A 115,343-nucleotide genomic window follows, 5' to 3' on the forward strand; every position below is an offset into this window, starting at 1 on the left:
AAGGTGCTCGTCGCGAACCGCGGTGAGATTGCAGTGCGGGTGATCCGGGCCGCAGCCGATGCCGGCCTGGCCAGCGTCGCCGTCTACGCCGAACCCGACGCCGACGCCCCGTTCGTGCGCCTGGCCGACGAAGCATTCGCCCTCGGCGGGCAGACCTCCGCCGAGTCCTACCTGGTGTTCGACAAAATTTTGGACGCCGCCGCCAAGTCCGGCGCCGACGCCATCCACCCCGGCTACGGCTTCCTCTCCGAGAACGCCGACTTCGCSCAGGCCGTGATCGACGCCGGCCTGATCTGGATCGGCCCCTCCCCGCAATCGATCCGCGACCTCGGCGACAAGGTCACCGCCCGSCACATCGCCGAAAAGGCCAAGGCCCCGATGGCCGCCGGCACCAAGGACCCCGTCAAGAACGCCGACGAGGTCGTCGCCTTCGCCAAGGAATACGGGGTCCCCGTCGCCATCAAGGCCGCGTTCGGCGGSGGCGGSCGCGGCATGAAGGTCGCCCACACCATCGAGGAAATCCCCGAACTGTTCGACTCCGCCACCCGCGAGGCCGTCGCCGCGTTCGGCCGCGGCGAATGCTTCGTCGAACAGTATCTGGACAAGGCCCGCCACGTCGAAGCCCAGGTCATCGCCGACCAGCACGGCAACGTCATCGTCGCCGGCACCCGCGACTGCTCCCTGCAACGCCGCTTCCAGAAACTCGTCGAGGAGGCCCCCGCCCCGTTCCTCACCGACGACCAACGCCACCGCATCCACACCTCCGCCAAGGCCATCTGCAAAGAGGCCGGCTACTACGGCGCCGGCACCGTCGAATACCTCGTCCAGGGCGACACCGTCTCCTTCCTCGAGGTCAACACCCGCCTGCAGGTCGAACACCCCGTCACCGAGGAAACCGCCGGCATCGACCTGGTCCTGCAACAGTTCAAGATCGCCAACGGCGAACACCTCGACCTCACCGAGGACCCCACCCCCCGCGGYCACGCCTTCGAATTCCGCATCAACGGCGAGGACGCCGGCCGCGGCTTCCTGCCCGCCCCCGGCCCGGTCACCAAGTTCGTGCCCCCCACCGGCCCCGGCGTCCGGATGGACTCCGGCGTCGAAACCGGCTCGGTGATCGGCGGCCAGTTCGACTCCATGCTCGCCAAACTCATCGTCACCGGCGCCACCCGCGACGAGGCCCTGGCCCGCGCCCGCCGCGCCCTCGCCGAATTCCAGGTCGAAGGCCTGGCCACGGTCATCCCGTTCCACCGGGCCATCGTCTCCGACCCCGCCTTCATCGGCGACGGCACCTCATTCGACGTCTACACCAAGTGGATCGAAACCGAMTGGGACAACCAGATCGAACCGTTCACCGGCACCCAGCCGATCGACGAGGACGAGWCCSKGCCCCGGCAGAACGTCGTCGTCGAGGTCGGCGGCCGCCGCGTCGAGGTGTCCCTGCCCGGACAATTCACCCTCGGCACCGGCGCCGGCGGGCCGGCYGGGGCGGTCCGCAAGAAGCCCAAGGCCCGCACCCGCGGCGGCGCCCACGGCGGCGCCGCCTCCGGTGACGCCGTCACCGCCCCCATGCAGGGCACCGTCGTCAAGGTCGCCGTCGAAGAAGGMCARSAAGTCGCCGAGGGCGACCTCATCGCCGTCCTCGAGGCCATGAAGATGGAAAACCCCGTCAACGCCCACAAGGCCGGCGTCGTCACCGGCCTCGCCGTCGAACCCGGCGCCGCCATCACCCAGGGCACCGTCCTCGCCGAACTGAAATAGCTTGTGAGTACTTGGTCAACCGCCCCCGGTTGACCAAGTACTCACGGGTGGCGGCCGTGCATGGCGGCCGTCACCCGCGCCGCGGCGTCGCGGACCAATTCACCGATCTCCGCCGTGCGCACACCCGACATCGGCCGTGACGCGTCGGCGACGCACAGCACGACCGCGGGTTCACCGTCACGGTCGAATGCCGCCGCATTGATCGACAGCGGCTGATAGCTGCCCTCCGGGTCGATGTCACCGACCACGGCATCCGCCGACAACAATTTGCGCGCCTCCCGCAGCGCGACGGTCGAGCGGTGCCCGCCCACACCGCGACCGCGGAGTTCCGACACGGCATCCGCGAGCGAATGCTGTTGCTGCTCCATGCATTCCATCGCGTATCCGCGTTCCCGGACGCGCGTGAGGGCCGGCTCGTACGTCGCCCGCAGCACGTCCACCTCGACTCCGAGATTCTGCCCGCCGAGGGCATACCATTCCTCGCGCTGCTCCGGCGGATACCAGGCCGCGATCCCCGAACCGATGGGCGGCGCGAGCAGCACCTTGTCACCGAGCCGCAGGCCCAGGGTTCCGCGGCGACCCCCCACCGGCTGGACCACCTCCGCGACCACCACGTCGCTGCCCGTTTGCACGAACGCGATGGACGCCATGTCGGACGCGTCGGCCAGTTCGTGCATCACCGACCGCGCGAGGTCGACGACGTCCGTGGCCGTCTCGGCGGCGCGGCCGACCGGGATCAGCGCGGGCCCGAGACGGTAGGTCTTGCGGGTGGGGTGCCGGATGAGCCAGCCCGCCTCGGTCAGGGCCACGACCATCGGATAGCAGGTGGCCTTCGCGACGCCGAGGTGCCGGGCGATGTCGGCGAGGCTCCGGGGCGTCTCCGGCTCGTCTGCCAGGAGTTCCGTGAGCATCACGATGCGTTCGGTCTGCGGTGAATTTCGTGCCATGTGTTCGCATAATGCCACTCTGGCGTCGCACTGTGAACGGCGTTACAGTCGAGTCGTCTGAACGATCGCTAAATCACGTGGACCTCCGTCACAGCCGCTGCAGGAAGTGAAACCCATGAAACGCTTCGATCTACGTCGCCGGACCGACCGACTCGATCCCGAGACGCAGTACGAAGAGATCGCTCGCATTCTCGGCACGCAGGAATTTCCCTGGGACATCAACCAGGCCCTCAGCTTCGCGCTGTTCCGGACGTACGCCGTGCCGACCATCGGGCGGTTGCTGTTCGAGACGGGTGAATTCACCGAGCGCGTGCAGAAACGCTACGACGACACCGGCCTGATCCTCGACGCCGTCCTCGAACACGGCCTCACCAGCGATCCCGGTCGCGCCGGGATCCGCCGGATGAACCAGATGCACGGCTCCTACGACATCTCCAACGACGACATGCGGTACGTGCTGTCGACGTTCGTGGTGACCCCGGTGCGCTGGATCGACGACTTCGGCTGGCGGAAACTCACCCGCAACGAGATCGTCGGGTCCACCAACTACTACCGTGCACTCGGCAAGTACATGGGCATCAAGCAGATTCCCGAGACGTTCGAGGCGTTCGAGAAATTCCTCGACGACTACGAGCGTGAACACTTCCTCTTCGACGAGGGAGGCCGCGCCGTCGCCGACTCGACGCTCGAACTCCTCTGCACGTTCCCGCCGAACAACCTCGCGCCCGCCGCCCTGATCAAGCGATTCTCCTGGGCGCTCATGGACGATCCGCTGCTCGACGCGTTCGCCTACCGCAGGCCGTCCCGCCTCGCGCGAACTCTGTCGCGGGGTGCGTTGAAGGCCCGCGCCCGCCTCGTCCGGTTCTATCCCGTGCGCACGGTGCCCAAGTTCGCGCGCGACCTGCCGAACATTCGCAGCTACCCGACCGGGTACGAAGTGGAGAAACTGGGCACCTTCCCCAAAACCTGCCCCGTACAGCACACCAACGGTACGGTCGCGCGGGAAAACACCGCATCCTGAACCGCTTTGGAGATGTGATCGACGGAAAGCCATGTGTTCGAACTATTCTCGGACACACGGTGAATGGGGGCGGGTATCACCTGGTTCTGCCGTAACGTGGCTGCGCGTAGAGACCGTCGACAGGAAGGGATTGTGTGAACTTCTCGCGAGGGACCTTGACCGTTGCCGCATTGGCAGGAGCAGCCGCACTTGCTCTGGCGCCCACGGCAACCGCCGCAACCACCTATCAGATCTCCGTCGTTCCGCCGCTCGGGACCGTCTACGCCAACAACCTGGTGACGCTCGGCGCGCTGGTCACCCCCACCCCGACCGGCACGGACGGATCCACTCCGGTCGAACTCGAAATCACCGAGCCCGACGGCGACGTGAACACGCGAACCATCCCACTCACCCTCGGTGCCGGGACGGCAGCGATCCGGACGCACGAGGCCGGCCGCTACACCGTCGTGTTCACCTTCGCCCCACCGAACGGCACACCCGCCGAGACGACGACGCAGTTCGACGCCGTCGCGTCACCGGGGCTGGGCCTGGGTAGCTGACAACCGGAACCATGCCGAGACGCATCGCCGGTCAGACGCCGGCGGTGCGCCTCTTCTTCGGCTTGACGGGAGCCTCGGTGGACCCCACGGTCTTCATCGCGATCTCGACATACTTGCGGGCCACCGCGTCCGGGGTCAGCTTGCCCTCGGCGTGATACCAGCGCGGAATCGACTGGCACATACCGAGAAGCGCCCGCGTCGTCTCCGCGGCATCCGACACGTCGAAGAGCTCCCGCTTCTTGCCTTCCTTGACGATCTCGAGGACCAGTTCCTCCACACCCTTGCGGACCGTGCGGTAACGCTGCCGGTTCTCCGGACTCAGGTAGCGCACCTCGCTCTCGAGCGCCGCCAGACGGGATCGCATGGTCATCCGCAGCACGATCGCCTCGATGACGTTCGCGAGTCGCTGCACCGGGTCGTCGCCGCCGTCGGCGCTCGCGGCGTGGGCGCGCTCGAGGACGTCGCTGGTGGAGAGCTCCAGGAGCGCCAGGAGAACGGCCTCCTTGTTCTCGTGGTGGTAATAGAGAGCGGGTACCGTGACACCGACTCGGCGGGCGATGTCGCGCACCGACGTGCCGTGGAAACCGTGTTCGTAGAACGCGTCGAGGGAGGCGCTGAGGATCGGCGTCAACTTCGTGGGTTCGAGGCGGCGCCAGTCCGCTGCGTTGCCGACCTCGGTGGGCGTCGCACCCTTGGATGAGCTGACCATCAAAGACCTATCTACCGCTCGCTATGCCAGGACGGGTCAAGTGTAGCTGTTCAGGTAGTCGGCGAAGGTCTGCGGCGGCCGCCCGGTGAGCGTCTCGACGTCCCCCGTCACCACTGCCAACTCGCCGGCCGCGATCGCTGCGTACGAGGTCACCCACCCTGCGACCTCGAAATCCGGCGCCCCGAAGTGGGCGCGGGACGCGTACGCCTCGTCCAGCGTCTCGTTCTCGAACCACACCGAACGTCCGGTCACCCTCGTGATCGTCTCGGCGGCCTCCGCGAGGGTGAACGCCTCCGGCCCGGTCAGCCGATAGGTGACGCCGTCGTGGTCGCCGTTGCCGGTGGTGAGGACCGCCGTCACCGCATCGGCGACGTCGTCGGGCGCGACCGCGCTCACCCTGCCGTCCCCGGCGGGACCCCGGATGACGCCCTGATCGTCGGCCATCAGCGGGATCATCGACTGGTACCAGCTGTCCTGCAGGAACGTGTACTTCAGCCCGGTCTCCCGGATGTGCTGCTCCGTGAAGTAGTGGTCGCGCCCGAACGTGAACGTGCACTCGGGCGCCGCGCCGAGAAACGACAGGTAGACGATCCGCTCCACCCCGGCGGCACGGGCGGCGTCCACGGCGGTGCGGTGCTCCTCGCGGCGGGTGGCGCTCTCGTGTCCCGAGACCAGGAACAGCAACCGGACGCCGTCCAGCGCGGCGGTCATCGCCGGACCGTCGGCATACGTGGCCACCGCGAACGCGGAGTCGAAATGCTCGGCCAGCGGCTCGAGCCGCTGCGCGTTCCGCCCGATCAGCCGGACCCCGGCGCCGCCGCCGAGCCGCTCGAGCACCTTGCCGCCGATCGACCCCGTGGCTCCTGTCACTGCAATGGTCATGCCCCGCATTCTCCCAGCGCCGGCCCTCTATCCTGACGCGTATGACTGAACCCGTGGCAACCGCTGACCTGGCAGACGAGATCGGACCCGACATCCGGAGCTGCGACACGCAGTTCATCCAGTTCGGCGGCCGTGAAGTGTTCTCCGGCCCCATCACCACCATCAAGTGCTTCCAGGACAACCTGCTGGTCAAGCAGACCCTCGGCGAGCCCGGCAACGGCGGCGTCCTGGTGGTCGACGGCGACGCCAGCATCCACACCGCCCTGGTCGGCGACATCATCGCCGGACGCGGCGTCGACAACGGCTGGGCCGGTGTGATCGTCAACGGCGCGGTCCGCGACTCGGCGATCCTGAAGACCCTCGACATCGGCGTCAAGGCACTGGGTACCAACCCCCGCAAGAGCACCCAGACCGGCTCCGGTGAGAAGAACGTCCCGATCGAGATCGGCGGCGTCACGTTCAATCCCGGCGAGACCGTCTACAGCGATCAGGACGGCGTCGTCGTCCGCTGATCCGGCGAGAACCGAGCGAACCCCGAGGAGGCGTCGATGTCCGACGAAATCCGTTCCAAGGTAGCCGGGCTGATGCCCGCGGCCCGTGACGAACTCGCCGAACTGGTGGCGATGCGGTCGGTGGCCGATCCGCGGCAGTTCCCACCGGAGGAATGCGTTCGCGCCGCCGAATGGGTCCGGGACGCCTTCATCGGGGCCGGAATCGGCCAGGTCGAACTGCTCGCGACGTCCGACGGTTCACACGCCGTCGTCGGACATCAGCCCGCGCCCGACGGGGCCCCGACGGTACTGCTGTACTGCCACTACGACGTTCAACCGCCCGGCGACGAGAAGCTGTGGCACACCGACCCCTTCACCCTCACCGAGCGGGACGGCCGCTGGTACGGGCGCGGCGCTGCCGACTGCAAGGGCAATATCGTGATGCACCTGCTGGCGCTCCGCGCGCTCGGCACCCCGTTCCCCGTCGGCATCAGAATCGTCGCCGAGGGATCCGAGGAGATGGGCACCGGCGGGCTCGAGAACCTCGTCGAGGCCAGGCCCGAACTCTTCGACGCCGACATGATCCTCGTCGTCGACACCGGAAACGCCGCGGTCGGCCGCCCGACCGTCACCACAACGCTGCGCGGCATCGCGAACGTCGTGGTCCACGTCGAGACCCTGGCCGGGGAGGTGCATTCGGGCATGTTCGGCGGGCCCGCCCCCGACGCGCTGGCCGCCCTCGTCCAGATGCTCGCCACCCTGCGTGACGCGGACGGCAACACCGTCGTCGACGGGCTCGAGTCGGACCAGAAGTGGACGGGCGTCGACTACCCCGAGGCGCAGTTCCGCACCGACGCCGGCGTGCTCGACGGTGTGGGTCTCGCCGGTTCGAGTTCCGTCGCCGACGCCGTGTGGGCACGGCCGGCCCTGACGATCCTCGGCATCGACTGCCCGCCGGTAGTCGGCTCGGCCGCCGCCATCTCGCCGCGCGCATCGGCGCGCCTCAACCTGCGGGTACCACCCGGAATGGACCCGCAGAAGGCGCAGAACGCCCTCGCCGCGCACCTCGAGAACGCCGCCCCGTGGAATGCGCGGGTGACGGTGGAACGCGAAGCGGTGGGCTCCCCGTTCCGCGCCACCACCGACGGTCCCGGCTACGCAGCCCTCGGTGCGGCAATGGAGGAGGCGTTCGGGAAGGAACTGGGAACCGTCGGGCAGGGCGGCTCCATCCCGCTGTGCAACGTCTTCGCCGCCGTCGTCCCCACAGCGGAGATCGCCCTGATCGGGGTGGAGGAACCGCGCTGCCTCATCCACGCCCCCAACGAAAGTGTGGATCCCAGCGAAATCGAGAACCTCGCCGTCGCCGAAGCGCTGTTCCTGCAGAGGTTCGCGACCGCCGACCGTCAGGACTGAGAACTCACCCGAGCCGTCATCCCACCGATCTCCACGACGTCCCCGTCCCGCAACTGCCGGCCCCGCCGCACCTCGACCTCACCGTTCACCGACACGAGTCCGTCGGCGATCACTTCCTTCGCCTCGGCACCCGACTCGATGAGGTTGGCGAGCTTGAGGAATTGGCCGAGACGGATGGATTCGTCGCGGATCGGGACGGCGTCGTGGATGTCGGACATGCCTCTATCTTCCCTCTTGACCCAAATCGCGGCCCGACGGCTCACACTGAACACTGGAACACCTGTCTCCCGTGATCGGTACGTATCTCTCGCCGGGAAGGAAACGCTCGATGTCAGCTAGCACCGAGACACACCACGCGTCCGAGGCGGCCGTCCCCACCGCACCACGGCCCCGCCCCGGCCTCGGCTCGAAGAACGGGCGCCTGCACCAGGTTCCCCACATCGCGGGACTGATCCTGGGCGTCTTCTCGGTGCTCGTGTTCCTGTGGAGCATCTCGCCGGTGCTGCGCTACTACGTGCACGTGCCACGGGAATACGTCGACACCTACTACTTCGACGCCCCCGACACCAGCCTGTCCTGGGCTCTGGTGGTCGCGCTGCTCGCGGCGGCGCTCGCGAGCCGCAAGCGGATCGCCTGGTGGCTGCTCACGATCTATCTCGTTCTGATCCTGATCACCAACGTGATCGTGAGCATCACGGACAAGAACGTGAATGCGATGGTCGCCGCCGTGGTCCAGGTGGTGCTGATCTGCATCCTCATCGCTGCCCGCCCGGAGTTCTACACCCGAGTCCGGCGCGGCGCCGGCTGGAAAGCCCTCGGCGTACTCATCGTCGGGCTCGCCATCGGCACCCTCCTCGGCTGGGGACTCGTCGAACTGTTCCCCGGCACCCTGCCGCCGAATGAACGCTTCCTGTGGGCGCTGAATCGCGTGACCGCGCTCGCCGCCGCCGACAACGAACAATTCACCGGGCGGCCACACGGATTCGTCAACACCCTCCTCGGCCTGTTCGGTGCGATCGCACTGCTCGCCGCCGTCATCACCCTGTTCCGTGCCCAGCGCTCCCACAACGCGCTCACCGGCAACGACGAATCGGCGTTGCGCGGGCTCCTGCTGCAGTACGGCGCGGACGACTCCCTCGGCTACTTCGCCACCCGCCGCGACAAGGCCGTCGTGTTCGCACCCAGCGGGAAGGCGGCCATCACCTACCGCGTCGAGCTCGGCGTGTGCCTGGCCAGCGGCGACCCGATCGGCGACCCGGAAGCGTGGCCCCACGCGATCGAGGCGTGGCAGGCGCTCGCGTCCCAATACGGCTGGGCCACCGCCGTGATGGGCGCCAGCGAAACCGGCGCCACCGCCTACAACAAGGCCGGTCTCACCGTGCTCCAGCTCGGCGACGAAGCCATCCTCCGCACCCGCGAATTCAACCTCAGCGGACGCGACATGCGGCAGGTCCGCCAAGCCGTCACCCGCGTCCGGCGTCAGGGCGTCACCGTCCGGATCCGCAGACACCGGGACGTCCCCGCGGAGGAGATGGCCGAGACCATCCGGCTCGCGGACGCGTGGCGCGACACCGAGACCGAGCGCGGATTCTCCATGGCCCTCGGCCGGCTCGGTGACCGCCTCGACGGCGACTGCCTGCTGGTGGAGGCAATCGCCGAGGACGGCGAGATCGACGGCATCCTGTCGCTGGTGCCGTGGGGGCCGACCGGTGTCTCCCTCGACCTGATGCGACGCAAGCCGACCTCCCCGAACGGGGTGGTGGAGCTGATGGTGTCCGAATTGGCCACCACCTCGGATCAATTCGGCATCACCAAGGTGTCGCTGAACTTCGCGGTGTTCCGCTCCGTCTTCGAGGAAGGCTCCCGCATCGGGGCCGGACCCATCCTGCGGATCTGGCGTTCGATCCTCGTCTTCTTCTCCCGTTGGTGGCAGCTCGAGGCGCTGTACCGGTCGAACGTGAAGTACCAGCCGGAATGGGTGCCGCGGTTCCTCTGCTTCGAGGACAACCGGGAACTGCTGCGCGTCGGATTCGCGTCGGCCGTCGCGGAAGGATTCGTGACTTTGCCCCGGTTCGGCCGCTCCGGAACCCGGGACGCCCTCGAGCACACCGGCACCCACGCCGCGGTCCCCGCCGCACTCGTCGCCGCCGAAGGACTGCACTCCGACGGCAGCGCACCGGGCGAAGGCCTCGCACCGACGGCGACCGGCCCGAAACGTCCCGAGCAGGTCCGCGTCCGGCTCGACAAACTGGCCGGCCTCGCCGAACAGGGCATCGACCCCTATCCCGTCGCGTATCCGCCCAGTCACACGGTGACCGAGGCCGTGGAGTCGCCGGAGGGAACGACGGTCCGCATCGCGGGCCGCCTGCTCCGGATCCGCGACTACGGCGGCGTCGTGTTCGCGGTGGTCCGGGACTGGTCCGGCGACATCCAGATCCTCGTCGACGAGGCCCGGGTGGGCACCGACCGCATCCGGGCGTTCGCCGCCGAGTTCGACCTCGGTGACCTCGTCGAGGTCGCCGGCGTCATCGGATACAGCCGCCGTGGCGCGCTGTCGCTGCTCGCGAACGAATGGCGCATGACCGGCAAGTGCCTGCACCCCCTGCCGGACAAGTGGAAGGGCCTGTCCGACCCGGAGACCCGCGTCCGGCAGCGGTACGTCGACCTGGCCATCAACTCCGATGCCCGCCGACTGCTCGAGGCCCGCAGCGCTGTCGTGAAGTCGCTGCGCGATTCGCTCGGCGGGCGCGGCTTCCTCGAGGTGGAGACCCCGATCCTGCAGCAGGTGCACGGCGGCGCCAACGCGGCCCCGTTCCTCACCCACATCAACGCCTACAACCTGGACCTGTACCTGCGGATCGCGCCGGAGCTGTACCTCAAGCGGCTGTGCGTAGCCGGCATGGAGAAGGTGTTCGAGATCGGCCGCGTCTTCCGAAACGAGGGCGTCGATTTCAAACACAATCCCGAGTTCACGATCCTCGAGGCGTACGAGGCGCACAGCGACTACGAGAAGATGATGGTGCTGTGCCGGGAGCTCATCCAGACCGCGGCGATCGCGGCGTACGGACGCGAGATCATCATGCGGCCAGGCCCCGACGGCGTGCTGGTGGAAGTCGACATCTCCGGCGAATGGCCCGTCAAGACGATGCACCAGGCGGTCGCCGAGAAGCTCGGCGTCGACGTTTCACCCGAGACGCCGCTCGCGGAACTGCAAGGGCTCTGCGACGAGCACGAGATCCCGTACCAGTCCACCTGGGACGCCGGCGCCGTCGCGCAGGAAATGTACGAGCACCTGGTGGAGGACTACACCGAATTCCCCACCTTCTACACCAACTTCCCGACGTCGATGTCACCGCTCACCCGGCCGCACCCCACGATTCCGGGGGTCGCCGCGAAGTGGGACCTCGTCGCGTGGGGCGTCGAACTCGGTACCGCGTACAGCGAACTCACCGACCCGGTGGATCAGCGGAACCGGCTCACCGAGCAGTCGATGCTCGCCGCCGGCGGGGACGAGGAGGCAATGGAACTCGACGAGGACTTCCTGCAGGCCCTCGAACACGCCATGCCCCCGACCGGTGGGCTCGGCATGGGCGTCGACCGGGTGGTCATGCTCATCACCGGCGGCAGCATCCGTGAAACCCTCGCATTCCCCCTGGCCAAGCCGAGGCAATGACCTCCCGTGGCCGGGTGGCCGTCGCGGCGCTGCTGATCCTCGGCGCCGTCGGCTACGCGTCGTGGCTGCTCGAATTCGTCCTCGACACCGGCATCGATCCACTGCGGGGGTACGCGAGCGAACTCGCCGCAGCGGACCAGCCGTACGGAATCTGGTTCCGGACCGGCGACCTGGTGACCGGATGCATCGTCGCCGTGGCCGGGGTGCTCGGACTGTCGCGGTACTCGCAGGGCTGGGCGACGGCGGTCGGGTGGATCGCGCTGATCGTGTTCGCACTCGCGACCATTGCGGATTCGCGCCTGCCACTGAGTTGCGCGGCCACCAACGACCCCGCCTGCGCCGCGCGTGAGGCCGCCGGACACCTGCCCGTCACCCATGATCTGCACGCCGTGACCAGCGCGTCCGCCTCGACGGGAGGCGTGGTGTCGTCCCTCGCGTTCCTGTTGGCCGCGTTCCGCTACGGCTGGCCGGCCTGGTTGAAAATTACCGGCGTGGCCGTGGCGACGGTGTTCGTCGGGGGCACGATATGGACGCTGACGGCCGCGGGACTCCGCGGCGACCAGGACGCCTGGCTCGGGCTCGGCCAGCGTGTCCAGCTACTCGCCTTCTGTGGATGGCTGATCTTCGTGGCACTCAGCGTGATTCACGTCACCCCCGAAAGGGATGGTTCCACGTGAAACGTCCTGGGGAAATGGTCGCGGGAGTGCACGTAGTGGTCGACGGTGAGGGTCCACCCGTCGTCCTCTACGGCGGCCTGGGCGGAAACTGGTTCGACTGGGACGAGGTGACCGAGCTGCTGTCCGGGAGCTGCCTCGTGGTGCGGATCGATCGCCCCGGGTACGGCTTCAGTCCCCCGTCCGCCGAGCGGCCGTCCGCCCGCGGCGAGGCCGGGAGAATCGCCGAGGTTCTCGACGCGCTGTCCGTGACCACCCCCGCGGTGCTCGTCGGCCACTCACTCGGCGGCATCTACGTCGAGGCCTTCGCCCGGCTGTACCCCGACCGAACCGGCGGCGTGATCCTGCTGGACGCCACCGTCACGGCCCATCCGCACCGTGTGATCCCGACCCGATGGCGCGTCACGATGGGCAGACGGGTGGCCCGAACGGCCAGCAGGGTGGGGCTGCAACGACTCCTCGGCCCCACGGTCCGCCGGATCCTGAACCACTCGACACCCCCCGACGGGATCGCACCGGGGACCCGTCGATGGGTCGAACGGATCTACCGTGAGCCGGCGTACCTCGAATCCTCGATCGTCGAGAACGCGTCGTACCCGGCGCTGGCGCAGGAGCTGGCCGCGCTGCGCGAGACCACGACGATGACGGCACCCGTCGTCGTGGCCGCCGCCCACACCGGACGTCCGACGCCCTGGGGGTCGGCGTGGATCCGCATGCAGCGACAATTCGCGGAGTTCCTCGGTGCCGCGTTCCGCGTCGTGCGTCCCGCGCACCACCACGCCATGATCGATCAGCCCGGCCAGATCGCGGCACTGGTACGGGAGCTGGCAAGCTGATCGACGTGCAACTGCTACTGATCCGCCACGCGCTGCCCGAGCTCGTCACCGCGTCCGACGGGCGCGCGGACCCCGCACTGACCGAGGAAGGTCACGCCCAGGCCAAGCGGCTGCCTGCCGCGCTGGCCCCGTACCGCATCGCCCGGATCGTGAGCAGCCCGCAGCGCCGCGCACTCGAGACGGCTGCACCGGTCGCCGAGGCCCTCAACCTGCCCGTCACCGAGTACGTCGGCCTCGCGGAGTACGACTACGACCTCGACCACTACATCCCGTTCCACGAGGCGGAGGCGCGGGCACCCGAGGCCTTCGCCCGGATTCGGGCCGGCGAGTTCCCGAAGTCCGTCGACGCCGACGCATTCCGGACACGGGTCTTCGAGTCCCTCGGCCGCATCGTCGACGAGTCCGGCCACGAGGACACCGTCGCCGTGTTCGCCCACGGCGGCGTCATCAACGTGTTCCTCCAGCAACTGCTCGGGCTCGACCGACCCCTCGTCTTCCCGATCGAGTACGTCTCCGTGACACGAGTGCTCGTCTCCCGCAGCGGTGAGCGGCGGGTGGCGTCGGTCAACGAGACCGGTCACGTCAGGGACATGCTGCGTCGGTGAGCGGTCGCTAGAGGCCCGGAATCCGGGGCAGCGGAGGGAGCGGAGGCGGCGGCGGAAGTGTCGGCAGCTGAATCTGCGGCAGACCGGGAATGAGGGGGCGCGGGGCGGGGGCTGGCGCGGGAGCGGGCTCCGGCACGCTCGCCTCCTCCTCTGCGGGGCCAGGAACCGACACCGCGGCCGACGACGGTGGCGTCGACACCGGTGCCGGCGCGGGCGACGGAGAGACGTCCACGTCACTCGGCTGAGTTGCGACCGGACGTGCGTCACCGTCGGAGCTCTGCAGGTGGCTGCCACCGACGCCGAGGCCGAGACCGATCACGGCGACGACGGCCAGCGCACCGCCCACCAGCGCGCCACCGCGGATGACGGGAGTGGCGAACGTCCCGGTGCCTGCGCGGTCCGAAGTATCCGAGCGTTCCTGCGCCAACAGCGCAGCGCCCTCCGCGGCCACCAGCTCCGGCTGCGCCGGCACGATCACCGGGAGCGCGAGCCACGATTCCATCAGAGACGCGACCAGCGGAATATGCGCGCCGCCCCCGATCAGAACCACCGCGTCCGCAACACGCCCGGACGATTCGATCACCTCGCGGGCCAGACGCGCCGACGCCTCGACGTGGCGCACGATCAGCGAGTCGAGAATGTCCTGCGAGAGCAGGAGCAGACCGCCGTCGCCGGGCACACACACCGCGGTGTTGGTGGACAGCTCTTCCTTGGCGCGGCGGCACCGGGCGTCGAGCGCCGACTCCGCGGCCTCATCGGCCGGTCGCGCGATGCGCTTCTCGCCCAGCTGGTGGTCGCGGATCAACCGGTCGACGAGATCACCGCTGATCTCGTCGGTACGGGCCGTCGCGAGCACCACGCCGGTGAGTCGGTCGACGACGGTGACGGTGAGGCCGGAGCTGCCGAGGTCGTAGAACACGAGCGTCGAATGGTCGCCGAGCTGTCCCGACTGCTCGAGCATCCGGAGCGCGGCCGCCACTTCCGGGACCAGCCGGCAGTCGATCGCGGCCCGCACGGCGGCGGCCTGCGCCTCGTCCCGGTACGCGACACCGAACACCTGCACGTCGTCGTCGGGGCGCTCGGCCATCACCGTTCCGATGGCATCGGCAACCAGGTGTTCCGGGTGCTCGAGGGCGGCGTCCACCGGAAACGACCGGATGACGGCCCCCTCGTCGTCCGGATACGCCACGCGTACCGCGCTGGCACCCACCGATACACCGAGAACTGAAACCATGGGAACGACTATAACGGTTTGATCACGGAACGCGTGTCGGGGCCTCGCGGCCCCCGGCGTCGTTATATGGGCTCAGAGCCCGGGGATCCGGGGAAACTCCGGCATGGGGAGCGGTGCCGGCGGCGGAATGGTCGGCAGCTGAATCTGCGGCAGACCCGGAATGAGCGGAGCGGGTTCGGCTGTGGTCGGCGGCGCCGACGTGTCGGACGGCACGACACTCTGACTCTCGGGGGCGGCCGGCGCCTGAGTCGAACTCTGAGCCTGCGGCTGGTACGTGGTGCGCACCTCGGTCTGCGGCGGGATCACCGGCTGCTCGTCGACCACCGACGGGGCGGCCTCCGAGGGCGGGGCCACATCCGTGGTCGTCGTGGGTTGTGGCGGTATCGCCTGCCGCGCTGCCGGCGCCTGCGTGTTCGACTGCGTGGCGGCCGGCTGTGCGTCCTGCTCCGAACCCTGCAGGAGATCGGTGCCGACGCCGAGTCCGAGACCCACCGCGGCGACCACGGCCAGGACACCGCCGGCGAGGACGAGACCACGACGCTTCCGGACCGGCGCGTGCTCCTCGAGCAGCGCCTCGGGCTCGGGCTCCAGCTCGGACTCGGGCTCCAGCTCGGACTCGGGCTCCAGCTCGGACTCGAGCTCCAGCTCGGACTCGAGCTCCAACTCCGGCTCGGGCTCCGGCTCGAACCGGTGCTCCGGCGCCGCCGCCCCGACGAAGTCGTCGGACGTCGGGCGCGCCAGCAGGGCCGCACCCTCGGCCGCCACCAGTTCGGGCTGCGCGGGGACGATCACCGGAAGGTCGAGCCAGGACTCCATCACGGATGTGACCAACGGAATATGCGCGCCGCCGCCGATCAGCACCGCGGCGTCGGGAAGGCGTCCCGAGCGGCGAATAACCTCGCGGGTCAGGCGCGCCGACGTCTCGACCGGGCCCACGATGAGCGAATCGAAACCGTCCTGCGACAGGAGGAGAAGCCCGCCCTCGCCCGGCATGCACACGGCGCCGTTCGTGGACAGCTGCTCCTTCGCATCGCGGCACCGCGCGGCCAGCGCAAGGGCGGCTGCCGCGTCGGCAGGGTGCGCGAAGCGGTGCAGTTCGAGTTGGTTGTCACAGATCAACCGGTCGACGAGATCGCCGCTGATCTGGTCCGAGCGCGCACTGCTCAGCACCATGCCGGTGTCCCGGTCGACCACGGTGACGGTGAGACCCGAACTGCCGAGGTCATAGAACACGAGCGTCAAGTGGTCGCCGAGTTCTCCGGACATCTCCAGCATCTGGAGCGCGGCCGTCACTTCGGGGACCAACTGGAAGTTGCCGATCTGCAGCCGCGACATCGCGGCCTGCACGGCACCGGCCTGCGCCTCGTCCTGGTACGCGACACCGATGGCCTGCACCTCGTCGGCTTCGTCGCGCTCGGCGAGGACCGTCCCGATGGACTCGGCAGCCAGTTCCTCCGGCCGTTCGAGTGTTGCGGTCACCGAGCGCGATTGGAAGATCGGCGTTTCGAGAGTCACGGCGTCGTGGCACGCGAAGCGCACCGCGCTGGCGCCTACCGATACACCGAGAACTGAAGTCATGACGCCGACTATAACGGTTCGGTCACGGGTCTCGCGCATGAAGCAGACCGGACGGCACGTCAGGCGCTTTTTTGCCGTACCCCAGTGACGCACATCGGGTTCCCGTTCGTGACATCCACGTCGAAACCTGCGGAAATCAGAGCCCGCGCGGCGGTATCCGCAACACGCCGCGACTTGTCACGGTCGTGTACGGACACCGCTCCGCCGTACACGAGGCGCAGGACTCCCCCCGGTCGGAGCGCCTCCCACAGGACGCGTATCTCAGCGGTCGCGTCACGCACCCAGAACACGTTGACGTTGACCGCGAACGCCTTGTCGAAGGAGGCCTGATCGCAACGAAATTTGGCGAGGTCGGTGTTCCGGAGCACCACCGTCCCCGTCGAGACGTGGGCGTCGTTGCGCCGCGCCGCCCGTTCGATCGCCGTCGTCGATCGGTCGATCGCGGTGATCCGTCCGCCGTCGAGTTTCTCGGCGACGAGAGAAATCGCTACACCCGGCCCGCAGCCCACCTCCAGGATCCGATCGCGAGGATTCACGTCGAGACGATCGACCGCCCACATGCGGGACCTCACCTACTTCGTCGGCATCACCATCGACGGCTTCATCGCCGACCCGCTCGCGAAGGTCCGGAAGCTCGAGGCCGAGGACAGCGCGCTGGGCGTCTGGGTGGCGGGCGGCGGCGAGCTCGCGGGCACCCTCCTGCCCGAGATCGACGAACTGGTCGTCAAGCACTATCCGGTGGTGGCCGGCCGTGGAACTCCGATGTTCGGCGGCACCTTTCAGCCCACCCACTTCGATGTCGTCCACCGGGAGGTCTACCCGAGCGGGGCCGCCGTCAGTCGGTTCCGGCGGCAACGTCGACGTGGGTGCCGAACCACTGCAGCGTTCGAGCCCAACCGTCCCGGGCGGCCGCCTCGTTGAACACGGCAGGACGGTCGTCGCAATGGAAGCCGTGTTCGGCTTCGGCGTAGCGGACGACCTCGGTGTCCACCGGGGCGTGCGCGACCGCGACACGCAGCTCCTCGACGTCGTCGGTCGGAATCCCCTTGTCGCGGTCGCCGAACAGGCCGAGCCACGGCGTTCCGAGCTGCCCGGCGACGTCGAGTTGCGACGGATATCCGAAGCGTCCCTTCGCGACGCCACCGCCGTAGAAACTCACCGCCGCCCCGAGGTCGAGGCGCGCCGCCGTGTGGAACGCGACCGTTCCGCCCATGCAGAATCCGACGATCGCGGTGTTCCGCGGGTCGATCGAGGCCGCCGACAGGGCCGCGACGGCCCCGTCGACGTCCTCGTCGATGTGCGCAGCGGTGAGCTCACCGATCAACGACATCGCCGACTTCATGTCGTCGTACTCCAGCACCGGATCGCCGCTCCGGTGGAACAGATGCGGCGCGACCGCGTGGTATCCGGCGGCGGCGAAACGACGGCAGACGTCGACGATGTGCCCGGTGACGCCGAACGCCTCCTGGATCACGACGACACCGCCGCGGACAGGACCTTCCGGGGTGATGCTGGTGAGTGGTGTGGTCACGAACTACGACTCTAGGAAACCGGCTTCAACGGGTGGATCGCCGGTGCCCCGGCGAGGTGCTCACCGAACGTCCCGAGCGCGGCCTGGAAGTGCGGCGACTTCATGTGCGCGTCGACCGCCTCCTGACCGGTCCACACCTCGACGGTGACGAAGGTTCCCGCGACCGCGGCTGATTCGAACACCTCGTACGAGATGCAGCCCTCTTCCTTGCGGCTCTCCGCCGCCAGCGCGGACAGTCCGTCGCGGACGGTGTCCTCGGAACCGGGCTTGGCAGGAATGGTCGCTACGACATGCAGATCGGACATCGACTCCCTTTCGTGAACGCCACCTCGTGTGGCCCGTCTCACGTAAGCACAGTTGGGTCGGCTAGGAAACCCGAAGTCGCGTCAAATAATCGGCGACCTTCGGTTCGTCCCAGCCGTGCGCTTCACGGAGACCGTCCGCGATGGTCGCGAGATAGGCGGGCGCCGGTGCGTTCCGGGCGACGACGTCACCGCGGGCCCGGGTGGTGAACGTGCACATGGGAACACCGTTGCGGGAGCCGAGAGTGACGAGGCGGTCGTAGCAGGCGGGTTCCTGCGCGTGGATGTCCTCGAACTGTTCCTGTGTCACCAGGAATGCACGGGCCGCGACGGTGCCGGGCGCGTCGGGGTCGTAGAACGCGCGGCCGCCACCCCAGATCCGCGACTCTCCCGCGAAGAACACCGAGCCGGGTATCACCACCGGTATCGACTCGCGCGGCGCGCTCCCGTCGCGGGCGCCCGCGTGCACGAGGTTGCCCCCGGCCGGGCAACCACCACGCAGGTAGCAGGTCAGACGCGTCGTCGCCATGTTCGATCCATAGCTGACGTACCAGATCAGCACACAAACGACCGTACTCGGACAAGATGGTCACATGAATCTTCTCGGCGAAGTCAGGGGCTGGCGCAGCGGTTCGCGGAAGCATCACCGCCTGCGGGACCTCGACGGCACCCTCGTCGTGATCACCGGCGGCGGCAGCGGGATCGGCCGCGAGACGGCGCTGGCGTTCGCGTCCGAGGGTGCCGTCGTGGTGGTCGCCGACCGCGATCTCGAATCCGCGCAGCAGACCTCCGATCTCATCAACTCCGCCCAGATGAAGGGCGGTGGTGCGGTGGCCATCTTCGGGGGCGGCTCCCACGCGTATCAGGTGGACGTCGCGGTGGAGGACGAGGTGCAACTCTTCGCGGAGAAGGTGCAGGCCGAGCACGGCACCCCCGACATCGTGGTCAACAACGCCGGGATCGGATACTCGGGCACGTTCACGAAGACCCCGCAGAAGGATTTCGAGCGGGTGATGGACGTGAATTTCTGGGGTGTCGTCTACGGCTCTCGCGTGTTCTCCCAGCAGATGATCGACCGCGGAACCGGTGGGCACATCGTCAACCTGTCGTCCGCCGCGGCGTTCACGCCGCAGAAGCGGCTCACCGCGTACGCGACGAGCAAGGCCGCGGTGTTCATGCTGTCGGACTGTCTCCGTGCGGAATTGGTGAACCACGGCATCGGCGTCAGCGCCATCTGTCCCGGACTGGTCCACACCAACATCGTCAAGGCCACCGACTTCGCCGGCGTCACACCGGAGGAGCAGGCGAAGATGCGGGACCGCGCCGACAAGCTCTACCGCAGACGCGGTTTCACCCCGGACCGGGTGGCGACGCAGATCGTGAGGGCCGTCAAGCACAACAAGGCCGTCGTCCCCGTCACGCCCGAGGCCAAGTTCGGGCGGGTGCTGAGCCGCCTGGCCCCGGGCAGCATGCGGCTCGGCGCCCGCTTCGACCTCGGCTGATCCGAACCGTCAGGGGGTGGGGGCCTGCATCCGGCCGGTGTAGGCGTCCATGCTGTGGTAGACACCGAGCCGGTCGGCCAGACGGTCCCAGGCACGTACGGGCAGGACGGCTTTCGCCACTCGCGACAGATACAGCGACCGCGGCAGCATCAGCAGCGGCTTCCCCTGTTTCATCGCCCTCCACGACCGGGCCGTGACGTCCTCCGGGCTGAGGATCGGAGCGAACAGGGGATTCTTCACACCATCGAACATGCCGGTGGAGATGTAGCTCGGACACACGGTGGTGACCTTGACGTGCCCGTGACCCGCCTGGACCAGTTCGAGTCGCAGCGAATCGCTCCAGCCCAGGACAGCCCACTTCGACGCCGCGTAGACGGCCATCCTCGGTGTCGCCACGGTCCCGGCGGCCGAGGCGATGTTCACGATGCGGCAGTCCCGGCCGCGATCCTCGATCATGGCGGGCAGGAACTCGTTGGTGACGTACATCGGTGCAAGCGTGTTGACGTCCATCACGAATTTCGTGTCCGACTCGTGGTCGTGATCCCAGAAGTACTTGCCGCGCACCACGCCGGCGTTGTTGACGAGCACGTCGGGACGACCGTACGCACCCCGCACCTCGGCGGCCGCCGTGCGGACGGAGTCGAGGTCGGCGACGTCGACGACGTGTGCGCTGACGGTGCACCCCGATTCGCGCAGTTCCTGCGCCGTGCGTTCGAGCGCGTCGGCGTCGATGTCCCACAACACCACCGTGCCCGCGTGGTCGGCGGCGGCGAGGCGGGCGAACAGACGCCCCATCCCCATTGCCGCCCCGGTGATCAGGACCGTCTTGCCCGCTGCCGAGAATTCCACGTCATGTTCTCCTTCGGTCGACACCGGCCGGGTCGGCGGGCTCGTGGTAGAGGGTTTCGATCCGGTCCTTCAACGTCACCTGTGCGCGCCGCAGTGCCTGCCACACCACCGGTGCGGCCACACCGCCGAGCAGTTGTCCGGCCGGTCTGCCGGGTCGGTGGTAGCGGAAGTCGACGGTGAGCCCCGTTTCGTCCGGGCTGAGCGCGTCGAACGTCCAGACCGATCCGTGCACGCCGTGATCGGCCTCGACGACGAGCCGGCGACCCGGATCCGACGCGACGACCCGGGCGCGGGACGGCAGCGTGATCGCAGCGACCACGGTGTCCGGATCACCGAGGTACTCGAAAGCCATCGCGGGCGGAACGACGATCACCGTGGTGCTGCGTACGCCGATCGGCGAACACCCGGGGCTGCGGGGGCCGGACAGGCAGAGCTGAATGGACAAGACGGGTATCCCAACGTGTCGACGTCCGAGGCGGAGAGTGTGTGGTACATCGATGTACCGCATAATGCCGACGGTATACGGAAACGCAGCAACAGGGAAGACTACGATTCGATTCGATGACGAAACCCCAGCAAGACGCCGGTGACGGGCGCGCTGCCCGGTGGCGCGGCCAACGCGAGAAGCGGCGCTCGGAGTTCGTCGAACGGGCACTCGTCGCCATCGACGAAGAAGGCCCCGACGTGTCGGTCGCGACGATGGCCGTCTACGCCGAGGTCGCGCGAACCCGCATCTACCGGCACTTCGACGACAGCACCGACCTCAAGAACGCCGTCGCCCGGCGGGTCGCGGCGATGATGCTCCTCGAATACGCGCCCGTGATCACCGTCGACGGCGCACCGCACGCCATCCTCACCCGCGCGGCCCGCACCCACCTCGACTGGGTGACCGAACACGCCAACCTGTACCGCTACCTGATGTCGTTCTCCCCCGCCGCCGGAGAGGTGCGGCGGGCCATCAGCACCGCTGTCTCCGACATGCTCCACCCCTACCTGGACGCCCTCGGTGCCCCCACCACCGCGGCACCACTGGCCAACGCGCTGATCGGGATGGTCGAGTCGGTGTCCGCCGAGTGGATCGACCGACCGGGCGGCACCGACGTCGGCGCGTTGACCGAACAGCTGGCCGCGTGGGCGTGGGCGCTGGTCGACACCACGATGCGCAGCCGCGGCGCGGTCCTCGACCCGGACAGTCCCCTACCGGCGCCCGACGACCTCCGCACGTGAGTGGGAAAGCGTGCCGGAACACACTTTCCCACTCACGTGCGGGACCAGCGGGTCAGGTACTCCCGCTCGGTGGCGGTGATGCGGCGTAGCCGCTGGGCATCGACATCCGCCACGGCCATCTGAGTGGTGGCGGTGACGGCGGGCGGATCGGTGATCGGGGTACGCGCACCCCGCACCTCGTAACCGATCGTGAAGTCGACCGCCCGGTGTTTCGCGATCCACATCGTGATTCGCAGGGGACTGTCGGAGTGCCGCAACTGTCCCCGGTACTTCACGTGGATGTCGGCGATGAATGCGCTCGTGATGAGCGACGAGTTCTCACTGCCCGCGCTGAGCAGCCAATCGATCCGGGCCTCCTCGAGCAACGTCACCATCCGCGCATGGTTGATGTGCTGGAAGGCGTCCATGTCGGACCACCGGACGGTCACGAAGGCGTCGTAGCCGACGACGGCGGCAGGGGTGTCAGTCACGTCGGACATCATCCCCTGCCGCCGTCGGCCGAACTCACGCGATGTCGCGCAACCAGTTCCTCAGCCACGCCGTGGCGGGCGTGCCCGACCCGTCGACGGCGTAGCGGGTGTAGTCCTGGTGAGCCTGCGACTTGTAGAACTGCTCCAGCTCGTCGATGCGCTTCTCGTTGGACTGCTCGTCCAGCTGAGCCATCAGGGCCGGCACACCGCCGACGGCGAGGATGTCGTTCCAGATCGCGAGCGCTTCCTGCTGGTAGCGGCCGAACAGCGTCGGCGTCGGATCCGACGTCTGCGCGAGGAATCCGGCGAGCCTGGTCACGAAGTCTTCCTTCGGCGTGGAGCAGTACAGGTCGCCGTACGCGCAGAAGGTCCGCGTGTTCTGGCTGACCCAGCCGAACCCGCCGATGCGGGGACCACCGGCGCCGCTGCCGGCGACAGGAGGTCCGACGAGGGCGTCGGTCGGCGACCGCCGCGGATCGGAGACGAGTCCGACGGCCGCGATCTTGTCGGCGGGGACGACACCGAGTCCGGTGCCGATCTCCGCAGCGAGATCACCTGCGGCGTCGGCGCCCTGGCTGTAACCGATGATCGACAGCTTGGTGTCGGGGCACTGCTGCGACATCGACGACAGCATGCCCTTGGCATTGCTGACCGCCTGCGCCTTAGAGCGCCCGTACACCTCGGACTCCCACGGGAAGGCCGTGGCGGCGTACGTGACGTAGTCGGTGCGGATCGACGACGGCAGACCGTTCGTCACCGCGGACAGCAGACCCGGCGTCGGCCTGACATTGTCCTTGGTGGACGTTTCCCAGGTCCCCGGAATCGCGACCACGTACAGACTCGGGCAGGGGTCCGCGTTCGCTACTGCGCTCGTGCCCACCACACCCGATACCACCGGGATGGCTGCCGCAGCAGCCACTGCGGTCAGAAGTGCAATAACCCGTTTCATTGCCATGGCCTCAACCTGTTCTCCCCTTCGCCGTCCTGCAGACGGGATGCTGCCAGGGCGACGTGACCTAAAGATGCACGATCGGTAAATGAACGTTACCGACCGAACGTGACCCCCGCACGATAAACCGACACCCCGGTAGGAAAACCTACCGGGGTGCGGTTGTACGAGCAGTTACAGCTACCGCTGCGGGGCGGTGGTGGTCTCGATCGGAGACGGCAGCGCCGACTCGCCCTCGAGGTACGCATCGACCGCGGCGGCCGCGGAGCGACCCTCGGCGATGGCCCACACGATCAGCGACTGACCCCGTCCCATGTCGCCGGCCACGAAGACGCCGTCGACGTTGGTGGCCCACTTCGCGGAGCGGGCGACGTTGCCGCGCTCGTTGAGGTCGACGCCGAGATCGGTGAGCAGGCCCGGCTTCTCGGGTCCGACGAAGCCCATCGCCAGCAGCACGAGGTCGGCCTCGAGCTCGAAGTCCGAGCCCTCCACCTTCTCGAAGCGGCCCGACTTCATCTCGACCTCGTGGGCCTTCAGTGCGGTCACCTTGCCGTCGGCACCGACGAACCGTTCCGTGTTCACGGAGAAGAGGCGTTCGCCGCCCTCCTCGTGCGCGGACGCGACCCGGTACATCAGCGGGTACGTCGGCCACGGGGTGTGCTCGGCGCGGGTCTCGGGCGGTCTCGGCATGATCTCGAACTGGTGAACGCTCTCGGCACCCTGACGGTGCGAGGTGCCCAGGCAGTCCGCGCCGGTGTCGCCGCCGCCGATGATGACGACCTTCTTGCCCTCCGCGGTGATGGTCGGCTTCTCCAGGTCGCCGAGCTGCACGCGGTTGGCGATCGGCAGGAACTCCATCGCCTGATGGATGCCGTCCAGCTCGCGGCCGGGGATCGGCAGGTCGCGGGCCTCGGTGGCACCGCCGGCCAGCACCACGGCGTCGAACTGCTCGCGCAGTGCGTCCGCGGTGATGTCGACACCCACGTTGACACCCGTCTTGAAGACGGTGCCCTCGGAATTCATCTGGTCGAGACGGCGGTCGATGTGCCGCTTCTCCATCTTGAACTCGGGGATGCCGTACCGCAGGAGCCCACCGATTCGGTCGGCCCGCTCGAACACGGTGACCATGTGCCCGGCGCGCGTCAGCTGCTGCGCTGCAGCGAGACCCGCGGGACCGGAACCGACGACGGCGACCTTCTTGCCCGTCGAACGCGTCGGGTGCACCGGCTTGACCCAGCCTTCGTCGAAGGCGCGGTCGATGAGCTCGACCTCGACCTGCTTGATGGTGACGGGGTCCTGGTTGATGCCCAGGACGCACGACGCCTCACAGGGTGCGGGGCACAGCCGCCCGGTGAACTCCGGGAAGTTGTTGGTCGCGTGCAGACGCTCGATGCCGTCGTGCCACCGGTCTTTGTACACCAGGTCGTTCCACTCGGGAATCAGGTTCCCCAGCGGACAGCCGTTGTGGCAGAACGGGATACCGCAGTCCATGCACCGGCTGGCCTGAGTCTTCAGGGTGTCCGGCGAGAACTCCTCGTAGACCTCGTTCCAGTCGAGCAGGCGCAACGGCACCGGCCGGCGAACCGGAAGTTCGCGTGACGTGTGCTTCAGGAAGCCGCTTGGATCACCCACGAGCTGCCTCCATCACTRCCTCGTCCACGTTCTTTCCATCCTTCTTCGCGGCCTCGATGGCCAAGAGCACCTTCTTGTAATCGCGGGGCATCACCTTCGCGAAATGGTTGACCTGCTGCGACCAGTCGGACAGGATGCGCGCGGCAACCTCCGAGCCCGTCTCGTCGCGGTGACGCTCGATGGCGGACTTCAGCCAGGTGAAGTCGTCACCCGTCAGGTCCTCGAGATCCACCAGTTCCGTGTTGAGGTTGTCCTCGAACACCTTGTCCGGGTTGTAGACGTACGCGACGCCACCGGACATGCCGGCACCGAAGTTACGTCCCGTCGCACCGAGGATGACGACCTTTCCGCCGGTCATGTACTCGCAACCGTGGTCGCCGACTCCCTCGACCACCGCGGTGGCGCCGGAGTTACGGACCGCGAATCGCTCGCCCACGACACCGCGGAGCAGAGCCTCACCGCTCGTGGCACCGAACAGGATCACGTTGCCGCCGATGATGTTGTCCTCAGCGACGAAACCGGGCGCGGTCTCCAGCGGCGGACGCACCACGAGGCGTCCACCGGACAGGCCCTTGCCGACGAAGTCGTTGGCATCGCCGTGCAGGCGCAGGGTCATGCCCTTGGGGACGAACGCACCGAAGCTGTTACCGGCCGAACCGGTGAACGTGATGTCGATCGTGTTGTCCGGCAGGCCCTCGCCGCCGTACGCCTTCGTCACCTCGTGGCCGAGCATGGTGCCGACCGTGCGGTTGACGTTGGTGATCGGCGACTCGAACGTGACCTTCTGGCCCTTGTCGAGAGCGTTGCGGCTCTGGACGATCAGTTGCTGGTCCAGTGCCTTGTCGAGGCCGTGGTCCTGGGTGCCCGTGCAGTACAGGTCCTGGTCCATGAACGCCGACTCGGTCTCGTGCAGGATCGGCGACAGGTCGAGGTTGCCGGCCTTGCTGCCCTTCCAGTGCTCGAGGGCCTTCGTGGTGTCGAGGACGTCGACCTGTCCGACGGCCTCGTCGAGGGTGCGGAAGCCGAGCTCGGCGAGGAGTTCGCGCACCTCTTCGGCGATGAAGAGGAAGAAGTTCTCCACGAACTCCGGCTTGCCGTTGAACCGCTTGCGCAGAACGGGGTTCTGCGTGGCGACACCGACGGGGCAGGTGTCGAGGTGGCAGACCCGCATCATGATGCAGCCCGACACCACCAGCGGGGCGGTCGCGAAACCGAACTCCTCGCCACCGAGCAGCGCGGCGACCATCACGTCGCGGCCGGTCTTGAGCTGGCCGTCGACCTGCACGACGATGCGGTCGCGCAGACCGTTGAGGAGCAGCGTCTGCTGGGTTTCGGCGAGGCCGAGCTCCCACGGGGCGCCCGCGTGCTTCATCGACGTCAGCGGGGTGGCGCCGGTGCCACCGTCGTGACCGGAGATCAGCACGACGTCCGCGTGTGCCTTGGACACACCCGCGGCGACGGTGCCGACACCGACCTCGGACACCAGCTTCACGTGGATCCGGGCCTGCGGGTTGGCGTTCTTCAGGTCGTGGATCAGCTGCGCGAGATCCTCGATCGAGTAGATGTCGTGGTGCGGCGGCGGCGAGATCAGCCCGACGCCGGGCGTGGAGTGCCGGACCTCGGCCACCCACGGGTACACCTTGTGCGCCGGCAGCTGGCCGCCCTCACCGGGCTTCGCTCCCTGCGCCATCTTGATCTGGATGTCGGTGCAGTTGGTCAGGTAGTGCGACGTGACACCGAAGCGTCCCGACGCGACCTGCTTGATCGCGGACCGCCGCCAGTCGCCGTTCTCGTCCGGGGTGAAGCGGGCCGGGCTCTCGCCGCCCTCACCGGAGTTGGACCGGCCGCCGAGGCGGTTCATGGCGATGGCGAGGGTCTCGTGCGCCTCGGCGGAGATGGAGCCGTAGCTCATCGCACCCGTCGAGAAGCGCTTGACGATCTCGGTGGCGGGCTCGACCTCGTCCAGCGGGACGGGCTCGCGCACGCCCTTCTTGAACTCGAAGAGGCCGCGCAACGCTGCGAGGCGCTCGGACTGGTCGTCGACCAGCTTCGTGTACTCCTTGAACACCTCGTACTGCCCGGTGCGCGTGGAGTGCTGCAGCTTGAACACCGTGTCCGGGTTGAACAGGTGGTACTCGCCCTCACGACGCCACTGGTACTCGCCGCCCACCTCGAGCTCGCGGTGCGCGCGCTCCTCGGGACGGTCCAGGTACGCGTTGGAGTGGCGGACCGCGACGTCGGCGGCGATCTGGTCGAGACCGATGCCGCCGAGGCTGGACTGCAAACCGGTGAAGTACTCGTCGACCAGTTCCTGCGACAGGCCGATGACCTGGAACAGCTGGGCGCCGGTGTAGGACGCGAGGGTGGAGATGCCCATCTTGGACATCACCTTGAGCACACCCTTGCCCGCGGCCTTGATGTAGTTCTGGATGGCCTTGTCGAGGCTGATGCCCTGCAGTTCGTTGTTCTGCACCGCCTCGTCGACGGTCTCGAACGCCATGTACGGGTTGACCGCTGCCGCACCGAAGCCGATGAGGAGCGCCATGTGGTGCACCTCGCGGGCGTCGCCGGCCTCGACGATGAGACCGACCTTGGTGCGGGTCTTCTCACGCACCAGGTGGTGGTGCACGGCCGACGTCAGCAGCAGCGACGGGATGGGCGCGTACGTCTCGTTCGACTCACGGTCGGACAGGACGACGAGGCGCGCACCGCCGGCGATGGCCTCCGACACCTGGTAGCGGACGTCGTCGAGGGCCTTGCGCAGACCCGCGCCGCCCTCGGCAACGGGGTACAGACCGCGGACGATGACGCTGCGGAAGTTCGGGAATTCGCCGTCGTCGTTGACGTGAATGAGCTTCGACAGGTCGTCGTTGTGCAGGATCGGCTGCGGCAGGAAGATCTGCCGGCAGGACTCCGCGGTGGGGTGCAGCAGGTCGTGCTCGGGGCCGATGGTGCCGCCGAGGCTGGTGACGACCTCCTCGCGGATGGCGTCGAGTGGCGGGTTCGTGACCTGCGCGAACAGCTGCGAGAAGTAGTCGAACAGCATCCGCGACCGCGAGGACAGCACGGCGATCGGGGTGTCGGTACCCATGGAGCCGAGCGCCTCGGCACCGGACAGCGCCATCGGCTTGACGAGGAGGTTGACCTCTTCGTTGGTGTACCCGAACATCAGCTGACGCAGCACGACGCGTTCGTGCGACATGTACGTGTACGGGCGGTCCGGCAGGTCGTCCATGTGGGTCAGACCCTGGTCGAGCCACTCCTGGTAGGGGTGCTCGGCGGCCAGTTCCGACTTGATCTCGTCGTCGCTGATGATGCGACCCTCGGCGGTGTCGACGAGGAACATGCGGCCGGGCTGCAGCCGGATCTTCTTCACGACGGTGGCCGGGTCGATCGGTAGGACGCCGACCTCGGAGGCCATGACGACGAGGTCGTCGTCGGTCACCCAGAGGCGCGAGGGGCGCAGGCCGTTGCGGTCCAGGACGGCGCCGATGACGGTGCCGTCGGTGAAGCACACCGACGCCGGTCCGTCCCACGGCTCCATGAGCGACGAGTGGTACTGGTAGAACGCCCGGCGTGCGGGGTCCATGCTCTCGTGCCGTTCCCAGGCTTCCGGGATCATCATCAGCACGGCGTGCGGCAGGCTGCGGCCACCGAGGTGCAGCATCTCGAGCACCTCGTCGAACCGCGCTGTGTCGCTGGCGCCGTTCGTGCAGACCGGGAAGATCTTCTCCAACTGCTCCCGGCCACCGAAGATGTCGCTGTCGATGAGCGCCTCACGGGCACGCATCCAGTTCTCGTTGCCGGTGACGGTGTTGATCTCACCGTTGTGGGCCACGCGCCGGAACGGGTGGGCCAGCGGCCACGACGGGAACGTGTTGGTGGAGAAGCGCGAGTGCACGAGGCCGAGGGCCGACTCGAGTCGCTCGTCCTGCAGGTCCAGGTAGAAACCCTTGAGCTGCGGGGTGGTCAGCATGCCCTTGTAGACGAACGTCTGGCTCGACAGGCTGGGGAAGTACACGGTCTCGCGACCGGGGCCGTCCTTGCCTGCGCCTTCGCTGCCCAGCTCGTGCTCGGTGCGCTTACGGACCACGTAGGCGCGCCGCTCGAGGTCGAGTCCGGTGAGGGCGTCGTTCTCGCTGCCGATGAAGATCTGCCGGAACGTCGGCATGGCGTCGCGGGCCAGGGCGCCGAGCGACGAGTCGTCGGTCGCGACCTCGCGCCAGCCGAGGACCTTCAGGCCCTCGCTCTCGACGATCTTCTCGACGGCGTCGGCTGCGCGCTGCGCGTCGGCCTTGCTCTGCGGCAGGAACGCGATGCCGGTGGCGTACGTGCCTTCCGCGGGCAGCGGGAAGTCGACCACGGCGCGGAAGAACTTGTCCGGGACCTGGAGGAGGATGCCGGCGCCGTCACCCGTGTTGGGTTCGGAGCCCGCGGCACCACGGTGCTCGAGGTTCACCAGCGCGGTGATCGCCTTCTCGACGATGTCCCTGCTGCGGCGGCCCTTCATGTCCACGACGAACGCGACGCCACAGGAATCGTGCTCGTTCGACGGGTGATACAGCCCCTGGGGGCCTGGAAGTTGCTTCATACCTAGCCTTCGTATGCCAAAAGATGCACCGACGACCAGCAGCGCTGATGGCCATCAACTTGCAAAGCAGGTGCCGTCACGACGTGATCGGCACCACCGATCGGCTATCGCCCTTTTGCAGCACGCTGGGTGTGGTCCTCGCACCGGGCGACGTGGCTTTTCGGTCGGGTCGGACTTTCGTGGGTCCAACGTGTAACGAAAACGATAATTCAGAACCCCCGACGAAACACAACTTAGGTTGGCCTATTTACCCTCTGAACTGGGCATTGTCGAGGGCGGACCTCGTCCGACTGCACTGAGTACATGTTAAGTGAGCGCGCTGAGCACCGCTGTAATTCCCGCAGTCGGATCGAAATCGGGATCCGGGACGGTGAGTTGATGAAGGATTACACCGTCCAGGTAGTCGGTGATCACCACTGCGTCGGAAGCCGGGTTCCGCGATCCCACGAGTTCCAGCATGTCCGCGCCCCATTCTACGAGCGCTCGGCGCGCCGACCCGATCTTCGCGTCCAAGCCCGGTGTCACGGACGCCTCCACGAAGAGTGCGTAGCGGGCACTCGTGCGCACGCGGTCCGGACCAGTGGAGAAACTCACAAAGGCGACCAGCGCCGCGACCAGTGCGTCTCTGCTGTCGGGCCGGAGGTGCGCGAACTTCTGCCAGTCCTCCCGGTCACGTTCGACGAGCCGTGTGACGATCCCCTCGAGCAGCGCGCCCCGGCTACGGAAGTAGTTGGACGTGGACCCCTGCGGCATTCCGACCAGCTCGTCGACGCCCCGGTGCGTGAGAGCCCGGACGCCTTTCGTGCCGAGTAGCGCGATGGCGGCGTCGAGCACCTGCTCCCGTTTGTCTGCCATACCCCGACACTACAACGGTAGTAAATTCACTACACCCGTAGTAGCGTGGTGGTCATGACGCACTCCGCAGCAGTCCTCGGCGGCGGCATCGGCGGACTCGCCGTCGCCCGCTACCTGTCCCGCGCCGGCTGGCACGTCAAGGTCTTCGAGCGTGCCGACACCCTGCCCACGTCGGGCACCGCACTCGGCATGTGGCCGCAGGCCCTCGACGCGCTGGACGCGATCGGCGCAGGTGATCGGGTACGCACACTGGGATCACCCCAGCACCGCGGTTCGCTCCTGCGCCCCGACGGATCCGTGATCGGCACCATCGACAACCGCAACCGCACCGCCTACCTGCTGTCGCGGCCCGCCCTGCTGGCCACACTGGCCGAGGCCCTGCCCGACGACATGATCTCGTTCGGCACACCGGCACCCGCCCTCGACGCGCTGACGGACCACGACGTCGTGATCGGTGCGGACGGTCTGCGCAGCCTGACCCGCCGACAACTGTTCGGCGAGAAGTTCGAGCCACGGTACGTAGGCGCGACCGCCTGGCGCGGGTGGGTGCCCGGACATCGCGACACCGTCAGCGAAACCTGGGACACGGACGCACTTTTCGGCATCACTCCGCGCGACGGCGATCTCGTCAACTGGTTCGCGTGCGTCCGCACCGACGCCGGCCACCCCGGCGGCCTCGACTACCTCCGGTCACGGTTCGGGAATTGGCACGCCGATGTCCGGGCAGTACTGGATGCCGCCACCCCCGACGCGATGCTCCACCACGACCTGTACGAGTCGCCCGCGCTGCCGTCGTACGTGTCGGGCAACGCGGCCCTGCTCGGCGACGCGGCCCACGCGATGGCGCCGAACCTCGGCCGGGGCGCCTGCGAGGCCCTCGTCGACGCCGTCGCGCTCGGCCGATTCCTCACCGCCGACACCGACATTCACACCGCACTGCGCCGGTACGACCGCGCACGGCGGCCAGCGACGCGGCGGCTGGTGCGTGGATCGCGCGCCATGTCCTCCGTCGCGATGACCGGCCGTCTTCGTCCGCTGCGCGATCTGTCGGTGAAACTGGCCGCGGGCCTGGCCTGACCGGAATGTGGGGGCGCGGGAACGGTTGCCCGTCTGGTACTTTGCCGCGGTAGGGGGACGAGAAAGAACCGGGGGCGGTCATGGGGGCGGTGGACGACGGCTGCGGCAGTGTGCCGGCAGCACGGACGTATCTCATCGGGGAAACAACACATCCACCTGGTCGGTGGACGCATTCTGCTGTGCTCGCTTCCCTCTTTCGGTGCCTCTGAACTGCACCGCTCTTGCGTTTGCTTCGTCAGCACCAGTCCGTTCGATCACCATGTCCGTTCGACTTCAGGAGTCAAAGACTTGAGAATCCGCATGCACGCTCTGGCAGCCGCTGTTTCGGTGTCCGCCGCAGCACTGCTCGGCGCCGCGACGGCGCACGCCGCTCCGACCACCCCGCCGTCCACGTCGCAGCCGGGCGTCACCGACCCCTCGGCCGCGCCCACCACGTCGCAGCCCGGCGTGACGGTCCCGACGACGCCGCCCACCACGTCCCAGCCGGGCGTCACCGACCCGGCGGCTCCGGCCGCGACGACGCCCGCTCCCCCGCAGGCTCCGCTGGCGGTGCCGGGTGCCGAGACGGTCGTGCCTACTGCTCCCGACCTGGCAGCGCCCGCCGCCGAGGGTGTCGTGGACGAGGCACCGGCCGCCCAGCCGGCGACCGTGTGGATCGACCCCGACGACATGCCGAAGGCACATCAGGCACCGGTCGCCCCCGTAGTTCCGGTGCCGAAGCCGGTCGTCGAGGTGAACGCGGCCGTCGACACACTGGTCGGCGCGGTGCCCGTGGCCGTCAACGGACGCCAGTACGGCAACCCCGAGGGATACGTCGGCACCGTCGGCTGGCGCGTCGGCGACGCCACCGGCACCGCGGGCATCGCCGTCGACCCGTCCTCGCCGACGGCAGCCACCGTCTCCGCGTTCTCGGCCGATTCCCACGCGGAGCACCCCACCAATTGGTCTGCGCCCGTCGACGTCACCCCCGTCGCCGCCGCGATCACGGATGCGGCCCACCGGTACCCGGCATTCGGGGAGCTGGTTCGGACGATCGCGTCCCTCCCCGCACCGCAACTGCCGCAGCTGCAGTCGACCGACAGCGGTCCGGCCACCACCACGATCGGCGGCGTGAACGTGCGCAGCCAGGCGACGCTGCACGTGTGATCCGATTCCCTCGCGCGAAGCCCGCCCGGGGTCGGCTCCGCGCGAGGGAATGAGGTGTGGAGGATTCAACTGTGACCGAACCGCCGAACAGGGCACCCCTCGACCGCTTCTCGCACTGGTTCCCGCCGTTCGCGTCGGCCCCGGCACCGGGGTCGACGGCTCCCGCCGCGGAACCCGAGCAGCAACCCCCGGCTCCGACGTGGCTGACCGCGGGCGACGAGCCCGATCCCGCACCACCTGTTCGCGGTAATCAGAGGCTCGTGGTCGCCGGCGTCGCCGCCGCGGTGATCGCCGTCGTCGCCGGTGTGGTCGCCGTGTTCGCCTCGACGTCCGGTGATGCGAGCGGAACTCCCGTCGCCGCTACCGATTCCGGCTGGTGCGTCGAATCCCGCGACGGCGCGACGGTTGTCGGCAACGGTCCCGGCGGGACGTCCGACGGCGTCGCCGCGATCCTGGCCTTCGACCATGCGTACTACGTCGCACGCAGTGGCACGAAGGCCCGCGAGGTGGTCGCCCCCGACGCGCCGCTGGGGTCCGCCGAGTCCATCCAGGGCGGCATCGACTCGGTTGCCGAGGGCACCGAGCACTGCCTCGCCATCACCGAAACCGAACCCGGCCGCTACGCGGTGACGCTGTCGGAACTGCGTCCGGACGGGTCGACGAAGAAGTACGAGCAGGTCGTGACCACCGCCGGCCGCGACGGTCGCACGTACATCACATCCATTGGAGACGCGAAGTGACCGACCAACTGCTGCACCCACTTCCGGTGTCGACCCTCGTCCTCGGGGCCTGCGGAGGAGCCGGCGCAACCACGACGGCGCTGGGGCTCGCCAACACCGCGGCAGCTCGCGGCGGCGCGGTCGTGGCCGTCGACGCGACACCCGCGGGCGGCGACGTCGCCGAACGTGGCGCCGACGCTGCGCTCTCCGTGAGCGGCCTCGAGCAACTGGTGGCCGCCGGCCCCGTCGCGGACGACGTGTTCGACGGGTACTGCTCCCGCACGAGTGCCGGGACCCGCATCCTGAACCGCCTGGGGGACCAGACCGCGTCGGACGGCGAATTCCACACTCTCACAGGGTTACTGCGCGCTCGCGGAGTGAGTGCCGTCCACGACCTGGGTCACCGGTTGCGCGCCGCATACCTCGCGCCGCTGCTGGCCACCCCGTCACCGATCGTTCTCGTCGTGCCGTGCCGGGCGGACGCGTTCAACCGCCTGCGCTCCGCGTTGCAGTCGATCGGTGACACGCTCGGCGAACCCGGGCTCGCCCGCACCGTCGTCACCGTGTCGAATCAGGACGCCACCGGCTGGCAGGTGGACGTCGACCTTCTCCGCGAGTACTTGGGCGGACAGGTGTGGGGCGTCGAGACCATCCCCTACGACGAACATCTGGGCATGGGAATCGTCATCGATCACAGCCGGCTGGCATCGGACACCCGGGCCGCGTACGAGCGGGTGTCCGCGGCGGCGTCGGCCGTGGCCGAAGGTCGTCCGGAACGGGTCTGAGCGAGGCACTTACCCACATCCGCCCACGGTTTAGTCAGCTGCACCCGCAATTGCAGCGCGTTTGACCAATCGGTGTGCAAACGCGAAGGCCCGCGCCCCCTCACGCCTCCAGCAACCCCTTCAACCTCTGCAGGTCGGCGGTGACGGCTGCTGCGTCCTGCGCGAATTCTTCGGCGGTGACGCCGTCGCGTCGCCGGATGGTGAAGACGACTTCGCTGTGGTCGCCATCGGGGATGACGCGCACGGGGTTGTAGACGGTGTCGCCGCTGGGGAGGGTGACGTCGTGGTCGAGGACGCCGTAGTCGTTGGCGGGTGCGAAGGTCACGGCGACCTGTCCCATCGGGGAGTCCGCGAGCCAACGGTCGCCGTCCCGGGTGATGTTGGTGCTCAGGCCGGCCGCCCAGGCGGGGAGGTTGGCGGGGTCGCTCGCGTAGGCGTACACGTCGGCGGCGGTCCGAGCGATGAACACACTCACATGAGTTGATTCGGTGGTCATGACTCCCAGCATCCCCGCTCCACGGCACAGGTGATTGAAGAAATCGGACTCCGGTGCTCGATGTCCGAAACCTTCAATGCGGGTCAGTCTGAGGTCGTTAGCGTTCTCGGTATGACCGCAACATTCAGTGCCATCGAACTGGTCGTCCACGACCTGCCCACGTCGCTCGCGTTCTACCGGCGGCTCGGACTCGACATTCCCGCCGACGCCGATCAGGCACCGCACGTCGAATTCGAGTTTCCCGGTGGGATCCGCGTGCTGTGGGACACGGTCGAGACCATCCGCTCGTTCACACCCGACTGGACCGAACCCGCCGGCGGGCATCGCCTCGCCCTCGCTTTCGACTGCGGCACCGCCGCAGACGTCGACACGCTGTTCGACGAGTTCACGGGATGCGGCTACAACGGTCGGAAGAAGCCGTGGGACGCACCGTGGGGGCAGCGTTACGCCACCGTCGACGATCCCGACGGCAACCCCGTCGACCTCTTTGCCGCGCTCACACCGTGACCAGCTGACCGAACGTGCGGCCGGTCAACTCGTGTGCCTCACGGATCAGGTGGGCCTGATCGGCGAAACCCGCCATGCCGGCCGCCTGAGCTGCGGGGATGGACGAACCCGCCAACCCCAGCGCCGACTGCAATCGAAGGATCCGGGCCAGCATCTTCGGCCCGTAACCGAACTGCCGTCGGCACAGGCGGTGCAGTTGGCGCTCGCCGACACCGATCCGGTCCGCCACCTCGCTAACGGATGTCTGCTGCTCCAGAAGCCGCACGATCGCGGGGATCCTGCCATCCGGCGGCGGCCCGAGGAGCCGGCGAGACCTCGCGAACTCCTCGAGCGCCCGGCCGGGGTCGGCGGCGTCGGCGATCCTGCCGAGGAATTCCGTGGTGGCGCGGTCCGTCAGCACCTCGGCGAGCGGCACCCGAAGGTTGGCCAGCTCCTCCGCCGGCGTCGCCAGAAGATCCGGCAGAGTGCCTGGGGAACAGCGTAATCCGACGTAGCGGTCGCCCTCGCGGCTGCGGTTCAGATACGGCCGGGAGTCGGGGCCGGCCACGACGACGTCACCGTTCATCCAGATGAGGTCCATGCAGCCGTCGGGCAGGATGGCCGCCTCACCGCCGGCTGCGGTCTTCTGCCACACCACAGCGCCGGGGAACACCGACCGCCGCTCCGCGTACATGACCCCATGCTAGGCAGACGTCAGGTGCCCGGCTCGACGGCGTGCAGATCCGGATCCCAGTCGTAGACGACGGCGGTCCGCAGCAGGATGTCCTGCAGGGACCGGCGCCGGCCGTCGACTGCCGCCCAGAACAATCCGAACCCGAACATCACGCACAGCACCGCCCGGAGAAGGGCCCGCAGCCAGCCGATCAGTTCACCGTTGCGGCTGACCACCCGCAGCCCCATCGTCACGGCACCGACGGTGCGGCCGCTCACGGCCCAGCACGCCGTCAGGTACAGCACCGACACGCCGATGAACAAGGTCACGGAGAGCACGGCATTGGCATCGGGGAACGAGAATTCCTGCGGCGAGAACAGCAACCGGAGGAACAACACTCCGACATAGATGCCGCCCATCACGGCCAGCACGACTGCCAGGTCGATGCCCGCTGCCAGACCGCGGGTGACGATCCCGGCCGCGCGATGTGCCGGGGTGCTCATGCATCGTCCGGTTCGTGCCCGCGCCCGAACAGCTTGCCCACGAACCCGGCGACGGCGTCGTCGGCCTGCATGCCCTGGGTCCGCACCCCGCGGACCGCCTCGTTGGACATCGAGTCCGTCGACTCGCGGATGATGCGCGGCAGGTCCACGCCCTCGATCACGGTATCGGCGAGCACCACCAGATCGACCCGCCCGATGACGGAGTCCACGTCTACGCGGTCGACGATCGCATCCACGTTTATCCGCGCGGCGACGGCGTCGATGTCGACGCGATCGAGAATCTGCGGGATGTCCACCCGGGCGGCGATGGCATCCACGTCGACGCGGTCGATGATGCGCTGGATGTCGATGCCTTCGGCGACCACGTCCAGGTCGACGTGATCACGCACGATCGTGGTGAGGTCCACCTCCTGAAGAGCGACTTGCACGACTCTTCGCAGCACTGCGTGCAGCACCCGATCCGCGAGTTCGTCGGCACTGCGGAGCGTCTGGGTGCCGCGTTCCTCGAGGGTGACCAGCAGCGGGTCGACTCCCGGCAGGAGTCGCGCCGTGTCGACGCCGAGTCCGATCACACGCTGCAACGCACCGCCGGCGGTCGCGGCGACGCCGGCCGCGAGGCGCAGCGGATCAGGGGCTCTCCTGCCGTCCATACTCGATATCCAAGCCGGTCGGCGCCCGCGACGCACGGGTTCCAGATTTATAGCTCAGGCGTGGGGAGCGCCAGGGCCGTGCACGATTCGCGGGGCGGGCTGTCCGGACGCCGGACGGGGCGCCCAGTCGGCGAGTTCGGTGAGCAACTCGGCGACCCGATCCGAGCAGTGCGCGGGATCCGGTGCCGGTCCCAACCCGAGTCCCTCGACGACCAGCACGTTCCCCTGGGAGAGTCCGTGTACCCCGAGCGACCACCCGAAGTGGCGGTTCCAGGCCAGTACGGCCTTCCGGCCACGGTAGTAGGGGATCTCGCAGGAAAGGGTCACGACCGCGTCGAAAGCGGGGGTGCACCACCAGTCGACCGACTGGGCGCCCACCGTTGTCGCGACGGAACCGACGTACTCACCGACATTCGCCGAGCTGGTGGCCCGGACCTGGCTGATGCTCATACACAACCCACTCTCGACGTTCGCAGAAACCCAGCGGAAGAAGCCGGACGGCAGGTTCACACTCGAGTCATTCGTCACGGACCGCCGGGAGGACGGGTTCGGGTCCGAAGGGCCGGTGGTTCGCGACGAGGCTTCTACTCCATCGTCGGGCTGCGACGGGGCGCCCGGTAGCCACCCTGGGGTGGGGATACACCACCCCACGCACCTTTGTGGGGAAAACACGAAGGCCACGAACTCGTGGAGTTCGTGGCCTCGATGTCGCGATTCCGAAGAATCGCATGTGGTGGGCGAAGGGGGACTTGAACCCCCACGTCCCGAAGGACACTGGCACCTGAAGCCAGCGCGTCTGCCATTCCGCCACTCGCCCGAGCGACCCGGAAACATTAACACGAGGTCGCCAGAAATCACGATTCGTACAGGTCAGGACCCGAAAAGGCCACAAAAACACCCGTCCAGGCAAAGACCGATATCATGCAATGGCGTAGACCCGTGTCGTGGCCCGAGGCAATGACAGTACCGTGGGATACGCGCACGGCAGTGCCGCGACACGGACATGTCTCGTCACAGCCACCGCGCACCGAGGACAGAAGGCCCGACAGCCAGGCACCGTGAGGAGGTTCCGATGGGGATAGTTCAACGTTTCGAGCGGAAGCTCCAGGGAGCCGTGGGTGACGCGTTCGCCCGGGTCTTCGGCGGCGGCGTGGTGCCACAGGAGGTGGAGGCCGCGCTTCAGCAGGAAGCCTCCGACCGAATCCAGCAGTTGGACGGTGGGCACCTGCTCGCGCCGAACAGCTATGTCATCGCCATCAACAACTCGGACCACGAAGAACTTGCCGCCGACAGAGACTTGACGGTCAAGGCCTTCGCCCGACACCTCGAAGACTTCATTCGCGACCAGGGCTGGCAGACGTATGGTCCCATTCATGTCGCGTTCGAACCGTCGCCTTCACTGCACACCGGGCAGTTCCGCACCCGGGGTTCGGTGGATCCGGATGCCGGCCGCCCAGGGGCGGCCACGCCGGGGCGACCCGAACCGCCAGGCGGTCCCGCACCGCGACCACAGGCACCGTTTGTACCCGTCACGTCGAATCCAGGAGCTGGCCCCATGACGCAGAACTCAGGCTACGACCCCAGCCGCGAACCAGCGGGCAACCGCAATCCCGACCCGCAGTACGCGCGCAACGGTCATGCCCATGCGGGTCAGGACCAGCGGTACCCGCAGGGCTACCAGAACGGTTACGACCGCGGCGGCTACCAGCAGGGCGGCTACGACCAGCAGCAGTACCCCGACGACCAGCGCGGCGGGTACCCCCAGGATGCCGCGTACGGCCAGGCATACGACCAGGGTGCGCAGGCTCCCGGCTACGAGCAGCCCGCGGACGCCGGCTACGACTACCAGCAGGGCGGCTACCAGCAGGGTTACGACCAGCAGGCGTACGACCAGCAGGCGGCTCCCGCCCGCTACCCGGACGGTTCCTACGCGGAGGCCGGGTACCAGCAGCCGCAGGGCTACGACCAGGGTTACGACCGCGGCGGCTACCAGCAGGGCGGATACGACCAGCAGGCGTACGACCAGCAGGGCTACGCCGACTACGACCAGGGCGGCTACGGGCAGCAGGCCTACGCGCCCGACGGCCACACGTTCACGGCGACGCTGCAGCTCGAGGACGGCAGTGGACGCCACTTCCAGCTCCGTGAGGGCAACAACATCATCGGCCGCGGCCAGGAGGCACAGTTCCGCCTGCCCGACACCGGTGTGTCGCGCCGCCACATCGACATTCGCTGGGACGGCCAGGTCGCGATGCTGTCCGACCTCGGCTCCACCAACGGCACCACCGTCAACGGTGCCCCCGTGCAGGATTGGCAGCTGGCCGACGGAGACATCATCCGGGCGGGTCATTCGGAGATTCTGGTCCGAATCCTCTGAGGCACCACCGAGTTAGGACTCCGAGTAGGTTCTGCCGATACCCGACCCCGAACTGCCTCACCGAGACCCAACCGAGACGGCTTCGATACTCGACCGACATCGCGTCGGAGCCCGTGTCGGACGTAACACGGTGGGGACTCCGTATCGTTGTGGGCTGTCCGTATCCTGATCCCAGGGTGCGGGTTGCCCATATGATGCTGCGAGAAAAAGACGCTGGAACCTCGAACGTTCCCGCCACAGAAGGAGGTGGACTGCCGTGCAAGGTTTGATTCTGCAACTCACACGAGCAGGTTTCCTGCTTCTGCTGTGGCTTTTCGTGTGGACCGTTCTGCGGGCGTTGCGCGGCGACATCTACGCGGGATCCGGCGTCCGTGTGCCGCCCCGATATTCGCGCAGCGGCAACGTGCTGCCGTCGCTGGGTAAGACCAAGACGGCCAAGTATCTGGTGGTGACGCAGGGCGGCCTCGCCGGCACGCGCATCACTCTCGGCACCCAGCCCGTCCTCATCGGCCGGGCCGACGACTCCACCCTCGTCCTCACCGACGACTACGCCTCCACCCGCCACGCTCGGCTCTCCCCGCGAGGCGCCGACTGGTACGTCGAAGACCTCGGCTCGACCAACGGCACGTACCTGGATCGCGCCAAGGTCACCACATCTGTCCGCGTGCCGCTCGGTACCCCCGTACGGGTCGGCAAAACGGTAATCGAGTTGCGCCCGTGACCCTCGTACTCCGCTATGCCGCCCGCAGTGACCGTGGCCTCGTCCGTTCCAACAACGAAGATTCCGTCTACGCCGGTGCCCGCCTGCTGGCGCTCGCGGACGGCATGGGCGGTCACGCGGCCGGTGAGGTCGCGTCGCAGTTGATGATCGCGGCCCTCGCGCATCTCGACGACGACGAGCCCGGCGAAGACCTTCTCGGCAAGCTCGAGGCCGCCACCCGGGAGGGCAACGACTCCATCGCCGACCACGTCGAGGAGGATCCCGAACTCGACGGCATGGGCACCACGCTCACCGCAATTCTGTTCTCCGGCAACAAGCTCGGGCTGGTCCACATCGGCGACTCCCGCGCCTACCTGCTCCGCGACGACTCCCTCGCGCAGATCACCCGGGACGACACGTTCGTGCAGTCCCTCGTCGACGAGGGACGGATCACCGCCGAGCAGGCGCATACCCACCCGCAGCGGTCGCTCATCATGCGCGCCCTCACCGGCAACGAGATCGAGCCGACGCTGACGGTCCGCGAGGCGCGCGCAGGCGACCGTTACCTGCTGTGCTCCGACGGACTGTCGGACGTGGTCAGCGACGAGACCATCGAGAACACGATGCGTGAGGGCTCGCAGGACGAGTGCGCCGACCGGCTCATCGAACTCGCCCTGCGCAGCGGCGGCCCGGACAACGTGACGGTCGTCGTCGCCGACGTCATCGACCTCGATTACGGGCAGAGCCACCCCATCGTCGCCGGTGCCGCCTCCGCCGACGACGAAGAGGACACACCGCCGCCCAACACGGCCGCGGGCCGCGCCGCCGCGATGCGGCCGCCGCGGGCCACCCCGAAGCGGGTGGTCCCGCAGGTCGAGGAACCGCCGACGAAGAAGAAGCGTCACCGCATGTGGTGGGCTGCGCTCGCGCTCGGTCTGATCGTCGTGGTCGCCGTCGCTGCCTTCGTGGGGCGGGCTCTGGTCCGCAACAACTACTACGTCGGCGCCGACGGCGAACGCGTCACCGTGCTGCGCGGAGTTCCCGGCTCGGTGCTGGGTTACTCGCTGCAGGAAGCGAATCTCGTCGGCTGTGTCAGCGATGCCGGCGACCTGACGTTGATGTCGCCGACCGAATCACCGAACGGGTGCACCATCCTCGAGGTCGACGACCTCCAGCCGTCCGCCCGCGAGCAGGTGCGTGCCGGGCTGCCCTCGGGCAAGCTCGACGACGTCCGCAACCAGATGACGCGGCTCGCTCAGAACGATCTGCTTCCGGTCTGCGAGTCGGCGTCGTCCACCACCACCACGACGACCACTCCGGCACCGACTCCGGCTCCCGTCCCGGAGACCACGCCGCCGCCCGCGCCTGTTCCCCCGGCCGAGGTGCCGCCCGCACCGGCGCCGAGCACACCCCAGACTCCGACCGCCACCCCGGCGCCGACCGTGACCCAGGTTCCCGGTCAGAACTGCAGGACGGCTAGCTGATGTCGGTCGCAAGTGCATCACCGGGGGCGCAGTTTCCCAGTCCCCCCGGCGGGTTCGCGCCAGCCCCCGTCCAGTCGACGCGCCGGGGCACCGAGCTGATCCTGATCGGTTTCGCGATCCTGATCACGACGATCTCGCTGGTGCTGGTCGAGGCCAGCCAGGAACAGAGCATCACCTGGGACCTCGCCAAGTACGCCGCCGCCTACTCGGCGCTGTTCCTGATCGCGCACCTCGCGGTGCGCCGGTTCGCGCCGTACGCCGACCCGCTGATCCTGCCGATCGTCGCGCTGCTCAACGGCCTCGGGCTGGTGCTGATCCACCGACTCGACCTCGCCGACGCACAGTCCGCCGCCTACTTCGGGCTGCCCGTCCCCTCGCCGGATGCCAACCAGCAGGTGCTGTGGACGACGCTGGCCATCGCCGGTTTCGTGGCCGTGCTGGTGCTGCTCAAGGACTACCGCCTCCTGGCCCGCTACAGCTACACGCTGGGCCTGGCCGGACTGGTGTTCCTCGCCATCCCGGCGATCCTGCCGTCCAGCTTCTCCGAGGTGAACGGCGCGAAGATCTGGATCCGCCTCCCCGGCTTCAGCATTCAGCCCGGCGAGTTCGCGAAGATCCTCCTGATCATCTTCTTCGCGTCGGTGCTGGTCGCGAAGCGCGACCTGTTCACCACCGCAGGCAAGCACGTGTTCGGCATCGACCTCCCCCGCGCCCGCGACCTCGGCCCCATCCTCGTCGCGTGGATGGTGTCGGTGGGTGTGCTCGTGCTGGAGAAGGACCTCGGCACGTCGCTGCTGCTGTTCAGCACCGTGCTGGTGATGCTCTACATCGCCACCGAGCGCGTCGGCTGGCTGCTGATCGGCGTCGGACTGCTCGGAATCGGCTTCTTCTTCGCCTACCAGCTGTTCGGCCACGTCCGGGTCCGGGTCAGCACCTGGCTCGACCCGCTGGCCGACTACAACAACACCGGCTACCAGATCTCGCAGTCGCTGTTCGGACTCGCGACCGGCGGTGTGGCCGGAACGGGACTCGGCAGCGGACGACCCGCCCAGGTGCCGTTCGCGAAGACCGACTTCATCGTCGCCACGATCGGTGAGGAGCTCGGTCTGATCGGGCTCGCCGCCGTCCTGATGCTGTTCCTGATCCTCGTCATCCGCGGTCTGCGCACCGCGCTGGCCGTCCGCGACAGCTTCGGCAAGCTCCTCGCGGCCGGGCTGTCTTTCACGATCGCGGTGCAGGTGTTCGTGGTGGTCGGCGGCGTCACCAAGCTGATCCCGCTCACCGGTCTGACCACGCCATTCATGTCCTACGGTGGGTCGTCGCTGCTCGCCAACTATCTCCTGCTTGCGATCCTGATCAAGATCTCCGACGCCGCCCGTGAGCCGGCCGTCCCGAAGAAGAAGGGCCCCGCACCCATCGCCGACGCCCCGACCGAGATGGTGCCGCGCTCATGAACACACCTCTGCGTCGCGTCGCGATCGCCGTCATGGTGATGGTGGTCGCCCTCCTCGCCAACGCCACCTACGTTCAGGTCATCAAGGCGGACAACCTGCGGGCCGATCCGCGGAACTCGCGCGTGCTGCTCGACGAGTACTCGCGTCAGCGCGGCCAGATCTCGGCGGCCGGCCAGGTGCTCGCGGCGTCCGTCCCGACCGACGACCGCTACAAGTACCTGCGCACCTACCCGCCGAACCCGGCGGCACCGTCCAGCCCGCTGGCCAACGCACCGGTCACCGGTTTCTACTCGATGCAGTACGGCAGCACCGGTCTCGAGCGGGCCGAGGACCCGGTCCTCAACGGCTCCGACAACCGGCTGTTCGGGCGTCGCTTCTTCGACCTCGTGTCCGGGCGCGACCCGCGCGGCGGCAACGTGGTGACCACGATCAACCCGGTCATGCAGCAGGTGGCGTACGACGAGCTGACGGCGAAGGGCTACACCGGTTCGGTCGTCGCGATCGAACCGAGCACCGGACGCATCCTCACGATGGTCAGCACCCCGAGCTACGACCCCAACTCGCTCGCCAGCCACGACGGCACCGAGACCACCCAGGCGTGGGAGGCCCTCAACGCCGACCCGGAGAAGCCGCTGATCAACCGTGCGGTGTCGCAGACGTACCCGCCGGGCTCCACGTTCAAGGTGGTGGTGACCGCGGCGGCGCTCGCCGCCGGAACCACCCCCGACACCCAGCTGACCGCGGCCCCGCAGATCACCCTTCCCGGCACGTCGACGACGCTCGAGAACTACAACGGCTCCACGTGTGGCGGCGCCCCCACCGCGTCGCTGCGTGAGGCGTTCGCGCGGTCCTGCAACACGGCGTTCGTCGAACTCGGTGTGAAGACCGGCGCCGACGCCGTCAGCGACCAGTCCAGCGCGCTCGGCATCGGTGGGCAGATGCCCGGCGTCCCGTTCCCCGTCGCGGACAGCACGATCGGGTCGATCCCCGACGACGCCGCACTCGGTCAGAGCAGCATCGGCCAGCGTGACGTCGCGCTCACTCCGCTGCAGAACGCGATGATCGCGGCTACCGTCGCCAACGGTGGGGTGCGGATGCAACCGCAACTGGTGTCCGAACTGCAGGGGCCGGACCTGTCCAACCTCGCGACCACCAACCCGGTGTCCGAAGGCCAGGCGATGTCGTCCCAGGTGGCGGCCACCCTGACCGACCTGATGATCGGTTCCGAGAACAACACCAGCGGCGAAGGCAAGATCCCGGGCGTCCAGATCGCGTCCAAGACGGGCACCGCCGAGCACGGGACCGACCCTCGGAACACCCCGCCCCACGCCTGGTACATCGGATTCGCACCCGCCCAGAACCCGACCGTGGCCATTGCGGTCATCGTCGAGGACGGCGGAGATCGTGCACTGGCCGCAACCGGCGGCTCGGTGGCTGCACCTATCGGCCGTGCCGTCATCGCAGCCGGACTACAAGGGGGCTGATTGTGGCACTGAACAACGGCGCGTTGATCGCCAATCGATACCGCCTGATCCGGCTCATCGCCACGGGCGGAATGGGACAGGTCTGGGAAGCGACGGACAACAGGCTCAACCGTCGTGTCGCGGTGAAGGTGCTGAAGTCCGAGTTCTCGTCCGACCCGGAGTTCGTCGAACGGTTCCGTTTCGAGGCGCGTACCACCGCGCAGCTGAACCATTCCGGCATCGCCGGAATCTACGACTACGGCGAGGTCCGCGACGCCACCGGCGATTCCACCGCCTACCTGGTGATGGAACTCGTCAACGGTGAGCCGCTCAACGCCGTCCTCTCGCGGGTGGGCCGCCTCGCGGTGCCGCACGCCCTGGACATGCTCGAGCAGACCGGCCGGGCGCTGCAGGTGGCGCACGACGCCGGAGTCGTGCACCGCGACGTGAAGCCCGGCAATATCCTGATCACCCCCACCGGCCAGGTGAAGATCACCGACTTCGGCATCGCGAAGGCCGTGGAGAACTCGCCGATCACGCGGACCGGCATGGTGATGGGCACCGCGCAGTACATCGCCCCCGAGCAGGCGCTCGGCCAGGACGCGACCGCGGCGAGCGACGTGTACTCCCTCGGCATCGTCGGCTACGAGGCGCTGTCCGGACGTCGCCCGTTCGTCGGCGACGGCGCGATCACCGTCGCGATGAAGCACGTCCAAGAGGCGCCGGCACCGTTGCCGAGCGACCTGCCGCCGAACATCCGCGAACTCATCGACATCACGATCGCGAAGGATCCGAGCACTCGCTACGCCAGTGGCGGAGAGTTCGCCGACGCCGTCGCGGCGGTCCGGGCGGGCAGGCGTCCCCCGCCGCCCGGCGTGTCGGGTACCGGGGCGGCGCGGGTTCTGCCGCCGCCGATGACCGGTGCAACCCAGATGATGCCGCCCTCGCAGACCGCGTACGCGGGACCGGTCACCGGGCAGGTGCCGCCGGACGACTCGAACGGTGACGGCAAGAAGGGCGGGCTGACCAGCGGCCAGAAGGCCGTGGCCTGGGGTGCGGGTGGTCTGCTCCTGCTGGCGGCGATCATCGGGCTCGCGCTCGTCCTGTTCGACGGTGGTGACACGAAGGAACCGACGTCGCCGGCGATTACGTCGTCGCTGCGGACGATCACGACGACACCGCGGCCGACGACCACCACCACGACCGAGGAACAGACGACCACCACCGAGCCGCCGTACACGACGACCACCACCCAGCCGTACACGACGACCACCACCCCGCCGCCGACCACGACGACGACAGAGCCGACGACGACTACCACCACCACCACGACCACCACCGCCCCCACGACGACGACCACGACGACCACGTCGGAGGAGTCAACTACTCCGACCCCACAAGGACTGCCATGACGACACCGCGCAACCTCTCCTCACGCTACGAGCTGGGTGAGATTCTCGGCTTCGGTGGCATGTCCGAGGTCCACCTCGCCCGCGACGTCCGACTCAGCCGTGACGTCGCGATCAAGGTCCTGCGCGCCGACCTGGCCCGCGACCCCACGTTCTACCTGCGATTCCGTCGCGAGGCGCAGAACGCGGCGGCGCTGAACCATCCGGCGATCGTGGCCGTCTACGACACCGGCGAGGCGGAAACCGAAGCGGGACCGCTGCCGTACATCGTGATGGAGTACGTCGACGGCGACACGTTGCGGGACATCGTGCGCAGCGAGGGCCCGATGGCGCCGCGCCGCGCGATGGAAGTCATCTCGGACGTGTGCGCGGCGCTCGACTTCAGCCACCGCAACGGCATCGTGCACCGCGACGTGAAGCCCGCCAACGTGATGATCAACCGTGCGGGTGCGGTGAAGGTGATGGACTTCGGTATCGCGCGAGCGATCTCCGACGCGTCCAGCCCCATGACGCAGACGGCCGCCGTCATCGGCACCGCCCAGTACCTGTCGCCCGAGCAGGCCCGCGGCGAGCAGGTCGACGCCCGCTCCGACGTGTACTCCCTCGGCTGCGTGCTGTTCGAGATCCTCACCGGCGAACCCCCGTTCAAGGGTGACTCCCCGGTCGCGGTCGCGTACCAGCACGTGCGGGAGGACCCGCAGACACCGTCCGCGGTCAACCCGGACATTCCTCGTGAGCTCGACTCGGTGATCCTCAAGGCGATGAGCAAGAACCCCGCCAACCGCTACCAGACCGCCGCGGACATGCGCAGCGACCTGGTCCGGGTGCTCGGCGGGCAGCGCCCCAGCGCGCCGATGGTCATGAGCGACGAGGACCGCACCACGATCCTCGGTGCCGTCGATACCGGCGCGGGAAACTACCGGCGCCAGCAGTCACCGGCCCCGGCCACCGCGTCGAAGACGGACGGCGGCGAGCCCGACAAGAAGAAGAACCCAATGCGGGTGGCGCTGATGGCGCTGGGCGCCCTCATCGTCGTCGGCATCGTCGGCGCGTTCCTGTGGTCCGTCGGCCCGGGTTCGAAGGCCGATCAGGTGACCATGCCGGACGTCACGAACCAGGCCGCGGACGACGCCGAGACGACACTGCAGAACCTCGGTTTCCGCGTCGCCCGGCAACAGAAACCGGACGCCGTCGTGGCGACCGGCAACGTCATCACCACCCGCCCCGTCGGCGGCGTGCAGGTGGACGAGGGCAGCACGATCACCCTCGAGGTGTCGTCGGGCCCCGAACAGGTGAAGGTCCCGCGGCTCGCCGGTCTCACCCAGCAGGAAGCGCAGCAGGAGCTGAACGCGGTGGGACTGCGGCTCGACACCGCTGTCGCCCGTGCACCGTCCGACGTGTCCGACGTCGACAAGGTGATCGAACAGAACCCGTCCTCCGGGGCGAGCATCTCCCTCGACTCCGAGGTCGCCGTCACGCTGGGCACCGGGCCGGAGCAGATCCGCATCCCCGACGTAACCGGCCAGAAGGTCGAGGTCGCGCAGGCGAACATCGAGGGCGCCGGTTTCAAGGTGCAGATCCAGAACATCGATTCCGGTGTGCCGAAGGGCCAGGTCGTCTCCACCGACCCCGTCGGCGGCTCCACCGCCGCCAAGGGTGACACCATCCAGATCCGGGTGTCGAACGGCAACAACATCGAGATGCCGGACCTGACGGGCAAAACGGTGTCGCAGGCACTCGCCGAGCTGCGCAGCGCCGGCTGGAGCGGGTCGTCGAGCTCGCTGAATCAGACGCAGACGTCCACCCTGGACCCGGAGATGGTCGGCAAGATCATCAGCCAGGAACAGCCGCCGGGATCGGAGATCACCAAGAACGGGGTCGTCTCCGTCGGTGTCGGCGCGCTGGGCATCCCGCGGTAGGCGGCTCCGCCACCCGTGCGCCTTTCTGGTTGCTGTAGCTACCAAAAAGGCGCACGGGCGCTACGCGCCCAACGCTTGCGCGACCTCGGTCTCGAGGGTGGCGACGAGGGATTCCTTCGGGGCTTCGCCGCAGACGGCGAGCCAGTTGGCGAGCATGCGGTGCCCGCCCTCGGTGAGCACGGACTCCGGGTGGAACTGGACGCCGTGGATGGGCAGTTTCCGGTGCCGCATCGCCATGACGATGCCGCTGTCGGTGTGGGCGGTGACCTCGAGTTCGTCCGGGATGGTGTCTTCCAGGACGGTCAGCGAGTGGTAGCGCGTGGCGGTGAACGGGTCGGGAAGACCCGCGAGAACGCCCTCGCCGGTGTGGTGGACGATGCTGGTCTTGCCGTGCAGGAGTTCGGGTGCCCGGTCGACGGTGGCGCCGAATGCGGCCCCGATCGCCTGGTGTCCGAGGCACACCCCGAGAAGCGGCGTCTTGGCCGCGGCACACGCCGTGACCAGGTCCATCGTCGCGCCTGCCCGCTGCGGTGTGCCGGGGCCGGGGCTCAGCAGAATGCCGTCGAACTCGGCCGCTGCCGCCGCGACGGCGTCGGGCCCGGTGAGGTTCGGATCGTCGTTGCGCCAGACCACGGCCCGTGTTCCCAGCTGTCCGAGGTACTGGACCAGGTTGAACACGAAGCTGTCGTAGTTGTCGACGACGAGAATCCTCATGGAAGCAGGGTATTCTGCCCGCTTCCCGCTCTGCACGGCCGGGGACCGTTCGGGCTCAGTGCCCCGCGTAACCGGGCACGGACAGTTGACCGGACGCCGCCTCCGAGTAGCCGAGGCCGAACCGTGAGGCGTACTGCTTGAACACCCGGATTCCGGGTTCGTTGGCGAGCGCCGCCTCCAGTCGCGCGGGATCCCCGATCGCCGACATGACGTAGGGCGGGCTGTAGGTGCGACCGTGCAGCAGCAGGGTGTTGCCGATGCAGCGCGGTGCCGACGTGTTCACGATCCGCTGGTCCTGCATGCTGATCGCCTCGGCACCGCCCACCCACAGTGCGTTCAGCACACTCTGGACGTCCTGCTGGTGGACGACGAGATCGTCCGGCGACGCGTCGACGGGATATTTGCCGTCCGCGTCGCGGGGGGCGTCGGTGAGTGTGACGGTGACGCCGGGACCGGTCATCGGTGTGAGTCCGGCATCGGTGGCGAGCGCCTTGCTGTCGGCGAGCGCCTGCGCGACACCGCTGTCGGACGCGGCGGCGTCCTGCTGCAGCGATTCGACCTGCGCCGCCAGCCGGTCGCGGGTCTCGGCCACCTGGTCGGTCTCGGACTGGGCGTTGCGCACGAGGTCGGACAGTCGGGTGGAATCGCCGGCGCGAATCTCGTTGCCGTGCGACACCTGACGGGTGGTGGCCACCAGCAGACCGGCCACGAGACACACCACCAGCACCGCGATCCGCCAGAAGATCGACCTGGTCACCGGTGTTTCCGTCCCCTCGTCCTCGCCGCGCGAATCGCGGCTACGTTAGCGTGTACACACGCAGGTATTTCCGAATCTACCTGCCCACATTCCTGTTGAGCCGTACGAACGAGGACGTCATGCCGAAGTCGAAGGTCCGAAAGAAGACCGATTACACGATCAACCCTGCGAGCCGCACCCCGGTGAAGGTGAAGGCCGGCCCCTCGAGCACCCTGTACGTCTCGGTGATGCTCGGGTTCATGCTGGTCGGCCTGGTGTGGTTGCTCGTCTATTACCTGGCCGCCGACCAGCTCGAGTGGATGAACAACCTCGGTGCCTACAACTTCCTCATCGGATTCGGCTTCATGGTGGTCGGTCTGATCATGACGATGCGCTGGCGTTGACCATCACAATTACACCCATGTCATTCATCCCCAATGTGGACAACCCCTGTGGATAACCGCAGGTCGAGTGCTGATGTCCGCTGACGAGGCACCGTTGGAGTGGTCGACGCCCCTCGGCGCGGTGATCGCTCTCGCCGCGGGCGGAGTCGCGTTGGGGGTCGCCGGACTTTCCGTGTCGACCGAGCCGGCGGGCCGTGTCCTCGTGTGCGTCGCCGCCCTCGGGCTGCTGCTGACCGCCGCGTCCGCGCTCCGGCAACGCCCGCGCCTCGCCGTCGACAAGGAGGGCGGCGGGATCGTGGTGAACCGGCTGAGCGGCCGCCACGGGTATGCCCGCTCGGAGATCGAACGCGCGCGGCTCGTGCGCTATCCCCGGCTGGGCCGCCGGGTGCCGATGCTCGAGATCGACGTCCGCACCGAGGACGGCACCGAACGCCTCCTGATCTTCGGCCGGTGGGATCTCGGCACCAATCCGGAGGACGTGTTCGATGCCCTCGCGGTGCACCGTCTGGTGGGCCGGGGTCAGTAGCCGAAGCTCGCGCGCAGCTGCAGGGTGCGGATCGCGATGACGGCGAGCGGCACCAGCATCACGACGCCGAGGCAGACCCAGCCGACGGTGACGGCCTTCTCCCGATTGTTCCCGACGCCCAGCAGTTGCGGCCCGTAGAGGATTCCCGCGGTGGCCGCGGCTCCGGCGACCAGGCCGCCGAGATGCCCCCACAGTGAGATGCCGGGGATCGTGATGCTGATGATCACGTTGATGGCGATCACCGAGATCACCGGTGCGGGGCTGCGCCGCAGACGCAGGAGGATGACGGCCTGAGCGCCCATCAGTCCGAAGACGGCACCCGACGCACCCGCGGTGACCGCGCCGAGTTGGAACAGCATCACCGCGGCGGAACCGCCGAGCAGCGACGCGAAGTACACGCAGGCGTAGCGGGCACGCCCGAGGACCAGTTCGGTGTCGCGGCCGATCACCCACAGCGCGAACATGTTGACGGCCAGGTGGATGATGCCGAAGTGGAGGAATCCGCTGCCGAGCACGCGGACGATCTGCCCGTCCACGACAGCCGGCGGGAACAGCGCCCAGTCCGCGAAGAGCTTCGACCCGGCCTGGTTCTGCATGATGCTGCGGGCCTGCGCCGCGGTGATCAGGAAGATGCCGACGTTCGCGGCCATCAGGATGTACGTCACAAGCGGTGTCGGACGCTGTGTGGTCACGGCGCCGGCGACGTTACGGACCGGGCGGACATCACGCCGTCCGGCGGCGACGCAGTCGACACACTGGTAGCCGACGGCCGCTTCGCGCAGGCATTCGGGGCACGCGGGACGACCGCACCGGTTGCACGACAGCGCAGTGGGGCGATCGGGGTGGCGGACGCACCGCGGCTGGGGCGGAGTGCCCTCGTTCGCGGCACCGCCCCAGCCGGGGTTGGTCATGTGCTGCGGTTCCCTACGCGATGGTGACGCTGTTGATCACGACCGGCTCGAGCGGACGGTCCGCGCGATCGGTGGCGGTGGTCGAGATGGCGTCGACGACCTTCTTCGACTCCTCGTCGACGACCTCACCGAAGATGGTGTGGCGACGGTTGAGGTGCGGCGTCGGGCCGGTGGTGATGAAGAACTGCGAACCGTTGGTTCCCGGGCCGGCGTTCGCCATGGCCAGGATGTACGCGCGGTCGAACTGCAGTTCCGGGTGGAACTCGTCGCCGAACTTGTAGCCCGGGCCGCCGGCGCCGGTGCCCGTGGGGTCGCCGCCCTGGATCATGAATCCGTCGATGACGCGGTGGAAGACGGCGCCGTCGTAGAACGGTCCGGAGTCGGTGCCACCGGCGTTGGCGGTGCTGTAGTCCTTCGAACCGTCGGCCAGGCCGACGAAGTTCTCGACGGTCTTGGGCGCGTGGTTGCCGAACAGCGCGATCTTGATGTCGCCGCGGTTGGTGTGCAGCGTTGCGGTTGCGGTCTGATGAGGTGAAGTCACACCACCATGTTGCCATTGTGGGGTTCCGTGTGGTTCCGCCGCGGTGACTCGAGTACTTCGGATCGGTTCGTGCTCCCGGTTCTTGTGACAAAGTGGGGACATGACACGAGCGACGGAGTCCCTCACGAATCTGCTTCCGACCCAACGCGCCGAGACCCTGCAGGAGCAGGTCTCCGAACGAGTCGAGACCGCTCTGGCCCACGTCGAGGATTCGGCTTCCCGCGTCAAGGAATCCGAGGCTGTCGATCAGGCGCGGCGCTACGCACGCTCGGCGGCACTCGCCACGGCTCGCGGCGCCGGCCAGCTCAGTCTGTTCCTCGGCCGTCAGGGCGCCTCGCTGGCCAAGAAGGGTTACGAACGCGCCCGGACGGTGCCGGTGAAGAAGGTCGCCAAGGATGTCGTTCGTCCCTTGACCTCGGCCGTTGCGCCGGTCGAGGAGAAGAAGTCGCGAAAGGGCCGTCGCATCGCGATCGTCGTCCTCGTGGGTGCCGCTGTCGCCGGGGGCGCAGTGTTCGTCAAGAGCCGCCGCCGCGAGCAGCCGCGGGTCGCCTCCGCTCCCCCGAACCTGCGCGACCTCGACAGCGCGAACGCGCAGGAACCCACGCCGCCCACGGCGACGAAGCCCCTCACCGCAACTGATCCGTCACTCCCCGGCCAGTAGAGGGCGCGGTCTCCGGCACCTGCGAATCCTTTCGTTTCACGGCTTGTACCAGGGGTATCCCGCAGGCAGATGCGCACCAGCGCGAGGATCCGTTCCGAGGAGCAGACATGACCGCCAGACGTATCGTCCACCGCATCGCCGTCGTCACGTTTCCGATCGCCGCCACGGCGGCTCTGCTGACGGCCGGCCCCGCCGGCGCCGACCCGCCGCACCCGTTCGGCGGACCGGCCCTGACCATCGGATGTCCGAACCAGGGCAGCCTGATGTCGTTGACGGCGCTCACCGGACAGTCCGGGCCGGAGGCGTCACCGCCCATCGCCGACGGCGACATCCGGTTCGAGTCGCGCCCCGCCGCGCCACCGATCCCGGCGGCCGCGCAGGTCACCGTGGCCTGGGTCAACACCGACAGCGGACGTTCGGGGATCGTCAACCTCGGCGGCGTCTACCCCTTCCTGTCCGCGACGGTGAACACCGGCGTCGGGAACGTGGTGGCGACGGCGTTCGGATCGATCAACTTCGGCAGCAGCCCGATCTGCCAGGCGAACCCGGCCATCGGCACGTTCATTGCGTGAGTTCGGCCGTGTTGCAGCCGAACCGGCGCCGATAGTCGGCTGGTGCGACGCCGACCACCCGGTTGAAGTGGTGGCGCAGAAGCGCGCCGGACCCGAATCCGCTGCGTCTCGAGATCGCCTCGAGACCGAGGTCGGTGCCCTCGAGTAGCTGCCGCGCGTAGAGGACCCGCTGCGTCGTCAGCCACTTCACCGGGGTGGTGCCCGTCTCGGCCGCGAACTTGCGGGCGAACGTGCGCGTCGACATGGACGAGCGGGCCGCGAGCTCGTCGATCGTGTGCGGCAACTCGAGGTTTTCGCTCATCCACGCCATCGTCTCGCTCAGACTGTCCGACGTGCACGCGACCACCGGCTGCTCGATGAACTGGCGCTGTCCCCCGTCGCGCTGCGGCGGCACGACCATCCTGCGGGCGATCGTGTTGGCGACGGTGGAACCGAGCTCCCGGCGCACCACGTGCAGGCACGCGTCGATGCCTGCTGCGGTGCCCGCACTGGTGACGAGGTTGCCCTCGTCGACGAACAGGACGTCGGGGTCGACGGTCGCGGTCGGGAACCGGGTGGCCAGTTCCTCGACGTACTCCCAGTGGGTGGTGCACTTGCGCCCGTCCAGCAGCCCCGCCTCGCCGAGCAGGAAGACACCCGAGCACAGACTGAGGACGATGGCACCGGCATCCGCGGCGCCCCGCACCGCGTCGAGCACCTCCACCGGGAAGTCGGACTGCGCCCCCGGCGGTGGCACCACGACGAGATCGGCGTCGCGCAGGGAATCCAGTCCGTAGTCGGCGGACAGCGTGAGTCCCGGCGTGATCGACGCGAGCGGTTCGCCGGGACGGATCCCGCAGATTCGGAAGTCGAACGGCGGAACCCCGTGTGCGGTGCGGTCGATTCCGAACACTTCACAGACCACCCCGAACTCGAACATCGAGACACGGTCGAGGAGGAGCGTTGCGACCTTGGAGATCATGAACCCCAGTCTAAGTGGCGATATCTTGCCGGACCATGTCGAAACGGCCAATCATTCGCGGACCGGCCCGCAGATCGACACGAGCGCGCGCGCCAGCGTGGCCTGGTGCAGTGGGTCGAGACGCTGTTCGGCAGCCACCGCGACCGCGGCGTCCACGAGAGCGGGCACGCAGCCCGGACCGGCGAGCACGGCCTCCTGTTCGCGCAGCTGAAGCAGAATATCCAGGTTCTGGCGGTCGATCACCGGACGGACCTGCGTCAGGTCGGGCCGGACGGTCGGTGCCGCGCCGGGTGCGACGCTCCACCAGCCGAAGAGGGCGCGCTGCACCTCCTTGTTGGCCTCGATCTGGTCGCGGAAGATCTGCTGCACCCGCCCCGCACTCAGACCCTCGTCGGCCGCCTGCGTGGCCACCGCACCCAGGACCTGGGCCTCGCGCGCGGGATCGTCGATCGGTGACGGCGTGCCCCACTTGGCGGCCGCCACCGCGTCTGCCGTGGCGAGGCGCAGCGAGACCGCCTGGGCGATCGGTTCCAGGGGACGGGTCTGCGCACCCGCGGGCACGGCACCGCCTACCGCCAACATCGCGAGCATCACCGCGGCGGCGACCGCGCGGCGGGCGACTGCGGGCCGGACCGGGGTCATGGTGCGAGTGTAGGGCCGGTCAGTCGTCCAGCCCGGCGACTCCGCGTTTCCAGTACCCGGTGAACAGCGAATCCATCCGGTCCCGGCTCCACGCGCGTAGAGGCTTGATGTCATTCGCCTCCCCTGCCGCGAACAGGAAGCAGCGGCCGTCGGGCAGCGCGAGCGACTTCACCGTCGACGCCAGGGCGGACTCACCGCCGTGGCGAACGAGCCACGTCACGTCCACGTTCTCGCGCACGGCCAGCGGGTAGCCGTGCTCGACGTCGTAATCGGTCTCGATCACCACGTGCGCCGAGACGTCGGCCGGGGACTCGTCGAGCCACCGCGCGACCGCCGGCAGCGCGGTGGAATCGACCGCGAACACGTAGTGGTCGAAGTTGTGGGCGAAGGCCTTGGCGCCGGGCGGTCCGGCGATGGTCACCTCGTCGCCGACCGCGACCGTCGTCGCCCAGGAGGACGCGAGCCCGCCGTCGTGCAGCACGAAGTCCAGGTCGAGTTCGCGGGCCTCGGCGTCGTAGCGGCGGATGGTGTATTTCCGCGTGGTCGGGAGCGGTCGCGGCCAGTCGAGCATCATCGCGTCGTTCACCACGGGCACGCGGCGGGTGCCGTCCGGATCGGGGAACACGATCTTGACGTGATCGTCGGCCTGATAGGTGTGGAATCCGTCGAGTCCGGGGCCGCCGATAGTCAGACGCACCATGCGGGGTGTGACGTACTCGCGTGCCCGTACCGTGACCGTGCGGACTCCGATCGGGTAACCGATTCGTGCGGTTCCCTCACCGTTCCGGTGGTGGGATGCGACGCGGCTGCGCGGGTCGAGGCGTTCACGGGCTCCGGGATCGAGTGCGGTCATGAAGTAAGGGTAACCTCACCCAACTCTGGTCCGCACAGCAGTGTGCCCCGGACTCTTCCGAATCCGGGGCACACCGTTTCTGTATTCGTACTTGTGGAGCCTAGGAGATTCGAACTCCTGACATCTGCCTTGCAAAGGCAGCGCTCTACCAACTGAGCTAAGGCCCCGTTACCTCGTGCCACACCTCGTTGCCGCGGAGCAACTTGGACAGTCCGATCGCCACCAGCACTCCGGCTCCTACAAACAGGAGGACCTTCATGCGAATGACCTTTCACCGGCACCAGGAGTGGGCCTAGGAGGACTTGAACCTCCGACCTCTTCGTTATCAGCGAAGCGCTCTAACCGCCTGAGCTATAGGCCCCTGAAGTCTGGAAACTCATCTCGCGCAGTTCCCTGAACCGAGTCGGAAGATTACCCCACCGGACCGGCAACTACCAAAACCGGTCCGGCGAGACGCTCTTTTCCCAGCTCAGCCCCCGTCGTTTTCCGCGTTCAGTCCCGGTCGGCGAGCGTCACTTCGACACCCCCGACGAGGTCGGAACACAGGTTGTAGATGAAGGCGCCGATCGTCGCCAGCGCGGTGAACAGCACCATGTTCGCGAGACCGATGACGGCGGCGTATCCGAAGACCTGACCGGCCGTCACGAGCCCGTCAGAGCTCGACTCCGCGACGATATCGGTGAACGCGTTGTTCAGCCGGTCCCACACGCCCATCCCGTCCAGGACGATGTACAGCAGACCGACGGCCACCATCCACACGAAGAACAGCGACACCGAGATGACGGACGAGATCTTCAGCGTCGACCACGGATCGATCTTGCGGACCTGCACCGTCGCCCGGAGCGCCTCGCCCTCCTCGACCCGCTGCGGGGCCACGGCGATCTTCGGCTGCTGACCCGTGGCCGCCGCCCCCGGTAAGGGGTGCTTGGCCTCGGACAGGTCCGGCATGTCCTTGGGGAGCACGTCCCGGTTGATGTGCCGGGTGGGTCCGTCGATCGCGGACGCCTTCGCCTTCGCGGCCTCCCGCTGCGTCACGGCACCGGCCGCGGCTGCGCCGGATACCGCACCGACCGCTGCGGTGGCCGCGGTCGAGGACGGTGTGCGATCGGAACCCTGCTTGGGCGCGGGCTGGCCCTTCGCCGGCGCCGACGGGTTCTGTGCGGGCGCCTTCTGGGTGGGCACGGCCTGGGTGGGCGCACCCGCGTTCTGCGCGCCCTGGGGTCGCTGACCCTGCGCCTGGGGCTGCTGCGTCTTCTGCGTCGGAGCGGTCTGCGGCTTCTGGACGTCCTGGCCGCCGGGAGCCTTCGCTGCCGCGGCACCCGCCGCAGCCGCTGTGCCCGCGCCGTTGGACGCGTTCGGCTGACCCTCTGGGCGCGGAGCCTGCTTGGCACCGGCCCCGCCCTGCACGGGCCGCTTCAGGTTGGTCTGCGGCTCCCGCTGCATTCCGCGCTGCCACGGCGGAGCCTGATTTCCCCGAATGGACTGCACACCCTCGGTGGGAGCACCACCCGCGGGAGCCCGGTTGCCGGGCGCCTGCTGCGGCGGGCCCTGATGCCCGGGAGCCTGCTGATTCGGAGCGTGACCCTGCTGCGGCGGCACGGACCGTCCCTGCGGGGTCTGCGTCCGCGGACCCTGATGCTGGGGCGTCGACGGAGACCGGGCCGGATCGGCCGGAGCCTGCCGATCCGGTCTCGCGTCGGGAGCGCCGCCCGGCCGGGCAGCCGGCCCCGCCTGAGCGGGACCACGACCGGCGGACGCCTGCGGCCCCTGCGGCGCGGAACCCTGCTGCGGGTTCGGTCGCGCCGACCCGTTCTCGGGAGTGCGGGAGGCCTGCTGCTCGGATTTCGCCTGATTGGCGGAACCCGGGTTCTGCCGGTCACTGCCTGGCTGGTTGGGAGTGCTCACTAGGACTCCTTAGCTCCTTTGCCGCTGCTCTCGGCGTTGTCGTCGGGTTCGTCGGGTTCGTCGGCATTGCGCGCGATCGCGAGCAGGGTGTCGCCTTCCCCGAGGTTCATCAAACGAACGCCCTTGGTCTGCCGACCGGCCTTGCGGACCTGCTTGGCGGCGGTGCGGATGACGCCACCGCCCGACGTGATCGCGTAGAGCTCGTCGTCGTCGTTCACGATGAGCGCTCCGACCAGGGTGCCACGTTTCTTGTCGTATTGAATCGTGAGTACACCCTTTCCGCCGCGACCCTGGACCGGGTAATCCTCCATACCGGTGCGCTTCGAGTAGCCACCCGACGTCGCCACCAGCAGATAGGTGCCTTCGCGCACGACATTCAGCGACAGCAGTTCGTCGTCGCCGTTGAATCGCATGCCCTGGACACCGGACGTGGCGCGGCCCATCGGACGCAGCGCCTCGTCGGTGGCGGAGAAGCGGATCGACTGTCCCTGCGCGGAGACGAGCAGCAGGTCGTCGTCGGAGGAGCAGAGCACCGCGCCGACCAGTTCGTCCTCGCCGCGCAGGTTGATGGCGACGATGCCGCCGCTGCGGTTCGAGTCGAAGTCGGTGAGCTTGGACTTCTTCACCAAACCGTTGCGGGTGGCGAGAACCAGGTAGGGGGCGTCCTCGTACGTCTTGATCTGGATGACGCTCTGGATGCGCTCGTCGGGCTGGAACGCGAGCAGGTTGGCCACGTGCTGTCCGCGGGCCGTGCGGCTCGCCTCCGGCAGCTCGTACGCCTTGGCCCGGTACACGCGGCCCTTCGTGGTGAAGAACAGCAGCCAGTCGTGGGTGGAGCTGACGAAGAAGTGCGAGACGATGTCGTCCTGCTTCAGCCCGGCGCCCTGCACGCCCTTGCCGCCGCGCTTCTGCGAGCGGTACAGGTCGGTCTTGGTGCGCTTGGCGTAGCCGGTCTCGGTGATCGTGACGACGACGTCCTCGCGGGCGATCAGATCCTCGTCGGCCACGTCGCCGTCGGCCGCGATGATGCGGGTGCGGCGGTCGTCGCCGTGCTTGTCGACGATCTCCTTGAGCTCGTCGCGGACGATCCGGCGCTGACGCTCGGGCTTCTCGAGGATGTCCTTGAGGTCGGCGATCTCCAGCTCGATCTCGGCGAGTTCGTCGATGATCTTCTGACGCTCGAGGGCGGCGAGGCGACGCAGCTGCATCGCGAGGATCGCGTCGGCCTGGATCTCGTCGACGGTGAGGAGCTCGATCAGCCCGGCCCGCGCGATGTCGACGGTCTGCGACGCCCGGATCAGCGCGATGACCTCGTCGAGGGCGTCGAGGGCCTTCACCAGTCCGCGCAGGATGTGAGCGCGTTCCTCGGCCTTGCGGAGCAGGTACTCGGTGCGCCTGCGGATGACCTCGACCTGGTGGGCGACGTACAGCCGGATCATCTGGTCGAGGCGCAGGGTGCGCGGCACGCCGTCGACGATGGACAGCATGTTGCAGCCGAAGCTGGTCTGCAGCTGGGTGTGCTTGTACAGGTTGTTGAGCACGACCTTCGCGACCGCGTCACGCTTGACGGTCACGACGATGCGCATACCCGCGCGGTCCGAGGACTCGTCGTGGATGTCGGAGATGCCGGCGATCTTCGCGTCGCGCACCTGCTCGGCGATCGACGTGATCAGGTTGTCCGGGTTCACCTGGTACGGCAGCTCGGTGATGACGATCGTGGTGCGCCCCTTGGCGTCCTCCTCGATCTCCACCACACCGCGCATGCGGACCGAACCGCGTCCGGTGGTGTAGGCGTCGTGGATGCCCTGGCCGCCGACGATCAGGCCGTGCGTCGGGAAGTCGGGTCCCTTGACGCGTTCCATGACCGCGGTGAGGGTGGACTCCTCGTCGGCTTCCCAGTTCTCGAGCGCCCAGTAGATGGCTTCGGCGACCTCCCGCAGGTTGTGCGGCGGGATGTTGGTGGCCATACCGACGGCGATGCCGCCGGAACCATTGATCAACAGGTTGGGGATACGGCTGGGGAGAACTGACGGTTCCTGTGTACGACCGTCGTAGTTCGGGGTGAAATCGACCGTCTCGTGGTCGATCTCACGCAGCATTTCCATGGCCAGCGGAGTGAGCCGGCACTCGGTGTATCGCATCGCGGCGGCGCCGTCGTTGCCGCGGGAACCGAAGTTGCCCTGGCCGTCGACGAGCGGGTATCGCAGCGACCACGGCTGCGCCATGCGGACGAGCGTGTCGTAGATCGAGGCGTCACCGTGGGGGTGGTAGTTACCCATCGTCTCGGCGACCGGTCGCGCAGACTTCACATAACCGCGATCGGGCCGGTAACCGTTGTCGTACATCGCGTACAGAACGCGGCGGTGCACCGGCTTCAGGCCGTCGCGCACGTCGGGCAGCGCCCGGCCCACGATCACGCTCATCGCGTAATCGATGTAGCTGCTCTGCATCTCCTGCTGAATGTCGACGGGCTCGATGCGGTCGTGCCCCGGTCCCTCCGGCGGCAACGTTGTGTCAGTCATGAGCTCCTTCTTCTACTCGGCTTGACGTCTCCTCGCGGACTCGCGGTCCTGCACGACGTCGCGCAACCACCCGAGTCTATAGGTGCAGGTCAGCTGTGAGGGTGAAGGACTCGGGTGCGCTCATGAATCGGTGCCGCAGGAGTCGTCCGTTCTACTGGAGTTCGAGCTCCCTGCCCTAGGTTTCGGCGGCGAGGGATTCGGCGGCGAGCATGTCGGCCTCGAGTTCGAGCTCGGCGGCGACGCGGTCGGGCGCCATCAGCAGGGCGGTGATCGGGATCGTGACGACGAGCATGCCCAGCACGAAGACGGGGAACAGGATCGAGAACACCTCGAGCCCGTCCGGGCGCGCCACGGCCTGGTCGACGGTGACGCTCAGCCCGAACACCCCGGTGTAGTGCATGGCCACCAGTCCGGCCGCCACGACCACCGACGCCACGAGTCGCAGCGTGCGGGACTCGAGGGCCGAGATCGACCACATGATTCCGGCGCCGACGACCAGGCCGATCACGGCCGACGCCGCCGTCAGCACGATGTCGGAGTCCACCGAACCCTGGATCTCGAGGGAGGCGACGATCGCGAGGTCCATTCCGGTGAAGCCGACGCCGAGGAGTACCGCACCGCCTGCGAGGCGGCCGATCTCCACCGATGCGCTCGGCAGCCGGTGTTTCGTGGGCGGCGGGCTGATGATCAGCAACGCCACCGCGGCGGCCGCGACGGGCACCACGAACGAGACCGCGATCCACAGGACGTCGTAGCGCACCACACTGCCGTAGACCTCGAACCCGACCATCGCGATGTAGTGCGGCAGCCAGGCGCCGATGCCGCCGATGGACAGCGCACCCCACGCCAGCCAGAGGTACCGCTGCCTCGGATTCGGCGCGGTCACCGCCTTGCGGGCGCTGGCGATACCGACGAAGACGCCGATGAACGCCGTGACCGCGGCGAGGGCGACGATCCACGTGCCCATGGAGAAGTGCTGCAAGTCGTCCGACATGTTTCGAATCCTCAGTACGCGGCCGTGTGGAGCTTGGTCAGTGCGTATTCGGTGATCGCGACCAGTGCGCGTTTCGCCGATTCCCGGTCACGCGCGTCGATCGGGATGATCGGCACGTCCTCGGAGATCGCGAGGGCCGCACGGATGTCCTCGATGGGGTAGCGCGGGGCGTCGTCGAATTCGTTGATCGCGACGAGGAACGGCAGCTGCCGGGCCTCGAAGAAGTCGACGGCCGCGAAACTCTCGTCCAGCCGGCGGGTGTCGATCAGGACGATCGCACCGATGGCACCGCGGATCAGGTCGTCCCACATGAACCAGAACCGGTGCTGACCGGGGGTTCCGAACAGGTAGAGCACCAGGTCGTCGGCCAGGCTGATGCGACCGAAGTCCATGGCGACGGTGGTCGTGCCCTTCTGCGGTGTCGCAGCCAGGTTGTCGACGCCGTCGCTGGCGTTGGTCACGAGCGCCTCGGTGCGCAGCGGGACGATCTCGGAGACCGCCCCGACCAGCGTGGTCTTGCCGACGCCGAACCCGCCGGCGATCACGATCTTGGTCGAGGTCACCCGATTGCGGGGATCAGATTTCGCGAAGTCCACTGAGGACCCTTTCGATGAGTTCACGACGTTCGGAGTCGGTCGAGTCTTCCTTCAGGGTGGCCAGGATCTGCAGATGACCGGCCTCGACCAGGTCGGCGACCAGGACGCGTGCCACCCCGAGGGGAACGCCCACCCGGGCGGCGATCTCGGCTACCGAAGGCGACTGCTGACACAACGCGACGATCGCCGCGTTGACGTCGTCGAGTTCCCACTGCCGGTCCACCGACTGCGGCAGTGCCTGAATCAACGCTTCGAGCGCGAGCTCGACCGCAGGCCGGGTCCGGCCCGACGTCAGCGAGTACGGGCGCACGATGTTCGGGCCCGGCTGCTCCGAGTGGTGGTCGTTCATGGGCATGGGCTGGTCAGAGACCCTGCGGGGTGCGGGCCGTGGCCTGCACCGATGCGCCGACGCGGTCGACCAGGATCGCCATCTCGTAGCCGACCTGCCCGATGTCGCACTCGGCGTCCGTGAGGGTCGCGAGGTGCGAGCCGTCGCCGACGCTCATGAGCAGCAGGTACCCGTGCTGCATCTCGACCACCGACTGCAGCACTCCGCCGCCTTCGAACAACCGGGACACACCGGCCGACAGGCTGGCCAGCCCCGAGGTGACCGCGGCCAGCTGCTCGGCCCGGTCGATGGGGAGATGGGCGCTGGCTGCCATCAGGAGACCGTCCGCGGACACGAGCACGGCGTGGGAGACACCGGGCACGTCACTGGCGAAGTTCGACACCAACCAGTCGAGCGGTCGCGTGACGTCGGATCCATGAGCGGTGTTCATCGGTCTCCTTCAATGCTGTTACGTTCCGCGAGCCTCGTGGCCCTGCCGTTTCGGACGCCCTGCTGGTGACGACTGAGATTCGCGCGAATTGTCTCAGGGTCACGCACCCGGCGCAGTGTCCCCGTATTGTGCGCGCCTTCGACCGTGCCGGGCACCAGCCGGTCGCCGGGACGCCGCTTCGGCAGTCCGATCTCCGGGTCGACCTCGACGGGAGTCTCGCTGATCCGTTCCGCGGCCGACCATCCGGCGTCGCCGGCGGAATGCCAGACGCCGGGTGCGCCTTCGGCGCCGGTCGGATCGGTCAGCCAGTCGGACACCATGTCGGAGAAGATCGGGGTGCCGCCGCCGGGGCGCGGTGTGGCCTCGGACGGTGGCGGATCGATCCGCGACTGGAAGAACGACGCGGTCTTCGCCGAGTTGGTGCGGTAGCGGTGTCGCACCGGCGCCTGGTCGTCGCCGTTCGACGACGGGGGCGCCGGCTGCTCCGCGGTCCGCGCCTCGATGCGGTTCTCGCTGCGGGGTGCGTGCGGTGCGTGCTGCGGCTGCGATTGCGCCGGTGCCGTCTCCGGGGTCGTCGCCTGCGGCCGCCGCACGGGCAGCTTCGGCATCGCCCCGGATCCACGGACGTTGACGGTGTCCTGAGACTGCGCGGCCGGTGCCCCGGCCGACGATCCCGCGCCGGCCGCGATGCCACTGGCACCGGGCTGACGTCGGGGCAGGCTCGTGCCCGACGCCGTCGTCACCGCACCCGCAGGTGCCGGGCTCGGCGCGGGCGGAGGAGTGGACGGGGTGCGGGTCGGCAGTCCGTTGCGGGTTGCCGGCTGCTGTCCGTTGTCCTTGCGCGGTGCCGGGGCCGCGGGTGCCGGAATGGCGGTCCGGACCGGTGCCGCGGGGATCTTCCGTTGCGGTCCCGTGTCCTGCCGGGCGGCCTGCGACACGATCAGCGCATTCGGGATGTGAATGCTCACGGTCACGCCCGGGTTGCGGGCGGTGTCGAACGTCGACCGCAGGCGCACGGTCAGGCCGTGACGCTTCGCGAGCCGGCTCACGACGAACAGACCCATGTGGCGGGCGGTCTCGGGACCGACCTCACCACCCGATGCCAGCCGCTCGTTGACGGCGCGCATGTCGTCGGCCGGGATACCGATACCGCGGTCCGCGATCTCGAGCAGCACCCCGCCGTCCACGGCGCGAGCAAAACTGAACGTTACGACCGTGTCGGGCGGCGAAGCGCGCAGCGAGTTGTCGACGAGTTCGGCGAGCAGGTGCACGACGTCCGTGACGACGGTGCCGCTGAGCGCGCCCTCGGGGGTCGCACCCATCTGCACACGCTGGTAGTCCTCGACCTCGGAGATCGCGGCACGCAGCACGTCGCCGAGCGGGATCGGCGCCGCCTGCGAACGACGCACGCGGGTGCCGGCCAGAATCAGCAGGTTCTCACCGTTCCGGCGCATACGCGCGGCCAGGTGGTCGAGCCGGAACAGGCTCTCGAGTCGCTTCGGATCCTTCTCCTCGAACTCGAGATTCTCGATCAGGCCGAGCTGCTGGTCGACGAGCGACTTGCTTCGGCGCGCGAGCGTTTCGAACATGTCGTTGATCTGCAGGCGCAGTTGTGCCTGCTCACCGGCGAGCTTGAGTGCCTGCCCGTGGATGTCGTCCACGGCGCGGGCGAGCTGGCCGATCTCCTCGGAGGAGTGCACGGCCACCGGCTCGAACGACAGTGCCCGCGGATCGTCACTGGCCTTGATCTGCTCGATCGCCTCCGGAAGGTCGCGGCGGGCGGCCTTCAGCGCGCCGTACCGCAGGCGGCGGATCGGACCGATCAGCGACCGCGACACGAGGAGCGCGAGGACGAGCGCGGCGAGCAGGGTTCCGAGGACGATCGCCGTGTCACGCAGCGCGGCGGACCGGGTCTCGGCCGCGCGGACCTGCACGGTGGACGCGATGTCCTTCGCCGCTTCGCTGGTCAGCTCCTGGTAGACGTCACGGCTCGCGATGAGCGAGGAGCGCAGCTGCAGGATGGGCAGCATCCCGCCGCGCGCCGCGTCCGCCAAACCCTGGTCGATGAGGGCGTTGCGGTCGTTGATGTTGTTTCGCAGCGTCTCGAGACGGGCATCACCCTTGGGGTAGTACCGGTCGAGGACGTCGAGGAGGCTCGATTCGGCGCCGGCGGCCGCGACGACGGCCGAGGTGGGGATGTCGCCTGTGCGGGCCTTCTCCCGTCCGTCGGGACCGGCGTAGACGTCCTTCACGATCACGAGGCCCATGGCCTGTTCGAACAGACGACGCTGCGCCTGCCACGCGTTGGTCAGCTGGTAGCCCTTGTCGACGACTTCGCTGTCTTCGATGGGACGGACGATGTCGTCCACTTCGCGGATGAAGTCCGCGGCGAACGCGCGCTGGCGTTCCGCGAGGAGGTCGGTGGCGACGCCCGGGGAATCCATCAGATTCAGGAGGGCGCGGCCGTCCGAGACGGTCTGGTTGATGGAACTCGCGACGGCGGGATCCAGTTCGGGGTTCCGGGCCTGTTCGGACACATCGTTCATCAGGGCTTCCGCGTCCTCGCGGTCCTGCTTGGTGAGGGTGCCCGAGGCGTAACCACTGGTCACGGTACCCATCGAGGCCTCGAGGGCCACGATGTCCGGGACGACGACGATCTGGTCGGCCGCCTCGGTGAAGTGGACGGCGTTACTCAGCTCGCCCTGCACACGGAGCCCGCCGAGCACCATGGCGACGGTGACGGGAACTGCGAGAACCGCGGTGACCTTCCACCGCAGGCCCCAGCCCTCGATATCCCAGAACTTTGCCCGGGGCGGCGAATCGTCGCTCATCCCACGCTTCCTTTCCAACCACTCATAGCTTGTCGCTCTGTGCTCGTGACCGCGTCTGCGGCGGGACAGTCGTACCGGTCCGGACGACACGCGTCGACAGAGGAAAGTGATCGATCAGTTGCGCTGTGCGCAGCGCTGCCCGACGCACCGATTTCCGAATGTAACGAGTTCATCACATCCCCATGGGGAACGTTCTTACCACAGAAATTCCCCGATCCTTACTTCTAAGTAACATGCGCACCACCGATCCCAGACGTTGCCGTCGCGGGGTGGATCAGCGGACCAGGCTACACAGAATCGCGGTTCACAGTCGAGGACGGATTTCTGCGCGACCCGGTCCCGCAACCGGCCCAGACGGGTGCAGCCACCGGGGTCTTCCGACCGCCGGTGGCTGCATGACATCCGTAATCTCTTGTGCCGGATACCTAGACGTCGAGGAAGCGGACGTCCTTGGCGTTACGGGTGATGAAGCTTCGCCGGGCCTCGACGTCCTCACCCATGAGAACGCTGAACAGCTCGTCGGCTGCGGCTGCGTCGTCGAGCGTCACCAGACGCAGGACGCGCACCGTCGGATCCATCGTGGTCTCCCACAGTTCCTTGGCGTTCATCTCGCCGAGACCTTTGTAACGCTGGATGCCGTCGTCCTTGTTGATCTTCTTGCCGGACTCGAGGCCGGCCTTGACCAGGACGTCGCGCTCGCGGTCGGAATACGCGAACTCCGGCTCGCTGCGCTGCCACTTCAACTTGTACAGCGGGGGCTGCGCCAGATACACGTGGCCGTGCTCGACGAGGGGCCGCATGAAGCGGAACAGCAGCGTGAGCAGCAGCGTTGCGATGTGCTGGCCGTCGACGTCGGCGTCGGCCATCAGCACGATCTTGTGGTACCGCAGCTTCGCGATGTCGAATTCGTCGTGGATGCCCGTGCCGAACGCGGTGATGATCGACTGGACTTCCGTGTTCTTCAGCACACGGTCGATGCGTGCCTTCTCGACGTTGATGATCTTTCCGCGCAGCGGCAGGATCGCCTGGTACATCGAGTCGCGGCCGGACTTGGCCGAGCCGCCTGCGGAGTCGCCCTCCACGATGTAGATCTCGGACTTGCTCGGATCGTTGGACCGGCAGTCGGCGAGCTTGCCCGGCAGGCCGCCGAGGTCGGTGGCGCTCTTGCGGCGCACCAGTTCGCGGGCCTTGCGGGCGGCGACGCGGGCCTGCGCCGACGACACCGCCTTGTTCACGATGGTCTTCGCGTCGGCCGGGTTCGCTTCGAACCAGTGCGACAGGTGCTCGTTGCTCGCCTTCTGGACGAACGACCGGACCTCGGTGTTACCGAGCTTCGTCTTCGTCTGACCCTCGAACTGCGGTTCACCAACCTTCACGGAGATGATCGCCGCGAGACCCTCACGAATGTCGTCACCCGTGAGCTTCGGGTCCTTCTCCTTGAGGAGCTTCTTGTCGAGCGCGTACTTGTTGACCGTCGCCGTCAGAGCGGAACGGAAGCCCTCTTCGTGGGTGCCGCCCTCGTGCGTGTTGATGGTGTTCGCGAACGTGTGGACCGACTCCGAGTAGCCGGAGTTCCACTGCATCGCGATCTCGAGTTCGTGGCCGGTGCCCTTCGCGGTGAATCCGACGACGGAGTTGTGGATCGGCTGCTTCGTGCGGTTGATGTGCCGCACGTAGTCCTCGAGGCCGCCCGGGTAGTGGTAGACGCGGGTCTTCACCTTGTGCACGGCAGGCGCATGCGCCTCGGCGGACTCGTCCTCGGCGGTCTTCGGCGCGTCGGCGACCTGGCTGACGACCTCTTCGGTGACCTCGGCGTCGCTGACGCGCTCGTCGGTGAGGGTGATCGTCAGGCCCTTGTTGAGGAAGGCCATCTCCTGGAGGCGGCGCGCGACCGTCTCGAAGCTGTAGACCGTGGTCTCGAAGATGTTCGGGTCGGCCCAGAACGTGACCGTGGTGCCCGTCTCCTTGGTGGCTTCGCCCTTGACGAGTTCGCCCGGCTTCGAGTCGGTGTACGTCTGGTTCCACTGGAAGCCGTCACGCTTGATGTCGACGTCGAGCCGGGTGGACAGCGCGTTGACGACGGAGATACCGACACCGTGCAGACCGCCGGACACGGCGTAGGAGTCGGAGTCGAACTTGCCGCCGGCGTGGAGCTGGGTGAGGACGACCTCGACGGTGGGGACACCGGAGGCGTGCATCCCGACGGGGATGCCTCGACCGTCGTCGACGACCTGGACGCCACCGTCTTCGAGCAGGGTGATCTCGACCTTGGTGGCATGGCCGGCCATGGCCTCGTCGACGGAGTTGTCGACGACTTCCCAGATCAAGTGGTGGAGACCGCGTTCACCGGTGGAACCGATGTACATACCCGGTCGCTTACGAACAGCTTCGAGTCCCTCGAGGACGGTGATGGAAGAAGCGCCGTAGTCCTTGCTGGAGGTGCTTTTGTCTGACTTCTGGGCAGCCACGGGTGGGTAGCTCTCCTTCTCCGTCCAATGCCCGACGCAGGCGCCCACCGCCCTGGTCGGGCACGCGGGAGACGAGAATCGGGAATCTTGCCGCTAGTTACCTCGGCCATCTTACTGGTACGTCAGCGCCAGGAGCGGGCTATGACACCCCTGAGCGCCCCGTAGACGAATTTTCAGGGCGTCTCGGGAGTGAAAACCTAGGCAGAAGCGCTCTCGGACGGGCCGTCGGGGAGATCCGCCCACCGCCGGTCCTCGATGTCCAGCACGAACTCCGCGGCGAGTTGCGCGATGTCCTCGGCGTGCGAGATCGGCGACCAGTGCCCGGCGTCGACCTCTCGACGCCGCAGGTCGGGCGCCCATTTCTCGGTGTCCTCGTAGCCGACGGGCCGCACCGCCTTGTCGTTCTTGTTCAGGATGAGCTGGACGGGGACGTCGGTGTGCCGCTCGCGCGGCCTCAGCAGACTCGTCCGGATGTTCGCGCGGTACAACTTGAGACCGTTCACCATGTCGTCCGCCAGCGTCGGCGCCGGACGCACCAGCGCGGGGTCGAGGCGGTCGAAGAACTTCAGGAACGCCGGCCAGTGCCGGGAGAACCACAGCCGCAGCGGCAGCGTCGCCAGGCCCGGGATCTGGAACAGCACGGTGTAGCCGGACGCGACGGCCTGCGCGAGCGGCCCGCCGAAGCTGCGGTCCGAGATGCGACGGCGCATCCACTTGCCGAGGTGATCGAGGTTGGGCCCGGAGACCGAGGTGAACGACGCGATCCGTGCGCGGGCTCCCGGTTCGCAGACCGCCTCCCACGCCTCCACCGATCCCCAGTCGTGGGCCAGCACGTGCACCGGCCGGCCCGGGCTGACGGCGTCGATCACCGCGAACAGGTCGCCGGCCAGGGCGGGCAGTCGGTAGTCCTCGACCCGGGTGGGCACGGTGCTCCGGCCTGCGCCGCGGCTGTCGTAGCTGACCACCCGGAACCGTTCCGTCAGGAACGGCACCACCCGGTTCCACAGGTCGTGGGTGTCGGGCCAGCCGTGCACCAGCACGATCGTCTCGCCGTCGGGGTTGCCCTCCTCGAACACGGCAAGTTCGACGGAACCGTTGGTGATCCGCCGGGCGGTACCGGATGTGGATGGAGTCATGGTGGGGTCCTCTGGTCGTGCGGGTTCGGGTACGGGATCGACGGTGGGAACTACAGATCGAGGACGAGACGGCCGCTGTCGGCGCGGGACACGCAGATCAGCATCTCGTTCTCCTGCTCGGCGTCGGTGAGCCGCGTCTCGCGGTGATCCGGGGTTCCGGACAGCACCTTCACCCGGCAGGTGCCGCAGAATCCCTGCTGGCACGAGTACCCCACTCCGGGCATCGTCTTCTTGATCACCGTCAGTGCGGATTCGTCGGCGGGGACGGTGAGCACCTCACCGGTGCTGAGAAGCTGCACTTCGAATTCGGTGCCGTCGAGCACCGGCGGTGCCCCGAAGCGTTCGAAATGCAATGCGGTGGCGGGGCTTCCGGGGAACGCGCGGCGTACCGACTCCAGCATCGGTGTCGGTCCGCAGCAGTAGACGGCGCCGCCCGGCGCGGCACGCTCCAGCAACTCCCCGGCGGTCGGCAGTCCGAACTCGTCGTCGGGTCGGATGAAAACCCGTGACCGATCGAATGTTTCGATCTCGTCGAGGAAAGGCATCGACTCCCGCGACCGGCCGGAGTACACGAACTGCCAGTCCATTCCGAGGTCGCGCGCCGCCCGGACCATCGCCAGGATCGGCGTGATACCGATTCCGCCGGCGACGAAGAGCGCACTCCCCTCGCCGACGAAGGGAAACCCGTTGCGGGGCCCGCGCACCGTCACCGGGGTGCCGGGTTCGAGCGCGTGCATCTCGAGGGATCCCCCACCGCCCTCGGGGATCCGGCGGACGGCAACACTGTAGCCCGTGCGGTCGGACGGGTCCCCGCACAGCGAGTACTGACGTCGCAGCCCGGACGGCAGGTGGAAGTCGAGGTGCGAACCCGGCTGCCACGCAGGCAGTTCCGCACCGTCCTCGGCTTCGAACCGCAACTGGACGACGTTCTCGTCCCGTGCGACGACGTCGCGTTGGGAGACAACCAGTTTCATCGCCACGTCCGGGTTGTGACCGGCGACGCCCGGGTTGTATTCGTATGCGGTGAGAACGCGGAGGTACTTGGCGGCCACGGCCTCGGTGATCCGCATGGCGCGGTCGGGGCGCGGTCGCCCCTTGATGTCCGGGGGAGCGTCGTAGCGGGGCAGGCCCTGCCCGGTGAGCACCTCCCGCACCTGCGACAGCTTCATCGTTCGGCCGCCTGAGCCGCGGGCGAGGAGGCCAGGTACTTCACGGCCTGCGCCGTCGAACCCTCGTTGCTCGGGTGGTACGAACGCGTGAAGTACGTCGACATCCGCTTGCCGAGTTCCCGGGCCGTCGGGAGGGTGCCGCGCTTGCCTGCCGCGAAGAAATCGGTCAGGTGCGGCTTACGCCGGTGCGCCGACCACTGGGCGAGCTCCGGATCGTTGCGCATGAGGAAACGGGTGCCGCGCACCCACAGCCACACGATCACCGGGGTGACGATCACCTGGGTGCGGATCCGCCGGGACTCACGCTTGTCGAAGTACCGCATGACGTCGTATGCGACGGAGCGGTGCTCCACCTCCTCGGCGCCGTGCCAGCGCAGCAGATCGAGCATCGTCGGATGCATGCCGGAGCGGTCGAGTCCCTCGGCGTTGAGCACCCAGTCGCCGAGGAACGCGGTGATGTGCTCGATCGCGGCGATGACCGCCAGCCGCTCGATCAGGTAGTTCTTCTCGCGCAGACCGGTGAGCGGTCGCGGGCCGAGGATCTTGGAGAACGTCCATTCCATCTGCTCGGTGAAGGGTGTCGGGTCGAGACCCTTCTCCTTCAGGTGCACCAGAACGCCGGTGTGGGCGTTGGCGTGCATCGCCTCCTGGCCGATGAATCCGACGACGTCGTCGCGGAGCTGCTCGTCCTCGATCAGCGGCAGTGCCTCTTTGAACGTCTCGACGAACCACTCCTCGCCCGCGGGCAGGAGGAGGTGCAGGACGTTGAGGACGTGCGTGCTGAACGGGTCGCCCGGGATCCAGTGCATGGGGAGGTTCGACCAGTCGAACTCCACGTTCCTGGCCTGCAACAGGATGTGGTCCGGTTCGGGGATCGCGTTCCGGGGTGCAGTCGGGGCGGACATCTCGTTACTCCTTCGTGCCGGCGGCTGCGCCACGACGGAGGCCTGTGGCACAGTTCACTCGAAAACCTGGAGTAACTGTAACACCGGGTAATAGACAAAACCAGGAACCGAACGTCCGCTCCGGCCTATCCGTACGTGTCCCGGGGGCCGCGCCCCCGGATGTGCCGTTCCCCTTTTCGCCAGCTCGGAGCGGTCGGACCGGTGATCCGCAACGACTTCACGACGCCGTCGCCGACGGCCGCGGCGATCTTCGCGAGAATCTGCGACTGCATCATCCGAAGCTGCGTCGCCCAGGCCGTCGACTCCGCGGAGACGCTCAGGATCCCGTCCCGCAGCCCCGTCGGTTCGGCGTGCGCGGCGATGTCCTCACCGACCACCTGCACCCACCGACCGAGGACCGTCCCCTCGGACACCTTGGGCGACCAGCCGCGCTGTTTCGCGATCGCGTTGGTCAGTGCACCGAACGGCTGCGGATCGCGGTCGTCCGGTCCCGGACCCGACCATCCGCGTCGACGCCGGGCGCGCAGGGCCCGGACACCGGTTCCGGATCGGCGGCCCTGACCGACGGATTTTCCGCTCGCCTTCGCCGCGGCACGCGCCTCTTCGAGGGCGCGGCGGGCGAGGTCGATTCCCTTCACCTCCGGTTCGGGGGCCGCAGCCGGTGCGGTGGGTTCGAGATCATCCGTCACTGCGGTCCTCCGGCTCTTCCACGATGTGCGATATCCGTCCTCGGTCGGTGTCGCGGGCCTCCACACCGAATCGGACGGCGTCGAGTTCCTCCGGAACATCTTCCGGCACGGCGGCTGTGATCAGCACCTGTTCCGCGTCCAACGCGACCTTGGCGAGTGCGCGCCGTCGACGACGGTCGAGTTCGGCAAACACGTCGTCGAGCATGAGGACGGGATCGCTGCCGTCCGAGCGCAGCAGGGCGAATCCCGCCAGCCGCAACGAGAGCGCGAACGACCACGACTCACCGTGACTCGCGAATCCCTTCGCCGGGGTGTCGCCGAGGTGCAGTTCGAGATCGTCACGATGCGGTCCGACGAGACACACACCGCGCTCGATTTCCTTGGAGCGCATCACGGACAGCTCCTGGAGGAATCGCTCCTCGAGAAACGCGATGTCACCCGCCTCGGGCACTCGAGCCGGTTCGGTGAACTCCGGTGGCAGCGAGGAGCCCAGACTCGAGCGGTAGCGGATGCTCGCGGGCCTCGATTCCGGCGCCAGCGATTGGTACGACTCGGCCAGGTGGGGAGCGAGATCGTGGACGAGGTGGAGCCGCCCGGCGAGCAGCTCTGCGCCGTGTGCGGCGAGATGACCGTCCCAGACCTCCAGCGTGGCAAGGGCACTCGCGCCGTCTTCGCTCGGCCGGCCGCTGCCGCGGGACACCCGTCGCAACGCGCCGCCCGCGGTCTTGAGCAGCGCCGACCGCTGCCGCAGCACCCGGTCGTAATCGGCGCGTACCGCCGCCATCCGCGGAATACGGGCCGTGAGGAGTTCGTCGAGGTAGCGTCGCCGATCCCCCGGGTCACCGCGGACCAGCGACAGATCCTCCGGCGCGAACAGCACCGTCTGCAGAATCCCGAGAATCTCTCGCGGCCGCCGGGTGGGTGACTGGTTGATTCGTGCCCGGTTGGACTTGCCCTCGTTCAACTCGAGATCGACGGTCAGTTCCCGGCCGGCGTTGACGACGGTCGCCCCGGCGAACGCCTGACCGGTACCCGTCCGGATCAGCGGGGCGTCCGAGCTGACCCGATGAGACGACAGGGTCGACAGGTAGCCGAGCGCCTCGAGCACGTTCGTCTTGCCGTGACCGTTGGGTCCGACGAAGACGGTGCAGCCCGGACGCAGGGTGAGACCGAGAGCGTCCCAGGAACGGAAGTCTCTGAGCGAGAGTGCGCGAACGAACACCTACGTTCCAGAACCGGCTTCTGCCTCGCCTGCCGCCGTCTTCACGGCGTGACCACCGAACTGGTTGCGCAGCGCCGAGACGGCCTTCATCGCGGGGGAATCGTCCTGACGGGACGCGAACCGCGCGAACAACGCGGCCGAGATCACCGGTGCGGGCACGGCATGGTCGATCGCCTCGAGTACGGTCCAACGACCCTCACCGGAATCTTCTGTGTAACCGGAGATCTCGGCGAAATCGGGATCCTCACCCAATGCCTTGACGAGCAGCTCCAGCAGCCACGACCGGACCACTGTGCCCTTGGTCCACGCGCGCAGCACACCGTGGACGTCCGTGACGAGGTCTTCCGCCTCGAGCAGCTCGTAGCCCTCGGCGTACGCCTGCATCAGTCCGTATTCGATGCCGTTGTGGATCATCTTCGCGTAGTGGCCTGCACCGACCGGGCCGGCGTGGACGAAGCCGTCCGCGCGCTCACCCTCGGGGCGCAGAGCGTCGAAGATGGGCAGCGCCCGCTCGACGTCCGCCTCCGATCCGCCGACCATCAGGCCGTAGCCGTTCTCGAGTCCCCAGACTCCGCCGGACACACCGCAGTCGAGGTAGCCGATGCCGCGGGAACCCAGCAGCTCACCGTGGACTTTGTCGTCGGTGTATCTCGAGTTGCCGCCGTCGATCACCAGGTCGCCGGTCTCGAGCACCGACGACAGCTCGGTCACCGTGTCCTGGGTGATCTTTCCCGCCGGAACCATCACCCACACGACTCGGGGAGACTCGAGTCGTGTCGCGAGTTCCGCGAGCGACGCCACATCCGTGACCTCGGGGCGGGGGTCGTAACCGACCACCTCGTGCCCGTGCGCGCGCAACCGCTCGCGCATGTTGAATCCCATCTTTCCGAGCCCGACCAACCCGATCTGCATCGTGATCTCCGTCCACTCGTGAGATTTCGTTCGGCAGTGCTGGTTTCGCTTTCGCGAAACCGTCAGCCCGGGAGACGCACCGGCATCAGCAGGTACGTGTACGCGCTCTCCGGCGCCGCGAAGTTGCCGGAATCGTCGGGCTCGATCTCGTCCTCGGTGGCCGGGCGCAGCACGGCGGGGCGGCTGGGGGTCGTGAAACCGAACAGCACCTGCTCGCTGTGCAGCGAGGACAGTCCGTCGATCAGGTAGCCGGGGTTGAAGGCGATCGTGAGCGGCTCACCCTGGAAGACCGCGTTCAAGCCTTCTTCTGCGCGACCCGCATCGTCGCCACCCGCGGAGAGGAGAAGTCCCTCGGTGGAGAACTGCAGGCGGACCTGCGCGCCGCGCTCGGCGACGAGGGCAACACGCTTGATCGCCTCGACGAGCGGAGCGATTTCGACGGTGGCCAGTGCCGTGTGCTCGGACGGCAGCAGCTGCCGGAACTTCGGGAACTCGGCGTCCAGCAACCGGGTGGTGGTGCGGCGGCCGTCGTTGACGATGCCGAGGAGCCCGTCGTTGCCGACCGCGGAACCCGAACCGAGCGCCAGCTCGACCGGCGAAGTGGCATCTCCTGCAAGCGTTTTCGCCGATTCGGAGAGCGTCTTTGCGGGGATGAGGACGGCCGCGGTGGTGTCGGGGTTCGCCGGCGACCACTCGAGTTCACGGACTGCGAGACGGAACCGGTCGGTGGCGGCGAGCACGATCGCGTTGCGTTCGATCTCGACGCGGATGCCGGTGAGCATCGGCAGGGTGTCGTCCTTGCCCGCCGCGACAGCCACCTGACTGATCGCTTCGGAGAACACGTCGGCGGGAATCGAGCCGGTCTGCTGCGGCAGCTGCGGAAGCTGGGGATAGTCCTCGACCGGCATCGTGGGCAGGGAGAACTTGGCGCTTCCGCACGTGATCAGCACGCGGGTGCCTTCGAGGGTCACGTCTACCGGCTTGTTGGGAAGCGACTTCGTGATGTCGGCGAGAAGCTTGCCGGAGACGAGGACCTGACCGGCGCTTCCGACCTCGGCTGCGACCCTGACCTGGGCCGACACCTCGTAGTCGAATCCGGAAACCGTCAACCCTTGCTCGGTCGCGTCCAGGAGAACACCGCCGAGAACGGGGACAGGAGGCCGCGACGGCAGACTGCGAGCGACCCATGCCACTGAATCAGCGAATTCTTCCCGGGAGACACGAAACTTCAGGCTTCCAAGCTCCATCGCCGGGTTGTTCCTCTCGGTAGGCACGGTTGTTCGCCACGGTCGGGCCGTGACCACAGCACTGCAGTCTTTCACAGAGCGGCGATGCATAACCGTATGCCCTCGAGGACGAAGTTGAAAGCGGAACCGTCGCGTCCTCGAGTCGCCGACCGAGGCCTGTGAACCGACGCTGTCCCCAACCCTGTTTTCAAAGAGGTTTTTATAAGAATTAATGAGAAGTACTATTAGGTCCTGTGGAATCTGTGGACGAAGGCGTGTAGCCGCTGGTCCGTCCGCGTCGTCGTGTGGGGAATTCTCGAGGACAAACTCGAGGACCAATCCGGCACCCATGTGGACTACTCGAGGTTGTTCAAAGTTCTGCACGTTCTGTCCACAGAGATTCCACCTCATCCCCACACTTATCCACAGGTGTGCATGCTTTATCCCAGGTCCCGGCGTCGGCGTGTTGCATCGGCGTGTCGTGTCGGCGGGGGTTCGCGCAAGCCTCGAGTAGACCCTCGAGCGGTACCTCGAGGACCCGCTCGAGCCAACCCTCGAGGACCGGCTCGAGGAGCCCCTCGAGTTGCCCGCGAGACTGCGGTTCCCCCGAAACGACCTGTGCCCCCGGTAGGCGAGCTACCAGGGGCACAGGGGAGGCAGGTGTCGGTGACTACCTCTTGGAGCGCTGCTTGATCCGGGCGGTCAGCTCCTGGACCTGGTCGTAGACCTTGCGCCGCTCCGTCATCTCCTTGCGAATCTTCTTGTCCGCGTACATGACGGTGGTGTGGTCGCGGCCGAAAGTCTGCCCGATCTTCGGCAGGGACAGATCGGTGAGCTCGCGGCACAGGTACATGGAGATCTGGCGGGCGGACGCCAGCGGACGTGCCTTACCGGGGCCACAGAGGTCGTCGATGGACATGTTGAAGTACTCCGCGGTGACCGCCATGATCGTCGCCGCATTGATCTCGAGACTCGACGAGTCCGGCATCAGGTCGCGCAGCACCACCTCGGCGAGCGTGAGGTCCAGGGGTTGCCTGTTCAGGGACGCAAACGCCGTCACACGAATGAGGGCACCCTCGAGTTCCCGGATGTTGCGTTCGATCCGGGAGGCGATCAACTCGAGGACGTCGTCGGGCACCTCGAGCCGGTCCATCCGGGCCTTCTTGCTGAGGATCGCGATGCGGGTCTCGAGTTCAGGTGGCTGAACGTCGGTGATCAGGCCCCATTCGAACCTGGTACGCAGTCGTTCCTCGAGTGTCGCCAGCTGCTTCGGCGGCCGGTCGGACGAGACGACGATCTGCTTGTTCGCGTTGTGCAGGGTGTTGAAGGTGTGGAAGAACTCCTCCTGGATACCTTCCTTGCCCTCGATGAACTGGATGTCGTCGACCAGCAGCACGTCGGTCTCGCGGTAGCGGCGCTTGAACGCCACCTTGCGGTCGTCGCGGAGGCTGTTGATGAAGTCGTTGGTGAATTCCTCGGTGGAGACGTACTTCACCCGCATCCCCGGGAACAGCCGCTGGGCGTAGTGGCCGGCGGCGTGCAGGAGGTGCGTCTTGCCGAGGCCGGACGCACCCCACACGAACAACGGGTTGTACGCGCGTGCCGGCGCCTCGGCGATGGCGACCGCCGCGGCGTGGGCGAACCGGTTGGACGAGCCGATCACGAACGTGTCGAATGTGTACTTCGCGTTGAGGCTGTTCCCCCCGGTCGCCGACGGTGCCGGGCCGGACGGGGGCTTCGTGAAGTACGACGGCCAGGATTCGTGGACGCTGGCGAGGGCCTCGCGGTCGTCGTCGACTTCCTCGAAGTCCGTCGTGTCGGAGTAGGGCTGATCCTCTCCGGAACCGAACCGGCGCCTGCGGAACGACCCGGAACTGGTGACGGAGGGCTCGAGGTGGCGAGGTGTGTGGAGAGGTTCCGGTTCGGGCCGGTGGTCCCGGCTCGGCGGATCGGATTCGGGCTCGTCGTCGACCGGGGCCGCGATACGCACACCGAGGCCTTCGACCTGCTCACCGAGATGCCGGCCGAGGGCGTGGAGGATCGGTTCACGGAGATCCCGTTCGATCGCCTCCTGCGCGAAGGGCGACGGAACGGACAGGAGCGCGAAGCCCTGTGCGAGCGTCAGCGGTTTGACGAGCGCCAACCACGCCTTCTGTCCCCTCGTCAGCGGCGGCAGATCGCCGCCGGGCGAATCGGATGTGAGGTCTGCGACGACGTCGATCCAGATCCGTGCGAGCGCATTCGGATCGTCGTTCACGTGGTTCCTCCCCAGTGTGTTCGCGGACTCGGCGCCAGCGGTGCCGAGTCGAGTGTCGGTGCCGTCGTCGAGGTGGAATCGGTAGCTTCCCCGACCTGAGGATGGACCCCGTACGGACCTACGAATATGCCATCTGAACTGTGTTTCCACACAATTATCCACAGATGTGGACAAAGTGCAGACGCCCCCTGTCGAGACGCCGTTGCATGGAGAGGAGTCCAGATCCAGCGCGCTGACCTGCGCTTATGCATGCGAAACCTGGATGAGCGGGTTCACGGACCCGGGAAGTGAAGGGTGTCAACAACCCTCGTGGCGATCCGAAGCGGCACACCATCTGTGCCCTGTGGATGAATTGTGGTGAATATGCAGATGAGAACGGTGAAGTCGAGAGCCGGGCACTCGATCAGGGTTCATCGGCGAGACCATGCATAGACGCTAGCAACAGTGTCGGCAACCTCACAGCGGTTTGGCACATTGGAAGTTGGGGTGCAAGCATTTGTCGATCCTCGGCGTGTCGGTCAACCGATTCGCGGGGGAATCGCAGGTGAGCGAGTTTGACCTGACCGTGAGTGGTAAGTACTCTCGAACAGTCACCCTGTGGTGAGGTGGCGGTTTCGTGCTGGCTCGAGTCCAGTTTCGAGGTCGTTCCATCCCCACCCTGTGGATGAACACCTGAGTTTTCGCCAATGTTAGATCCATGACGCCGGGAGGCGTCGATGAACTTCGAGGAGTGTTGACCGTGGCCAAGGGCAAGCGGACGTTCCAGCCGAACAACCGACGCCGCGCGCGCGTTCACGGCTTCCGTCTTCGTATGCGGACCCGTGCGGGTCGTGCAATCGTTTCGGCGCGTCGCCGTAAGGGCCGCGAATCTCTCACCGCCTGATCCCGACACTGGGTTCGGGAGCTCGGGGTGTTGCCTGAGCCGCACCGATTGCGTCGTCATTCAGATTTTTCGTTGACTGTGCGACGTGGTCGTCGGATGGGAAGACGCGACCTGGTTGTGCACGCATTCGACCGTGCGCAGGCAGATGAGCTGGTGAGTAGCGGCGGTCCGCGATTCGGACTGGTTGTGAGTAAGGCTGTCGGGCCGGCGGTGATTCGACATCGAGTCGCACGCCGGCTTCGTCATATCTGCATCGACCTCGTGGACGTGGTTCCACGGGGAACCGATGTGGTGATTCGGGCTCTTCCGGGAGCTGCGACTGCAAGTAGCCGGGACCTGGAGAAGCAACTTCGTGCAGGTCTCCTTCGATTGGACCTTCTTGCGCCCGTGAGTACCTCCGCATGAAAAGCGCACTCCACGAGTCGCGCGCCGACACGGCCGAGGCCACCTCCTCGGCCTCTTCCGCGTGGAAGTCGGTCCGTGCGTTACCGGCGCGCACTCTCATTTTCTTCATCGAGCTCTACCGGACGTATGTGTCGCCCCTGAGGATGCCGACCTGCCGGTTCATGCCGACCTGTAGCGAGTACGCGGTGGAATCCCTGCGTACCCACGGGGCGATCAAAGGCCTTTTTTTGACGGTGGTTCGGTTGGCGAAGTGTGCCCCCTGGCACCCTGGTGGGTGGGACCCGGTCCCTGCCCGTCGCGACCGTCATGCGGGTGGCCGTCGTTGCTGTCCGGCGAACGTGGACGAACAGAGGAGTACATAGAGCCGTGCTCGACTTCATTTACTATCCGGTGTCCGGGATCCTGTGGGTCTGGCACAAGATATTCGGTGCCATTCCCTTCCTCGGGCCGGACAGCGGTGTCACATGGGCACTCTCCGTGGTGTTCCTCGTGTTCACGCTGCGTGCCGTGCTGTACAAGCCGTTCGTGAAGCAGGTTCGCACGACGCGCCAGATGCAGGAACTTCAGCCGCAGATCAAGGCTCTGCAGAAGAAGTACTCCGGCGACCGCCAGCGTCAGGCCGTCGAGATGCAGAAGCTCCAGAAGGAGCACGGGTTCAACCCCATCATGGGCTGCCTCCCGGTTCTCGCGCAGGCTCCGGTCTTCATCGGCCTGTTTCACGTGCTTCGCTCGTTCAACCGCACCGGCACCGGATTCGGGCAGCTCGGCATGTCGGTCGAGGCGAACGCGAACACGCCGAACTACTTCTTCAGCGTCGAGGACGTGCAGTCCTTCCTGAGTGCTCGACTGTTCGGCGCTCCCATCTCGGCCTGGATCACCATGCCGAAGGAACAGCTCGACGCGTTTGCTGCCTACGGCCCGATCCCCACCGTGCTGAACATCGCCGTTGTCGCGGTTCCGCTGATGGTCATCGCCAGCATCGCGACCCACTTCAACTCGCGCGCTTCTGTGGCTCGGCAGAGCCCCGAGGCCGCCGCCAACCCGCAGTCCGCGATCATGAACAAGCTCGCGCTGTGGGTCTTCCCGCTCGGTGTGCTCGTCGGTGGTCCGTTCCTCCCCATCGCGATCCTCCTGTACTGGGTGAGTAACAACATCTGGACGTACGCGCAGCAGCACATCGTCTTCCGTCGCATCGACCAAGAAGAGGAAGAGAAGAAGCAGGCTGCCATCGCACGCCGGGCGGACAACGCTCCGAAGCCCGGTGCACGTCCCGATCTCACCAAGAAAAAGAAGAAGTCCGCGACCGCAACGGACGGTTCTTCCTCAGCGGACGAGCCGGAGATCGTCGAGGGCGTCGTCGAAGACAGCGCCTCCGATCAGGTGAGTGGTGACGGTTCGGCTGCGGGTACGTCGAAGCCGAAGCCCGGTGCCCGCCCCCAGTCCAACCGCGGAAAGTCCCCCAAGCGCAAGCGGCGCTGATTCAGAAAAGAGAACGAGCATGGCTAGTGAGCCTGACATCGCAGTGGACGGAGATGAGACAGACGTGACTGCAACGACGCAGAACCCGGACACCGAGGTGGATTCCGATTCTGACGACTACCTGATCGAGGAAGGGGAAATCGCCGGCGACTACCTGGAGCAGCTGCTCGACGTACTCGACTTCGACGGCGATATCGACCTGGACGTCGAGGGTGACCGTGCTGTTGTCAGCATCGACGGTGGAGACGATCTCACCAAGTTGGTCGGGCGCAAGGGTGAGGTGCTGGACGCACTCCAGGAACTGACTCGCCTCGCCGTGCAGCAGGCGACGGGCGAACGTAGTCGCCTGATGCTCGACATCGCCGGATGGCGTGCCGGCCGTCGCGCCGAACTGACCGAGCTGGGTTCCTCGGCTGCCCGCCGCGTACTCGAGAGCGGTGAACGCGAGGAGCTCGCTCCGATGACGCCGTTCGAGCGCAAGATCGTTCACGACGCGGTCGCGAAGGTCGATGGCGTGTCGAGCGAGAGCGAAGGCGCCGAGCCTTCACGTCGCGTGGTCGTCATCAAGGACTGATCCACAGAAGCATCACCAAGGCGGGGCTCCCGGATCCATCTCCGGGAGCCCCGTCTTTTCGCTGTCCGTATGTCGCGATCCGTCACTTTGGCTTCGTTTCGTTTCACGTGAAACACGCACCCCTCCCCTCCCCCACCGAGAGGTCGGGTGTCCGCGGCGAGATTTCGTGCGCCACCGTCGCGTGACTGCGCTGTCTCAGGACTTCGTGGACAGTGCGGGCGGGTAACTTCGCCACCGGTCCGCCGACCTTCGCCCCCGATCGTGCCGTCTACCTTCGCCTTGTTCACCGTCCGGATGAGGGTTTCCAGGATGGACCAGAGCACCCGCAGCTCGCTCTCGATCGCGGCGTGCGCGCGAGCGCTTCGACGAGATGACTCTTCACCGTCTCGGACGTCCCGGAGGCGGCCGAGTCCACCCGGCGATGCGCCCCATCGATCAGCGGCGGGAAGCGAGAATCGCTGACGATATCCCCGCAAGTAGGTGGGGTCGCCGGCATCGTCTGGAACTCTTTCAATAACCTCGGCGGCCTAGGCCGAGTGGACTCGAGCCCGGGTCTATGGGCGGGGGTCAAAATTGGGATGCCGCACCTCGCTCAGTTTTGAAGGGGCCGCCCGCACGTGAATCCGTCGGGGCGCTGTGGGCGAAGCGATCGAGTTACTCTCCTGCCGCCGACGACTGCTGGGATCGTGGAGAAGGGTGCGGGGTCCATCGAAGCTCTCCTCTGCTCATCCGGCGATGGTGAGCGGAACGATCCGCAAGTGTCCGCGATGTCTCGAGACATACCACTCCCGCGTCAGTGGTTCGGTGCGATGAGTTTCGATGCTTCTCGAAGTCCACATCATTGAAGCGATCGAAGCGGTGCCGTCGACTGGATGGAGTGAACGATGAGCGAGGACGAACGACAGATCCGGGATCTGATCGACCGTTGGGCTGAGGCTGTGCACAGTGGCGACATGGCCGGGGTTCTCGCGGACCACTCCGACGACATCGTGATGTTCGACGTGCCACCGCCATACGAGGGCGCTCGTGGAATCGATGCGTATCGCGAGACATGGCCGCCGTTCTTCGAATGGCAGTCGCAGGGTGCCAGGTTCGAGATGCTGTCATTGGATGTGACGGTCGGCGAGGATGTTGCGTTCGCCCATGCGCTCCTCCGCTGTGGAATGGAAGCGGAGCTCGCCGACAATCCGGAGAACCGGCTCCGCCTCACAGTGGGGTTGCGAAAGGAAGATGGTCGTTGGCTCGTCGCTCACGAGCACCACTCCTTCCCGGACACCACGGTCTGACCCATCGCGTATGTGGAGTCCACGGGCCGTCCATTTTGGACGTTTTCGAAGGAATTTAGGTTGTAGTTTCACCCACCCAACCACACCCGGGAGTTTCGTCACTGTGATGATTGAAAACTCGGGCTTCGTCGGAGTGAAGCTGTCGAGAGCTAGCGTCGAGTAGGCGTGGATGGCTTCGCCTTAGTTGTGAGGTCGGCCATGCGCTGGACCCTTGCGTCTGCCGAGTTGGGACGGCGGCCGGGTAATGCACGGACGGGTCGGTTCTGTTCCACGTGAAACACTAGGACAGTTGTTCCACGTGAAACCGCCCGCGCCGAATGCGATCAGACGGACCAACGTCCCGGGCGCGCACCGGCGCAGAACAATCTCGGGCCGGGATACGGCCGGCCCCAGACAGCCCCCTTGCGATCCGCCGCCTGTTCCACGTGAAACATGCGCGCGTCGATCGCCCCGATGTTGATCCGCAGAACCAAATGACGCGATGTGCGCGAGATCCATCGCAGAGAGGGTTCACCGGCGAGGCGACGGCGGGACACCGCCGAGTCGAACGGGTGCTTCACCGCCAGTGCACACCCAACCCCTCCCCTCCCCCACCGGAAGGGGGTGCGGCTCGACACTGTTCCGGCGTTGCGCGTTCGAGTTAAGGGACATAGTCGTGACGGAGGGCGGATAATAAAGAAGCTGTGTTTGTTGATTTCGCGTTATTCGCGGGAGGATGTTTCACGTGGAACCGAATGGTGGAGAGCCGGCCGAATGGGACGAACAAGCGGCGGCACGCCAGGTGTTCGGTGAACGATTCGATATCGCGGAGCGCTACTACAAGTCGCTGGCGACCGACGGTGTCGAGCGGGGGTTGATCGGGCCCCGGGAGGTTCCGCGACTCTGGGAACGCCATCTCCTCAACTGTGCCGTCGTCGGTGAACTGATCGCCGAGGGTGAGTCGGTCGTCGATGTCGGCAGCGGTGCCGGGTTGCCCGGTATCCCACTCGCGATCGCCCGACCCGATCTCCGGATCACGTTGGTGGAGCCGCTGCTGCGACGGTCGGTGTACCTCGCTGAGTTCGTCGAGTCGAACGGTCTGGACGTGCTGGTGGTCCGGGGCCGGGCCGAGGAGTCGGGGGTGGTGAAGGAAGCCGGCGGCGCAGACGTCGTGACGTCCCGCGCGGTGGCGCCGTTGGAGAAGTTGGCCAAGTGGTCGCTGCCGCTTATCCACGAGCATGGGAGAATGCTCGCATTGAAAGGTTCGAGCGCCGCCGAAGAGATTTCCCGTGATCGCGCTTCCCTGACTCGGTTGGGTGCTGGCAAGCTGGATATCGTGGAATGCGGAGTGGGCCTGCTTCCTGTCCCCACCGTTGTCGTTCGGGCAGAACGTGTACCGAAACGCCGTCAGCGTCGATGACGATGTCCACGGTGACTAGGGAGTGAATATGTCGAGTAACGAGCGATTCCCAATTGAAGGAGTAGTCAATGTCGGGTGGGCCTGAATCCGCCGTTTCACGTGAAACAGTTTCACGTGAAACCGACCATCAATCCGACCAGGCGACGAGCTCCGGGAACGGAGACGACGGATTCACGGCCCCCTACAACGGAATCTCCGTCGAGGAGACTCCGATCGGTGCCGCCGCGCACCGCGCGAGTCAGGTACTGCACCCCCACTCGGTGAGTCTGCCGAAGCCGCCCGAACGGCGGATCCTCACGATCGCCAATCAGAAGGGCGGCGTCGGTAAGACGACGAGCGCGGTCAACCTCGCCTCCGCCCTCGCGGTTCAGGGACTCACCGTTCTGGTCATCGACCTCGACCCGCAGGGCAACGCCAGCACGGCGTTGGGCGTCGCCCACCACTCCGGTGTGCCGTCCAGCTATGAGCTTCTCCTCGGTGAGGTGACGGCTGCGGAGGCGATCCAGAAGAGTCCGCACAACGACCGGCTGTTCTGCATTCCGGCCACGATCGACCTCGCCGGCGCCGAGATCGAATTGGTCTCCATGGTCGCCCGCGAGGGACGGCTCAAGGGCGCGCTCTCGGAGAAGGCTCTCGGCGAGGTGGATGCCGACTTCATCCTGATCGACTGCCCGCCCTCGCTCGGACTGCTCACGGTGAACGCGATGGTCGCGGCCAAGGAAGTTCTGATCCCGATCCAGTGCGAGTACTACGCCCTCGAGGGTGTGGGACAGCTGCTGCGGAATATCGAACTGGTGCAGGCACATCTCAACCCGGATCTCCACGTGTCGACGGTCCTTCTCACGATGTACGACGGGCGCACCAAGTTGGCCGACCAGGTGGCCGAAGAGGTCCGCACCCACTTCGGTGACGCCGTCCTCCGTGCCGTCATTCCCCGCAGCGTGAAGGTGTCCGAAGCGCCCGGGTACGGCATGACCGTGCTCGATTACGACCCCGGCTCGCGGGGTGCCATGAGTTACCTCGACGCGGGACGTGAACTCGCAGCACGCACCGCACACATCACGAAGCAGGAGCAGCGATGAGTCAGACGCGTAAGGGTGGACTTGGCCGTGGACTGGCCGCGCTCATTCCTACGGGACCGACCACGACGGGACCGGGGCTGGGCAACGCCGCCGCGGACGTCGTGATCGGCGCGGACCGACGCACCGTACTGACCGCTCCCGCGCCGAACTCGTCGGACTCTGCGACGGACGAGAAGACCGCTCCCGCGTCCACGGGAAACAATGGAGGGAGCAACGGCGCCGACGGCGAATCCGGGAACGGTGCTCAACCCCTCCCCTCCCCCACCGGGGCGGTGTACCGGGAGATCGCCCCCGACCTGATCGAGCGGAACCCCAAGCAGCCGCGTCAGGTGTTCGACGACGACGCTCTCGCCGAACTCGTCCACTCGATCCGTGAGTTCGGGTTGATGCAGCCGATCGTGGTGCGTCCGCTCGACGACGGCAAGTTCCAGCTCGTCATGGGCGAGCGTCGGTGGCGTGCCAGCCAGGAAGCCGAGCTGGAGACGATCCCGGCGATCGTTCGCGAGACCGGCGACGACGCCATGCTTCGCGACGCGCTCCTGGAGAACATCCACCGCGTGCAGCTGAACCCGCTCGAAGAGGCCGCGGCGTACCAGCAGTTGCTCGAAGAGTTCGAGGTGACCCACGAGGAACTGGCGGCGAAGATCGGTCGCTCGCGTCCCGTGGTGACGAACATGATCCGACTGTTGAAATTGCCGATTCCCGTGCAGCGCCGCGTCGCGGCGGGTGTGCTGTCGGCCGGGCACGCTCGCGCCCTGTTGTCGCTCGAGGCCGGAGCCGACGCGCAGGAGGTGATGGCGGCACGCATCGTCGCGGAGGGCATGTCTGTTCGCGCGACGGAGGAGGCGGTGACGCTCGCCAACCGCAGCGACGACCAGGCGGCGCAGCCCGCCCAGCGCCGCAAGCCAATCCAGATGCCGGGCCTGCAGGACGTCGCCGAGCGGCTGTCGGATTCGTTCGACACGAGGGTCACGGTCAGCCTCGGCAAGCGCAAGGGCAAGATTGTGGTCGAGTTCGGTTCGGTGGACGATCTTCAGAGGATCGTTGGGATGATGGAGGCACAGAAGGCCGATTCATGAGCGCCTGAGAGAGGTAGAAGTACCCGCGGGTGATCCGTCACTGTGACAGTGGCCGCTGACGGACCGACTCCAGCAGAACTATCGGGGGCGAAAAACGTTGAATACCAGAGGATGTCGAATGATCTGCGGTAGTGACATATGGAGGCTGAGCTAGCCAGTGTCGACTCACGTCACATCGCTCACTCTCGACGGCTTGGACAAGCTCTCCGCCCACGCTCGTCGCTGTGTCTTCTGGGAAATGGATCCCGCGGCGATCCACAGTTCGCGCGGATTCTGCGATCAGGAGTTCGAGAAGGAAGCCTGGCTCTCCATGGTCATGCTCGAATGGGGATCGTGCGGACAGGTGGCCGTCATGGACGGCAAGCCGGTCGGCAGCGCCCTCTACGCTCCCCCGCGGACCGTGCCGCGCGCGCAGCTTCTCCCGACCGCTCCGGTCGGTGCCGACGCCGTCCTCCTCACCAGCCTTCGGCTCGAGCCGGCCGGTGAAGAACAGAATCTGGGAACCACGTTGATCCAAGCCGTGGTGGCCGATCTGGTGCGCCGCGGTGTTCGCGCGCTCGAGGCGTTCGGTATCCGCAACACCGACGGAACCGGGCCGATCGACACACACGGGATGGCGTCAGCCACAGCGGCCCGCGAGTGCTCCCCCGAGGAGTGCATGATCCCCGCCGAATTCCTCGAGGACAACGGCTTCGAAATCGTCGCGCCCCATCATCGGTTCCCGCGCCTACGGCTCGAGCTGAATCGGGATCACGGGTGGAAGGAAGACGTCGAGGCTGCCCTGGAGCGTCTCATCCACACCGCGACGGTGAGCATGGTCGACATCGGGGAGCGCACACCCGTCGGTGCGCACTGAGCGTTCGGGAACGAGACGTCAGGAACGTTCGGAGGAAGACAGCTCTTCGGCGAGCAACTCGGCGAACGTGAACGTTCCGGTCGGCTGATCGTCCTGACCGAGCAGGTACAGACGCTTCACGGAGATGAGGATCGCTTCGGCGATGGCGTCGCGCGCCCGCGGGTTGGAGAGCACCGCGGCGTCGAGGTCGTTGGTGAGGTACCCGAGGTCGATCTGCACGGTCGGCATGTTCGTCAGGCGCAGCAGGTCCCAGGTGCGACCGTGGGTCCGGCAGTCCTGCAACGGCGTGCGCGCCACGATCTCCCGCTGAATGAATCCGGTGAGAACCTGACCGATCATCGACGTAGAACCGTGCGAGTTACCGAAGTGGAAGCTCGCGACACCGTTGGCGGACGGGCTGGTGTTGCCATCGCAGCGCAGCGAGATCATCAGGTCGGCATCGAAGGCGTTCGACGTGGATGCGCGTTCGATGTCCGTGGGATTGGCGTGGTGCGGGCGGGACAGGAACGTCTCCATGCCCGTGGCGGCCATGCGGCCCTCGAGGCGGCTGGCGAGGTCCCACAGGATGTCGGACTCCGAGATCGTGCCATACGCGGACCGGACGATGGTGCCGTAGGTGTCGCCGCCGAGGCCCGGATCGATGACGATCCGCTTGCCGCTCAGCTGGGGTCCCGAGCTGCGAACCATTTCCTCTTCGCTCATCGCGTGCGGTGAACCACCGGTGACGCGGGTGCCGAGCAACTCGAGCGACCGCAGGGTTGCCGGACCGCAGATGCCGTCGGCGGCGATCCCGATCTCCCGCTGGAACGAGGACAGCGAATCGTGGGTCTGCGGTCCGAAGAAGCCGTCGACGCGTCCGACGTAGAAGCCGAGATCCTGCAGGCGGGTCTGCAGGGTGGCGACATCGTCGCCGTAGAGCGGTGCGGACAGCTGGTAGATCAGCGTGCGCGCGCCCAGGCGGTACGACGCCTCTTTCATGGACCGGTAGGTGGCAGGACCCACGATTCCGTCGACGAGAAGCCCACGCTGCTGCTGGAAGGCCCGTACGGCGCTGTCCAGGTGATGATCGAACACGGCGTCGGGGGCGATCCAGTGCGAACCGTTGGTGCCTTCGCGCCGGGTGTCCGCGATGCCGTTGTGCAGGAAACCGAGACCGGCCAGAGTGCCCCGAATCTCAGCAACGGCCGGACCATGGTCGCCGTGACGGAGTCGGTGCATGTTTCAGGGCCTCTCAGTCCGAATCAACGAGTACATACGAGTCTCGGTACAAACAAAACGATCGATGTGTTCCGGTCGGTCTAGCTGATGCGACTGGAGCACATCGATCGATTGTCTCAGAGATTCCCACAAAATCGGGAATCGTGCCGGGTGTTCGGGTGTCGATCAGAGAACGTCGGCGAGCTCTTTCAGCAGCGCAGCCTTGCCCTTGGTGCCGACGATCGTGTTGATCGGCTTTCCGTCCTTGAACAGGATCAGCGTGGGAATCGACATGACCTGGAAGTCGCGGGCAGCGCCCGGGTTCGCGTCGATGTCGAGCTTCGCGATGGTCAGCTTGTCGCTGTGCTCACCGGCGATCTCCTCCAGGACGGGGGCGATCATCTTGCACGGGCCGCACCAGGTGGCCCAGAAGTCGACGAGGACAGGCTTGTCGCTGGAAATGACGTCCTGCTGGAACGAATCATCGGTGATGGTGACGGTATTCGACACGGGGATTTCCCTTACTCGAGGTGGGTGTGTGTGGGTGAGGTCAGGCGTCGACCGGCGAGCCGGCGGCGGCGACAGTGTTGGCGGTGATGTCGCCGCGCTCTGCCAGCCAGCGCTCGGCATCCATCGCCGCGGAGCAACCGGTGCCGGCGGCGGTGACCGCCTGCTGGTAGATGTGATCGACCAGGTCGCCGGCGGCGAAGACACCGTCCACCGACGTGGCGGTGGTCGGCGTCTTGACGATCACGTAGCCGGCGTCGTCGAGGTCGACCTGTCCCTTGACGAGCTCGCTGCGCGGGTCGTGACCGATGGCGACGAACATGCCGGTGACGTCCAGCGTGGACGTCTCACCGGTGACGGTGTCGCGGATCACGAGGCCGGTGACGCTGTTCTCGCCCAGCACCTCGACGGGCGCCGCGTTGGTCACGAACCGGATCTTCGCGTTCGCCTTGGCGCGCTCGAGCATGATGCGGGACGCACGGAACTCCTCGCGGCGGTGCACCACGGTGACGCTGCGGGCGAAGCGGGTGAGGAAGGTGGCCTCCTCCATGGCGGAGTCGCCGCCGCCGACCACGACGATGTCCTGATCCTTGAAGAAGAATCCGTCGCACGTGGCGCAGGCGCTGACGCCGCGGCCGAGCAACTTCTCTTCACCCGGAATCCCCAGGTAACGGGCTGCGGCGCCCATTGCCAGCACCACCGCGTGCGCCTGGTAGGTCTCGCCGTTGACGACGACCTTCTTGATCGGGCCCGTGAGGTCGAGTTCCTCGACGTCCTCGGTGCGGATGTCGGTGCCGAAGCGCTTGGCCTGCTCCCGCATCTGATCCATCAGGTCGGGTCCCATGATTCCCTCACGGAATCCGGGGAAGTTCTCGACCTCGGTGGTGGTCATGAGGGCGCCACCGAACTGGGTCCCCTCGAACTGCAGCGGTTCGAGTTCCGCGCGCGCCGCGTAGACGGCAGCGGTGTATCCGGCAGGTCCCGAACCAACGATGATGAGTTCATGAACCGTCGATGGAGTGGTCATGCGGGCCTTCCAGTAGTGAGGGGTGCTCAGTCGTATGGATCAACACAAGACTAAAGGGTGTTGTTCCCCGACTGCAGGTGATACCGGTCGCTCCCCCCGCAGGCGCCCTGATCAGCGCAGAGTCTCCCGGATGACGCAGCGGGTGCCCGTGTAGATGGTGGGCATGCATTTGTTGCAGTGGATGCAGAGTCCCTCGGCCACGTGCCGGTCGCGGAACTTGTTGACGAGGTCCGGGTCGCGGAGCAGGGCGCGCGCCATCGCGACGAACTCGAACCCGTCGCCGAGTGCGTTCTCGATGGTGTCGAGCCTGTTGATGCCGCCGAGGAGGATCAGCGGCATCGACAGGGCCTCGCGGAACTGCCGGGCCATCGGGAGGAAGAACGCTTCCTCGAACGGGTACGTCGGAAAGATGCGCGGCCCGTAGACCTTCAGACCCCAGCCCACCAGCTTGGGCTGTGAGGCAACGAATTCCGCCATCGGGACTTCGCCGCGGAAGAAGTACATCCCGTTGAGCAACGAGCTGCCCCCGGTGAGCTGCAGTGCGTCGAGATGCCCGTCGGCTTCGAGGAGCTGCGCGATGCGGAGACTGTCGTCGAGCCACAGCCCTTTCGGGACACCGTCCGTCATATTGAATTTGGCCGTGACGGCCACCGAGTCGCCGACGGCGTGGCGCACCCGCTCGACCACCCGTCGGGGGAACGCCGCCCGCCGCTCCAGGCTGCCCCCGTACTCGTCGGTCCGCTTGTTGAGGTTGGGGCTCATGAACGAGCTGAGAAGGTAGTTGTGCCCGAGGTGGACCTCGATCGCGTCGAATCCGGCCTCGACGGCATTCCGGGCCGCGTCCTCGAAGTCGCGGGTGACCTGGTCGAGTTCTTCTCGGGTGGCACCCTTCACCAGACCCATGGCGGGCGGGCTGAGGCGGGTGGACGGCGCGAGGGTCTTGGTGCGGTTGGACAGTGTGTTCGCGACCAGACCGGCATGACCGATCTGCGCCGCGACCAACCCGCCTTCGGCGTGAACGGCGTCGGTGAGTCGGCGTAGGTCGGGGACGCGGGCGCGGTCGAGAACGAGGGTGTTCGCGTGGACGCGTCCGCCGGGTGAGACGGCGCAGTACGCGACGGTCGTCAGTGCGGCGCCACCGCGAGCAACCTCGGCGTGGAAGTCGACGAGCTGGTCGGTGACCCGGCCGCGGGGCATGACGCCCTCGAACGTGGCTGCCTTCACGATGCGGTTGCGCAACGTCAGGGGACCCAGGCGGGCCGGCTCCCAGATCCCGGGCCGGGGTGGTGGAACGGTCATGGTGGTCTGCCTTCGAGGGTGGTGGTGGGAGGGCGTTTCAGGCGAAGGTCGCGGCCAGCGCCGCGCGGGCAGGCCGCCAGGTGAGCCCGAGCTCGTCGCGGGTTCGCGAGTCGTCGGTCGGGGTCGCCGAGGTGAGCAGCCACGCTGCCTCGTAGCTGAGCCCCGCGCTGAGGGGCGTGAACCTGCCGACCACGTCGGCGATCCGTCCGAGCGCGCGAAAGGTGCTGCCCGACAACGGGATGCGTCGGAGGCGACGGCCCGAGGAGTGTTCGAGGACGTCGATGAGGTGGTTGAATTCGACGAGTTCGCCGCCGCAGACGTATCGCCGGGGTCCGCGGCCGGGGTGCATCGCGGCGGTGTGGACCGCGGCCACGTCGCGCACGTCGATCATCTGCATGCCGCCGTCGAATCGGGGCGCCACCCCGCCGCTGACGATCGCGCCCCATCCCTGTTCGGTGACGCCCTTGGTGGATCCGAGCCCGGGACCGACGACGCTCGTCGGGTAAGTGATGACCACGGGGGCGCCCGCGTCCTGGAGTGCGCGGGCGATGCGGTCGGCGGCCGCTTTGGTGCGGCCGTACGCGCTACGGCCAGACGCCGTCGGACTGTCCGGTCCGATGACGGCGTCGGGTGACGGAAACAGGGCACTGAAACTCGCGACGTGGATGATCGGGTCGAGTCCGAGGAAGGCCGCCCGGGTGAGGATCGCGGCGGTGGCCTGCGTGTTGATCTCCCACATCAGCTGTTCGCGACGATCGTCGGTGCCCACTACCCCGGCGGCGTGGAGTAGCGCGTCGCAGCCGTCGAGGAGGCGTGCGACCACTTGGGCGTCGCGGATGTCGCCGACCACCTGCTCGATCCGCGCGGCGTCGTCCCCGGCTGCCACGAGCAGGGTGTCGGGAGATTCGGCGGGCGGCACCAGCAGTCGAACCGTGTGGCCGGCGGCGAGGAGCGCCAGCGTGGTGTGGGCGCCGACGTATCCGGTGCCGCCGGTGACCGCGATCTTCATGTGTTCGTCCGTTTCAATTACGGTGCCACTGGACTCGTAATAGGTACGATATAGCGCGGAAGGCACTTCTGTCCCACAATTCGAACCAATGAATGCAACTGGAACCGGCCGCCCCCGCGACCCGCGGATCGACACCGACGTCCTCGCGGTCACCCGGGCGATGCTCGTGGAATCGGGCTGGGATCAACTGAGCATGCGGGCCATCGCGACGCGGTCCGGGGTGAGCAGGGCCTCCATCACCCGACGATGGCCATCGAAGGCGCATCTGGTTCTCGACGCCATCCTCGGTGCGACACCCGACCTGACACCGTTCGAGGGCACCGACCGCGAAGGCTGGATCCGCTGGGTGGTGACCGGCAGTGCCGAATTGTTCTCGCGACCGGAGGTGCGAGCGGCCACGCCGGGTCTGCTGGCAGCGATCCGCGACCACGACGACCTCCGTACCGCGCTGTGGCGGGGATTCAGCGGGCCGAGTACTCAGCTGTTCGAGAGCGAGGTGGACCCGGCCGGGTCGAGCACCGCGACGGCCGTGCTGGTGCTCGCTGCCGGCGCCGCGCTGTTCACCAGCCTGATCGCCGTCGAGGACGACACTCCGGAACTGCGTGGGAAGATCCTCGAGCTACTCCTGCCGGTCGCCCGTTCGGAGCGGGAACGATCGTGAGGATCAACCGATCTCGGTGACGGCGATCGTCGCCGGATCTCCCGCGCCGCACTCACCGCCGACCACCAGGGCCGTGATCTGCGGCGGACGCGGCGCGGCCACCAGCAGTAGTACCCCGGGAACACCGTCGAGGCGAACCTCGCCGGAACCGAGCAGGGGGCGGGACGGTTCGATACCGTTGGCGCGCAGGCATTCCGACAGTTGTGCGGGATCCTCGAGTGGTCCGAGCTGCCGCGAACCGATCACGGTGAGGAGGCGTCCTGAGTCGAGACCGGTGCCCAGATCGAGAACGGCTGGTGCCGGCGAGGTTTCGGAACTGGGCAGGGCGACGACCGGGGTCTCGGGTTCCTGCCTGTCCGGCGTGACGACCGCGACTGCCACCACGACCGCTGCCGCCGCCGCGAACGTCCCCGCGGCCGCGGCAGCCCACTTCCGTCGCCGGGTGAGTGGGACCACGGTGGCCTCGGCAGGTGTGTCCCGCTCCGCGGCGAGAGCACGGTTGATGCGGTCGGCGACGTCGGCGGGAATCGGGGTCGAGACGGAATGATCGCGTCCGAGCGCGCCCAGCTGATCAGTGACCCGGTCGAGGGCGTCGATCACGGCCATCGCCTGCGGGTCGTTCCGGACGAGCGGCCACAGGCGATCGCTCACCGAGTCCGGCAGCACCCCGGCGTGCAGATCGGCCAGTAGGTCCTCGGAGTACGGCGGGGCAGGCAGCGCGGCATCGGACGGATCGGGTTCACGGTCGGCCATGGCACCTCCTCACCGAGTCGTTGTGGTCCGGGACGGCAGGACAGTTCCCCGCTCCTACTACGTTTTGACGCCCCGGAGTCATGATCGGTTCCCCTCCACCCGAAAATATTCGAGAGAGGCGGCCAGCTTCTTCCGGCCGCGGGCGCAGCGGCTCTTCACGGTGCCTTCCGGAACCCCGAGGAGAATGGCGGCCTCGCTGGTCGAACGGCCCTCGAGGTCGACGGCCACGATCGCGGTCCGCTGATCCGGTGGGAGCTGCGCCAGTGCGCGCTCGACCACCATGCTGAGCTCCACCTCGGACACATAGTCGCGGGCGTCGCGCGGCTCGTCGTCCTCGTCGGCGGACAGGGACACCGCCGGACGAGCCTTGTTGCGGCGGATCCGGTCGAGGCAGGCGTTGACCACGATCGTGTGCAGCCAGCTGCGGACCGCGGCATCCCGGCGGAACGAGCCCGCGTTGCGATGCGCGGACAGCAGCGCCTCCTGCAGGGCGTCCGCCGCATCCTCGGTGGTGTAGCTGGTGCGTTTGGCGACGTGCCACAGGTGGTCGTAGTGCCGCGAGAGCAGTGTCTCGAAGGCGTGCCGATCGCCGGCGACGTGCGCAGCCAACAGGTCGACGTCCGAGGGCTGACCCTCGGAATCCCCCCGGAAGATTCGCACCGGCGGATGTTAGCTCAGTTCGCCGGTCCGCGAGCACCGGGCGCCGACTACGTCGCGGCGTTGAAACCGACGTCGGCGATGGACGATTGGTTCTTGCCACCGGAATTGCTCAGGCCGGTGATCCACACCAGGACGTTCTTGGTGGGTCCCTCCGACTTCACCGGGATCTCGGTGACACCGTTGCCGAGGACCTTCGAACCGAGCACCTGCGTCTGGTCGAGGGTCGGGTTCTCCGACGGGGCGCTGCGAATCTCGACGTTGGTGCCCGGTGTCGGCGAGTTGATCCACACGCTCGACAGCGTCGCCGGCTCGTCCAGCGTGACCATCAGGCCCACACCGTTCTTCAGCGCGGGGAACGGCTGGAAGTACGAGTCGGTGCTCCACACGGTGGACGTGTTGCCGTCGACGGCCAGCCGGGCGTTCGCGGCCGAGTCGGGGGTGCCCTGCGGCGAGAACACCGTCGCCCCCGAGGGGCTGACCGGCGCGACGTTCGCCGCCGGGGCGGGCGCGGGGGCGGGGGACTCGGGGTTGGGCGGGGCCTCGGCCGACGTGGTGAGCCCGAAGTCCTGTTCGGTGAGCGGCGCGTCGGAACTACTGCCCGTGAGGAACGTCGCGAGCCAGAAGCCCAGGAGCGCCAGCACGATGATCGTGACGACCGCGAGGCCCACGAGCGCCGCGATCATCCGGTTGGACTTCTTCTTCTCCGCCTCCAGTGCTTCCGGGTCGGCGAGAGCGTGACCGGTCGTGCCGGGGGCCCGCTGCCCGAGCCGCAGCACGGGGATGAATTCGGTCTTGTCGTTGACGACGGACGCCTGGTCGAGAATGTGCTGCACGGTGGCCGCCGTGCGGATTCCCCCGTTCGGCTCGAGTGAGCGCAGCGCCACCGCGGAAATCTCGAACGGGACCTCCGGGCGGATGACCCGCGGTCCGATGGGCTGCCCGCTCGAGTCGCGGTCGGCCAGTCGCATACCGCCGACGCTGCCCGGACGGTGCGAACCCGACGGGTCACCCGCGGGAGCGGACGGGTCGCCCAGCGGCCAGCGGGCGGTGATGAGGGCGTAGAGCATGGCGCCCAGTCCGCGCACGTCGGTACTCGAGTCGGAGTCGGCGAGCGTGGCCGGGAACGCCAGCACGGCATCGCCGTTGATGCTGATACGGACGCGGTCGGGGTGGTCGATGGACAGTGCCCCACCGGCCCGGTGCGCGGTCTCGGCGGCCGCGGCGAGTGCGCGGATGGCACTGGCGGCGCCGATCGGAGACGGCTTGGTGTCGGCCATCTCCCGCAGCGAGCGTCCCGGGGTCCACTCGGCGACGACGATGCCGCCGGAGCTACCGCGGACCACGTCCAGCACGCGGGCGAGACCGGGCGAGTTGATCCGGCCCAGTCGCAGGGTGCGCGACAGAATGGCTTGCGGGCCTTCGGGACCGGCCGAGGTGGAGCGCTGTTCGGCGTCCACGAACGTCAGCGCCACCTCGCGGTCGAGCTTGACGTCGAGTGCCTGCCAGAACTGCAGTCCCCGCGAACCGCCGTGTGGTGTCAGCAGGCGGTACCGACCGCCCGCGACGGACGCGCCGGGAATGAGCTTGGGGCCACGGGGAGTACGACGAGGACCTGCGCCGGGCTCACGTCCGGGTGCGGGGGTGATCGGGATCACGCCGGTGTCGTAACTGAGATCCCGCGCGGGGGCAGCGCCCATGTGACGTGTGTCTCCGCGCGATTCGCCGGAGTCTTTGGTGGGAGTCTTCGGAGCAGCCTTCGTCTGCGCATCCGCAGGATCTCCGGTCTCCTTGCTCTGCCCCGTTTTCGGAGTGTCTGCGGAGCCCGCGGACGTGTCTGCGTCCTTCTTCTGCGGTGCGGCGGCGCCGGCCTGCTTGCCGGACTTCGCGGAGTCGGTGGAGGCCGACTCGGACGAGATCCGGGTGGTCGGGGCGTCGACGCCGTTGGGGGCGGCGGCCGAATCGCGTTCGGACGCTTGCACCGTAGAACCTCCGGCTCTCTTGCTGCCGGCCACGTCGTCGTCGCTCACCCTCACTCCTTCATTCTCGAATGCCCAACTCCGACCAGTACCGGGCGGCGATCCGACCCGCTCGTGTCCAGGGTACGGGAGTCCACCGGGTCGTTCGATACCACGCGGCTGTCCCCCGAAGTCGTGCGGTGTGGCGCGGACCACGGGAATCAGTTCTGTTTCGGCGTCTGCGAGCGGGTCGGCCTCCGGTTCCGGTGCGGCGCCGCGACCGCGCAGGGCGCGAACCTTGCGGGCGACGGCGACGGTGATGGACACGATTTCGGGGATCTTCGCGAACCAGAGGATCACGAAGGTGACGACGAGCATGAGGACACCGCTGATCATGACCCGGACCATCGAGCCCGGACCGCCGAACAAACTGGTGAGCCGGTCGAGCCCGAGGAGGCGGTCGGCGCCGAGCATGACGAGCGCACCCGCCATCGACGCGAGCACCACCACCCACACCGTTTTGCCGACGTTCGCCATTTGCAGGTTGCCGAGACTGCGGTGCAGCAGCCAGCCCCCGACGAGCGCGCCGGTGATGTAGCCGAGGCCGTTGGCCACGCCGAGCAGGATGACCACCTGGTCGTCGCTGGAGGCGATCATCGGGGTGAGCGCCGACAGCGCGATCTTCACCGCGGTGATGCCCAGGACGATCCACGTCGGGGTCCAGGCCTGCTCGCGGGCGTAGAACACGCGGAGCTGGATCAGTACCAGGGAATAGGGAATGAGCGTGAACGCGGACCAGCTGACGGCCTGGCCGAGGCGTTCGGCGTCACCGGTCCCGAAGTTGCCGTACCCGTAGAGCGCCTGGCCGATCTCGGGGCCGGCGAACGTGAGGAACGTGATGATCGGGATGAGGGAGATCATCGTCAGGCGGGTGGCGACGGACAGGTCGTCGACCACGGCCGGGGTGTCGTCGGCGGCGGCGTTGCGGCTGAGTCGCGGCATGATCGCCGTCAGCACCGTCACGCCGAGCACGCCGTACGGCAGCTGCAGCAGGAGCCACGCGTTGTTGTAGATCGCGGGACCCGACGCGTCCGCGTGTGACGAGATGCGGGTGGCGACGATCATGCCCGCCTGGCTGATCAGCACGTACAGGATGATCGCGACGGCCATCCCGCCGAACTGCTTGAGCCGGTCGTCGAGGCCCCACAGCGGTTTCAGCGAGATGCCCTCGCGCCGGATCGCGGGCACCAGGCTCATCGCCTGCACCACGACACCCAGCGTGACGCCCACACCGAGGACCAGCAGTTTCGGGTCGCTCATCCGCACCGGATCGAGGGTGATCTCCCCCGGTGTCGCGTAGTAGATCACCAGCACGGTGAGCATCACGACGTTGTTCAGCACCGGAGCCCAGGCACCGGGTTTGAACACCTGCCGGGTGTTGAGGATGGCCGTGAGCAGCGCCGACAGTCCGTAGAACAGGATCGCGGGCAGGAGGAGATACGACAGAGCTGTGGTGAGGGACGTGTTCACCTTGCCGTCGGCCGACAGGAAGACGTGGGTGGTGAGTACGGGTGCGGCGGCGGTCGCCAGCAACGCCGCCGTGCCGAGCAGCACACACGTGGCGGTGAACAGGCGTCGCACGAACGCCGCACCCTGATCCGGGTCCTCACGTTCGGCGCGCACCAGGACGGGCACCACGATCGCGGTGAGCACCGCTCCCAGCACGAGCTCGGAGATCATGTTCGGGATCTGGCTGGCGACCGTGAACGAGCTGGCCACCGACCCACCCAGCAGCGTCAGGACGAGGAGCTGCTTGGCGAATCCGGTGATGCGGCTGACGAGCGTCGCCACCGCGATCGAACCGGTGGACGCCAGCAGTCGCGAGTTGCTCTGCTTCTGCGGCGCGGTCGAGGGCCCGGAATCCCGGACCGGAGGCGGCGAGGGGTCGACACGGATGGCCGCGAACTGCACCGTCGGTGCCTCGTCCGGCCGGATTTCCCGAGCCCAGTGGTCCCGCTCCCACGGGGCGACCCGGGGATGGGAGCGATCGGGAAGCCTCTGGCCCCTACTGGGCAAGTTCCCGGTCATGAACGTTCGTACCCTTCGTCAGCTGGATCCGGCTGGCCGCGGAATCGATGCCACAGCCGGCGGCCGGCGAGGAACAGCAGCAGAGCACCCGCGCATGCTGTCAGTATCGCCAACGCCTGCCCGTACGCGTTGGACCGTACCGTCACGCTGGTCGGCTCTCCCAGTTGCTGTCCATCGGCGGTGGTCAGAGAGAATTGGACGACGAGCTTGCGGGAGTCGTTGGCCTCGGTGGGAACGGTGAGGGTGCGACTGCCCCGCGGGGGCAGCGTGGTGGGGCCGATATCGGTGATGGTCATCCCCGACGGCGCATCCACCTGGAGACGGACGGTGATCCCGACCGGCAGGTCGTTCCTGGCCACCAGCAGCAGCGGGCTCTGTTCCGACGCCAGCGTGTAGACGCCGCCCGGCGACACGACGGTGACGGCCCCGAACAGGTCGTCCATGGTTTCGGCCACCTCGTCGGCGCGCACGTCGGACGCCTCCTCCGCGGACCGCCGTTCGTCGTCGCGGCGATGCGCGAGGCTCATCGAGCGCAGCAGGTCCTCGCGCAGCGGTGCGGTGAAGCGTTCCGGGGTGAGCGGGGCCTGCGGGTCGTCGACCAGCGCGGCGTTCAGTGCCTCGATGCGGGGTGTCTGCGTGCCGGCGGCGTCCCGGATATGGGCGGGGACGCCGTCCTCGGCGGCCTGATCCGGGTACTCCAGGGTCGCGACCTCGGGTGATCCGGGCTGTCGTCCCAGCATCGCGGGCAGCGGCCGGGGCGTCGCCAGGCCCGAGCGCATCAGCGAGGAGACCGTGGACAGCAGTGTCTTCGCGTCCTCGGCGCCCGCCGTCCAGAGCTGCGGCGGCACCACCATCAGCGAACGCGGGGTGCCGGCAGCCCGTGCGGCCTCGGGTTCGAGGGCAGACCACGACACCGCACCGAGCGCGTCCTGCAGCCGGGCGGTCTGCGAATCGTCCGAGAGGTCGTACCGCGCGCGCTGCGGGGTGTACGAGGGGGTCTGCGGTGTCGTTCCCATGGCCGCGAGCGCCGTGCCGACCGAGGGATCGAACAGCAGCGCGTCGACGCTTCCGGTGGCCGCGGGCGTCTCGGTGGCCGCCGGGGTCGTCTCCCCGTTCGCGGGAACGGGCGCGGGGGGCGGTGTGGCCTCGATGACGTGGGCGCTGTCGCGGGGTGTCGTCGTGTCGACGGAATTGGCGGCCACGAGCGTGGTGGTCGCCTCGTCTCCGCGGAGCATCTGCGCCGTCGCGTCGTCGAGCACCCCGGCGTCGCTCCACACGAAATTGCGCAGCGACGTGACACCCAGAGCGTTGTCGACGATGTCCGCGGGGGCTTCGACGGCGGTCGCGGTCAGGTCCGGGTTCGCGACCTCGGTGATCGCGGACAGGTCGGCCTGCGCGAACGGCACCGACGTGGTGCACATGGACGCGGCCAGCGACCGGGCGCGGTCGAGCCACGCCGACGCGGCATCCTTACCGGTGCCCTCGTGCGCGGAACCGGTGGGATCGGACGGGTCGTCCACCACCAGATATCCGCGCGTCATGTTCTCGACGGTGATCAGCAGGTCCGGGTCGACGGCCAGGCACATACTGTCCCGGAGCGTGTGGTCGCGGTCGACGCTCTCCCGGGTGGCGAACTCCACCGCGCCCAGCAGTTCGTCGAGGCGGCCGCCGTCCGCGAGCGACGTCGCGAGGTCGTCGTCGACGAGACGGACCGGTTCGGTGACGGAGCCGGGCACCCCCGCCGCGAGCCGGGGCCGGTCCGCGAGCGGCCACAGCATGGTGACCGCGACGGGACTGGAGATGTCCGGGGGCACGGCCGGCGTGCCGGGGACCCCGAACACGGGAAGCAGGAAACGGGCGTCGTCGAGACGCGCCGCCCCGCCGTACTCGGGGGTGCCGTTCACGTTCACCATCAGCGGATACACGCCGGGTTCGGTGATGTCGAGGGAGATGTCGGTGTCGGACCGCAGCGGCAGCGACAGCGTGAACTGCTTGCTCTGCCCCTCGTCGAGGCGGCCCGCGACCGTGTCGAACATGCCGACCGTGTCGTACCGCGACTGATCGAGGGTCAGAGACGTACGGAGGCCCTCGCTGCTCGCGACGGCGGGGGCGCGCTGCAACCGCACGCTGACGTCGCGGACCGTGCGGTCGCCGACGTTCTTCACCGAGCCCGTGACGGTGACGAACGGGTCGCTGGTGGTGGTGACCGTGGACGGCGTGACGTTGTCGATGTGCAGTTCGAGAAACTCGGGGTCCTCGTCGACCGTCTGGGTCCCGGCGCTCTCGGGCGGCACCGGGTCCTGGGCCGCCGCCACCACGGTGCTGGTGGGAGCCAGAACGACCGCGAGTGCGGTCAACGTCACGGCACCGACCCGACGCAAAGCCATCCTCATCCGGCGTCTGGCCCCTTCTGGAGCTTCAGGTCGGGGGCGGTCGGGGTGGTAGTCATCTTGGAGATCAAGTCACCGGCGATTTCTGCGAGTTTCCGTTCGTCTGCGTAGGCCAGGCGTGATCCCAGCTCGGCGAGCGGCACCCACGCTACCTCGGTGACTTCCACGTCTTCGTCCGACAGTTCCCCACCGAGGCATCTCAGCAGATAGTGGTGGACGGTCTTGTGGACCCGTCGGCCCTCGGTGACGAACCAGTAGTCGATGCTGCCGAGCGACGCGAGGACGGTGCCCTGGATGCCGGTCTCTTCCTCGACCTCACGCATCGCGGTCTGTTCGGCGGTCTCGCCCTGCTCGATGTGTCCCTTGGGCAGCGACCACAGCAGCCGCCCGCGTCGGTCGGTGCGTCCGATCAGCGCGGCGCACAGATTCTCCCGCGGTCCGCCGAGACCGTTGACGACGAGCCCGCCCGCCGAGGTTTCGCGAACCGTCCTCATGTGGGGTTTCGCGGGTTTGCCGACGGCGCCGCGCCGCCGCGAGTTGCGGCGACTCCTGTTCGCACGTTCGGCAGCAGACACCCCATCGATAGTAGTTGGCTTTGCCGTCTCCACCGGAACGCCGCACCCGAACCGAGACGCTTCGTGACACACCTGTGGTGAACCGAACGGCGAGGTGACAGCGTGTATGCGTATCTCGCTATTTGCGCACCTCGGTAAGCTTCCTGGACGTGACTGCCCCTTCTCTCGACGACGAGCGCCGTACGCGACTGCTTGCCGGCGCCGCGGTGACGCTGCGCGAGCTGTCCGAAGTCCTGACGCCGCTCGGTGAGAGGTTCGCTGCCGCCGGTCACGAGTTGTACCTGGTGGGGGGCAGTGTCCGGGACGCGATCCTGGGCCGCCTCGGCACCGACCTCGACTTCACCACCGACGCTCACCCGGAGCGGGTGCAGAAGCTGCTGTCCGGCTGGGCCGACAACCAGTGGGACACGGGCATCGAGTTCGGGACGATCAGCGCCGCCAAGGCGGGCCAGCAGATCGAGATCACGACGTATCGCGCCGACGCCTACGACCGGGTGTCGCGCAATCCGGTCGTCCAGTTCGGGACGAAGCTCGAGGACGATCTGGTTCGGCGCGATTTCACGGTCAACGCGATGGCCGTGCGGATCGGTGCGGACGGATCGCAGGACTTCGTCGACCCCCTGGGCGGCATGAACGCCCTGTTGGCCGGGGTGCTGGACACGCCGTCGGCGCCGGAGAACTCCTTCAACGACGACCCGCTGCGCATGTTGCGGGCCGCCCGGTTCGTGTCTCAGCTGGGGTTCACGCTCCACGAGCGCGTGCATCAGGCCATCGTCGACATGGCGCCGCAGATCGAGCGGATCACGGCCGAACGCGTGCGGGCCGAACTCGACAAGCTGATCCTCGGCGAATTCCCGATCGACGGTATGAACGTGATGTGCGAGACGGGTCTCGCCGACTTCGTGCTGCCCGAGGTGCCGCAGATGAAGCTCGAGATCGACGAGCACCACCAGCACAAGGACGTGTACTGGCACTCGCTGACCGTGCTGAAGCAGGCCGTCGACCTCGAGGACGGCGACCCCGACCTGGTGTTGCGGTGGGCGGCGCTGCTGCACGACATCGGTAAACCGGACACGAAGCGCAACGAGCCGGGCGGTGGTGTGAGCTTCCACCACCACGAGGTGGTCGGCGCGAAGATGGTCCGCAAGCGGATGCGGGCGCTGAAGTATTCGAAGCAGATGATCGACGACGTCTCGCAGCTGGTGTTCCTCCACCTGCGGTTCCACGGCTACGGCAAGGGTCAGTGGACCGATTCCGCTGTGCGCCGGTATGTGACCGATGCCGGCCCGCTGCTGCCGCGGCTGCACAAGCTGGTCCGCGCCGATTGCACCACCCGCAACAAGCGGCGGGCGGCCGCCCTGCAGGCGACATACGACGACATCGAGGAGCGGATCGCCCGGCTCGCCGAGCAGGAAGACCTCGCGCGGGTGCGCCCCGACCTCGACGGCAACGCGATCATGGAGTTGCTCGGCATTCCGGCGGGCCCCGACGTCGGGAAGGCGTGGAAGTACCTCAAGGAGCTCCGGCTCGATCGCGGCCCCCTCAGTCGCGACGAGGCCGAGGCCGAACTGCTGTCGTGGTGGGCCACGCAGCAGGGCTGACCGAGCGTCGATCCGCTCGGTTCTCCTTACTCCGCTTTCGGGCGGCCACTCACCTGAAGTGACGACAGTCACACGACCTGATTGTTTCTGCCTCGACATCACCACCGTGCCCGGGCCCGGGTGCGAGAGACGTCACCGAACGCTCACGGGGGTTAATCCCGACGAAACACGGTTCACGGCAGCATTGATACAGGTCGTGAGCCGGGTGGACAGGCTGCGACCGTGCAGGTGAGGAGCTAGTCGATGCAGCAGCAGAAAGCCGGGACTTCCACAGTGAAGACCGCCTGCTCGTACTGCGGTGTCGGCTGCGGCATGGTGCTCGAAGTCGGGATCGATCCCGAGACCAATGCACGCCGCGTGCTCAAGGCGTCCGGCGACAAGGACCATCCCACCAACTTCGGGCGGCTGTGCACCAAGGGTGCGACGAGCGCCGAGATGCTGGTGGCCGGTGGCCGGATGGAAACCGGGTACGTCCGCGACGAGCGCGGGGAAGCACCCACCTCGATCGAGGTCGGCGCCGCCATCAGCGAGACCGCGCGCCGGCTGAAGGAACAACTCGACGAGCACGGACCGGACGCCCTGTCCTTCTACGTCTCCGGTCAGATGTCCATCGAGGCGCAGTACCTGATCACCAAGCTCGCGAAGGGCTTCGTCGGCACCAACCAGATCGAGTCCAACTCGCGGTTGTGCATGGCCAGTGCGGGCACCGGTTACAAGCAGTCGCTGGGTGCGGACGGCCCGCCCGGGTCGTACCAGGACTTCGACAAGGCCGACGTGTTCTTCGTGATCGGCGCCAACATGGCGGATTGTCACCCCATCCTGTTCCTGCGGATGATGGACCGCGTCAAGGCCGGCGCCAAGCTGATCGTGGTCGACCCGCGCCGCAATGCGACGGCCGACAAGTCGAACCTGTTCATGCAGATCGCGCCGGGCACCGACCTCGCACTGCTCAACGGCCTGCTGCACCTGCTCGTGACGAACGGGCACACCGATCCCGAGTTCATCGCCGAGTTCACCGAGGGCTGGGAGGTGATGCCGGAGTTCCTCGAGGAGTACACCCCCGAGAAGGTCGCGGAGATCACCGGCATCCCCGAATCCGACATCCGTCAGGCCGCCCAGTGGATCGGTGAGGCCGAGAACTGGATGAGCTGCTGGACGATGGGGCTCAACCAGAGCACGCACGGCACGTGGAACACCAACGCGATCTGCAACTTGCACCTGGCCACCGGTGCGATCTGCCGTCCGGGCAGCGGCCCGTTCTCCCTCACCGGTCAGCCCAACGCGATGGGTGGCCGCGAGATGGGGTACATGGGTCCCGGCCTGCCGGGGCAGCGGTCGGTGCTCGCCGCCGACGACCGGGCGTTCATCGAGGATCTGTGGGAGCTGCCGGAGGGGAGTATCCGCACGGAGGTCGGCACCGGAACCGTCGACATGTTCGAGCGGATGGTGGCGGGTGACATCAAGGCCTGCTGGATCATCTGCACCAATCCCGTTGCCACCGTGGCGAACCGGCGGACGGTGATCGAGGGTCTCGAGGCCGCCGAGCTCGTGATCACGCAGGACGTCTTCCTCGACACCGAGACCAACGGTTACGCCGACATCCTGTTGCCCGGGGCGCTCTGGGCGGAGTCGGATTCGGTGATGATCAACTCCGAGCGCAACCTCACCCTGTTGCAGCAGGCCGTAGATCCGGTGGGTCAGGCACTGCCCGACTGGCAGATCATCGCCCGCGTCGCGTGCGAGATGGGATACGCGGACGCGTTCACCTACGACTCCTCGGAGGACGTGTTCGAGGAGATCAAACGCACCTGGAATCCCAAGACCGGCTACGACCTTCGCGGCATCACCTACGACCGTCTGCGGGACACACCGGTGCAGTGGCCGAGCCCGCCCGGCAACCGCACCGATCGCAACCCCCTCCGCTACGTCAACGACGGCGTGAGCCAGAACCTGCTGTCGGCTCCCGACGGTTCACTCCCCCGCCTGGCGTTCGCCACCGCGAGCGGCAAGGCCGCGTTCTTCCCACGCCCGCACATGCTGCCCGCCGAGATGCCCGACGACGACTACCCCTTCGTCCTCAACACCGGTCGCCTGCAGCACCAGTGGCACACGATGACGAAGACGGGCAAGGTGGCCAAGCTCAACAAGCTGAACTCCGGCCCGTTCGTCGAGATCAATCCCGCTGATGCGCAGAAGCTTTCGATCGCCGACGGCGACAAGGTGGAGGTGGCGTCCCGGCGCGGTCGCGCGGTCCTTCCCGCCGTCGTCAGCGACCGCGTCCTCGCCGGCGGGTGTTTCGCCCCGTTCCACTGGAACGATTCCTTCGGCGAGTACCTCAGCATCAACGCCGTCACCAACGACGCCGTCGATCCCGTGTCCTTCCAGCCGGAGTTCAAGGCGTGCGCCGTCTCCCTGACCCGGGTGGCCCCGGTGTCGACGCCGGAGGTCCCGGAATCCGGCGGGGCGCTCACGCTCGCGCAGGGTTCGCCCGCCGCGGAGATGAGCCGCATCCTGGGCCTGGACGACTCCGCCTCCCCCACCTTCGACGAACACGAACGCATGTACCTCGCCGGGCTGCTGTCGGGGCTGCAGTCCACCGAGATCCAGGGTGTTCCGGTCCTTCCGCGAAGCGCACCGATCTCCGGGTCCAAGCGAGTGTGGCTGGACGGTCTGATGGCCGGGCTGTTCTCCCGCTCCGACGTTCCGCAGAGCGTCCTGGTGCCGGACGCGAACACTGAATCGGTCCAGCACCCCGTGGTGGTGGTGTGGGCGTCGCAGACCGGCAACGCCGAGGAGTTCGCCGCCGAATGTGCCGAACAACTCGAAGCGGCCGGGCACGGCACCCGCCTGATGAGCATGGACGACTACGACGTCGCGGGCCTCGCCGACGTCCGCGACCTCCTGATCATCACCAGCACGTTCGGGGACGGCGACGCCCCCGACAACGGCAGCAACTTCTGGTCCGCGCTCAGCAGCGACGAGGCCCCGAAGCTGTCGCAGACCCGTTACGCCGTGCTGGCTTTCGGCGATTCCAACTACGACGACTTCTGCGGGCACGGCAAGCGGATCGACGCCCGGCTGGAGCAGCTGGAGGCGAAGCGTCTCACCGAGCGGGTCGACTGCGAACCCGACTACGAGGAGCAGGCACGTCAGTGGCTGACCCAGGTCCAGAAGCTGGTCCGGGAGCGTGCGGCGGCCGACGGTGCGACCGTGGTGGCGTCCGCACCCGCGCCTGCCCGGCCCGCGGCGAAGAAGGCGGCGACGTTCACGCGGAAGACGCCGTTGATCACGCGGCTGACGAAGAATATTCCGCTCAGCGCGGCCGGATCGTCGAAGGACGTGCGGCAGTTCGGTTTCGAAGTGAGCGATCCGGAGTTCACCTATGAGGCGGGCGACGCTCTCGGTGTCTGGCCGACCAACAGCGACGCCGTCGTCGACGAGTGGCTGAAGGTCACCCGGTCGATCCCGGACACGCCCGTCACGTTACCGGACCTGCCGGAGATGACGCTGCGCGAGGCGCTGCGCACGAAGCTCGAGATCACGAAGGTGACCCCCGAGCTGCTGCGGTTCGTGCAGAGCCGCACCCAGGACACCGAGCTGGCGCGGCTGCTGCGCCCGCAGAACAAGATCGCGCTCCAGCAGTGGCTGTGGGGGCGGCAGTCGATGGACGTGCTGGCGGAGTACGGGGTCGACGCCGACGCCGACGAGTGGCTGAGCGTTCTCAAGCGCCTGCAGCCGCGGTTGTACTCGATCTCGTCGAGCCCCAAGGTCGATCCGGGTGAGGTGCAGCTGACCGTCTCCGCGGTGCGCTACAACCACGAGGGCAAGAACCGCTCCGGGGTCTGCTCGACGTTCCTCGCCGATCACTGCGACGAGGCCGACGTGCCGATCTTCGTGCAGAAGTCGGCGCACTTTCGTCCCCCGCAGGCCGCCGATGCACCGATGATCATGGTCGGTCCCGGCACCGGCATCGCTCCGTTCCGCGGATTCCTGCACGAACGCCGGGAATTGGGTCACACGGGCAAGAACTGGATGTTCTTCGGTGAGCAGCACGAGGCTACCGACTTCTACTACCGCGAGGAGATGGAAGCTATGCACCGCGACGGATTTCTCACCCACCTCGATGCGGCGTTCTCCCGGGACCAGCGGCAGAAGATCTATGTGCAGGACCGCATTCGCGAGCACGGCGCCAAGCTGTGGGGCTGGATGCAGGAGGGTGCGTCGCTGTACGTCTGCGGCGACGCCAGCCGCATGGCGAAGGACGTCGACGAGACGGTCCGTGAGGTCGTCCGCACCCATGGGCGCCTGGACGAAGAGGACACCGAGCTGTACATGAAGCAGCTCGCGACCGACAAGCGCTACGTGCGCGACGTGTACTGATCCGCATCTGCGGAGAGGCGCACTTGATCAGTCCGTATTTGCCGACATAGGATGTCGGTCATGACGCATGCGCGGACAATGCTCGGATGACGGGTATCCGGATACGACAGGCAGCAGAACTGCTCGGCGTCAGCGACGACACGGTCCGGCGGTGGATCGACAACGGCAGTCTCGCGGCGGAGAAGGACGAGTCGGGCCGCAAGGTCGTCGACGGCCCCGCGCTCGCCGAGTTCGCGCGCGCCAACGCCTCGAAGTCGCCCGATCTGCTCGGATCGGACTCCTCGGCGCGTAACCGATTCACCGGCATCGTGACCGCGGTGGTGATGGACAAGGTGATGGCCCAGGTCGAGATGCAGTGCGGGCCTTTCCGCGTCGTCTCCCTGATGAGCAGCGAAGCCGTCCGCGACCTCGGGCTCGAGCCCGGCAAGGTCGCGGTAGCCGTCGTCAAGTCGACCACGGTGATCGTCGAAACACCGGGAGGAGTTTCATGAGGATGTCCTGGCGGCGGGCCACGACGGGGGCTGCTGCGGCCGCACTCGGTCTCGGTCTTCTCACCGGCTGCGGTTCGAACGACGACAGCGGAGCCTCGGGTTCGGCCGAGTCGGCGTCCGCGTCCGCGCCAGGGGGCGACATCACGGTGTTCGCAGCCGCATCGCTGAAGGGCACGTTCACGGAACTCGGCCAGATGTACGAGACCGCGAACCCCGGATCCCACGTGGAGTTCAGCTTCGCCGGATCCTCCGACCTCGCCGCTCAACTCGACCAGGGCGCCGCGGCCGACGTATTCGCGTCCGCCGACACCACCAACATGACGAAGGTGGTCGACGCCGGACTCGTCGAGGGCAGTCCCGTCGACTTCGCCGCCAACACGCTGACCATCGTGACGGCACCCGGAAACCCCAAGGGCATCACGTCCTTCACGGATCTGAACCGTGAGGGGACGCTGGTGGTCACGTGTGCCCCGCAGGTTCCGTGCGGTTCCGCTACGCAGAAGGTCGAGACCGCGTCGGGTGTCGACCTCACCCCGGTCAGCGAGGAGTCGTCGGTCACCGACGTGCTGAACAAGGTGACGGCCGGCCAGGCCGACGCCGGACTGGTGTACGTCACGGACGCGGCGAGCGCGGGTGAGAAGGTGACGGCCGTGGCGTTCCCCGAGGCCGCGCAGGCTGTGAACACCTATCCCATTGCGACGCTGTCCGCTTCGAAAACACCGGACGCGGCGCAGGGCTTCGTCGACCTCGTCACGGGACCCGACGGCCAGGCAGTGCTGGCGAAGGCAGGGTTCGCCCAGCCGTGATCCGGCCGACGCGCGTCAGAGTCCCGTCCGGGCTTCCGGGCTGGATCTTCGTTCCGGCGGCACTGGGCGGACTGTTCGTCGTCCTGCCACTGTTCGCGATGCTCGCGAGCGTCGACTGGTCGCGGTTCTTCCAGCTGGTCACGTCCGAATCCTCGCTCGCAGCGCTGGAACTGAGCCTGCGGACCGCAGCCCTGAGCACCGTGCTGTGCGTCCTGCTGGGTGTCCCGATGGCGGCCGTGCTGTCGCGCAGCAGTTTTCGCGGACTGCACGTGCTGCGGTCGCTGGTGCTCCTGCCGCTGGTGCTTCCACCGGTGGTCGGGGGTATCGCCCTGCTGTACACGTTCGGCCGGAAGGGCCTCATCGGGCAGCACCTCGAGGTCGCGGGCATCCACATCGCGTTCACCACCACGGCCGTGGTGCTCGCGCAGACGTTCGTCGCGCTGCCGTTCCTGGTGGTGAGCCTCGAGGGTTCGCTCCGCACCGCAGGCAGCCGGTACGAGCACGCCGCCGCGACGCTCGGTGCGAGCCCCACCACCGTCTTCCGGCGGGTGACGCTGCCGCTGGTGCTGCCCGGGCTGGTGTCCGGGGCCGTGTTGTCGTTCGCGCGGGCGCTCGGCGAGTTCGGGGCGACACTGACGTTCGCGGGCAGTCTGCAGGGCGTCACGAGAACCCTGCCGCTCGAGATCTACCTGCAGCGTGAGACCGATGCCGATGCGGCCGTGGCGTTGTCGCTGGTGCTCGTCGTGGTCGCGGTGCTCATCGTGGTGGGTTCGCGGGGCTGGGCGTCGAGGGCTGCAGTGTGACCGGCCTGAGCGTCGAGGCGCGGGTGGATGCGCGTGGCGTCGACGTGGGGTTCGACCTCGGCGAGGGCGAGGTGCTGGCGGTGCTCGGGCCGAACGGTGCCGGCAAGTCGACGGCACTCTCGGTGGTCGCCGGCCTGGTTCGCCCAGACTTCGGACGCGTCGAACTGAACGGTCGCGTGCTCACCGACACCACCCGGGGCGTCGCCGTGCCCCCACACCGGCGCGGCATCGCGCTGCTCGCACAGCAGGCGCTGTTGTTCCCGCATCTGACGGTGGCCGCCAACGTGGCATTCGCCCCACGCAGTGCCGGCCGGGGACGTCGGGAGGCGCGGGCGATCGCCGAGAAATGGCTGGACGCAGTGGATGCGACGCAGTTCGCCGACCGGCGTCCACACGAGCTGTCGGGGGGGCAGGCTCAGCGGGTCGCGGTGGCGCGGGCCCTCGCGGCCGAACCCCAGGCCCTCCTGCTCGACGAACCCATGTCAGCCCTCGACGTGGCCGCGGCGCCCGCCCTGCGCGTCCTGCTCCGACGGGTGCTGCGGGAGGGCGACCGGACCGCCGTCGTGGTCACCCACGACATCCTCGACGCGCTGGCGCTGGCCGACCGGGTGATCGTCGTCGAGGGCGGTCAGGTGGTCGAATTCGGTTCGGTGCGAGACGTGCTGACCCGCCCCCGCAGTGCGTTCGCCGCGCGGATCGCCGGGCTCAACCTCGTTCCCGTGTTCGGGGCGCAGGACGGCTTCGAGACCGAGACCGGTGTTCGGCTGCACGGTCTTCCCGACGCCGATTTCGTGCCGGGTGCGCCGGCGGTCGCGGTTTTCGCTCCCCATTCGGTGGCCGTCCACCGGCGCTCTCCGGAAGGCAGTCCGCGCAACGTCTTCCGGGTGTCCATCTCGGAGATCGAGGTGCGTGGGCCGACGGTCCGGGTGCGCGCGGCCGAAGCCGGAGGCAGGTTCGAACTCAGCGCCGATGTGACGGCGGCGTCCGTCGCGGAACTCGATCTGGTGCCGGGGCTGGATGTGTTCTTCGTCGTCAAGGCCACCGAGGTCGCCCTCCATGCCGTGCGTACTTGTTAACCACGGGCGGTTGACAAGTACTCACGGGTGCAGGGACGCGTGCATCAGGTAGACGTTGTAGCTGTCCCACTCCGAGATCGTGAAATACAGATCCTTGTCCGTCGACCACGGATGCATGAAGCCGCCGTACGCCATCGGGTAGTCGGCCGTGTCGACGAGCGTCGCGCCGTCCGACCACACACCCTGCGGGCTCGACGACCGCCGCAGGATGATCGAGCCGCCGACGGGCTCGAGGTAGCTCATCAGCCAGGTGCCCGCGGCCGCGTCGTAGCGGACGGACAGTTCGCTGGCCACCCCACCGACGATGGGGGTCGCGAGGTGCTGGGACACGGGGGTCCACGTGCCGTCCGACCAGTACTGGTACGACGTGGTGTTGAGGACCTGATCGACCGGCACCCGGGCCAGGCCGATGGTGCCGATCCGCCCGTTGGGGGTGCCGAACATGTACACGTAGTCGCCCTGCGGCACCATCGCGGAAACCTGGAATCGGGCGCCGAAGATGTTGTCCCACTTGGCGTGCTGGTCCTTGGTCCAGGTCTGCCCGTTGTCGTCGGAGTACGCGATGCCGCCGTAGTTCGTGTACCACATGCCGGGGACCATGCTCCAGCGCTTCACCGACATGTAGCTCAGGTACTGACGGTCACCGATCGCAAACCCCGACGTGGGGATGGTGGTGGTCTCGAAGTTGTTGATGTGCCTGCTGTCGATGATCTCGGCGGCATGGCACCGGCTGTCCTGGACCATGCTGTCGATGGTCATGCCGTCGGACAGGTCGGTGTCGGTGCTGTGGCCGAGAACGTTGCTCCGCCAGTCCTCGCCGAACGCGCCGGGCGGAGCCCAGTCCTTGCCGAACGTGTCGCCGAACGCGACCGCGACCTCACCGGGTTTCGTCTCCCAGGTGATGCCGAGGTCGGTGCCGTCGACCTGCCAGCGCTTGTCCGTGCGGTTCTCCGAACCGCGGCCCGTCAGCTGCGACACCAACCGGACGTCGCCGACCTCCGGCTTCGCCACGGGTGCGGTGAGGGAACCACGTTCGGCGGGGTTGATCTCGACGGGAGGCGCCGGCTGCGGGTCGGGTCCGGGGCCGCCGGGAACGGGGATGGGAATGGTCTCGGGACGCGGATCGATCGAGATCTTCGGGATGGTCAGCGCACTCGAGCCCGACGACCCCGCAGAACCCGACGACCCCGCGGAACCGGAAGAGCCTGCAGAACCCGAGGACCCGGGCTCGGTCTCCGGTTCGTCGACCGGATCGGTGAGGTCGGGGCACGGGTCCGCACACGGGTCGGCGGGAAGGTCCTGGGCGACACGCGTCTGGTCGGCGGTCGGTCCGGGGACCGGCACCGGCACGAAGTCGGGGTACGGAATCGGGATGCTCACGGTCGGGGGAAGGGGCGGCAGCAGTGGGCCGCCGCCCGGACTCGGAGGCTCCTTTGCCGGGTTGAACCCGGTCTCGCCGCAGGCATTCACCGGCAGCCACGGAGTGGTCTCGGCCGCGGCGGGGGCGGCGGTGAAGCCGATCGTCGCGGCCACGACGGCCGCGACGCACAGCGGCACTCCGGCCACAGACCATGACTTCTCGACCACGGGACCCCTCCAGATCGGTGGTCGGAGTAACGGTGGACCGACCTGCACGTTCGGGTTGAAGATAACACCCGGCGACGGCATCCTCGGCGCACGAGCCCGGCCCGTCCGGTCACAGTGCGGTCTCACTGTCGCACAGGTGAATTTCATCGGGCGTAGGTGGAACCGGTACTACCGGACCATTGACGTCGGTGCCGAAGCCGGGCACAGTGGGTTGGGATTTCAAACTAACCGAGTGTTCGACGAGGAGAACGCATCATGACCGATCTGACCCGGGAGGCGGCGAGCGCCTTCGTCGCCGCTGCCGGCCTGGAACTCGACGAGGTGTCGGGGACCAAGGTCGTCGGCCACATCGACCTGTCCGCCGACCACCACACACCGTGGGGAGTCGTGCACGGCGGCGTCTACACGACGGCGGTCGAATCGGCCGCGAGCATCGGTGCGAGCACTGCCGTCGCCGACCGTGGTGAGTTCGCGGTGGGTGTGCACAACGGAACCGACTTCCTGCGGGCCCGCACCGAGGGACGGGTCGACGTGGTCGCGGTGCCCATCCAGCAGGGTCGGGTGCAGCAGTTGTGGTCGGTGGTGATCACCGCGACCGACACCGGCAAGGAGGTGGCCCGCGGTCAGGTGCGGCTGCAGAACGTGCCGATGCCGGGGTCGAAATAGCTCGGTTGTCAGGCGGGTTCGCGTCGGGAGTTGAACAGGACGCCGAGCAGTCCGAGTCCGTAGACCGCACCACCCGCCAGCACCAGCCCGAGTGACCGGCCGTCGGGGGCGATCACGAGGGAGGCTACGGCGATCGACGCGATGAAGGCCACGTTGAACACCGTGTCCTGCAGGGCGAACACCTGTCCGCGGCGGTCGTCCTCGATCTCGATCTGCATTGCCGCGTCACCGGTGAGTTTGATGGACTGCCCGGCGAATCCGAGTAGGAGCGCACCGCACAGCAGCGACGCCTGCGTGAGCGTCGCGACGAGCGTGCACTGCACGACGAGGGCGAGGATCAGGCCGCCGACGATGGTGCGGGACCGTCCGACTCGCGGAATCAGGAACGGCGTCGAGATCGCCGCCAGCAGCATGCCCGCGGCGGTGGCGCCGACCGCGACACCGAAACCGGCCAGACCTCCGGGCAGGGCGCTGACGGTGGCGGTGTCGCGGAGCACCAGAACCATGATCAGCGTGTTGACACCGAAAACGATCCGGTGCGTGCCTATTCCGATCATCGCCGTCGTGACGCCCGGTGACTGCCACACGGCGACCGCCCCGTTGCGCAGTCCGGCCGCGACGGCGCGGACCGCCCCGTATTCGGGTTTCTCGTCGGCGTGCGGGCCGAGCAGCCGATGGTGGAAGCGCGACGCCGCGAACGCGGCCACCGCGGAACCGCAGGCGGCTGCCGCGACGGCGATTCCCGAGCCGCGGTCGCCGGCGCCCACGAGGGAGATGATGGCGACGGACGTCGCGGCTCCGAGTGCGGCGACGACGGAGCCGGCGGTGGCGAGCACCGAATTGGTGGCCACGAGCCAGGACCGGTGCACCACTCGCGGCAGCGCCGCCGAGACTCCCGCGAGAACGAACCGGCTCACGCCGATGGCGGCGAGGGCGAGGAGGAGCAGCGCGGACTCACCGGTCCCGGTCTCCAGCAACACGGCGGTCAGCAGAATCAGCAGTCCGCGCAGAACATTCGCCCACAGCAGCACGGCGCGGCGGTCCCAGCGGTCGAGGAGCGCGCCCGCGTACGGTCCGATCACCGAGTACGGGAGCAGCAGTACCGCGAAACCGGCGGCGATCGTGACGGGATCCGTTGCGCGCTCCGGGTTGAACAGAATCGCGCCGCCGAGTGCCGTCTGGAACATGCCGTCGCCCAGCTGACTGGCGAATCGCACCGTCGCGAGGCGGGCCAGCCCGGGCGACCGCCGGAGGGTGTACGCCGTTCTGCGCCACGCCTCGCGCCGGTTGCCGAGCTGTTTCGCCATTCACAGGACCCTATCCGGCGGCCGCGACCGACCTGTCCTGCCACCACCGGACGGTCTCCTCGGCGGCACGGTCCAGCGGGGTCGGGGTCAGCCCGAGCCGGGCCTCGCTCTCGGACGAGTCCATCACGAACGGCTCCTCGAACTGGTACAGCATTTCGGCCAGTTCGCGGCTCCCCTGGTGCACGAGCCCGCCGCCGCGGATCACCCAGCCGGGCAGGGTGCTCACCTTCGGGGCGGGAACCCCGGCGGCCTTCGCATAGGCCTCGACCATCTGCCGCTGGGTGACGGCCGGGACCGTCGGTGCGTGCAGCACCGAGTTCCACAGGGCGGGGTCGTGGGCGGCGACGATCATCGCGGCCGCGAAGTCGGGAACGTACGTGAACGAGTGGGGCAGGTCGGCGGAACCGAGGACGCGCATCGTCTTGCCCGCGAGGACGACGGGCACCATGCGCTCGCCGGCGTGCGCGTTCAGCACCTGCGGTCCGAAGAAGTCGGACGCGACGACGCTCACGGTGGGGGTCGAGGACTCGGCGCGGGCCTTCAGCAACCGGGTCCGGATGCCGCGTTTGCCGGAGTCGGCCGACCGCGGCGTGTGCTCGGTCATCGGCTGGTGCGACGTGTCGTAGGAGTAGAGGCTCTCGGGGAACACTACGACGGCGCCGACGCGGCCTGCGGCCTCGAGCACGGTCTGCTCGGCGGCGGGGAGTTCGCGCTCCCACGCGTCCGCGCTGTAGGCGGCGTGGATGCAGTGGTAGACGGCGACTGCTCCGTCGAATGCCTCACGCAGTGCGTCGGCGTCGGAGACGTCGACCTTCCGCCGCTCGATCAGGGGATGGTCCGGGCCGCTGCCCGACCGCGTGAGGACCCGCACCTGGCGCCCTTGCTCGGCGAGTTGCAGGGCGACGGTCCAGCCGACGGGTCCTGCTCCGGTGACGATCTCGATGTTCGACATGTCCGCTCCTGCTGTGTGAGTCGATTTCGACGATTCGAGAGCACTGCTCTCTGTCTGATTCGAGAATGCTCCCCCTCGACCTCATTGTCAAGAGCACTGCTCTCCTTTGTTGACACCGCTCTCTGAAATTGCCAGTCTGGACCCCATGCCAGGAACACCACGGGAGCGCGCCCGCGAACAGACGTTGCAGGACATCACGAGGATCGGACGCGAACAGCTGGCCGCGGTCGGCGCCGCGGCCTTGTCGCTGCGGGCCGTCGCGCGGGACCTCGGCGTCGTGTCCTCTGCCGTCTACCGGTACGTCAAGAGCCGCGACGAACTGCTGACGCTGCTCGTCGTCGACGGATACAACGAACTCGGCGACGCCGCGGAGGCAGCCGTCGCGTCCGCCGCCGAACCGCGGGAACAGTTCCTGGCACTCGGCCGGGCGGTGCGCGAGTGGGCGCTGCGTGAGCCCGCCCGCTACGGATTGCTGTTCGGCAGCCCGGTTCCCGGCTACCACGCGCCCGGCGAGCAGACCACGACTCCGGGGACGCGGGTGATCTACGCACTCGTCGGGATCTTCGACAATGCGTTCCGGGTGGGCAGGCTCGAGGCGGCCGCCGCGGCGCCCATCGACGACGAGCTCGCGGCAGACCTCGACCGCATCCGCGCCGAACTCGGACTCACCACCCCCGACCCTCTGCTCGCCCGCGGCGTCCTGGTCTGGTCGGCGCTGTTCGGGGCGGTCAACTTCGAGGTGTTCGGGCAGTACGGCGCCGACACGTTCACCACACCGGGGGCACTGTTCGAGCACCACCTCGCGGTTCTGGCCGAGACGGCGGGGCTGCCCGCGGCGTAAAGCGGCGAACCGGACGCACGTCGCGTCCTCCGTCACATCGCGTCCGCCGCGGTGGGATGATGTTCAGGTGGCGCACGCAGAAGAACCCGAAGATCGAACGGCGTCGACGGAACCGGTGGTCCGGCCCGGCAGCCTGTTGGTCTCGTCCACAGATCTCGTCGAACCCGCATTCCGTCGCACCGTGATCTATGTGATCGAGCACAACGACGCCGGCAGCCTCGGCGTGGTCATCAACCGTCCCAGCGAAACCGCGGTGCACGACGTGCTGCCACAGTGGGCGCCGCTCGCCGCGCGCCCCTCCGCGCTGTACGTCGGCGGCCCCGTCAAACGGGACGCCGCACTGTGCCTGGCGACACTGCGCACCGGTGCGCAGGCCGACGGTGTCGCGGGTCTGCGCCGGGTCCACGGCCGCGTGGTGATGGTGGATCTCGACTCCGACCCCGAGGTCATCGCCCCGCTGGTGGAGGGTGTCCGGATCTTCGCCGGCTACTCCGGCTGGACGTACGGCCAGCTCGACTCCGAACTCCAGCGCGACGACTGGATCGTGATCTCGGCGCTCGCGTCGGACGTGGTCGCTCCCGCCCGGGTCGACGTGTGGGCGCAGGTGCTGCGCCGGCAGCCGCTCCCCCTCGCCCTGCTCGCCACTCACCCGATCGACGTCGAGCGCAACTAGCCGACACACCCCGCGCACGTCCCTGGACTGTCGGGGACGGGTGGTATCAACAGAGGTGGGGAACGAAGTGAGGAGGACAGCACACGTGATCGACACCTGTCACGGAACACTGATCGTGCACGCGCTCTACGGAGCAGAGTGCACGGACGAGTCGTGCGTCGAGTTGTCCGAGGTCCGGCACGCACTGATCATCGACTGCGACGAATTCGGCGACTGCGTGTGCTCGGCGGAGTTCGCCGAGCAGCTGCGTCA

General features: G+C 67.7%; 108 protein-coding genes and 3 tRNA genes (2 of these 111 only partly in view). 49 read left to right on the top strand and 62 right to left on the bottom strand.

The features are described from left to right. A partial coding sequence (locus AC1D1G_RS00005; RefSeq protein ID WP_477950409.1) for an acetyl/propionyl/methylcrotonyl-CoA carboxylase subunit alpha occupies nt 1-1,761 on the top strand: 1,761 nt, incomplete at its 5' end. A 41-nt stretch (nt 1,762-1,802) separates the two neighbouring features. Here AC1D1G_RS00005 and AC1D1G_RS00010 read toward each other — a convergent pair. After that, nucleotides 1,803-2,708: an IclR family transcriptional regulator gene (locus AC1D1G_RS00010; protein ID WP_477950411.1), complete on the bottom strand. Its 906-nt coding sequence runs from the start codon at nt 2,706-2,708 to the stop codon at nt 1,803-1,805. Nucleotides 2,709-2,823: 115 nt separating this feature from the next. On the opposite strand from AC1D1G_RS00010, the gene AC1D1G_RS00015 reads away from it, so the two are divergent. Next, nucleotides 2,824-3,729 carry an oxygenase MpaB family protein gene (locus AC1D1G_RS00015; protein WP_283334732.1) on the top strand — a complete coding sequence of 302 codons (906 nt, stop codon included), beginning with the start codon at nt 2,824-2,826 and terminating at the stop codon, nt 3,727-3,729. A 134-nt stretch (nt 3,730-3,863) separates the two neighbouring features. Continuing rightward, nucleotides 3,864-4,268, top strand: coding sequence for a hypothetical protein (locus AC1D1G_RS00020; protein ID WP_105417032.1), 405 nt, complete (start codon nt 3,864-3,866; stop codon nt 4,266-4,268). Between the two features lie 31 nt (nt 4,269-4,299). On the opposite strand, the gene AC1D1G_RS00025 is transcribed toward AC1D1G_RS00020, so the two are convergent. Continuing rightward, nucleotides 4,300-4,977, bottom strand: coding sequence for a TetR/AcrR family transcriptional regulator (locus tag AC1D1G_RS00025; RefSeq protein WP_005263375.1), 678 nt, complete (start codon nt 4,975-4,977; stop codon nt 4,300-4,302). Nucleotides 4,978-5,013: 36 nt separating this feature from the next. Then, on the bottom strand, nt 5,014-5,859 hold the full coding sequence (locus AC1D1G_RS00030) for an SDR family oxidoreductase (protein ID WP_477950413.1): 846 nt from the start codon (nt 5,857-5,859) through the stop codon (nt 5,014-5,016). Nucleotides 5,860-5,900: 41 nt separating this feature from the next. On the opposite strand from AC1D1G_RS00030, the gene rraA reads away from it, so the two are divergent. Next, entirely contained in the window at nt 5,901-6,371 is a 471-nt protein-coding gene (gene rraA, locus AC1D1G_RS00035; RefSeq protein ID WP_005563989.1) for a ribonuclease E activity regulator RraA, read from the top strand. 36 nt (nt 6,372-6,407) lie between these two features. Continuing rightward, a complete protein-coding gene (locus AC1D1G_RS00040; RefSeq protein ID WP_477950415.1) occupies nt 6,408-7,763 on the top strand; it encodes a M20/M25/M40 family metallo-hydrolase in 1,356 nt (451 codons plus the stop codon). Here the strand turns inward: AC1D1G_RS00040 and AC1D1G_RS00045 are convergent. After that, the gene (locus tag AC1D1G_RS00045; protein ID WP_005263380.1) at nt 7,754-7,981 is read right to left on the bottom strand and encodes an RNA-binding S4 domain-containing protein; all 228 of its coding nucleotides are present in this window, start codon (nt 7,979-7,981) and stop codon (nt 7,754-7,756) included. The genes AC1D1G_RS00040 and AC1D1G_RS00045 overlap by 10 nt on opposite strands. A 110-nt stretch (nt 7,982-8,091) precedes the next feature. Here AC1D1G_RS00045 and lysX point away from each other — a divergent pair, with 110 nt between their 5' ends. From lysX to AC1D1G_RS00065, 4 genes are read left to right on the top strand one after another with little or no spacing between them, the layout of a single operon-like run. After that, the gene (gene lysX, locus AC1D1G_RS00050) at nt 8,092-11,436 is read left to right on the top strand and encodes a bifunctional lysylphosphatidylglycerol synthetase/lysine--tRNA ligase LysX (protein ID WP_477950417.1); all 3,345 of its coding nucleotides are present in this window, start codon (nt 8,092-8,094) and stop codon (nt 11,434-11,436) included. Continuing rightward, the gene (locus tag AC1D1G_RS00055; RefSeq protein WP_280783126.1) at nt 11,433-12,113 is read left to right on the top strand and encodes a DUF998 domain-containing protein; all 681 of its coding nucleotides are present in this window, start codon (nt 11,433-11,435) and stop codon (nt 12,111-12,113) included. Before lysX ends, AC1D1G_RS00055 begins: the two co-directional genes overlap by 4 nt. 14 nt (nt 12,114-12,127) lie before the next feature. Beyond that, complete coding sequence (locus tag AC1D1G_RS00060; protein ID WP_477950660.1) at nt 12,128-12,946, top strand: alpha/beta fold hydrolase; 819 nt, start codon at nt 12,128-12,130, stop codon at nt 12,944-12,946. A gap of 5 nt (nt 12,947-12,951) precedes the next feature. Further along, complete coding sequence (locus AC1D1G_RS00065) at nt 12,952-13,551, top strand: histidine phosphatase family protein (protein WP_005563981.1); 600 nt, start codon at nt 12,952-12,954, stop codon at nt 13,549-13,551. Nucleotides 13,552-13,558: 7 nt separating this feature from the next. Here the strand turns inward: AC1D1G_RS00065 and AC1D1G_RS00070 are convergent, their stop codons facing one another. The 3 genes from AC1D1G_RS00070 to AC1D1G_RS00080 form a co-directional block, all read right to left on the bottom strand. Beyond that, the gene (locus AC1D1G_RS00070; protein ID WP_477950420.1) at nt 13,559-14,785 is read right to left on the bottom strand and encodes a DUF7159 family protein; all 1,227 of its coding nucleotides are present in this window, start codon (nt 14,783-14,785) and stop codon (nt 13,559-13,561) included. 72 nt (nt 14,786-14,857) lie between these two features. Further along, nucleotides 14,858-16,363: a DUF7159 family protein gene (locus AC1D1G_RS00075; RefSeq protein ID WP_477950422.1), complete on the bottom strand. Its 1,506-nt coding sequence runs from the start codon at nt 16,361-16,363 to the stop codon at nt 14,858-14,860. Nucleotides 16,364-16,422: 59 nt separating this feature from the next. Continuing rightward, the gene (locus AC1D1G_RS00080) at nt 16,423-16,923 is read right to left on the bottom strand and encodes a class I SAM-dependent methyltransferase (RefSeq protein WP_477950424.1); all 501 of its coding nucleotides are present in this window, start codon (nt 16,921-16,923) and stop codon (nt 16,423-16,425) included. Between AC1D1G_RS00080 and AC1D1G_RS00085 the strand changes: the two genes are divergently transcribed. Beyond that, entirely contained in the window at nt 16,922-17,284 is a 363-nt protein-coding gene (locus AC1D1G_RS00085) for a dihydrofolate reductase family protein (RefSeq protein ID WP_283334723.1), read from the top strand. The genes AC1D1G_RS00080 and AC1D1G_RS00085 overlap by 2 nt on opposite strands. On the opposite strand, the gene AC1D1G_RS00090 is transcribed toward AC1D1G_RS00085, so the two are convergent. The 3 genes from AC1D1G_RS00090 to AC1D1G_RS00100 form a co-directional block, all read right to left on the bottom strand. Continuing rightward, complete coding sequence (locus AC1D1G_RS00090) at nt 17,199-17,894, bottom strand: dienelactone hydrolase family protein (protein WP_283334722.1); 696 nt, start codon at nt 17,892-17,894, stop codon at nt 17,199-17,201. The genes AC1D1G_RS00085 and AC1D1G_RS00090 overlap by 86 nt on opposite strands. 11 nt (nt 17,895-17,905) lie before the next feature. Further along, nucleotides 17,906-18,199, bottom strand: coding sequence for a putative quinol monooxygenase (locus AC1D1G_RS00095; RefSeq protein ID WP_005249047.1), 294 nt, complete (start codon nt 18,197-18,199; stop codon nt 17,906-17,908). A gap of 61 nt (nt 18,200-18,260) precedes the next feature. Further along, on the bottom strand, nt 18,261-18,758 hold the full coding sequence (locus AC1D1G_RS00100; protein WP_317570494.1) for a hypothetical protein: 498 nt from the start codon (nt 18,756-18,758) through the stop codon (nt 18,261-18,263). A 31-nt stretch (nt 18,759-18,789) separates the two neighbouring features. On the opposite strand from AC1D1G_RS00100, the gene AC1D1G_RS00105 reads away from it, so the two are divergent. Then, nucleotides 18,790-19,698: an SDR family NAD(P)-dependent oxidoreductase gene (locus tag AC1D1G_RS00105; protein WP_280783117.1), complete on the top strand. Its 909-nt coding sequence runs from the start codon at nt 18,790-18,792 to the stop codon at nt 19,696-19,698. Between the two features lie 9 nt (nt 19,699-19,707). Here AC1D1G_RS00105 and AC1D1G_RS00110 read toward each other — a convergent pair whose 3' ends face one another. Together AC1D1G_RS00110 and AC1D1G_RS00115 are read right to left on the bottom strand one after the other, a co-directional pair. Next, a complete protein-coding gene (locus tag AC1D1G_RS00110; RefSeq protein WP_477950427.1) occupies nt 19,708-20,547 on the bottom strand; it encodes an SDR family oxidoreductase in 840 nt (279 codons plus the stop codon). A 1-nt stretch (nt 20,548) separates the two neighbouring features. Further along, the gene (locus tag AC1D1G_RS00115; protein WP_477950429.1) at nt 20,549-20,992 is read right to left on the bottom strand and encodes an SRPBCC family protein; all 444 of its coding nucleotides are present in this window, start codon (nt 20,990-20,992) and stop codon (nt 20,549-20,551) included. A gap of 116 nt (nt 20,993-21,108) precedes the next feature. Between AC1D1G_RS00115 and AC1D1G_RS00120 the strand changes: the two genes are divergently transcribed. Beyond that, nucleotides 21,109-21,774 carry a TetR/AcrR family transcriptional regulator gene (locus tag AC1D1G_RS00120; RefSeq protein ID WP_477950431.1) on the top strand — a complete coding sequence of 222 codons (666 nt, stop codon included), beginning with the start codon at nt 21,109-21,111 and terminating at the stop codon, nt 21,772-21,774. 32 nt (nt 21,775-21,806) lie between these two features. On the opposite strand, the gene AC1D1G_RS00125 is transcribed toward AC1D1G_RS00120, so the two are convergent. The 5 genes from AC1D1G_RS00125 to AC1D1G_RS00145 form a co-directional block, all read right to left on the bottom strand. Then, nucleotides 21,807-22,256, bottom strand: a complete 450-nt coding sequence (locus tag AC1D1G_RS00125; RefSeq protein WP_477950433.1) for an acyl-CoA thioesterase — start codon at nt 22,254-22,256, stop codon at nt 21,807-21,809. A 22-nt stretch (nt 22,257-22,278) separates the two neighbouring features. Continuing rightward, nucleotides 22,279-23,193, bottom strand: a complete 915-nt coding sequence (locus AC1D1G_RS00130) for a cutinase family protein (RefSeq protein WP_283334739.1) — start codon at nt 23,191-23,193, stop codon at nt 22,279-22,281. Nucleotides 23,194-23,373: 180 nt separating this feature from the next. Further along, on the bottom strand, nt 23,374-24,825 hold the full coding sequence (locus AC1D1G_RS00135; RefSeq protein WP_061040728.1) for a glutamate synthase subunit beta: 1,452 nt from the start codon (nt 24,823-24,825) through the stop codon (nt 23,374-23,376). Next, a complete protein-coding gene (gene gltB / locus AC1D1G_RS00140) occupies nt 24,818-29,416 on the bottom strand; it encodes a glutamate synthase large subunit (RefSeq protein ID WP_477950435.1) in 4,599 nt (1,532 codons plus the stop codon). Before gltB ends, AC1D1G_RS00135 begins: the two co-directional genes overlap by 8 nt. A gap of 306 nt (nt 29,417-29,722) precedes the next feature. Continuing rightward, nucleotides 29,723-30,271: a TetR/AcrR family transcriptional regulator gene (locus AC1D1G_RS00145; protein ID WP_283334716.1), complete on the bottom strand. Its 549-nt coding sequence runs from the start codon at nt 30,269-30,271 to the stop codon at nt 29,723-29,725. Between the two features lie 54 nt (nt 30,272-30,325). Here AC1D1G_RS00145 and AC1D1G_RS00150 point away from each other — a divergent pair, with 54 nt between their 5' ends. The 4 genes from AC1D1G_RS00150 (at nt 30,326) to AC1D1G_RS00165 (ending at nt 33,998) form a co-directional block, all read left to right on the top strand. Beyond that, entirely contained in the window at nt 30,326-31,348 is a 1,023-nt protein-coding gene (locus tag AC1D1G_RS00150) for an FAD-dependent oxidoreductase (RefSeq protein WP_477950437.1), read from the top strand. Between the two features lie 300 nt (nt 31,349-31,648). Next, complete coding sequence (locus AC1D1G_RS00155; RefSeq protein ID WP_283354758.1) at nt 31,649-32,494, top strand: glycoprotein; 846 nt, start codon at nt 31,649-31,651, stop codon at nt 32,492-32,494. A 71-nt stretch (nt 32,495-32,565) separates the two neighbouring features. Beyond that, nucleotides 32,566-33,234 (top strand): DUF8176 domain-containing protein, encoded by a 669-nt coding sequence (locus AC1D1G_RS00160; protein WP_283334713.1) that lies wholly within the window; start codon nt 32,566-32,568, stop codon nt 33,232-33,234. Then, entirely contained in the window at nt 33,231-33,998 is a 768-nt protein-coding gene (locus AC1D1G_RS00165; RefSeq protein WP_477950440.1) for a hypothetical protein, read from the top strand. Before AC1D1G_RS00160 ends, AC1D1G_RS00165 begins: the two co-directional genes overlap by 4 nt. Nucleotides 33,999-34,098: 100 nt before the next feature. Here AC1D1G_RS00165 and AC1D1G_RS00170 read toward each other — a convergent pair whose 3' ends face one another. Continuing rightward, entirely contained in the window at nt 34,099-34,494 is a 396-nt protein-coding gene (locus AC1D1G_RS00170; RefSeq protein WP_198602106.1) for an SRPBCC family protein, read from the bottom strand. Nucleotides 34,495-34,605: 111 nt separating this feature from the next. On the opposite strand from AC1D1G_RS00170, the gene AC1D1G_RS00175 reads away from it, so the two are divergent. Next, complete coding sequence (locus tag AC1D1G_RS00175; protein ID WP_477950442.1) at nt 34,606-35,001, top strand: VOC family protein; 396 nt, start codon at nt 34,606-34,608, stop codon at nt 34,999-35,001. On the opposite strand, the gene AC1D1G_RS00180 is transcribed toward AC1D1G_RS00175, so the two are convergent. The 5 genes from AC1D1G_RS00180 to AC1D1G_RS00200 form a co-directional block, all read right to left on the bottom strand. Continuing rightward, nucleotides 34,991-35,674, bottom strand: a complete 684-nt coding sequence (locus tag AC1D1G_RS00180; RefSeq protein WP_283334709.1) for an AraC family transcriptional regulator — start codon at nt 35,672-35,674, stop codon at nt 34,991-34,993. The two genes, AC1D1G_RS00175 and AC1D1G_RS00180, sit on opposite strands and share 11 nt — an antisense overlap. A 20-nt stretch (nt 35,675-35,694) precedes the next feature. Continuing rightward, nucleotides 35,695-36,156: an RDD family protein gene (locus tag AC1D1G_RS00185; RefSeq protein ID WP_280783104.1), complete on the bottom strand. Its 462-nt coding sequence runs from the start codon at nt 36,154-36,156 to the stop codon at nt 35,695-35,697. Further along, nucleotides 36,153-36,806: a hypothetical protein gene (locus tag AC1D1G_RS00190; protein ID WP_283354762.1), complete on the bottom strand. Its 654-nt coding sequence runs from the start codon at nt 36,804-36,806 to the stop codon at nt 36,153-36,155. The genes AC1D1G_RS00185 and AC1D1G_RS00190 overlap by 4 nt, the downstream gene beginning before the upstream one ends. 54 nt (nt 36,807-36,860) lie before the next feature. Further along, nucleotides 36,861-37,256 (bottom strand): DUF6292 family protein, encoded by a 396-nt coding sequence (locus tag AC1D1G_RS00195; RefSeq protein ID WP_280783102.1) that lies wholly within the window; start codon nt 37,254-37,256, stop codon nt 36,861-36,863. Nucleotides 37,257-37,537: 281 nt separating this feature from the next. Continuing rightward, nucleotides 37,538-37,623 (bottom strand) — tRNA-Leu (locus AC1D1G_RS00200). Nucleotides 37,624-37,878: 255 nt separating this feature from the next. Between AC1D1G_RS00200 and AC1D1G_RS00205 the strand changes: the two genes are divergently transcribed. The 7 genes from AC1D1G_RS00205 (at nt 37,879) to pknB (ending at nt 47,612) form a co-directional block, all read left to right on the top strand. Next, nucleotides 37,879-39,183 (top strand): DUF3662 and FHA domain-containing protein, encoded by a 1,305-nt coding sequence (locus AC1D1G_RS00205; RefSeq protein WP_477950445.1) that lies wholly within the window; start codon nt 37,879-37,881, stop codon nt 39,181-39,183. Nucleotides 39,184-39,439: 256 nt separating this feature from the next. Further along, a complete protein-coding gene (locus AC1D1G_RS00210) occupies nt 39,440-39,904 on the top strand; it encodes an FHA domain-containing protein FhaB/FipA (RefSeq protein WP_005249074.1) in 465 nt (154 codons plus the stop codon). After that, the gene (locus AC1D1G_RS00215) at nt 39,901-41,367 is read left to right on the top strand and encodes a PP2C family protein-serine/threonine phosphatase (protein WP_418341273.1); all 1,467 of its coding nucleotides are present in this window, start codon (nt 39,901-39,903) and stop codon (nt 41,365-41,367) included. The genes AC1D1G_RS00210 and AC1D1G_RS00215 overlap by 4 nt, the downstream gene beginning before the upstream one ends. After that, on the top strand, nt 41,367-42,821 hold the full coding sequence (locus AC1D1G_RS00220) for an FtsW/RodA/SpoVE family cell cycle protein (protein WP_009476773.1): 1,455 nt from the start codon (nt 41,367-41,369) through the stop codon (nt 42,819-42,821). The genes AC1D1G_RS00215 and AC1D1G_RS00220 overlap by 1 nt, the downstream gene beginning before the upstream one ends. After that, nucleotides 42,818-44,305 (top strand): penicillin-binding transpeptidase domain-containing protein, encoded by a 1,488-nt coding sequence (locus AC1D1G_RS00225; RefSeq protein WP_283334705.1) that lies wholly within the window; start codon nt 42,818-42,820, stop codon nt 44,303-44,305. Before AC1D1G_RS00220 ends, AC1D1G_RS00225 begins: the two co-directional genes overlap by 4 nt. Before the next feature lie 2 nt (nt 44,306-44,307). Further along, a complete protein-coding gene (locus tag AC1D1G_RS00230) occupies nt 44,308-45,696 on the top strand; it encodes a protein kinase domain-containing protein (RefSeq protein WP_280783098.1) in 1,389 nt (462 codons plus the stop codon). Next, entirely contained in the window at nt 45,693-47,612 is a 1,920-nt protein-coding gene (gene pknB / locus AC1D1G_RS00235; RefSeq protein ID WP_280783097.1) for a Stk1 family PASTA domain-containing Ser/Thr kinase, read from the top strand. Before AC1D1G_RS00230 ends, pknB begins: the two co-directional genes overlap by 4 nt. 60 nt (nt 47,613-47,672) lie before the next feature. On the opposite strand, the gene AC1D1G_RS00240 is transcribed toward pknB, so the two are convergent. Beyond that, a complete protein-coding gene (locus AC1D1G_RS00240) occupies nt 47,673-48,326 on the bottom strand; it encodes an aminodeoxychorismate/anthranilate synthase component II (protein WP_477950449.1) in 654 nt (217 codons plus the stop codon). Between the two features lie 55 nt (nt 48,327-48,381). Further along, entirely contained in the window at nt 48,382-49,083 is a 702-nt protein-coding gene (locus tag AC1D1G_RS00245; RefSeq protein WP_280783095.1) for a DUF881 domain-containing protein, read from the bottom strand. Nucleotides 49,084-49,202: 119 nt separating this feature from the next. Between AC1D1G_RS00245 and crgA the strand changes: the two genes are divergently transcribed. After that, on the top strand, nt 49,203-49,466 hold the full coding sequence (crgA, locus tag AC1D1G_RS00250) for a cell division protein CrgA (RefSeq protein ID WP_005249082.1): 264 nt from the start codon (nt 49,203-49,205) through the stop codon (nt 49,464-49,466). A 67-nt stretch (nt 49,467-49,533) separates the two neighbouring features. After that, entirely contained in the window at nt 49,534-49,992 is a 459-nt protein-coding gene (locus AC1D1G_RS00255; protein WP_317570511.1) for a PH domain-containing protein, read from the top strand. Here AC1D1G_RS00255 and AC1D1G_RS00260 read toward each other — a convergent pair. Together AC1D1G_RS00260 and AC1D1G_RS00265 are read right to left on the bottom strand one after the other, a co-directional pair. Continuing rightward, nucleotides 49,986-50,903 (bottom strand): rhomboid family intramembrane serine protease, encoded by a 918-nt coding sequence (locus AC1D1G_RS00260; RefSeq protein WP_477950451.1) that lies wholly within the window; start codon nt 50,901-50,903, stop codon nt 49,986-49,988. The two genes, AC1D1G_RS00255 and AC1D1G_RS00260, sit on opposite strands and share 7 nt — an antisense overlap. A 13-nt stretch (nt 50,904-50,916) precedes the next feature. Further along, complete coding sequence (locus tag AC1D1G_RS00265) at nt 50,917-51,444, bottom strand: peptidylprolyl isomerase (RefSeq protein ID WP_025431550.1); 528 nt, start codon at nt 51,442-51,444, stop codon at nt 50,917-50,919. Between the two features lie 100 nt (nt 51,445-51,544). Between AC1D1G_RS00265 and AC1D1G_RS00270 the strand changes: the two genes are divergently transcribed. Both AC1D1G_RS00270 and AC1D1G_RS00275 read left to right on the top strand, forming a co-directional pair. Next, a complete protein-coding gene (locus AC1D1G_RS00270) occupies nt 51,545-52,105 on the top strand; it encodes a hypothetical protein (protein ID WP_477950453.1) in 561 nt (186 codons plus the stop codon). A gap of 107 nt (nt 52,106-52,212) precedes the next feature. Next, nucleotides 52,213-52,677: a hypothetical protein gene (locus AC1D1G_RS00275; RefSeq protein ID WP_283334698.1), complete on the top strand. Its 465-nt coding sequence runs from the start codon at nt 52,213-52,215 to the stop codon at nt 52,675-52,677. Here the strand turns inward: AC1D1G_RS00275 and AC1D1G_RS00280 are convergent. The 21 genes from AC1D1G_RS00280 to dnaA form a co-directional block, all read right to left on the bottom strand. Continuing rightward, on the bottom strand, nt 52,667-53,638 hold the full coding sequence (locus AC1D1G_RS00280; protein ID WP_280783089.1) for a helix-turn-helix domain-containing protein: 972 nt from the start codon (nt 53,636-53,638) through the stop codon (nt 52,667-52,669). The genes AC1D1G_RS00275 and AC1D1G_RS00280 overlap by 11 nt on opposite strands. 51 nt (nt 53,639-53,689) lie before the next feature. Continuing rightward, entirely contained in the window at nt 53,690-54,280 is a 591-nt protein-coding gene (locus AC1D1G_RS00285) for a chorismate mutase (protein ID WP_477950456.1), read from the bottom strand. A gap of 19 nt (nt 54,281-54,299) precedes the next feature. Then, on the bottom strand, nt 54,300-55,133 hold the full coding sequence (locus AC1D1G_RS00290; RefSeq protein WP_477950458.1) for a siderophore-interacting protein: 834 nt from the start codon (nt 55,131-55,133) through the stop codon (nt 54,300-54,302). Between the two features lie 94 nt (nt 55,134-55,227). Continuing rightward, nucleotides 55,228-55,300, bottom strand: a tRNA-Ala gene (locus AC1D1G_RS00295). A gap of 120 nt (nt 55,301-55,420) precedes the next feature. Beyond that, nucleotides 55,421-55,494 (bottom strand) — tRNA-Ile (locus AC1D1G_RS00300). 131 nt (nt 55,495-55,625) lie between these two features. Next, complete coding sequence (locus tag AC1D1G_RS00305) at nt 55,626-57,038, bottom strand: DUF3566 domain-containing protein (RefSeq protein WP_477950460.1); 1,413 nt, start codon at nt 57,036-57,038, stop codon at nt 55,626-55,628. Continuing rightward, nucleotides 57,038-59,560, bottom strand: a complete 2,523-nt coding sequence (gene gyrA / locus AC1D1G_RS00310; RefSeq protein ID WP_280783070.1) for a DNA gyrase subunit A — start codon at nt 59,558-59,560, stop codon at nt 57,038-57,040. Before gyrA ends, AC1D1G_RS00305 begins: the two co-directional genes overlap by 1 nt. Nucleotides 59,561-59,735: 175 nt before the next feature. Continuing rightward, nucleotides 59,736-60,554 (bottom strand): MHYT domain-containing protein, encoded by an 819-nt coding sequence (locus tag AC1D1G_RS00315; RefSeq protein WP_477950462.1) that lies wholly within the window; start codon nt 60,552-60,554, stop codon nt 59,736-59,738. 11 nt (nt 60,555-60,565) lie between these two features. After that, nucleotides 60,566-61,117: a GTP-binding protein gene (locus AC1D1G_RS00320; RefSeq protein ID WP_005249094.1), complete on the bottom strand. Its 552-nt coding sequence runs from the start codon at nt 61,115-61,117 to the stop codon at nt 60,566-60,568. A gap of 13 nt (nt 61,118-61,130) precedes the next feature. Then, the gene (locus AC1D1G_RS00325) at nt 61,131-61,505 is read right to left on the bottom strand and encodes a DUF742 domain-containing protein (protein ID WP_005249095.1); all 375 of its coding nucleotides are present in this window, start codon (nt 61,503-61,505) and stop codon (nt 61,131-61,133) included. Between the two features lie 7 nt (nt 61,506-61,512). Next, entirely contained in the window at nt 61,513-61,929 is a 417-nt protein-coding gene (locus tag AC1D1G_RS00330) for a roadblock/LC7 domain-containing protein (RefSeq protein WP_005249096.1), read from the bottom strand. Beyond that, nucleotides 61,926-64,760 carry a sensor histidine kinase gene (locus AC1D1G_RS00335; protein WP_283354574.1) on the bottom strand — a complete coding sequence of 945 codons (2,835 nt, stop codon included), beginning with the start codon at nt 64,758-64,760 and terminating at the stop codon, nt 61,926-61,928. Before AC1D1G_RS00335 ends, AC1D1G_RS00330 begins: the two co-directional genes overlap by 4 nt. A 425-nt stretch (nt 64,761-65,185) precedes the next feature. After that, on the bottom strand, nt 65,186-67,228 hold the full coding sequence (gyrB, locus tag AC1D1G_RS00340) for a DNA topoisomerase (ATP-hydrolyzing) subunit B (protein ID WP_283354575.1): 2,043 nt from the start codon (nt 67,226-67,228) through the stop codon (nt 65,186-65,188). 197 nt (nt 67,229-67,425) lie between these two features. Beyond that, nucleotides 67,426-68,364, bottom strand: coding sequence for an alpha/beta fold hydrolase (locus tag AC1D1G_RS00345; RefSeq protein ID WP_477950465.1), 939 nt, complete (start codon nt 68,362-68,364; stop codon nt 67,426-67,428). A gap of 50 nt (nt 68,365-68,414) precedes the next feature. Then, nucleotides 68,415-69,533, bottom strand: a complete 1,119-nt coding sequence (locus tag AC1D1G_RS00350; protein ID WP_105416938.1) for a PDR/VanB family oxidoreductase — start codon at nt 69,531-69,533, stop codon at nt 68,415-68,417. Continuing rightward, entirely contained in the window at nt 69,530-70,438 is a 909-nt protein-coding gene (locus AC1D1G_RS00355; protein ID WP_283334689.1) for a metal-dependent hydrolase, read from the bottom strand. Before AC1D1G_RS00355 ends, AC1D1G_RS00350 begins: the two co-directional genes overlap by 4 nt. A gap of 125 nt (nt 70,439-70,563) precedes the next feature. Then, nucleotides 70,564-71,127 (bottom strand): DUF721 family protein, encoded by a 564-nt coding sequence (locus AC1D1G_RS00360; protein WP_005249104.1) that lies wholly within the window; start codon nt 71,125-71,127, stop codon nt 70,564-70,566. Then, nucleotides 71,117-72,349 (bottom strand): DNA replication/repair protein RecF, encoded by a 1,233-nt coding sequence (gene recF / locus AC1D1G_RS00365; protein ID WP_477950468.1) that lies wholly within the window; start codon nt 72,347-72,349, stop codon nt 71,117-71,119. The genes AC1D1G_RS00360 and recF overlap by 11 nt, the downstream gene beginning before the upstream one ends. Further along, complete coding sequence (gnd, locus tag AC1D1G_RS00370; RefSeq protein WP_317570522.1) at nt 72,350-73,261, bottom strand: phosphogluconate dehydrogenase (NAD(+)-dependent, decarboxylating); 912 nt, start codon at nt 73,259-73,261, stop codon at nt 72,350-72,352. A 62-nt stretch (nt 73,262-73,323) separates the two neighbouring features. Continuing rightward, nucleotides 73,324-74,508, bottom strand: coding sequence for a DNA polymerase III subunit beta (gene dnaN, locus AC1D1G_RS00375; RefSeq protein ID WP_005249107.1), 1,185 nt, complete (start codon nt 74,506-74,508; stop codon nt 73,324-73,326). A gap of 649 nt (nt 74,509-75,157) precedes the next feature. Further along, nucleotides 75,158-76,744 (bottom strand): chromosomal replication initiator protein DnaA, encoded by a 1,587-nt coding sequence (gene dnaA / locus AC1D1G_RS00380; protein WP_011596259.1) that lies wholly within the window; start codon nt 76,742-76,744, stop codon nt 75,158-75,160. A 739-nt stretch (nt 76,745-77,483) separates the two neighbouring features. Between dnaA and rpmH the strand changes: the two genes are divergently transcribed. The 10 genes from rpmH (at nt 77,484) to AC1D1G_RS00430 (ending at nt 85,787) form a co-directional block, all read left to right on the top strand. Beyond that, nucleotides 77,484-77,627 (top strand): 50S ribosomal protein L34, encoded by a 144-nt coding sequence (rpmH, locus tag AC1D1G_RS00385; RefSeq protein WP_005263481.1) that lies wholly within the window; start codon nt 77,484-77,486, stop codon nt 77,625-77,627. A 27-nt stretch (nt 77,628-77,654) separates the two neighbouring features. Next, entirely contained in the window at nt 77,655-78,032 is a 378-nt protein-coding gene (gene rnpA / locus AC1D1G_RS00390) for a ribonuclease P protein component (RefSeq protein ID WP_280783060.1), read from the top strand. Further along, on the top strand, nt 78,029-78,394 hold the full coding sequence (gene yidD, locus AC1D1G_RS00395; RefSeq protein ID WP_280783059.1) for a membrane protein insertion efficiency factor YidD: 366 nt from the start codon (nt 78,029-78,031) through the stop codon (nt 78,392-78,394). The genes rnpA and yidD overlap by 4 nt, the downstream gene beginning before the upstream one ends. A gap of 4 nt (nt 78,395-78,398) precedes the next feature. Further along, nucleotides 78,399-79,511, top strand: coding sequence for a membrane protein insertase YidC (gene yidC / locus AC1D1G_RS00400; RefSeq protein ID WP_280783058.1), 1,113 nt, complete (start codon nt 78,399-78,401; stop codon nt 79,509-79,511). Between the two features lie 19 nt (nt 79,512-79,530). Beyond that, on the top strand, nt 79,531-80,085 hold the full coding sequence (locus tag AC1D1G_RS00405) for a Jag family protein (RefSeq protein WP_005249113.1): 555 nt from the start codon (nt 79,531-79,533) through the stop codon (nt 80,083-80,085). An 884-nt stretch (nt 80,086-80,969) separates the two neighbouring features. After that, nucleotides 80,970-81,371, top strand: a complete 402-nt coding sequence (locus AC1D1G_RS00410) for a nuclear transport factor 2 family protein (RefSeq protein WP_477950473.1) — start codon at nt 80,970-80,972, stop codon at nt 81,369-81,371. 715 nt (nt 81,372-82,086) lie between these two features. After that, nucleotides 82,087-82,770 carry a 16S rRNA (guanine(527)-N(7))-methyltransferase RsmG gene (rsmG, locus tag AC1D1G_RS00415; RefSeq protein ID WP_005249117.1) on the top strand — a complete coding sequence of 228 codons (684 nt, stop codon included), beginning with the start codon at nt 82,087-82,089 and terminating at the stop codon, nt 82,768-82,770. A 68-nt stretch (nt 82,771-82,838) separates the two neighbouring features. Then, nucleotides 82,839-83,852 carry a ParA family protein gene (locus AC1D1G_RS00420; RefSeq protein WP_005560835.1) on the top strand — a complete coding sequence of 338 codons (1,014 nt, stop codon included), beginning with the start codon at nt 82,839-82,841 and terminating at the stop codon, nt 83,850-83,852. Then, on the top strand, nt 83,849-84,931 hold the full coding sequence (locus AC1D1G_RS00425) for a ParB/RepB/Spo0J family partition protein (RefSeq protein ID WP_105416920.1): 1,083 nt from the start codon (nt 83,849-83,851) through the stop codon (nt 84,929-84,931). The genes AC1D1G_RS00420 and AC1D1G_RS00425 overlap by 4 nt, the downstream gene beginning before the upstream one ends. 157 nt (nt 84,932-85,088) lie before the next feature. Then, complete coding sequence (locus AC1D1G_RS00430; protein WP_280783056.1) at nt 85,089-85,787, top strand: GNAT family N-acetyltransferase; 699 nt, start codon at nt 85,089-85,091, stop codon at nt 85,785-85,787. An 18-nt stretch (nt 85,788-85,805) separates the two neighbouring features. On the opposite strand, the gene AC1D1G_RS00435 is transcribed toward AC1D1G_RS00430, so the two are convergent. From AC1D1G_RS00435 to AC1D1G_RS00455, 5 genes are all read right to left on the bottom strand, one after another. Next, nucleotides 85,806-87,005, bottom strand: coding sequence for an N-acetylmuramoyl-L-alanine amidase (locus AC1D1G_RS00435; protein WP_005560831.1), 1,200 nt, complete (start codon nt 87,003-87,005; stop codon nt 85,806-85,808). A gap of 165 nt (nt 87,006-87,170) precedes the next feature. After that, nucleotides 87,171-87,494, bottom strand: a complete 324-nt coding sequence (trxA, locus tag AC1D1G_RS00440) for a thioredoxin (protein ID WP_005249122.1) — start codon at nt 87,492-87,494, stop codon at nt 87,171-87,173. A gap of 40 nt (nt 87,495-87,534) precedes the next feature. Continuing rightward, a complete protein-coding gene (gene trxB, locus AC1D1G_RS00445; RefSeq protein WP_280783055.1) occupies nt 87,535-88,518 on the bottom strand; it encodes a thioredoxin-disulfide reductase in 984 nt (327 codons plus the stop codon). A 111-nt stretch (nt 88,519-88,629) separates the two neighbouring features. Further along, nucleotides 88,630-89,817 carry a 4,4'-dithiodibutanoate disulfide reductase gene (gene nox / locus AC1D1G_RS00450; RefSeq protein ID WP_280783054.1) on the bottom strand — a complete coding sequence of 396 codons (1,188 nt, stop codon included), beginning with the start codon at nt 89,815-89,817 and terminating at the stop codon, nt 88,630-88,632. A 37-nt stretch (nt 89,818-89,854) separates the two neighbouring features. After that, nucleotides 89,855-90,826, bottom strand: coding sequence for an NAD-dependent epimerase/dehydratase family protein (locus tag AC1D1G_RS00455; RefSeq protein WP_005560827.1), 972 nt, complete (start codon nt 90,824-90,826; stop codon nt 89,855-89,857). A gap of 88 nt (nt 90,827-90,914) precedes the next feature. Here AC1D1G_RS00455 and AC1D1G_RS00460 point away from each other — a divergent pair, with 88 nt between their 5' ends. Beyond that, nucleotides 90,915-91,487, top strand: a complete 573-nt coding sequence (locus tag AC1D1G_RS00460; RefSeq protein WP_280783052.1) for a TetR/AcrR family transcriptional regulator — start codon at nt 90,915-90,917, stop codon at nt 91,485-91,487. Nucleotides 91,488-91,490: 3 nt separating this feature from the next. Here the strand turns inward: AC1D1G_RS00460 and AC1D1G_RS00465 are convergent, their stop codons facing one another. The 5 genes from AC1D1G_RS00465 to AC1D1G_RS00485 form a co-directional block, all read right to left on the bottom strand. Next, nucleotides 91,491-92,240 carry a hypothetical protein gene (locus tag AC1D1G_RS00465; RefSeq protein WP_280783051.1) on the bottom strand — a complete coding sequence of 250 codons (750 nt, stop codon included), beginning with the start codon at nt 92,238-92,240 and terminating at the stop codon, nt 91,491-91,493. 78 nt (nt 92,241-92,318) lie between these two features. After that, entirely contained in the window at nt 92,319-92,900 is a 582-nt protein-coding gene (gene sigM / locus AC1D1G_RS00470) for an RNA polymerase sigma factor SigM (protein ID WP_477950476.1), read from the bottom strand. 47 nt (nt 92,901-92,947) lie between these two features. Beyond that, nucleotides 92,948-96,826, bottom strand: a complete 3,879-nt coding sequence (gene murJ / locus AC1D1G_RS00475) for a murein biosynthesis integral membrane protein MurJ (protein WP_477950663.1) — start codon at nt 96,824-96,826, stop codon at nt 92,948-92,950. Between the two features lie 113 nt (nt 96,827-96,939). Further along, on the bottom strand, nt 96,940-99,330 hold the full coding sequence (locus tag AC1D1G_RS00480; protein WP_477950478.1) for a DUF6049 family protein: 2,391 nt from the start codon (nt 99,328-99,330) through the stop codon (nt 96,940-96,942). 2 nt (nt 99,331-99,332) lie between these two features. After that, complete coding sequence (locus tag AC1D1G_RS00485; RefSeq protein ID WP_005572816.1) at nt 99,333-99,908, bottom strand: NUDIX hydrolase; 576 nt, start codon at nt 99,906-99,908, stop codon at nt 99,333-99,335. A 149-nt stretch (nt 99,909-100,057) separates the two neighbouring features. Between AC1D1G_RS00485 and AC1D1G_RS00490 the strand changes: the two genes are divergently transcribed. From AC1D1G_RS00490 to AC1D1G_RS00515, 6 genes are all read left to right on the top strand, one after another. Next, nucleotides 100,058-101,509 carry a CCA tRNA nucleotidyltransferase gene (locus AC1D1G_RS00490; protein WP_283334682.1) on the top strand — a complete coding sequence of 484 codons (1,452 nt, stop codon included), beginning with the start codon at nt 100,058-100,060 and terminating at the stop codon, nt 101,507-101,509. Nucleotides 101,510-101,752: 243 nt separating this feature from the next. Further along, nucleotides 101,753-105,889 carry a molybdopterin-dependent oxidoreductase gene (locus tag AC1D1G_RS00495; protein ID WP_477950481.1) on the top strand — a complete coding sequence of 1,379 codons (4,137 nt, stop codon included), beginning with the start codon at nt 101,753-101,755 and terminating at the stop codon, nt 105,887-105,889. Nucleotides 105,890-105,975: 86 nt separating this feature from the next. Then, nucleotides 105,976-106,380: a TOBE domain-containing protein gene (locus AC1D1G_RS00500; RefSeq protein ID WP_280783047.1), complete on the top strand. Its 405-nt coding sequence runs from the start codon at nt 105,976-105,978 to the stop codon at nt 106,378-106,380. Next, nucleotides 106,377-107,186, top strand: a complete 810-nt coding sequence (modA, locus tag AC1D1G_RS00505; RefSeq protein WP_477950483.1) for a molybdate ABC transporter substrate-binding protein — start codon at nt 106,377-106,379, stop codon at nt 107,184-107,186. Before AC1D1G_RS00500 ends, modA begins: the two co-directional genes overlap by 4 nt. After that, nucleotides 107,183-107,989, top strand: coding sequence for an ABC transporter permease (locus AC1D1G_RS00510; protein ID WP_283334679.1), 807 nt, complete (start codon nt 107,183-107,185; stop codon nt 107,987-107,989). The genes modA and AC1D1G_RS00510 overlap by 4 nt, the downstream gene beginning before the upstream one ends. Next, the gene (locus AC1D1G_RS00515; protein ID WP_477950485.1) at nt 107,986-109,065 is read left to right on the top strand and encodes a sulfate/molybdate ABC transporter ATP-binding protein; all 1,080 of its coding nucleotides are present in this window, start codon (nt 107,986-107,988) and stop codon (nt 109,063-109,065) included. Before AC1D1G_RS00510 ends, AC1D1G_RS00515 begins: the two co-directional genes overlap by 4 nt. A gap of 21 nt (nt 109,066-109,086) precedes the next feature. Here the strand turns inward: AC1D1G_RS00515 and AC1D1G_RS00520 are convergent, their stop codons facing one another. After that, the gene (locus tag AC1D1G_RS00520) at nt 109,087-110,631 is read right to left on the bottom strand and encodes a DUF4185 domain-containing protein (protein ID WP_477950665.1); all 1,545 of its coding nucleotides are present in this window, start codon (nt 110,629-110,631) and stop codon (nt 109,087-109,089) included. A gap of 276 nt (nt 110,632-110,907) precedes the next feature. Here AC1D1G_RS00520 and AC1D1G_RS00525 point away from each other — a divergent pair, with 276 nt between their 5' ends. Further along, nucleotides 110,908-111,318 carry a PaaI family thioesterase gene (locus tag AC1D1G_RS00525; protein ID WP_009476716.1) on the top strand — a complete coding sequence of 137 codons (411 nt, stop codon included), beginning with the start codon at nt 110,908-110,910 and terminating at the stop codon, nt 111,316-111,318. An 8-nt stretch (nt 111,319-111,326) separates the two neighbouring features. Here AC1D1G_RS00525 and AC1D1G_RS00530 read toward each other — a convergent pair whose 3' ends face one another. Beyond that, nucleotides 111,327-112,625, bottom strand: a complete 1,299-nt coding sequence (locus tag AC1D1G_RS00530) for an MFS transporter (protein WP_280783044.1) — start codon at nt 112,623-112,625, stop codon at nt 111,327-111,329. 10 nt (nt 112,626-112,635) lie between these two features. After that, nucleotides 112,636-113,577, bottom strand: a complete 942-nt coding sequence (locus AC1D1G_RS00535) for an NAD-dependent epimerase/dehydratase family protein (protein ID WP_283334677.1) — start codon at nt 113,575-113,577, stop codon at nt 112,636-112,638. Nucleotides 113,578-113,722: 145 nt separating this feature from the next. Here AC1D1G_RS00535 and AC1D1G_RS00540 point away from each other — a divergent pair, with 145 nt between their 5' ends. The 3 genes from AC1D1G_RS00540 to AC1D1G_RS00550 all read left to right on the top strand — a co-directional run. Further along, on the top strand, nt 113,723-114,418 hold the full coding sequence (locus AC1D1G_RS00540; RefSeq protein WP_317570530.1) for a TetR/AcrR family transcriptional regulator: 696 nt from the start codon (nt 113,723-113,725) through the stop codon (nt 114,416-114,418). Between the two features lie 67 nt (nt 114,419-114,485). Beyond that, nucleotides 114,486-115,091, top strand: coding sequence for a YqgE/AlgH family protein (locus tag AC1D1G_RS00545; RefSeq protein WP_009476712.1), 606 nt, complete (start codon nt 114,486-114,488; stop codon nt 115,089-115,091). Nucleotides 115,092-115,176: 85 nt separating this feature from the next. Then, on the top strand, nt 115,177-115,343 hold the 5' portion of the coding sequence (locus tag AC1D1G_RS00550) for a hypothetical protein (RefSeq protein ID WP_174233816.1). 10 nt of this gene lie beyond the right edge of the window; only the first 167 of its 177 coding nucleotides appear in the window; it begins with the start codon at nt 115,177-115,179; its stop codon lies beyond the right edge, outside the window. Continuing rightward, on the bottom strand, nt 115,341-115,343 hold the end of the coding sequence (locus tag AC1D1G_RS00555; protein ID WP_280783040.1) for a Mut7-C RNAse domain-containing protein. The gene runs 780 nt beyond the window's last position; 3 of the gene's 783 nt are visible here — the last part of the coding sequence; its start codon lies off the right edge, out of view; its stop codon occupies nt 115,341-115,343. The two genes, AC1D1G_RS00550 and AC1D1G_RS00555, sit on opposite strands and share 13 nt — an antisense overlap.

Source organism: Rhodococcus sp. P3_B8 (assembly GCF_056402775.1).

Bases quoted from the DNA above. Each gene is read 5' to 3' on its own strand.
- AC1D1G_RS00315 (WP_477950462.1), bottom strand. From the start codon at position 60,554: ATGTCGGACGACTTGCAGCACTTCTCCATGGGCACGTGGATCGTCGCC.
- AC1D1G_RS00240 (WP_477950449.1), bottom strand. From the start codon at position 48,326: ATGAGGATTCTCGTCGTCGACAACTACGACAGCTTCGTGTTCAACCTG.
- pknB (WP_280783097.1), top strand. From the start codon at position 45,693: ATGACGACACCGCGCAACCTCTCCTCACGCTACGAGCTGGGTGAGATT.
- AC1D1G_RS00260 (WP_477950451.1), bottom strand. From the start codon at position 50,903: ATGACCAACCCCGGCTGGGGCGGTGCCGCGAACGAGGGCACTCCGCCC.
- AC1D1G_RS00205 (WP_477950445.1), top strand. From the start codon at position 37,879: ATGGGGATAGTTCAACGTTTCGAGCGGAAGCTCCAGGGAGCCGTGGGT.
- gnd (WP_317570522.1), bottom strand. From the start codon at position 73,261: ATGCAGATCGGGTTGGTCGGGCTCGGAAAGATGGGATTCAACATGCGC.
- AC1D1G_RS00495 (WP_477950481.1), top strand. From the start codon at position 101,753: ATGCAGCAGCAGAAAGCCGGGACTTCCACAGTGAAGACCGCCTGCTCG.
- AC1D1G_RS00045 (WP_005263380.1), bottom strand. From the start codon at position 7,981: ATGTCCGACATCCACGACGCCGTCCCGATCCGCGACGAATCCATCCGT.
- AC1D1G_RS00480 (WP_477950478.1), bottom strand. From the start codon at position 99,330: ATGGCTTTGCGTCGGGTCGGTGCCGTGACGTTGACCGCACTCGCGGTC.
- AC1D1G_RS00410 (WP_477950473.1), top strand. From the start codon at position 80,970: ATGAGCGAGGACGAACGACAGATCCGGGATCTGATCGACCGTTGGGCT.
- nox (WP_280783054.1), bottom strand. From the start codon at position 89,817: ATGACCGTTCCACCACCCCGGCCCGGGATCTGGGAGCCGGCCCGCCTG.
- AC1D1G_RS00010 (WP_477950411.1), bottom strand. From the start codon at position 2,708: ATGGCACGAAATTCACCGCAGACCGAACGCATCGTGATGCTCACGGAA.
- AC1D1G_RS00015 (WP_283334732.1), top strand. From the start codon at position 2,824: ATGAAACGCTTCGATCTACGTCGCCGGACCGACCGACTCGATCCCGAG.
- AC1D1G_RS00180 (WP_283334709.1), bottom strand. From the start codon at position 35,674: ATGTACGCGGAGCGGCGGTCGGTGTTCCCCGGCGCTGTGGTGTGGCAG.
- AC1D1G_RS00070 (WP_477950420.1), bottom strand. From the start codon at position 14,785: ATGGTTTCAGTTCTCGGTGTATCGGTGGGTGCCAGCGCGGTACGCGTG.
- AC1D1G_RS00040 (WP_477950415.1), top strand. From the start codon at position 6,408: ATGTCCGACGAAATCCGTTCCAAGGTAGCCGGGCTGATGCCCGCGGCC.
- AC1D1G_RS00535 (WP_283334677.1), bottom strand. From the start codon at position 113,577: ATGTCGAACATCGAGATCGTCACCGGAGCAGGACCCGTCGGCTGGACC.
- AC1D1G_RS00355 (WP_283334689.1), bottom strand. From the start codon at position 70,438: ATGTCCGCCCCGACTGCACCCCGGAACGCGATCCCCGAACCGGACCAC.
- AC1D1G_RS00345 (WP_477950465.1), bottom strand. From the start codon at position 68,364: ATGACTCCATCCACATCCGGTACCGCCCGGCGGATCACCAACGGTTCC.
- AC1D1G_RS00500 (WP_280783047.1), top strand. From the start codon at position 105,976: ATGACGGGTATCCGGATACGACAGGCAGCAGAACTGCTCGGCGTCAGC.
- AC1D1G_RS00175 (WP_477950442.1), top strand. From the start codon at position 34,606: ATGACCGCAACATTCAGTGCCATCGAACTGGTCGTCCACGACCTGCCC.
- AC1D1G_RS00270 (WP_477950453.1), top strand. From the start codon at position 51,545: ATGACACGAGCGACGGAGTCCCTCACGAATCTGCTTCCGACCCAACGC.
- AC1D1G_RS00060 (WP_477950660.1), top strand. From the start codon at position 12,128: ATGGTCGCGGGAGTGCACGTAGTGGTCGACGGTGAGGGTCCACCCGTC.
- AC1D1G_RS00145 (WP_283334716.1), bottom strand. From the start codon at position 30,271: ATGGCAGACAAACGGGAGCAGGTGCTCGACGCCGCCATCGCGCTACTC.
- AC1D1G_RS00460 (WP_280783052.1), top strand. From the start codon at position 90,915: ATGAATGCAACTGGAACCGGCCGCCCCCGCGACCCGCGGATCGACACC.
- yidD (WP_280783059.1), top strand. From the start codon at position 78,029: ATGAAAAGCGCACTCCACGAGTCGCGCGCCGACACGGCCGAGGCCACC.
- AC1D1G_RS00150 (WP_477950437.1), top strand. From the start codon at position 30,326: ATGACGCACTCCGCAGCAGTCCTCGGCGGCGGCATCGGCGGACTCGCC.
- AC1D1G_RS00350 (WP_105416938.1), bottom strand. From the start codon at position 69,533: ATGAAGCTGTCGCAGGTGCGGGAGGTGCTCACCGGGCAGGGCCTGCCC.
- AC1D1G_RS00030 (WP_477950413.1), bottom strand. From the start codon at position 5,859: ATGACCATTGCAGTGACAGGAGCCACGGGGTCGATCGGCGGCAAGGTG.
- AC1D1G_RS00285 (WP_477950456.1), bottom strand. From the start codon at position 54,280: ATGACCCCGGTCCGGCCCGCAGTCGCCCGCCGCGCGGTCGCCGCCGCG.
- AC1D1G_RS00530 (WP_280783044.1), bottom strand. From the start codon at position 112,625: ATGGCGAAACAGCTCGGCAACCGGCGCGAGGCGTGGCGCAGAACGGCG.
- AC1D1G_RS00455 (WP_005560827.1), bottom strand. From the start codon at position 90,826: ATGAAGATCGCGGTCACCGGCGGCACCGGATACGTCGGCGCCCACACC.
- AC1D1G_RS00190 (WP_283354762.1), bottom strand. From the start codon at position 36,806: ATGGACGGCAGGAGAGCCCCTGATCCGCTGCGCCTCGCGGCCGGCGTC.
- trxB (WP_280783055.1), bottom strand. From the start codon at position 88,518: ATGACCACTCCATCGACGGTTCATGAACTCATCATCGTTGGTTCGGGA.
- rsmG (WP_005249117.1), top strand. From the start codon at position 82,087: ATGTTTCACGTGGAACCGAATGGTGGAGAGCCGGCCGAATGGGACGAA.
- AC1D1G_RS00095 (WP_005249047.1), bottom strand. From the start codon at position 18,199: ATGTCCGATCTGCATGTCGTAGCGACCATTCCTGCCAAGCCCGGTTCC.
- AC1D1G_RS00195 (WP_280783102.1), bottom strand. From the start codon at position 37,256: ATGAGCATCAGCCAGGTCCGGGCCACCAGCTCGGCGAATGTCGGTGAG.
- AC1D1G_RS00425 (WP_105416920.1), top strand. From the start codon at position 83,849: ATGAGTCAGACGCGTAAGGGTGGACTTGGCCGTGGACTGGCCGCGCTC.
- AC1D1G_RS00085 (WP_283334723.1), top strand. From the start codon at position 16,922: ATGCGGGACCTCACCTACTTCGTCGGCATCACCATCGACGGCTTCATC.
- AC1D1G_RS00280 (WP_280783089.1), bottom strand. From the start codon at position 53,638: ATGATCTCCAAGGTCGCAACGCTCCTCCTCGACCGTGTCTCGATGTTC.
- AC1D1G_RS00125 (WP_477950433.1), bottom strand. From the start codon at position 22,256: ATGATGTCCGACGTGACTGACACCCCTGCCGCCGTCGTCGGCTACGAC.
- rraA (WP_005563989.1), top strand. From the start codon at position 5,901: ATGACTGAACCCGTGGCAACCGCTGACCTGGCAGACGAGATCGGACCC.
- AC1D1G_RS00325 (WP_005249095.1), bottom strand. From the start codon at position 61,505: ATGCCCATGAACGACCACCACTCGGAGCAGCCGGGCCCGAACATCGTG.
- AC1D1G_RS00465 (WP_280783051.1), bottom strand. From the start codon at position 92,240: ATGGCCGACCGTGAACCCGATCCGTCCGATGCCGCGCTGCCTGCCCCG.
- AC1D1G_RS00130 (WP_283334739.1), bottom strand. From the start codon at position 23,193: ATGAAACGGGTTATTGCACTTCTGACCGCAGTGGCTGCTGCGGCAGCC.
- AC1D1G_RS00155 (WP_283354758.1), top strand. From the start codon at position 31,649: ATGCACGCTCTGGCAGCCGCTGTTTCGGTGTCCGCCGCAGCACTGCTC.
- gyrA (WP_280783070.1), bottom strand. From the start codon at position 59,560: ATGACTGACACAACGTTGCCGCCGGAGGGACCGGGGCACGACCGCATC.
- lysX (WP_477950417.1), top strand. From the start codon at position 8,092: ATGTCAGCTAGCACCGAGACACACCACGCGTCCGAGGCGGCCGTCCCC.
- dnaN (WP_005249107.1), bottom strand. From the start codon at position 74,508: ATGGAGCTTGGAAGCCTGAAGTTTCGTGTCTCCCGGGAAGAATTCGCT.
- modA (WP_477950483.1), top strand. From the start codon at position 106,377: ATGAGGATGTCCTGGCGGCGGGCCACGACGGGGGCTGCTGCGGCCGCA.
- AC1D1G_RS00225 (WP_283334705.1), top strand. From the start codon at position 42,818: ATGAACACACCTCTGCGTCGCGTCGCGATCGCCGTCATGGTGATGGTG.
- AC1D1G_RS00405 (WP_005249113.1), top strand. From the start codon at position 79,531: ATGGCTAGTGAGCCTGACATCGCAGTGGACGGAGATGAGACAGACGTG.
- AC1D1G_RS00025 (WP_005263375.1), bottom strand. From the start codon at position 4,977: ATGGTCAGCTCATCCAAGGGTGCGACGCCCACCGAGGTCGGCAACGCA.
- AC1D1G_RS00185 (WP_280783104.1), bottom strand. From the start codon at position 36,156: ATGAGCACCCCGGCACATCGCGCGGCCGGGATCGTCACCCGCGGTCTG.
- AC1D1G_RS00170 (WP_198602106.1), bottom strand. From the start codon at position 34,494: ATGACCACCGAATCAACTCATGTGAGTGTGTTCATCGCTCGGACCGCC.
- AC1D1G_RS00290 (WP_477950458.1), bottom strand. From the start codon at position 55,133: ATGACCGCACTCGATCCCGGAGCCCGTGAACGCCTCGACCCGCGCAGC.
- AC1D1G_RS00330 (WP_005249096.1), bottom strand. From the start codon at position 61,929: ATGAACACCGCTCATGGATCCGACGTCACGCGACCGCTCGACTGGTTG.
- AC1D1G_RS00080 (WP_477950424.1), bottom strand. From the start codon at position 16,923: ATGTGGGCGGTCGATCGTCTCGACGTGAATCCTCGCGATCGGATCCTG.
- AC1D1G_RS00525 (WP_009476716.1), top strand. From the start codon at position 110,908: ATGACCGATCTGACCCGGGAGGCGGCGAGCGCCTTCGTCGCCGCTGCC.
- AC1D1G_RS00540 (WP_317570530.1), top strand. From the start codon at position 113,723: ATGCCAGGAACACCACGGGAGCGCGCCCGCGAACAGACGTTGCAGGAC.
- AC1D1G_RS00120 (WP_477950431.1), top strand. From the start codon at position 21,109: ATGACGAAACCCCAGCAAGACGCCGGTGACGGGCGCGCTGCCCGGTGG.
- AC1D1G_RS00075 (WP_477950422.1), bottom strand. From the start codon at position 16,363: ATGACTTCAGTTCTCGGTGTATCGGTAGGCGCCAGCGCGGTGCGCTTC.
- crgA (WP_005249082.1), top strand. From the start codon at position 49,203: ATGCCGAAGTCGAAGGTCCGAAAGAAGACCGATTACACGATCAACCCT.
- AC1D1G_RS00335 (WP_283354574.1), bottom strand. From the start codon at position 64,760: ATGAGCGACGATTCGCCGCCCCGGGCAAAGTTCTGGGATATCGAGGGC.
- AC1D1G_RS00420 (WP_005560835.1), top strand. From the start codon at position 82,839: ATGTCGGGTGGGCCTGAATCCGCCGTTTCACGTGAAACAGTTTCACGT.
- AC1D1G_RS00435 (WP_005560831.1), bottom strand. From the start codon at position 87,005: ATGCACCGACTCCGTCACGGCGACCATGGTCCGGCCGTTGCTGAGATT.
- AC1D1G_RS00105 (WP_280783117.1), top strand. From the start codon at position 18,790: ATGAATCTTCTCGGCGAAGTCAGGGGCTGGCGCAGCGGTTCGCGGAAG.
- AC1D1G_RS00275 (WP_283334698.1), top strand. From the start codon at position 52,213: ATGACCGCCAGACGTATCGTCCACCGCATCGCCGTCGTCACGTTTCCG.
- AC1D1G_RS00055 (WP_280783126.1), top strand. From the start codon at position 11,433: ATGACCTCCCGTGGCCGGGTGGCCGTCGCGGCGCTGCTGATCCTCGGC.
- AC1D1G_RS00220 (WP_009476773.1), top strand. From the start codon at position 41,367: ATGTCGGTCGCAAGTGCATCACCGGGGGCGCAGTTTCCCAGTCCCCCC.